The following is a 111,007-nucleotide window of genomic DNA, read 5'->3' as shown; positions in this document are numbered from 1 at the left end:
TAGTGTCCGAGGACATTAAGAATCCATGTCACTTTGAGTGCCCACACAGATTGTCTGATAAATTGTTAAAGAGCAGTTGCAACGCGGCTTTCAGCTCACCGTTGCGAGGTCCCGTATATTACGTTTTCCTCATTCAGAGTCAAGCAATTATTTTTACTTTTCTCTGTTGGCGTTCATCTCTGAACCCCGCTGTCCCGGCGGCCTGTAAGCCGTTGTTCCGTGTCAGTGGAGGCGCATTATAGGGAGTTCTCAGACGTTGACAACCCCTCTTTGAAAAAAAACGTTCAACCGTCTCTTTTTTGCTCAAAACCGTGCTACAGCGCCAGTTTTTCGAGCGTTTCGAAGCCGTAACGCTGTAAAACGGGTAAAAGTTGTTCAGTTTCTTTTGTTATCGCCATACAGAAAGCGATGTTCGCTTCCGCTGATTTCGCATCCGGCGCCTCGTGTTCCAGCAGCCAGGCCGTCCGACGCGCAATCGCCGCACCGGAATCTACCAGCCGGGTTCCTTCAGGCAGGACCTTTAATAGCTCTTCCTGTAACAGCGGGAAATGGGTACATCCAAGAACAACCGTATCCGGGGGTTCCTGCATCCGCAGCCATGGACGCAGAATGCGGCGCAGCTCTTCAAGCGAGACCGTCTCGCCGTGCAGCTTCGCTTCCGCCATTTCCACCAGCTCCGCGGAACCGAGCATGGCGATCTGGCATTCATTGGCAAAGCGCTCAATAAGCTCGCGCGTATAAGGACGTTTTACCGTACCGCGCGTCGCCAGCAAACCCACGATGCCGTTCGCCGTCAGGCGCGCAGCAGGTTTAATTGCCGGCACAACGCCCACAACCGGGAACGGGAATTTTTCGCGCAGGGCAGGAAGAGAGACCGTGCTTGCCGTATTGCAGGCAATCACCGCCAGCGCCAGGGGGTAGCGCTTTTGAACCGCGGTAACGATTTCAACCACGCGCTCAACGATAAAGTCTTCACTCTTTTCCCCATACGGGAACGCGACGTTATCGAAGGCGTAGATGTAATGGAGATCCGGCAGGAGCTGCCGAATCTCATCATAGACTGAAAGCCCACCGACGCCGGAATCAAACACCAGCACGGTGGGACGCGGATCAGAAGGTGTAGCTGCCAGACAAGGTGTATTCCCGTCCTGCAGTTTCGTAGCCATAAACTGTCTCGTAATCTTTATCGAACAGGTTGGCTATTTTACCACGAACTGTGAGATGAGAGGTGACAGGATATGAAACCGCGACATCCCACAGGCTGACACCGCCCATTTTTACGCGTTCTGTTGCATAGGTATTGGGATCAACGGCAACGTCATAGCGGGTGCCCAGATAACGGTACGCCAGATTCCAGTCGAGGTCCCACACCTGCCAGTCAAGCTGATACTTAACCTGCTGCTTTGAGCGACGCGCCAGGACTTCGTTGGTTTTCGCATTGCGCGGGTCAACGTAGTCATAGGAAATTTGGTGCCCTACCGGTCCGGTATCGAACTGCGCCGTCGCCTCAATCCCTTTGATGCGAGCCTTATCCACGTTGTAATAACGGTAAGTCCGCGGGTCGCTGTTAATCAGGTTATCAATATCATTACGATAACCCGTCACGCGCCAGTTTACCGGCCCCGTCAGGCCTTCAAAACCGCCTTCCCACTGCTTACTCTCTTCTGGCTTCAGGTCCGGATTGCCGTAATCCTTACTGTGGATCTGGCTCATGGTCGGCGCTTTATACGCTGTGCCGTAAGAACCGATGATGCGATACCCGTCGATGAATTCCCATGCGGCGCTGGTCTGCCAGGTGGCATGGTTGCCAAAGTTAGAGTTATCGTCATTACGCGCCGCTGCTTCCAGCGTCACGCTGTTGAACTGCTGCATCGCTGAAAGGAACACGCCGGTGTTACGCTGTTCGTAACCTTTTTCCAGATAGCCCGTTTCCGCCTGGGTTTTCTGCTTCTGCCAGTCCAGACCCGCGCCGATATTGCCGTGCCCCACTTCAACCGTATTCAGCCACTGGGTGGTGTACTGCTTCACGTCATCCATGGTTGCGGAGTCAGCGTAGCGGCCTTTTTTCGGATCATAGTTCTGGTCTTTGCTGCGGCCATAGCCTGCCACCAGCTGTGACTGGAAGATACCCTGGTTGTAACGCAACCCGGTGTCCCAGTTCTGGCTATAGACCTGACGCGTGTCCGGACGCCCGTCAATGCCGGTCGCGCCATAGTGATCGTAACCGTCGTACGCGGAGCGGTTATCGTAGCCAAAGCCACGGAAGAACCCGCTGACGCTGTCGGTAAACTGCTGTTCCACCGAGCCAAACAGAGATTTACTCATAAAACCATCGCGGTCTGGCTGGCGCGGGGCATCTTTTGCGGCAATATCAAAACCACGGGTATAGGTGTAATCCCCGGCCATGGTGATTTTCGTTTTATCGAACACCTGCTGGAAGGCACCGTTATAGTTTTGATACCCCTTTGAACCAACGCCCGCCGAAATTTCTGCGCCCGGCTTATCGCGCCCGGTGATGATGTTAATCACGCCGCCAATCGCGTCGGAGCCGTACAGCGCCGAACGCGGGCCGCGAATGTACTCAATACGCTGAATCAGCGAGGTCGGGATCTGACTTAAGTCGGGAACGTTGCTGATCCCGGCATTGTTCAGGGGGATGCCATCAATCAGCACCAGAACATGACGGGATTCCGTACCGCGAATAAACGTAGAAGAGGTCGACCCCATCCCACCGCTTTGTGCGATGTCCACGCCCGGCAGGCGTGACATGATTTCCACAACGCTTGTTGCCTGCCAGCGTTCAATATCCTCACGCGTCACGACGGATGTCGGAGCCAGAACAGTTTTTGCCGGTTGTTCGAAACGGTTTGCTGTCACCACCAACGAGTCAGCGCTTTCCTGCGCCCAGCCCGAAAATGCCGTGACGGAAAACGCCGTCAACAGCGATACTTTTTTAATCATTGTTAAAGCATCCATAATATAAGAAGGATGCCGCAGGCCTCATCGATAGCACGCGATGATGAAACCAAATGCGACGTGGTTCCGGCAGGTCTTCGGGCTGGGTGGCGTTTATGGATGAAGACTTCCCGTTTTCACAGTGTCTGTAGCTCTCATCCCGCCAGTCTTTACCGCTGCGCGTCAGCTCCAGATTTGCACTGGATTCCCTTTTCACTCTCAGGAGACCGGAAACAGAATGCTACAATTAGACACGTATAGATGTCCAGATAGCTATTAGCCATTAAATCTGGACATCCCCTGCACAATCCCTACAATCCCCGCGTAATTCTTTCTCACTCAGGATGCATCATGACCCCAGAACACCTCCCGACAGAACAGTACGACGCACAGCTGGCAGAAAAAGTTGTCCGCCTGCAAAGTATGATGACGCCATTCAACGCGCCCGTTCCTGAGGTGTTTCGTTCTCCGGCCAGCCACTACCGTATGCGCGCCGAGTTTCGCATCTGGCACGATGGCGATGACCTGTACCACATCATTTTCGATCAGCAGACGAAATCCCGCATTCGCGTAGACAGTTTTCCGGCGGCAAGTGAACTGATAAACCAGCTGATGACGCTGATGATTGACGGCGTGCGCAACAATCCAGTGCTGCGCAACAAGCTGTTCCAGATTGACTACCTGACCACCCAAAGCAATCAGGCCATTGTCTCTCTGCTCTATCATAAAGCGCTGACCGACGAGTGGCGCGAGCAGGCCGAAGCCCTGCGCGATGCGCTGCGCGCGCAGAACATCAACGTGCACCTGATTGGCCGCGCGACCAAAACCAAAATCATGCTGGATCAGGATTACGTCGATGAGCGTCTGCCGGTAGCGGGTAAAGAGATGGTTTACCGTCAGGTGGAGAACAGCTTCACCCAGCCGAACGCCGCCATGAACGTGCAGATGCTGGAGTGGGCGCTGAACGCGACGGAAGGGTCGACGGGCGATCTGCTGGAACTGTACTGCGGTAACGGTAACTTCTCGCTGGCGCTGGCGCGTAACTTCGATCGCGTGCTGGCGACGGAAATTGCCAAACCGTCGGTGGCGGCCGCGCAGTACAACATCGCCGCTAACCACATCGATAACGTACAAATCATTCGTATGGCGGCAGAAGAGTTCACCCAGGCGATGAATGGCGTACGTGAGTTTAACCGCCTGCAAGGCATTGATTTGAAGAGCTACCAGTGCGAGACGATTTTTGTCGATCCGCCACGCAGCGGGCTGGATAGCGAAACCGAGAAGATGGTGCAGGCGTACCCGCGTATTTTGTACATCTCCTGTAACCCGGAGACGCTGTGCAAGAATCTGGAAACATTGAGCCAGACGCACAAGGTTGAACGTCTGGCGCTGTTCGATCAGTTCCCGTATACGCACCATATGGAGTGCGGCGTACTGCTTACTGCAAAGTAATGTGAATCTTGTAGGGCAGGTAAGCGAAGCGCCACCTGCCAAAAAAGCCGGATGGCGCTTCGCTTATCCGGCCTAAAATGACAAAACCCTTTATTCTGGCAACTGGCTCTTGCGGCTACGCATACGAGAGCCAATCCAGAACACCAGCGCCACGGACAGTACCGCAGGCAGGAAGTTAGAGCCAATATCCGGGTATTCCGCACGCACCACGGTGCTGTACAGCAGCACACCCAGGATAAAACTGGCTGCGGCCAGCCCCGGTAACCCGACAGGCATGGTGCGGTTCAGATAACGTTGATGCAGGCAGTACACCGTCAGCACCAGCGCGATAATCGGGAAAATCGAGAACGGTACAATTGAGCTGAAAACCGCCGCAAACGTACCATTAATGGATAAGCCAGCGATCAATGCCAGCAACAGCGTTCCTTTATCCTGACCTGACTGTTTCATTACTCACCTTCACTCATCGTTTTGATGTGCCAACTTCTCTTGTTCACGGCGATACCAGTAGTACGCACCTTTAGAAATCATCCGCAGCTGCAATACCAGTCGCTCTTCGAGTTGCTTACGTTGTTCAATGCTGACGTCCAGCGCTTCGGCACCCGCGCTGAACACAATCGTCACCATCGCCTCAGCCTGTGCTTCGGTAAACGCACGCGGCATATGGTTTTCGAGTTCCAGATAGTCGGCAAGTTCCGCGATGAAATGCTGAATTTCACGCGCGACGGCGGCACGAAACGCGGCTGACGTCCCGGAACGCTCACGCAACAGCAGGCGAAACGCGTTAGGGTTATTGCCGATAAATTCCATAAACGTCGATACGGAGGTGCGGATCACGCTGCCGCCTTTGGCGATACGCTGACGCGCCTGACGCATAAGCTGGCGCAGCATTAAACCGCTCTCGTCGACCATGGTCAGGCCCAGTTCATCCACATCACGGAAATGACGATAGAAGGACGTTGGCGCAATCCCGGCCTCGCGCGCCACTTCACGCAGGCTCAAACTGGCAAAACTCCGCTCAGCACTCAGTTGACTGAATGCGGCTTCCACCAGCGAACGCCGGGTTTTCTCTTTTTGTTGTGCTCTTACGCCCATCACGATAGTTGAATCCTTCCAAAGGCCCGTTGGCACTATACCAGAGAATAAAATTAATCTGTTTACCTGGCTTTGTGAATGATTGTTTACGCGCGGTTTGTGCCCCACTGCCCGAAAAAAGCACAACGATAATTGGGTTACCCAGGCAATGATGTTATGATTCTGTTGCTTTTATGTATAAGAACAGGTAAGCCTTGCCATGCCACATTCCTACGATTACGACGCAATAGTTATTGGTTCCGGCCCCGGCGGCGAAGGTGCTGCTATGGGTCTGGTAAAACAGGGAGCCAGAGTAGCGGTGATTGAGCGCTACCATAATGTTGGCGGCGGTTGCACCCACTGGGGCACCATCCCTTCGAAAGCCCTCCGCCACGCCGTTAGCCGCATTATCGAATTTAACCAGAATCCACTTTACAGCGACCACTCCCGACTTCTTCGTTCCTCCTTTGCCGATATCCTGAATCACGCAGACACGGTCATTAACCAGCAGACGCGCATGCGTCAGGGTTTTTATGAGCGCAACCACTGTGAAATTCTGCAAGGCAACGCCCATTTTGTGGATGAACACACCCTGGCGCTGGAGTGCCACGACGGTTCGGTTGAGACGCTCACCGCTGAAAAATTTGTGATCGCCTGCGGTTCCCGTCCGTACCATCCGGCAGACGTGGACTTCTCGCACCCGCGCATTTACGACAGCGACTCCATCCTCAGCCTGCATCACGAGCCACGCCATGTGATCATCTATGGTGCGGGGGTGATTGGCTGTGAATACGCGTCGATCTTCCGCGGAATGGAGGTCAAAGTTGACCTGATTAACACCCGCGACCGCCTGCTGGCGTTCCTCGATCAGGAGATGTCCGACTCTCTCTCCTACCACTTCTGGAACAGCGGCGTGGTGATTCGCCACAACGAAGAGTACGAGAAGATTGAGGGCTGCGACGACGGTGTGATCATGCACCTGAAGTCTGGTAAGAAGCTGAAGGCAGACTGCCTGCTGTACGCCAACGGTCGTACCGGCAACACGGATTCATTGCAGCTGGAGAATATCGGGCTCGAAACCGACAGCCGCGGTCAGCTGAAGGTCAACAGCATGTATCAGACCGCGCTGCCGCACGTATACGCGGTGGGCGACGTGATTGGTTACCCAAGCCTGGCCTCCGCTGCGTACGATCAGGGCCGCATCGCCGCACAGGCGCTGGTGAAAGGTGAAGCGACGGCGCATCTGATCGAAGATATCCCGACGGGCATCTACACCATTCCGGAAATCAGTTCTGTCGGGAAAACCGAGCAGCAGCTGACGGCCATGAAGGTGCCTTACGAGGTGGGTCGTGCCCAGTTTAAACATCTGGCGCGGGCGCAAATCGTGGGGATGAGCGTGGGTACGCTGAAGATCCTGTTCCATCGCGAGACGAAAGAGATCCTCGGTATTCACTGCTTCGGTGAACGCGCGGCGGAAATCATTCACATCGGCCAGGCGATCATGGAGCAAAAAGGTGGTGGCAACACCATTGAGTACTTCGTTAACACCACCTTTAACTACCCGACCATGGCGGAAGCCTATCGGGTAGCCGCGCTGAACGGCTTAAACCGCCTGTTTTAACGCGCTGTCGAAATGGCCATCCATCGCACCGCGGATGGCCTCTGCCAGCTGCTCATAGCGGCTGCGCAGCGGTGACCCCGGACGATAAACCAGACCAATGGTGCGACGCGGCTCCGGCTTGATGCACGGCAGATAGACCACGCCATCGCGTTTACGCTCGTGCGGCACCGCCAGCGCCGGCAGCAGCGTAATACCGCTTCCCGCCGCCACCATATTACGCAGCGTTTCCAGACTGGTTGCGCGGAAATGGGTATCTTCGTCAGCGCCCGCTTCGAAGCAGAAGCCCATCGCCTGATCGCGCAGGCAGTGGCCGTCTTCCAGCATCAGCAGCTTTTCCCCGGCCAGATCGGCCATCGGCACGCGATCGCGGTTCGCCCATGGGTGATCTTCATAGATCGCCAGCATCATCGGTTCGTCGAACAGCGGGACTTCAATAAACGCTTCACTCTCTTTGACCAGCGCCAGAATCGCACAGTCGAGCTTGCCGCTGTCCAGCTGCGCCAGCAGCTGATGGGTTTGCGCTTCGTGCAGGTACATTTCGAGTTTCGGGAACGTCTGGTGCAGCATTGGAATGATTTGCGGCAACAGGTACGGGCCAACGGTTGGGATCAGGCCAATATGCAGCGGGCCGGACATCGCCTCCCCCTGCTGGCTTGCCATTTCCTTGAGCACTTTGACCTCGCGCAGCACGGTGCGCGCCTGATCCACCAGCAGCAGACCTGCCTGGGTGAACAGTACCTTACGACTGGTGCGCTCCAGCAGCATCACGCCCAGCTCATCTTCCAGCTTGCGGATCTGTCCGCTCAGGGTAGGCTGGCTGACGTGGCAGGAATCTGCCGCGCGGCGAAAATGGCGGTGCTCGGCTAACGCTACCAGGTATTCAAGATCACGAATATTCATTATTCATCCTCCGTCGCCACGATAGTTCATGGCGATAGATAGCATAGCAATGAACGATTATCCCTATCAAGCATTCTGTTGAATAATACGCCACATAGACGAGGCGGCCGTGTTTGACCCTTGACGTCCCCGCACCGTCAGCGAGTTTCTCTCAAAACTCGAAAAACTAAAGCCAACGTGAACTTTTGCGGACCCCGTGGTCCGCTTTTTTTTTGCAAAAAAAAGCCCAACTCAGGGTTGGGCTGGGGTTTTGTAGGTCGGGTCAGGCGAAGCCGCCACCCGACGTTTCAGGCATCAAATCAGGCGGTTTTTCGCATCCGCAATCGCCTGCGCCACCTGCTTCGGCGATACGCCGCCTTTCGCTGCACGCTTATCCAGGCAGGATTGCAGGGCCAGAATCGGATAGACGTCATCCCCGATAACCGCGCTGAATTTTTGCAGGTCGGCCAGCGCCAGCGCTTCAAGGGCTTTACCCTGACGAATCGCTTCCACTACCGCTTCGCCCACAATATGGTGCGCCTCGCGGAACGGTACGCCTTTCGCCACCAGGTAGTCCGCCAGCTCGGTGGAGTTAGCATAGCCCTGCTGCGCCGCTTCCTGACAGCGCGGACGTTTCACCTGAATGCCGTCCAGCACCAGCGCCCCCATGTGCAGACAGTCCAGCCAGGTGTCGAGCGCGTCGAACAGCCCTTCTTTGTCTTCCTGCATATCTTTGTTATACGCCAGCGGCAGCCCTTTCAGGGTCATCATCATGCCGGTGAGCGCGCCCTGCACGCGACCGCACTTGCCGCGGATCAGCTCCAGCGCGTCCGGGTTTTTCTTCTGCGGCATCAGGGATGAGCCTGAGGTCACGCGGTCGGACAGCTCCACGAAGCCCGCTTCGCCAGAGTTAAAGAAGATCAGGTCTTCGGCAAAGCGCGACAGGTGCACCATCCCGATAGAGGCATTCGACAGCAGCTCCAGCACGTGGTCACGATCAGAGACGCTGTCCAGGCTGTTGCGGGTGGCGGAAGCAAAGCCCAGCCAGCCTGCCAGCTGCTCGCGGTCGATTTCATATGCGGTACCGGCCAGCGCGCCGCTGCCCAGCGGGCTCACGTCCAGACGCGTTAGGGTATCCTGCAACCGGCTTTCATCACGCGCCAGCATCTCAACGTAGGCCAGACACCAGTGCGCGAACGTCACCGGCTGCGCGCGTTGCAGGTGGGTATAACCCGGCATCACCGCGTCCTGGTTGTTCTGCGCGGTTTCCACCAGCGCGCCCTGCAACTGACGATTTGCCGCCAGCAGTTCGCCTATGGTCTCTTTGCACCACAGCTTCAGGTCGGTCGCAACCTGGTCATTACGGCTACGGCCGGTATGCAGTTTTTTACCCAGCTGGCCGACTTTGTCGATGAGTTTGCCTTCCACCCAGCTGTGAATATCTTCGGCATCGCTCTGGAGGATTTGCTGCGGATCCAGACGCACCTCTTCCAGCAGGTTGTTCAGTGCCTCTTCCAGCTGCTGCTGTTCGTCTGCGGTCAGCACGCCAACGGTCACCAGCGCTTTGGACCAGGCCACAGAGCCGACGATATCCTGTTCGGCCAGGCGGTAGTCAAAGCGCAAAGAGTCGTTGAACTGTTTGAACCGCTGATCCGCTGCCTGTGTAAAACGCCCACCCCAAAGTGCCATAACGAATTTCCTTAATGATGATATTTTTGCCCGGTGGCGCTGCGCTTACCGGGCCTACAAAATTCCCGTAGGCCGGATAAGCGAAGCGCCATCCGGCACAGAATCTTAAGCCAGAATACGCGTACCAATCGGCGTACCGTTAAACAGCGCCGGAAGCTGCTCCGCGTGGCGCCAGGAGGCGATATCCACCGGGCGACCCAGCGTGCGCGCCGCATCCAGCGCCGCATTCACCTTAACGATCATGCCGTCGGTAATAATGCCCTGATCGATCAGCTGCTCGGCTTTTGCGGCGGTCATTTCCGCAATACGCTGGCCTTTGCCGTCCAGAATGCCGCTCACGTCGGAGAGCAGGATCAGGTCAGCGCCCAGCGTGGCCGCCAGGGCGGTTGCCGCCTGGTCCGCGTTGACGTTCATCAGCTCGCCCGCTTCGGTCACGCCGATAGAGCTCACTACCGGCAGAAAACCGCCTTCCAGCAGGGTGTTAATCAGCTTAGGCGAACCTGGCTGCGCCAGTCCAACATGGCCAAGCGCTTCGTCGAGCTGGGTTACTTTCACGCTATCGCCATCGCCCAGATAAAGGCCAACGGAGGCGATATGGTGTTTCTTCGCCCATGCCAGCAGCGTTTTGTTCGCCGTGCCCGCCAGCGCGCCGGTAATGATGTCAATCTGGTCAGCAGGGGTGACGCGCAGGCCATTTTTCTTTTTCACCGGCAGATTCAGCCCTTTCATCAGCTCATCCACCACGCAGCCGCCGCCGTGCACAATCACCAGCGGACGCTGGTGCGATTCGCGATAGTTCACCAGCGCGGTAAACAGGCGCTCCAGCGCTTCTTCGCTGTCCAGCAGCACACCACCGAGTTTGATAATTAATGGGTTCATCATCACACCTTAAATAAGAGCCTGCGTTTCAGGGAAGCCGAAACGAATATTTGCACACTGCATTGCCTGCGCGGCAGCGCCTTTCAGTAAGTTATCTTCTGCGGCGACCACAATCAGATGTTCGCCCTGTACGGCAAAGCCAATGTCGCAGAACGGCAGGCCAACCACGTTTTTCAATGCCGGCACGCCTTTGTCGTACAGACGCACCAGCGGTTTATCCGCGTATGCCTGCGTGAAGGCCTCGCTCACCTGCGCCTGGGTCACGCCCGGCTTCAGGCGGCAGGTAATGGTTTCGAGGATCCCGCGCGGGAAACTGCCGAGGTGCGGGGTGAAGATCACCTCCGCGCCCAGATGCGTGGTGATTTCAGGGTGATGACGGTGATTGAACACGCCATACGGCTGAAGGCTCACTTCGCAGAAGCTGTTGGAGATAGCGGCCTTGCGCCCTGCTCCGCTCACGCCGCTGGTGGCGTTGATCACCGGCCACTGGTGCAGATCCAGCAGACCGGCGTCGATCAATGGCTTCAGGGAGAGCTGCGCCGCCGTCGGGTAGCAGCCCGGCACGGCAATCAGGTTCGCTTCTTTCAGTTTATCGGCGCTCCACTCCGCCAGACCGTAGACCGCTTTTTCAAGCAGATCCGGATGCTGATGGGAGAAACCGTAATATTTTTCGTAGAACGCGCTTTCGTTTACGCGAAACGCGCCGGAGAGGTCAAAGACCACGCAGCCGGCCGCTAAAAATTGCGGTGCCAGGTCGTGGCTGACTTCATGCGCCGTGGCTAAAAACACCACGTCAACGCCATCGGTGAACTCGCTGATGTCGGACATCGGCTGCAACGGCAGATCAACAATGCCTTTAAGCTGCGGATGCAAATCAGAAATTAACTTTCCGGCATCATTGCTTTGCGCTGACACGGTCAAAGCGGTTATGGTCATATGAGGGTGGCGATTTACGTAGCTTACAAGCTCTGCGCCCGCATAACCGCTAGCGCCTACAATCAGCGTATTCAACATCGGGTTCCTTTATGCTCAACGTTAATGTATTTTTATTCACATTTATTGCATGAATATTGATACTATCACGACCTAAGGTGTGTCAACAATGAAAATGAACTTACCGCCATTTATCGAGATTTACCGCGCCCTGATTGCCACACCCTCCATCAGCGCGACGGAAGAAGCGCTGGATCAGAGCAATGAGTCTTTAATCAATCTGCTGGCGGGTTGGTTTAGCGATCTTGGGTTTAACGTTGAGGTTCAGCCCGTCCCTGGAACACGCCACAAATTTAACCTGCTCGCCAGTACCGGAACCGGCGCGGGCGGCCTGCTGCTGGCAGGACATACCGACACCGTGCCGTTTGACGATGGCCGCTGGACGCGCGATCCGTTCACGCTGACCGAACACGACAACAAGCTCTACGGTCTCGGCACGGCGGACATGAAAGGCTTCTTCGCCTTTATCCTCGACGCGCTGCGTGACGTGGACGTGACAACCCTGAAAAAGCCGCTCTACATTCTGGCGACCGCCGATGAAGAGACCAGCATGGCGGGTGCACGTTATTTCTCTGAAAACACAGCGATTCGCCCGGACTGCGCGATCATCGGCGAGCCCACCTCTCTGCAACCGATTCGTGCGCACAAAGGCCATATTTCTACCGCGGTGCGCGTGCTGGGCCAGTCCGGTCACTCCAGCGATCCGGCGCGCGGCGTGAACGCCATTGAGCTGATGCACGACGCCATTGGCCGCATCATGACCCTGCGCGACGATTTGAAAGAGCGTTATCACTACGAGGCGTTTACCGTGCCTTATCCAACGCTGAACCTCGGTAGCCTGCACGGCGGCGATGCGTCCAACCGTATCTGCGCCTGCTGCGAACTGCATATGGATATTCGTCCTCTGCCGGGCATGACGCTGAGCGATCTGGATGGCCTGCTGAACGAAGCGCTGGCTCCGGTAAGCGAGCGCTGGCCGGGACGCCTGACGGTCTCTGAACTGCATCCGCCGATTCCAGGCTACGAATGCCCGCCAGACCATCAGCTGGTTCAGGTCGTGGAAAAACTGCTCGGCGAGAAAACCGACGTTGTGAACTACTGCACCGAAGCGCCGTTTATTCAGACCCTGTGCCCAACGCTGGTTCTTGGTCCTGGCTCCATTAACCAGGCCCATCAGCCGGATGAGTACCTGGAAACCCGCTTCATCAAGCCCACCCGCGAACTGATTACCCAGGTTGTGCACCACTTCTGTTGGCATTAATGACGCTTCCCCTCTCCCTGGAGAGGGGAAAATCCCGCGATCTCCGTCACATTCCCATAAGCATCTCTTATCTGACGCGAAGCGAATTAAATTTCGTAAATTGCCCGCATTTATTCGTTTGCTGAACCGTTTTCGCAGCAATTGACGACGGGGGTTTTACGTGGCTTTATAAAGGGAGATGACAAAATAATGTCCAGAAGATTTTCGCCTGGGCATAAACAAAAATGATGGGGTGACTGGGTTTTTATGAACGAACAATATTCCGCGTTGCGTAGTAATGTCAGCATGCTCGGCAAAGTGCTTGGAGATACCATCAAAGACGCATTAGGGGAGAACATCCTCGACCGCGTTGAAACCATCCGCAAGCTATCCAAATCTTCCCGTGCCGGTAACGAGGCCAATCGTCAGGAGCTGCTCACCACCTTGCAGAACCTTTCTAACGATGAGCTGCTGCCCGTTGCCCGCGCCTTTAGCCAGTTCCTGAACCTGGCAAACACCGCTGAGCAATACCACAGCATTTCGCCAAAAGGCGAAGCGGCCAGCAACCCGGAAGTCATTGCCCGCACCCTTCGTAAACTCAAAGACCAGCCCGACCTCAACGAAGCGACCATCAAAAACGCGGTGGAATCCCTTTCGCTGGAGCTGGTTCTGACCGCTCACCCAACCGAAATCACCCGTCGTACGCTGATCCACAAAATGGTGGAAGTGAACAACTGCCTGAAGCAGCTGGATAACAAAGACATTGCCGACTACGAACGTAACCAGCTGATGCGCCGTCTGCGCCAGCTGATTGCCCAGTCCTGGCACACCGATGAAATTCGTAAGCATCGCCCAAGCCCGGTCGACGAAGCCAAATGGGGCTTTGCGGTGGTGGAAAACAGCCTGTGGGAAGGGGTGCCTAACTACCTGCGCGAGCTGAACGAACAGCTGGAAGAGAACCTCGGCTATCGCCTGCCGGTAGACTTTGTGCCGGTTCGCTTTACCTCCTGGATGGGCGGCGACCGCGACGGCAACCCGAACGTGACGGCGGAAATCACCCGTCACGTCCTGCTGCTGAGCCGCTGGAAAGCGACCGACCTGTTCCTGAAAGATATTCAGGTGCTGATCTCCGAGCTGTCGATGGTAGAAGCGACGCCGGAACTGCGTGCGCTGGCCGGTGAAGAAGGTGCCAGCGAGCCGTACCGTTTCCTGATGAAAAAACTGCGCGGCCAGCTGCTTGCAACTCAGGCCTGGCTGGAAGCGCGCCTGAAAGGCCAGCGCCTGCCGAAGCCAGAAGGTCTGCTGAGCCAGAACGAACAGCTCTGGGAACCGCTATATGCCTGTTATAAATCGCTCCAGGCCTGCGGAATGGGCATCATTGCGAATGGCGAACTGCTCGATACCCTGCGTCGCGTGAAGTGTTTCGGCGTACCGCTGGTGCGTATCGACGTCCGTCAGGAAAGTACCCGCCATACCGAAGCGCTGGGCGAACTGACCCGCTATCTCGGCATCGGCGACTATGAAAGCTGGTCCGAAGCCGACAAGCAGGCGTTCCTGATCCGCGAGCTGAACTCCAAGCGCCCTCTGCTGCCGCGTAACTGGGAGCCAAGCAATGACACCCGCGAAGTGCTCAACACCTGTAAAGCGATCGTGGATGCGCCGAAAGGATCGGTGGCCGCCTATGTGATCTCCATGGCGAAAACCCCGTCCGACGTGCTGGGCGTTCACCTTCTGCTGAAAGAAGCGGGCATCGACTACGCTCTGCCTGTCGCGCCGCTGTTTGAGACCCTCGACGACCTGAACAACGCCAACGACGTGATGACCCAGCTGCTTAACATCGACTGGTATCGCGGCTTTATTCAGGGCAAACAGATGGTGATGATTGGCTATTCCGACTCCGCGAAAGATGCGGGCGTGATGGCGGCGTCCTGGGCTCAGTATCAGGCTCAGGATGCGCTGATCAAAACCTGCGAGAAAGCCGGTATTGAGCTGACCCTGTTCCACGGACGCGGCGGCTCCATTGGCCGCGGTGGCGCACCTGCTCACGCGGCGCTGCTCTCTCAACCACCGGGAAGCCTGAAAGGCGGCCTGCGCGTGACCGAGCAGGGCGAGATGATCCGCTTCAAATACGGTCTGCCGGAAGTGACCATCAGCAGCCTGTCGCTCTATACCAGTGCGATCCTGGAAGCGAACCTGCTGCCGCCGCCGGAGCCAAAAGAGTCCTGGTGCCGCATCATGGACGAGCTGTCAGACATCTCCTGCGACCTGTACCGCGGCTACGTGCGTGAAAACAAAGACTTCGTGCCTTACTTCCGTTCAGCAACGCCTGAGCAGGAGCTGGGTAAACTGCCGCTGGGTTCACGTCCGGCCAAGCGTCGCCCGACCGGCGGCGTCGAGTCCCTGCGCGCCATTCCGTGGATCTTCGCCTGGACGCAAAACCGCTTAATGCTGCCCGCCTGGCTGGGTGCCGGTGCGGCGCTGCAAAAAGTGGTGGAAGACGGTAAGCAGAGCGAGCTGGAAACCATGTGCCGCGACTGGCCGTTCTTCTCCACTCGCCTGGGCATGCTGGAGATGGTCTTCTCGAAAGCCGACCTGTGGCTGGCGGAATACTACGATCAGCGCCTGGTGAAACCAGAACTGTGGACGCTGGGTAAAGAGCTGCGCGAGCTGCTGGAAGGCGACATCAAGGTGGTGCTGGATATCGCCAACGATTCCCATCTGATGGAAGACCTGCCGTGGATCGCCGAATCAATCCAGTTGCGTAATATCTACACCGACCCGCTGAACGTTTTACAGGCTGAACTGCTGCACCGTTCCCGCCTGGCGGAAGAGGAAGGTAAAGAGCCGGATCCGCGCGTTGAACAGGCGCTGATGGTGACGATTGCCGGCGTTGCGGCGGGTATGCGTAACACCGGTTAATGCTTAATGCCCGGCAGCGCTAAGCCTGCCGGGCACATCTCGATCTTCCCTCTTCCCTACCGCCCGTAAGGCAATCACGCTTCCCTTAGACATAGCGCAACAAATGTCCGGCACGCCGGGAGTAGAGTCACTCTCAGAGCCGTTCGAACAGGACAGGATTTACCTCAAACACTAAGGGAGTAATGTTATGGACCGTATTATTCAATCCCCGGGAAAATACATCCAGGGTGCTGATGTGCTCACCCGTCTCGGCGACTATCTGAAGCCGCTGGCAGCCCGCTGGCTGGTGGTGGGCGATAAGTTTGTGCTGGGTTTTGCTGAAGAAACCCTGCGCCAGAGCTTCAGACAAGCCGATCTCCACGCCGAAATTGCGCCGTTTGGCGGCGAATGTTCGCAAAATGAAATCGATCGTCTGAAAAAACTGGCCGACAGCGCCGACTGTCTGGCAGTGCTGGGTATCGGCGGCGGTAAAACGCTAGATACTGCCAAAGCGCTTGCGCACTTTATGAACGTTCCGGTTGCCGTTGCCCCGACCATCGCCTCCACCGATGCGCCGTGCAGCGCCCTGTCCGTGATTTACACCGACAGCGGTGAGTTCGAGCGTTATCTGATGCTGCCGCACAACCCGAACATGGTGATTGTCGACACCAAAGTGGTGGCGGGTGCACCGGCTCGCCTGCTCGCCGCCGGGATTGGCGACGCGCTGGCTACCTGGTTTGAAGCGCGCGCCTGCTCGCGCAGCGGCGCCACGACCATGGCAGGCGGCAAGTGCACGCAGGCGGCGCTAGCGCTGGCAGAGCTGTGCTACAACACGCTGGTTGAAGAGGGTGAGAAAGCGATGCTGGCGGCAGAGCAGCACGTGGTGACGCCCGCGCTGGAACGCATTATCGAAGCCAACACCTATCTCAGCGGCGTGGGTTTTGAAAGCGGCGGTCTGGCGGCGGCGCACGCCATTCACAACGGCATGACGGCGGTACCGGATGCACATCATTTCTACCACGGTGAAAAGGTCGCGTTCGGCACGCTGACGCAGCTAGTTCTGGAGAACGCGCCGGTTGAAGAAATAGAGACCGTCGCCGCACTTTGCCACAGCGTTGGGCTGCCGATCACCCTGGCGCAGCTAAACATCAAAGAGGATATCCCGGCCAAAATGCGGCTGATTGCGGAAGCGTCCTGTGCCGAAGGGGAAACCATCCACAACATGCCTGGCGGCGTAACGGCGGATCAGGTGTATGCGGCGCTGCTGGTTGCGGACCAGTACGGACAGCGTTTCCTTCAGGAGTGGGAGTAATAAAAAAGCCGGGTGGCGCTGCGCTTACCCGGCTTACATGGCACTTTAATTTGTAGGCCGGGTAAGGCGTAGCGGTATGAACCGGAAACATGGGTAACACTTTAGACCGGATACATGGGTAACAGTTATAACTGGCATAGAAGAGGAGACTCGCTATGCCCTGGACTGAGACCCGACCTATGCAACGCCTTGATTTTATCCGTGCCTGCCATGCAGGTACGGACTCCTTCTCCGCTCTTTGCCGTCTTTTTGGCATCAGCCGTAAAACAGGCTATAAATGGCTTCAGCGGTTTGACCCTTCTGACCTGTCATCTCTCTCTGACCGGTCGCGTGCGCCACGCTCCCACTCCCGGACGGTTCCCGATTATATCGTCGGCCACCTGACTGCCCTGCGTCAAAAACACCCTGACTGGGGCCCCAAAAAACTGCGGATGTGGCTCCTCAACCATCATGTCGATTTTACCGTACCTGCTGCCAGCACTGTCGGCGATATCCTCAAGCGTGAAGGCCTGGTTCCGGATAAAAAGCGAAAACGCAGAACCCCGGGCAATCGCCAGCCCCTGACCATCATCAGTGAAAACAATCAGGTCTGGAGCGCTGATTTTAAAGGTAAGTTCAGGCTGCTGAGCAGAGAGTACTGCCATCCCTTCACCCTGACCGACAATCACAGCCGGTATCTTCTGAGCTGCCGGGGAACGGACCGGGAGAGTGAGCCCTTCGTCAGACAGTGCCTGACAGATGCGTTCCTGGAATACGGTCTGCCGGAAGTGCTCAGAACCGATAACGGTCAGCCCTTCGCGGGAACAGGAATAGCCGGATTAAGTCGCCTTGCCGTCTGGCTAATCAAGCTGGGCATCAGGCCGGAGCGTATCAGAAAGGGTCATCCGGAAGAAAATGGCCGCCATGAGCGAATGCACCGCTCCCTGAAAAGTGCAGTGAAACAGGGCAACACCTTCATGACGATGGAAGAACAACAGCGGTGGTTCAGTGACTATCGGGAAGAATTTAACTACGAAAGGCCGCATGAGGCACTGGCGGGTGCAACGCCCGGAACGGTGTGGCAACCCTCGAAGCGACAGTGGGATGGCCGTGTTCCTGACTATGCCTATCCGTCAGGAGGAACGGTCTACAGGGTGAAATCGAGGGGGACACTCTATATGGGGAAAAAGGGGACGGTGTTCCTGAGTGAAGCGCTGACTGATGAGTACATCATGCTGGAAGAACAAGATGATGGCCTTGAGGCCATCATCTTTAACGGAATAACACTTGCGTACTATGACCGAAAAACCCAGAGTGTGCTCCGGATAGACTAAAAGTGTTACCTATGTTCCCGGTCTGATCTGTCACCTATGTATCCGGTCATACATAGCCGCCACCCGGCACAAGGGTTACTTCACGTCAAAGCGGTCCAAATCCATCACTCGCGCCCATGCGGCAACGAAATCACGAACGAACTTTTCGTGCGCATCGCTGCTGGCGTAAACCTCGGCCAGCGCGCGCAGGACGGCGTTTGAACCGAAGACCAGGTCAGCGCGGGTGGCGGTGTATTTCACCTCGCCGCTGGCGCGATCGCTCCCGGCAAACAGTTCGTTTGAGTCGTCGGTCGCTTTCCACTGGGTGTTCATATCCAGCAGGTTCACGAAGAAATCGTTGCTCAGCACGCCCTCGCGGTTAGTGAACACGCCATTCTTACTGCCGTCGAAGTTTGCACCCAGTACGCGCAGGCCGCCGATCAGCACCGTCAGCTCCGGCGCGGTCAGGGTCAGCTGCTGGGCTTTGTCGATCAGCAGCGACTCGGTGGTAGATACATCCACCTGTGCGCGATAGTTACGGAAACCGTCGGCAATCGGCTCGAGCAGGTTAAACATCTCGATATCCGTCTGGTCCTGACGCGCGTCCACGCGGCCCGGGGTGAACGGCACATTGACGTAAACGCCTGCCGCTTTCGCTGCCTGCTCAACGCCCACCACACCCGCCAGCACGATGATATCCGCAAGTGACGCTTTGTTGGTGGTGCGCTGGATCGCTTCCAGCGCCGGCAGCGCGCGAACCGCCGCGGCGTTAACGTCCCAGTCGCGCTGAGGCGCCAGCGCCAGACGTGCACCGTTGGCGCCGCCACGCTTGTCGCCGCCGCGGAAGGTGGATGCCGACGCCCAGGCCACGGAAACCAGCTCGCTCACGGAGAGTCCCGAGGCCGCGATTTCCGCTTTCAGGCTTTCGATATCTTCCTGAGTCGGATGGAACACCGGCTGAGGCAGCGGATCCTGCCAAATCAGATCTTCCTTCGGCACTTCCGGACCAATGTACCGCGCTTTTGGCCCCATATCGCGGTGGGTCAGCTTGAACCAGGCGCGCGCAAAGGCTTCATTGAAGGCCTGCGGATCGTTCAGGAAGCGACGGGAAATTTTTTCGAATTCCGGGTCAAAGCGCAGCGTCAGGTCGGTGACCAGCATGGTTGGCTTGCGTTTTTTCGACGGGTCGAACGGGTCAGGCATGATCTCTGGCGCATCCACGGCTTCAAACTGAATCGCGCCCGCCGGGCTGCGGGTCTGCACCCATTCGTACTTGAACAGGTTCTCGAAGAAGTAGTTGCTCCACTGGGTCGGGGTTTGCGACCAGATGACTTCCAGCCCGGAGGTAATGGCGTCAGCGCCAATTCCGGTGCCGTGGGTGCTGGTCCAGCCTAAGCCCTGCGCTTCAATCGGCGACGCTTCCGGGTCGGTGCCCACGTGCGTGGCTTCCCCTGCGCCGTGCGTTTTACCGAGCGTATGACCGCCAGCAATCAGCGCGACGGTCTCTTCGTCGTTCATGCCCATGTTGCCAAAGGTGGCGCGGATTGCCGCCGCCGCAGACAACGGTTCACCGCTGGCGTTTGGCCCTTCCGGGTTAACGTAAATCAGGCCCATTTCAGTGGCCGCCAGCGGGCGCTTCGCCAGCGCTTCCGGGTCACGGTGGGTCAGCCAGGCTTTTTCATCGCCCCAGTTCACGTCCAGATCCGGTTCCCAGACGTCTTCACGCCCGGCACCGAAACCAAAGGTGCGGAAGCCGGAGTTCTCCAGCGCCACGTTACCCGCGAGGATAAACAGGTCGGCCCAGGAGATTTTTTGTCCGTATTTTTGCTTGATTGGCCACAGCAGGCGGCGCGCCTTGTCTAGGCTGACGTTATCCGGCCAGGAGTTCAGGGGTGCGAAGCGCTGCTGACCGCGACCTGCGCCGCCGCGACCATCAACGGAGCGATAGGTGCCCGCGCCGTGCCAGGCCATACGGATAAACAGGCCCGCATAGCTGCCCCAGTCGGCAGGCCACCACGGCTGAGAATCGGTTAACAGGGCCTTGAGGTCGCCCTTAAGGGCAGAATAGTCGAGCTTGCTGAATTCTTTGCGGTAGTCGAAGTCTTCACCCAGTGGGTTTGAACGGCTGGAGTGTTGATTAAGTAGATCGATGCGGAGTTGTTTAGGCCACCACTCTTTGCTGCTGGTACCTGCACCCGCGCTATGATCGACGCCGCCCTGATGGAACGGACATTTGCCGGCGGATGCCGCGTTATTGGTCTCGTCTGACATGCTCATCGCTATGCTCCCTTTACAGTGTTACCGTTACGATATACACCACTAGCGATAAGAGATAGTTGAATTAATCCACAGATTCGATAGTTAATACCTTTTAACTATCGGTTCGATTAAAAATCCCTCATCTTTGTGAGGGATTTTGCTTTACAGCGCAGGACGAACGCCCAGCGTGTGGCAAATGGCGTAACTCATTTCCGCGCGGTTCAGCGTGTAGAAGTGGAAATCCTTCACCCCTTCGCGGCTCAAGATCTTCACCATGTCCATGGCGATATTGGCGCCCACCAGCTTGCGGGTTTCCGGATCGTCGTCCAGCCCTTCGTACATTTTGGACATCCACAGCGGAATGCGCACGTTGGTCATATCGGCGAACTTCTTCGCCTGTTTGAAGTTCGAGACCGGCAAAATGCCCGGAATGATTTCAACATCAATACCCGCCGAGACGCAGCGGTCGCGAAAGCGCAGGTAGCTTTCCACGTCAAAGAAGAACTGAGTAATCGCGCGGTTGGCACCGGCCTCCACTTTACGCTTCAGGTTAAGCAGGTCTGCCTGGGCGCTTTTCGCTTCCGGGTGTACTTCAGGATACGCCGCAACGGAAATATCGAAGTCCGCCACCTCTTTCAGCAGCCCGACCAGATCGGCAGCAAACATTTCTGGCTTACCGCTGCCCGGCGGAAGGTCGCCGCGCAGGGCCACAATGTGGCGAATGCCGTTATTCCAGTAGTCCTGAGCGATGGCGCGCAGCTCGTCGCGGGTGGCGTCGATACAGGTCAGGTGCGGTGCCGCTTCCAGGCCGGTTCGGTCTTTAATGCCCTTAATGATGCTGTGCGTGCGGTCACGCTCGCCGGAGTTGGCGCCGTAGGTTACGGAAACAAACTTCGGTTTAAGACTGCTCAGGCGATCGATAGAGCTCCACAGGGTTTGCTCCATTTCACTGGTGCGCGGCGGGAAAAATTCAAAAGAGACGTTAATCTGGCCGTTAACTTCTGCCAGGCTCTGATTCAGGGCTTCCCGCTGGTTGGCGTGAAAAAAGCTCATACCTTACCTCTACCTTTCGCGTGTCGTTGTTTATTGTGCTGTGAACTTCTATACGTTTAGACGTCCAGATGTAAAAATGACGGAAAAGCGGAGTGGCGTCAACTGAAATAATCAACAATAACGGTGAGGATTGCTCAGGGAAGATGAGGGGCGTTCATGATGGGGGTGAGTGCGGTCTGCCGCCCTCACCCTAACCCTCTCCACGGGGAGAGGGAACAAGAGAAATTACAGCAGCTTAGCCAGACGGTTGATGTCAGACTGGATTGCCCCGGCGGTGACATCGCGTCCCGCGCCCGGGCCACGGATCACCAGCGGGTTATCGCGGTACCAGCGGCTTTCAATGGCGAAGACGTTATCACACGGCAGCAGAGCGGCCAGCGGATGCTCAGGACGTACCGCCTCCACGCCCACGCGCGCTTTACCGTTCGCCTCGAAGCGTGCCACGTAGCGCAGTACCAGGCCCATCTCGTTTGCCGCTTCCAGACGCTGCACCATCTGCTCGTTCAGCTCGTCGCCGTTCTCAAAGAAATGATCAACGGACCCTTCCTCGCAGCCCGCAGGCACCAGCGACTCAACGCGCACCTGACCCGGCTCAATGTCGTAGCCCGCTTCACGCGCCAGGATCACCAGCTTGCGCATCACGTCTTTACCGGCAAGGTCAACGCGCGGATCCGGCTCGGTTAAGCCCTGCTGCCACGCTTGATCCACCAGGTCGGTGAACGGAACGGTGCCATCAAACTGCAAAAACAGCCAGGAGAGCGTGCCGGAGAAGATGCCGCTCAGCGCCAGAATGCTGTCGCCGCTTTCAATCAGATCACGCACGGTATGGTTAACCGGCAGACCTGCACCAACGGTGGCGTTGTAAAGCCAGTGACGGCCCGTTTTTTCAAACGCGTCGTGGATCTGGCGATATTTATCGGTGCTGCTCGCTCCCGCCAGCTTGTTGGCGCTGATGACGTGGAAACCGTGGCTGGCGAAATCCAGATACTGATCGGCCAGCTGTTCGCTGGCGGTAACGTCCAGCACCACCAGATCGTCATACGGGTGCGCGCGCATCCACAGGAACAGCGACTCTTCATCCTGCTCAACGGCTTCATCGTTAAAGAAGGCCAGCGCCCGGCTGGCGTCCAGCCCTTCGTAGTTCAGCAGGCTGCGGCGGCTGTCCACCACGCCCGCAAGAATAAATTCGAATCCGGTACGCGCCGAAAGCGTCACCTGCTCACGAGCGAACAGCTCCAGCCAGCGAGAACCGATATTCCCTTTCCCGAACAGCACCAGGCCGATGCGTTTCTCCGCGCGGAACAAAGAGGTGTGCAGACCCTGAATCAGGCTCTCAGTTGGCCCTTTACGCAGCACGGCAACCAGGCTGATGCCCTCTTCCGACTGCCAGGTAAATTCAACCGGCTGGCCTTTCAGCTGCTGCCAGAAGCGGTGGCAGTGCAGCGGGTTACGGGTGACGCCCGCGCCCACCATCGCCACCAGCGCCAGCCCCTGACGCAGGCGAAGCTCGCCCGGCAGGCCCGCTTCATCAAGAATTTTTAATGCGCTGTCCACCACTTCGGCGGTATAGCAGAACTGCAACAGCTGACGGTCATTATGCACGCCAACGGCCAGCGGACGCACCTGCGCACGTTTCAGGATGGTATCGATATCTTTATGCGCCAGCCTGAAGTCCTGGCCCGCAGGCACCTGGAACTCAATCAGGCAGATGTCATCGTGACTGGTGACAATGCGCGCCCCCGTGCCGGATGCCAGCACGCGCTCGATGCGGGTGGAACCCTGATCCGGCGTGTAGCTACAGCGTAGTTGCAGGTCAATGTCGCTGCCGGAAACCGGCTGTAGCGTGCGCGCATGCAGCACCGGGGCCGCCAGACGCGCCAGCTCGCTCGCTTCGTCGAGACGCAGCAGCGGCAGCAGGCAGGCATCTTTTACTTTACGCGGATCCGCGCTGTACACACCCGCGACATCGCTCCAGATGGTGACGCGGGATACGCCCGCCAGGGCACCGATCTGCGTTGCCGAGTAGTCAGAGCCGTTACGGCCCAGCAGTACGGTTTCGCCCGCGTTGCTGCGGCTGATAAAGCCGGTGACGACAATACGTTTCCCGGGATGTTGCACCAGCAGCTGTTGCAGCAGCGGGTAGGACAGCCCTTCGTCCACCTGCGGCTGTGCGGCGCGTTCCGCGCGCAGGAAATCACGCGCGTCGAGCCAGGCGGCGTCCACGCCGAGATGTTGCAGCACGGCGGCCATCAGGCGCGCGGACCACACTTCACCGTGACCCACCACTTCGGCATACACCGCATCGGTGATCCCGCTGTCCAGCAGGGCCGCCAGACGCTCAAGGTCGTGCGTGAAGGCGCTAATCAGCCCGTCCGCCACGTCCGCAGGCAGCAGGCCGGCAATCAGCTCGCTCTGGTAACGACGTAAAGACTGTTGCACCTGATGCGCAGAGAGGCGATCGGTCTGGCTCAGTTTCAGCCAGCTGATCAACTGGTTGGTGGTGCTGCCCGCCGCTGAGACAACCATCATGTCCCCCGGCTGTGAATACTCGGTCATGATCCCTGCGACACGCAGGTAACATTTCACATCAGCAAGACTACTACCACCAAACTTGTGCAGCTGACGACCCTTCGCCCCTGCCTGCGCTATCACACTCATGATTACCCCTTGGCTGCGACCCGGAAGCCATTTTCCAGGTCGGCAATTAAATCTTCAGAATCTTCAATACCGGTCGAGATACGCAGCAGCGTCTCGGAAATCCCGGCGGCGGCACGTGCTTCCGGTGCCATACCTGCGTGCGTCATGGTTGCGGCGTGGGAGATCAAGCTCTCAACTCCCCCTAAGGATTCCGCCAGCGTAAACAATGACAGCCCGCTCAGGAAGCGACGCAGCGTTTGCTCGTCACCATCCAGTTCAAAACTTAACATCGCGCCAAATCCCTTCTGCTGGCGCGCGGCAATCTCGTGCCCCTGGTTTTCCGGCAGCGACGGGTGATAAAGCTTCTTCACCAGCGGCTGGGTTTGCAGGAAATCCACGATCGCCTGGGCATTACGCTGCGCCACGTCCATACGCGGCGACAGCGTGCGGATGCCGCGCAACAGCAGGTAGCTGTCGAACGCGCCCGCGGTGACGCCGATGTTATTGGCCCACCATGCCAGTTCCGTGACAACGTCGGGATCTTTTGCAATCACCACGCCCGCCACCACGTCAGAATGGCCGTTCAGATATTTAGTGCATGAATGCAACACCAGATCGGCACCCAGTGCCAGTGGGTTCTGAAGGGCCGGACTGAGGAACGTATTATCCACTACACTTATCGCTCCCGCATCCCTTGCGAGCTGACAAATTTTCGCAATGTCGACAACGCGCAACAATGGATTGCTTGGACTTTCCACCAGAACCAGCTTCGGCTGCTCGGCAAGCGCCTGTTTCAGCGCCTGTTCGTCGTTTTGATCGACAAACAGCACGCGATAGCAGCCACGCTTTGCCAGGCTGTCAAAAAGACGATAGCTGCCGCCGTAACAGTCGTGCGGTGCTACAAGCAGATCGCCAGGCTTCAGGAACACCGTGGTCACCAGGTGAATAGCAGACATGCCGGTATTGGTTAATACCGCACCCGCGCCGCCTTCCAGTTCCGCCAGCGCGCGCTGCGTAACGTCACGCGTAGGATTGCCGCGACGCGAGTAATCATGTGCGCGGGGTTCATTAAATCCGGTGAAATTGTAGGTACTGGAGAGATGAATCGGCGGGACAACGCAGCCGTACTGCTCGTCATCATTCAATCCGCTACGCACTGCGATGGTGGCCTGTTTACGCGTCATGGTGAGGGCTTCCTGGCGAATGAGGTGAAAAGTCAGGCACCAGAGTAAACATTGAAAGTATGGACGTCAATACATCTGGACATCTAAACTTCTTTGCGTATAGATTGAGCAATGCGCAAATAGCCGTTAAAATTATATGCTTTAGGACACGCTACAGCGGCAATATCCGTGCCTCGGTATCGTCTCTACGGTAAACTACGCAAGATTACGGTTCAAAACCCGTCAGTTACCGGTTTTGCGCCTTTAGATTAATGACTGAGAGGATTAAAGGTATCTCATGGCTGAATGGAGCGGCGAATATATCAGCCCATACGCTGAGCACGGTAAGAAGAGTGAGCAAGTCAAGAAAATCACGGTTTCCATTCCTCTGAAGGTGTTGAAGATCCTCACCGATGAACGCACGCGTCGTCAGGTGAACAACCTGCGTCACGCCACCAACAGCGAATTGCTGTGCGAAGCGTTCCTGCATGCGTTTACTGGTCAACCGTTGCCAAACGATGAAGATCTGCGCAAAGAGCGCAGTGACGAAATCCCGGAAGAGGCGAAGGTGATCATGCGTGAGCTGGGCATCGACCCGGAGACGTGGGAATACTGAGAAGCGGATACAAAAAAGGCACCTTGCGGTGCCTTTTTTTCGGGAAACTTATTTAGCGCCCGGGATGCTGAAACGCTTGTTGAAGCGGTCAACACGGCCACCGGTTGCAACATCACGCTGCTTACCAGTGTAGAACGGGTGGCATTTGCCGCACACGTCCAGGTTCAGATCGTGACCCACGGTGGAGCGGATCTGGATAGAGTTACCGCAAGAGCAGTTTGCAGTAATCATTTCGTATTTCGGGTGAATATCTTTTTTCATGGGAGAACCTCAGTTAAGGCCGCGTCGCTCTTCCAGCCCTAACGCCAGACACCACGCGATGTTGAATGTAAGTTCTTTGGCGTAAAATACACCAAAGGCGGCGAATCATACAGAATTTGACCAACGTATGCAAACTGATCCGCACGCCGCTTTCACTAATGTGTATACTAACGCGCCACTTTTCAAGTCAGGAAGATTCGATGCCCGTCGCTCACGTTGCCCTGCCCGTTCCGCTTCCCCGTACCTTTGACTACCTGCTGCCCGACAGCATGAGCGCCAAAGCGGGCTGTCGCGTGACCGTGCCGTTTGGCAAACAGCAGCGCGTCGGGATCGTAGTGTCCATCAGCGATAAAAGCGAACTGCCCCTTAACGAGCTGAAATCGGTCGTTGAGGTGCTGGACGATGAACCGGTTTACTCTTCCAGTACCTGGCGGCTGCTGCTGTGGGCAGCGGATTACTATCACCATCCGGTTGGCGACGTCCTGTTCCACGCCCTGCCCATCATGCTGCGTCAGGGCAAGCGCGCCAGCCATGCGCCCATGTGGTACTGGTTTGCCACCGAACAGGGTCAGGCGGTCGACATTAATAGCCTGAAGCGCTCGCAGAAACAGCAGCAGGCGCTGGCCGCGCTGCGCCAGGGGAAAATCTGGCGCCATCAGGTCGACGAGCTTGAGGTGAGCGAAACCGCGTTACAGGCATTAAGGAAGAAAGGGCTGAGCGAGCTGGCCAGCGAAGCACCTGCCCTTCACGACTGGCGCGACGGCTTTTCCGTGTCGGGCGATCGCCTGCGTCTGAATACCGAGCAGGCCACCGCCGTGGGCGCGATTCACAGCGCCGCCGATCGTTTCTCTGCCTGGCTGCTGGCGGGCGTCACCGGCTCCGGTAAAACCGAAGTTTATCTGAGCGTGCTGGAAAACGTGCTCGCGCAGGGGAAACAGGCGCTGGTGATGGTGCCGGAAATCGGCCTGACGCCGCAAACCATCGCCCGCTTCCGTGAACGCTTTAACGCGCCCGTTGAAGTGCTGCACTCCGGCCTGAACGACAGCGAGCGCCTCAGCGCCTGGCTGAAGGCGAAAAATGGCGAAGCGGCGATTGTTATCGGCACCCGTTCCTCGCTGTTTACGCCGTTTAAAAACCTCGGCGTTATCGTGATCGATGAAGAGCACGACAGCTCCTATAAACAGCAGGAAGGCTGGCGCTATCACGCCCGCGATCTGGCGGTCTACCGCGCGCACAGCGAGCAAATTCCCATTATTCTCGGGTCCGCTACGCCTGCGCTCGAAACGCTGCACAACGTGCGCCAGCGTAAATACCACATGCTGCGCCTGACGCGCCGCGCGGGGAATGCCCGCCCGGCCATCCAGCACGTGCTGGATCTGAAAGGCCAGCAGGTACAGGCCGGGCTAGCACCTGCATTGATTAGCCGCATGCGCCAGCATTTGCAGGCGGGCAACCAGGTGATCCTGTTCCTGAACCGCCGCGGCTTCGCGCCTGCGCTGCTGTGCCACGACTGCGGCTGGATTGCAGAGTGCCCGCGCTGCGATCACTACTACACCTTCCACCAGGCCCAGCGCCACCTGCGCTGCCACCACTGCGACAGCCAGCGTCCGGTGCCGCGCCAGTGCCCGTCGTGCGGATCAACGCACATCGTGCCGGTCGGTCTGGGCACGGAACAGCTTGAACAGGCGCTCGCGCCCTTCTTCCCGGACGTGCCCATCTCCCGTATTGACCGGGACACCACCAGCCGTAAAGGGGCGCTGGAGCAGCAGCTGGCGGAAGTGCATCGCGGCGGGGCGCGCATCCTGATTGGCACCCAGATGCTGGCGAAAGGACACCACTTCCCGGACGTGACGCTGGTTGCCCTGCTGGACGTCGACGGCGCGCTGTTCTCGGCAGATTTCCGCTCCGCCGAGCGTTTCGCCCAGCTTTATACTCAGGTTGCCGGGCGCGCCGGACGCGCGGGTAAACAGGGCGAGGTCGTACTGCAAACGCACCATCCTGAACATCCGCTGCTGCAAACCCTGCTGCATAAAGGCTATGACGCCTTCGCGGACCAGGCGCTGGCTGAACGCCAGACGATGCAGCTTCCCCCGTGGACCAGCCACGTCATCATCCGTGCGGAAGATCATAACAACCAGCAGGCGCCGCTGTTCCTGCAACAGCTGAGAAATCTCCTGCAAGCCAGCCCGCTGGTGGATAATCAGCTGTGGATTTTAGGCCCGGTCCCCGCGCTCGCCCCGAAACGCGGTGGTCGTTTCCGCTGGCAACTCTTGCTTCAGCACCCTTCGCGTATCCGTTTACAGCAGATCGTCAGCGGCACGCTGGCGCTGATCAATACCCTGCCGGAAGCGCGCAAAGTGAAGTGGGTTCTGGACGTCGATCCGATTGAAGGCTGAATGCGGATCGAAAAATTTAACTCGCCTCACACTTTTTATGAAAATTCTGTAACCGATTCCATTAACTATCTGTAAAAATGGTGCTGTACGCAGTTCGGTGTTCAGGCGAGGAGAAGACGTTGAAGTCCAGGAAAGAGGTTGCCTCGGCGACCATGAAAGACGTTGCCGAGAAAGCACAAGTCTCAACAGCAACCGTGTCCCGCGCATTGATGAACCCTGACAAAGTCTCCCAGGCAACCCGAAACCGGGTTGAAAAGGCGGCGCTTGAGGTGGGTTATTTCCCGCAAGCCATGGGGCGCAACGTTAAACGCAATGAATCCCGCACCATCCTGGTGATCGTGCCGGACATCTGCGATCCCTTCTTCAGCGAAATCATTCGCGGCATTGAAGTTACCGCCGCCGCCCAGGGCTATCTGGTGCTGATTGGTGATTGTGCCCACCAGAACCAGCAGGAAAAAACGTTCATCGACCTGATCATCACCAAGCAGATTGACGGCATGCTGCTGCTTGGCTCGCGCCTGCCGTTTGATGCCAGCATCGAAGAACAGCGCAATCTACCGCCGATGGTAATGGCGAACGAGTTTGCGCCGGAGCTGGAGCTGCCGACCGTACATATCGACAACCTCACCGCCGCGTTCAACGCCGTGAACTATCTTCAGGAGCTGGGGCATAAGCGTATCGGGTGTATTGCCGGGCCAGAAGAGATGCCACTGTGTCATTACCGGTTGCAGGGCTACGTTCAGGCGCTGCGCCGTACCGGGGCTATCGTCGATCCGCACTACATTGCGCGCGGTGATTTCACCTTTGAAGCGGGCGGGCAGGCGCTGGAAAAATTGCTGGCCTTGCCAGAACCGCCTACCGCGGTGTTCTGCCACAGCGACGTGATGGCGCTGGGCGCATTATCTTACGCCAAACGTCACGGTCTGCGCGTGCCGCAGGACCTGTCGATTATCGGCTTTGATAATATTTCGCTTTCGGAATTTTGCGATCCGCCGCTTTCGACCGTTGCACAACCGCGGTATGAGATTGGCCGGGAAGCGATGCTGCTTTTGCTGGATCAGCTGCATGGTCAAACAGTTAGCAGCGGGTCACGGCTACTGGATTGTGAGCTGATTGTGCGCGGCTCTACCCAGGCATTAACTTAAAGTAAATACCTTTCTACACCCTTATCTGGTCAAAGCCCCGTCGCTTAAGTAACATGGCGGGCTGACGAACGAATAAATACAGCGAAACGATAGTGGCACAACGAGATTATGTACGTCGCGGCCAGCCGGCACCTTCGCGACGCAAAAAGAGTAGTTCAAAAAGCAAGCAACGTAGCCTGTCTGCTGTCTCTCCAGCCATGGTCGCCATTGCTGCGGCCGTGCTGGTGGCCTTTATTGGCGGCCTCTACTTCATTACGCACCATAAAAAAGAAGAGTCTGAAGCCCTTCAGGGCAACAAGGTCGTCGGTAACGGCCTGCCTCCGAAGCCTGAAGAGCGCTGGCGCTACATAAAAGAGCTGGAAAGCCGCCAGCCAGGCGTACGTGCGCCTACCGAACCTTCTGCCGGGGGTGAAGTGAAGAATGCCGATCAGCTAACGGACGAACAGCGTCAGTTGCTCGCTCAGATGCAGGCAGACATGCGCCAGCAGCCTACGCAGCTGAACGAAGTGCCGTGGAACGAACAAACCCCGGCGCAGCGTCAGCAAACGTTGCAGCGCCAGCGTCAGGCTCAGCAGCAAACGCAGCAGCAGTGGACGCAAACGCAGCCGGTACAGCAGCCGCGCACCCAACCGCAGCAACAGACGCGTACCGTGCAAACGCAGCCTGTCCAGCAGCAGCCGAAAGCGCAGCCGCAGAAGCAAACGGCACAGCCGTATCAGGATCTGTTGCAGACGCCTGCGCATACCACTGCGCAACAGCCAAAAACGCAGCAGGCTGCGCCGGTCACCAAAGAGACCGAGGCGCCGAAGCAGACGGCGGAGAAAAAAGATGAACGCCGCTGGATGGTTCAGTGCGGCTCGTTTAAAGGCGCCGAGCAGGCCGAAACGGTGCGTGCTCAGCTGGCATTTGAAGGATTTGACTCACGCATTACCACCAATAACGGCTGGAATCGCGTGGTGATTGGCCCGGTCAAAGGCAAAGAAAACGCAGACGGCACCATTTCCCGCTTGAAAGTGGCTGGCCACACAAACTGCATTCGACTCGCCTCCGGGGGTTGAAACCCCCGAAATCCCCCCCATCTATCATTTAATTCAGCCCTGAGCACAGGCTCAGGGCTTCTGTTTCCCGAATCTGTAACCAGGGGGTCTGCTCGTGACAACAATAGTAAGTGTACGCCGTAACGGCCAGGTGGTAATTGCCGGTGATGGCCAGGCCACGCTGGGTAATACCGTCATGAAAGGCAACGTGAAGAAAGTCCGTCGTCTTTATAACGACAAAGTGATCGCCGGTTTCGCGGGCGGCACGGCGGATGCCTTCACGCTGTTTGAACTGTTTGAACGCAAACTGGAAATGCATCAGGGTCATCTGGTGAAAGCCGCCGTTGAGCTGGCAAAAGACTGGCGTACCGACCGCATGCTGCGCAAGCTCGAAGCGCTGCTGGCCGTGGCCGACGAAAACGCCTCGCTGATCATCACCGGTAACGGTGACGTGGTTCAGCCCGAAAACGACCTGATTGCCATCGGCTCTGGCGGCCCGTACGCCCAGGCCGCAGCCCGTGCGCTGTTGGAAAATACCGACATGAACGCGCGCGATATCGCGGTGAAAGCGTTGGATATTGCAGGTGATATCTGCATCTATACCAACCACAATCACACCATCGAAGAATTGACCTCCAAAGCGTAAGGATCGCCCATGTCTGAAATGACCCCACGCGAAATTGTCAGCGAACTGAACAAACATATTATCGGCCAGGACAACGCTAAGCGCTCCGTGGCTATCGCACTGCGTAACCGCTGGCGTCGCATGCAGCTCGACGAAGAGCTGCGCCACGAAGTGACGCCGAAAAACATTCTGATGATCGGCCCGACCGGGGTGGGTAAAACCGAAATCGCCCGTCGTCTGGCCAAGCTGGCTAACGCGCCGTTCATCAAAGTGGAAGCCACCAAGTTCACCGAAGTGGGCTATGTGGGTAAAGAAGTGGACTCCATCATCCGCGATTTGACCGATTCGGCAATTAAGATGGTGCGCGTCCAGGCGATCGAGAAAAACCGCTATCGCGCCGAAGAGATGGCCGAAGAGCGCATTCTCGACGTGCTGATCCCACCAGCAAAAAACAACTGGGGACAGGCCGAACAGCAGGCTGAACCTTCTGCTGCGCGTCAGGCATTCCGCAAAAAACTGCGCGAAGGTGAACTGGACGATAAAGAGATTGAGATCGATCTCGCTGCCGCGCCGATGGGCGTAGAAATCATGGCGCCTCCGGGCATGGAAGAGATGACCAGCCAGTTGCAGTCCATGTTCCAGAACCTGGGCGGCCAGAAGCAGAAAGCGCGTAAGCTGAAAATCAAAGACGCGATGAAGCTGCTGATTGAAGAAGAAGCCGCGAAGCTGGTTAACCCGGAAGAGCTGAAACAGGACGCTATCGACGCCGTTGAGCAGCATGGTATCGTCTTTATCGACGAAATCGACAAAATCTGTAAGCGCGGCAACGCGTCCGGCCCGGATGTTTCCCGCGAAGGTGTTCAGCGCGACCTGCTGCCGCTGGTAGAAGGTTGCACCGTTTCCACCAAGCACGGCATGGTGAAAACTGACCACATTCTGTTTATCGCCTCCGGCGCGTTCCAGATTGCCAGTCCGTCTGACCTGATCCCGGAACTCCAGGGTCGTCTGCCTATCCGCGTTGAGTTGCAGGCGCTGACCACCGAAGATTTCGAACGTATCCTGACCGAGCCAAACGCTTCTGTGACCGTACAGTACAAAGCGCTGATGGCGACCGAAGGCGTGAACATTGAATTTACCGATGACGGTATCAAGCGCATCGCCCAGGCCGCGTGGCAGGTCAACGAGACCACCGAGAACATCGGTGCGCGTCGTCTGCACACCGTGCTGGAACGCCTGATGGAAGACATCTCTTATGATGCGAGCGACCTTAACGGTCAAAGCATTACCATTGACGCAGACTATGTGAGCAAACACCTGGATGCGTTAGTGGCAGATGAAGATCTGAGCCGTTTTATTCTATAATCGCGTTCAATGCATTTTCATCACTGTTGATGGGGGCTATTGCCCCCATTTTTTATTGGCTAAATAACTATGACTGATATCAGCCGTACGCAGGCGTGGCTCGAAAGTCTGCGCCCTAAAACGCTTCCTCTGGCTTTTGCCGCTATTATTGTCGGCACCGCGCTTGCCTGGTGGCAGGGGCATTTCGATCCGCTGGTGGCAGGTCTGGCGCTCATTACCGCCGGGCTGCTGCAAATCCTCTCTAACCTCGCGAATGATTATGGCGATGCGGTAAAAGGCAGCGACAAGCCTGACCGTATCGGGCCGCTGCGCGGGATGCAAAAAGGGGTGATCACCCAGGCACAGATGAAGCGGGCGTTGATTATCACCGTGGTGTTAATTTGCCTGTCCGGGCTGGCGCTGGTGACGGTCGCCTCGAAAACCACCAGCGACTTCATTGGCTTCCTGGTGCTGGGCCTGCTCGCCATTGTTGCGGCCATTACCTATACCGTCGGCACGCGCCCTTACGGGTATATTGGCCTGGGCGATATCTCCGTGCTGGTTTTCTTCGGCTGGCTAAGCGTGATGGGAAGCTGGTACTTGCAGGCACATACGGTGATCCCTGCCCTGTTCCTGCCCGCGACCGCCTGTGGCCTGCTGGCGACAGCGGTGCTAAATATCAATAACCTGCGCGACATCGACAGCGACCGCGAGAACGGTAAAAACACCCTTGCGGTGCGTCTGGGGCCGGTGAATGCACGCCGCTATCACGCCTGCCTGCTCATCGGCGCGCTGGTCTGCCTGGCGCTGTTCAACCTGATTTCTCTGCACAGCCTGTGGGGCTGGCTGTTTGTGCTCGCCGCACCGCTGTTGATTAAGCAGGCCCGATACGTGATGCGTGAACTTAGCCCGGCCGCCATGCCGCCGATGCTGGAACGCACGGTAAAAGGCGCGTTGCTGACTAACCTGCTGTTCGTCATCGGGATTGTCTTAAGCCAGACGCTGAGTTAGCTGACAAATATCAATTAACAATTGATGATTTTGCCAACAACGCATTTCGCACGATATACTGAACACATTCGCAGCAACAGAGCGTTAAACCTATGAAATACGATACCTCCGAGCTTTGCGACATCTACCAGGAAGATGTCAACGTCGTTGAACCCCTGTTTTCCAACTTTGGCGGACGGTCGTCATTTGGCGGGCAAATCATCACGGTGAAATGTTTCGAGGACAACGGGTTGCTGTACGATCTGCTCGAAGAGAACGGCCGTGGCCGCGTCCTGCTGGTGGACGGTGGCGGTTCAGTACGCCGCGCACTGATCGATGCAGACCTTGCCCGCCTTGCTGTGCAAAACGAGTGGGAAGGGATTGTGGTCTACGGCTCCGTGCGCCAGGTGGACGATTTGGAAGACCTGGATATCGGTATTCAGGCCATTGCCGCCATTCCGGTTGGCGCAGCGGGTGAAGGCATCGGCGAAAGCGACGTGCGCGTCAATTTCGGCGGCGTAACCTTCTTCTCCGGCGACCATCTTTATGCCGACAATACCGGGATTATCCTTTCCGAAGATGCGCTGGACATTGAGTAGTTAATCGGTAAGCGAGATGCAAAAAAAAGCCGGGTGGCGGCTTCGCCTTACCCGGCCTACTCAATTCATTCCCAAAGGAAATCAGACTTCTTCCATACGTCCCAGCAGCGCCTGCAAGCGATCCTGCCAGCCGTTCTGCTGTTCGCGCAGCTGGTTGTTTTCGCGCTCCAGTTCTTCGCGGCTGTGCTGAGCGTTCTGAACTTCCTGAGACAGGGAGTTGTTCTTCTCTTTCAGCTCTTCAATTTCCATTTGCAGCAGCGTGATGGTGTCAATCGCCTGCTGTACTTTCGATTCCAGTTTCTCAAACACTTCTAAAGACATGATCCTACCTCTCCTGAATTGCAAGGCGACGCTTTAAGATAAACGCGCACAACATATGTTCCGATTGTATGGAGCGCCGTCGCCCCTGTCCAGCGGCATGCCACGCAGATCGCGGTTTGCAACACTTTTCGGCCTCGTCCTGGTGCGTTCGCCGCATATCCCCCTAAGTTGTTAACCCATAAGTTAAAGAAATGATTCAGCCCATAATCATTATCTGATGCAAAAACGCGCTTTATGGCGCGAAAACGCTCATTTTATTGACACAGACCACACATTTCGATTTCGATATTTCTCGTTTGTGCTCGTTAACGATAAATTAACACTGTGTCTACAGGACACCGTGACTGTCACGGGCGGTCACGCAAACAATAAACATTACTCTTTTGCAGGATTCCGATTATGAGTCAGACATCAACCTTAAAAGGCCAGTGCATTGCCGAGTTTCTGGGTACCGGGTTGTTGATATTCTTCGGAGTAGGCTGTGTCGCTGCACTGAAAGTGGCGGGTGCCAGTTTTGGTCAGTGGGAAATCAGTATTATCTGGGGTCTGGGCGTGGCGATGGCCATCTACCTGACCGCAGGCGTTTCCGGCGCACATCTTAACCCGGCGGTGACCATCGCATTGTGGCTGTTCGCGTGCTTTGACGGACGCAAAGTTGTCCCTTTCATCATTTCACAATTTGCCGGCGCCTTTTGCGCAGCGGCGTTAGTTTACGGGCTTTATTACAATCTTTTCAGCGACTTCGAGCAGACGCACCACATGGTGCGTGGTAGTGTCGAAAGTCTGGATCTGGCGGGCATTTTCTCAACGTATCCGAATCCGCATATTAATTTTGTGCAGGCGTTCGCAGTTGAAATGGTGATTACCGCTATTCTGATGGGCGTCATTATGGCGCTGGGCGACGACGGAAACGGCATTCCGCGCGGCCCGCTGGCGCCGCTGCTGATTGGCCTGCTGATTGCGGTTATCGGCGCGTCGATGGGGCCGCTGACCGGCTTTGCGATGAACCCGGCGCGCGACCTGGGCCCAAAAACCTTCGCCTTCTTTGCCGGATGGGGCGATGTCGCCTTCACTGGCGGCAAGGACATTCCTTACTTCCTGGTTCCGCTGTTCGGGCCAATCGTAGGGGCGGCGCTGGGCGCATTTGGCTATCGCAAATTAATTGGTCGCCACTTACCGTGCGACACCTGTGTGGAAGAGGAAAAAGAGACGACTTCCACCGCACAACAAAAAGCTTCGCTGTAATCTGACTACGGGACACATACCATGACCGAAAAAAAATATATCGTTGCGCTCGACCAGGGCACTACCAGCTCCCGCGCTGTCGTAATGGATCACGACGCGAACATTGTCAGCGTGTCTCAACGCGAATTTGAGCAAATTTATCCGCGTCCAGGCTGGGTAGAACACGACCCAATGGAGATCTGGGCGTCACAAAGCTCCACGCTGGTGGAAGTACTGGCAAAAGCCGACATCAGTTCTGACGAGATTGCCGCTATCGGTATCACCAACCAGCGTGAAACCACCGTTGTCTGGGAGCGCGAAACCGGTAAGCCAATCTACAATGCCATTGTCTGGCAGTGCCGCCGCACGTCAGAGATCTGCGAAAAGCTGAAGCGCGACGGGATGGAAGAGTACATCCGCAGCGCAACCGGGCTGGTCATTGACCCCTATTTCTCCGGCACCAAAGTGAAGTGGATCCTCGACCATGTGGAAGGTTCACGCGAGCGCGCACGACGCGGCGAGTTGCTGTTCGGCACCGTCGATACCTGGCTTATCTGGAAGATGACTCAGGGACGCGTTCACGTCACCGACTACACCAACGCCTCGCGCACCATGCTGTTCAACATCAACACCCTGGAGTGGGATGACAAGATGCTGGACGCGCTGGACATTCCGCGCGCCATGCTGCCACAGGTGCGTAAATCTTCAGAAGTGTACGGTCAGACCAACATCGGCGGTAAAGGCGGCACGCGTATTCCTATCGCCGGTATCGCCGGTGACCAGCAGGCGGCGCTGTTCGGCCAGCTGTGCGTTAAGGAAGGGATGGCGAAGAACACGTACGGTACCGGCTGCTTTATGCTGATGAACACCGGTGAGAAAGCGGTGAAATCAGAAAACGGTCTGCTGACCACCATCGCCTGCGGCCCACGCGGTGAGGTGAACTATGCCCTGGAAGGGGCGGTATTCATGGCGGGCGCGTCCATTCAGTGGCTGCGCGACGAGATGAAGCTGATCAGCGATGCGTTTGACTCCGAATACTTTGCGACTAAGGTGAAAGACACCAACGGCGTATACGTGGTACCCGCGTTTACCGGTCTGGGCGCACCGTACTGGGATCCGTATGCCCGCGGCGCGATTTTCGGCCTGACGCGTGGAGTGAACTCAAACCACATCATTCGTGCGACCCTGGAATCCATCGCCTACCAGACGCGCGACGTGCTGGAAGCGATGCAGGCTGACTCCGGCATTCGTCTGCACGCCCTGCGCGTGGACGGCGGCGCGGTGGCCAACAACTTCCTGATGCAGTTCCAGTCCGACATTCTGGGCACCCGCGTTGAGCGTCCTGAGGTGCGAGAAGTGACGGCGCTTGGCGCAGCGTATCTGGCAGGCCTGGCGGTTGGCTTCTGGCAAAACCTCGATGAGCTTCAGGAAAAAGCGGTAATCGAACGCGAATTCCGTCCTGGGATCGAAACCACCGAGCGCAACTACCGCTACAGCGGATGGAAGAAAGCGGTGAAACGTGCCCTGGCATGGGAAGAGCACGACGAGTAAGCCTATATTCCCTCTCCTCTGGGGAGAGGGTTAAGGTGAGGGGCATCGACCGCACCGGTCCCCTCGCCCCTCCCCACTCTGTGATAAACTTCGTGCAATTCCTTTTGATTGTACGAGTACCTCATGAAACGTGAACTTGCTATCGAGTTTTCCCGCGTCACCGAAGCTGCCGCCCTTGCAGGCTATAAGTGGCTGGGTCGTGGCGACAAAAATACCGCAGACGGCGCAGCCGTCCATGCCATGCGCATTGTGCTTAATCAGGTCAATATCGACGGCACTATCGTCATTGGCGAAGGCGAAATCGACGAAGCGCCGATGCTCTACATCGGTGAAAAAGTCGGAACCGGCAAAGGCGATGCGGTAGATATTGCGGTCGACCCGATTGAAGGCACGCGCATGACGGCGATGGGCCAGGCCAATGCGCTGGCGGTGCTGGCCGTGGGCGATAAAGGCTGCTTCCTCAACGCGCCGGACATGTACATGGAAAAGCTGATTGTCGGCCCTGGCGCAAAAGGCGCAATCGACCTCAGCCTGCCGCTGGATGCCAACCTGCGCAATATCGCGGCGGCGCTGGGTAAACCGCTCAACGAACTCACCGTGACCATTCTGGCGAAACCGCGCCACGACGCCACCATTTCTTATCTGCAAGCACTCGGCGTGCGCGTGTTTGCCATTCCGGATGGCGACGTTGCCGCCTCTATTCTGACCTGCATGCCGGACAGCGAAGTCGACGTGCTTTACGGCATCGGCGGCGCGCCGGAAGGCGTGGTCTCTGCGGCAGTGATCCGCGCGCTGGACGGTGATATGCAGGCGCGCCTGCTGCCACGCCATGAGGTTAAAGGCGACAGCGACGAGAACCGCCGCATCGGTGAAGACGAGCTGGCGCGCTGTGCCGCGATGGGCATCGAAGCCAATAAAGTGCTCGCCCTGAGCGATATGGCCCGCAGCGACAATGTGGTCTTCTCCGCCACCGGCATCACCAAAGGCGATCTGCTGGACGGCATCACCCGCAAGGGCAACATGGCCACCACCGAAACCCTGCTGATCCGCGGTAAATCCCGCACCATTCGCCGCATTCAGTCCATTCATTATCTCGATCGCAAAGACCCGGACGTGCAGACGCACATTCTGTAAAACCGTTTGATCGATAGAGCTTTCCGGCCCGAATGGGCTGGAAATGTTTCCCACAAGTACGGAAGATAGAAGAGAGACACAGCACAGGAGAAGATCATGGCGGACTGGGTAACAGGTAAAGTCACAAAGGTACAGTTCTGGACCGATGCGCTATTTAGCCTCACGCTGCACGCGCCCGTTCATCCGTTTACCGCCGGGCAGTTTGCCAAGCTCGGGCTGGATATCGACGGTGAACGCGTACAGCGCGCCTACTCTTACGTTAACGCGCCTGATAACCCGGATCTCGAGTTCTACCTGGTCACCGTTCCGGACGGCAAGCTCAGCCCGCGCCTTGCTGCGCTGAAACCGGGCGATGAGGTGCAGATTGTCAGCGACGCGGCAGGCTTCTTTGTGCTGGATGAAATTCCGGATTGTGAAACGCTCTGGATGCTGGCGACCGGTACGGCCATCGGCCCTTATCTCTCTATTCTGGAGTACGGCAAAGACCTGGAGCGCTTTAAGAACATCGTGCTGGTCCACGCCGCGCGTTACGCCGCCGACCTGAGCTATTTGCCGCAGATGCAGGCGCTGGAACAGCGTTACGGCGGGAAATTAAAGATTCAGACGGTGGTCAGCCGCGAAACCGCAGCCGGCTCGTTAACAGGCCGCGTTCCGGCGCTGATTGAAAGCGGCACGCTGGAAGAGGCAGTGGGTTTACCGATGAATACCGACACCAGCCACGTGATGCTGTGCGGTAACCCGCAGATGGTGCGCGATACGCAGCAGCTGCTGAAGGACACCCGGCAGATGACGAAGCACCTTCGCCGCCGGCCGGGCCACATGACCGCTGAACACTACTGGTGATCAGCGGTACTTCACCTCAAGGGTATCTTTTCCGTATTTGTTCTCGCTCTGGGTGCCGATAAACGCGCCCAGTTCGACAACCATCATCACAAAGATAACCGTCGGCAGCAGTCTGCCCACTACCCACGGGAGGATGGAGGGCAGCATCGCCCAGTTTCCCGCCACCAGCATCCACGCCAGAATAATCAGGAAAGCCCATGCGCCGGAGCGGCCACGATCGTGCAGACGCTTCACCACCACCGCCGCGGTTGGCCACAGCAAACAGACCAGCGCAAACGCCGCGGTTTGCGTGCTCAGCCAGGCGTTGTAGGCAACGAAAAACAGTAGCAGCATGGCGATAACCCACGCTGCCATCCAGATCCAGAAGTCACGGCGTCCAATACGCCCTTTGAATGAAAACAGCCACTGCTGTATGGTCATGTAAGGTTCCTTATTATTGTTTAGCCCGCATTTTACCCTGGAGTTGTGACCTTTTGACAAGCCAACCAGATATCGTTTTAATCATGGGCAATGACGGCCAGGGGCAATGTTGATGAAAAGTTCGGCACACTCTCTTTATTTGTGTTTAGCGATGCTGAGCGCCAGTTTCCCCCTGTACGCTGCGGAAACGGCCTCCCCGGTCACCGCGCCCTATCTTCTGGCGGGCGCCCCCTCTTTCGATCAATCTATCAGCCAGTTCCGCGAGGCCTTCAACAAAGAAAACCCCTCGCTTGCGCTGGGGGAGTTTCGTGCGATTGACGGTGCCCGCGATACGCCGACCCTGACCCGCGCCGCCAGCAAAATTAACGAGAATCTGTATGCATCCACTGCCCTTGAGCGCGGAACGTTAAAAATCAAAAGTATGCAGATCACCTGGCTGCCGATTCAGGGGCCAGAGCAGAAAGCGGCGAAAGCGAAAGCGCTGGAGTACATGAGCGCCATCCTGCGCGCCTTTACCCCCACCTTCACCAAAGCGCAAAGCCAGCAAAAGCTGCAAAAACTGCTTACCGCCGGGAAAAACAAACGCTATTACGCCGATACGGAAGGCGCCGTTCGCTACGTCGTCGCAGACAACGGCGAAAAGGGGCTGACCTTCGCGGTTGAACCGATTAAGCTGGCGTTATCAGACGCACTCGAGGGGGCGAATTAATGACAAAAAGCAAAGCCTTTCGAGGGAAAATCTCTATACTGATTCACAGACCATGCTGCCCTTAAGGGTGGCCATATTCCTTAATTCGCTTATTGAGCGTGGAGAATTGAAATGCGACATCCTTTAGTGATGGGTAACTGGAAACTGAACGGCAGCCGCCACATGGTAAACGAACTGGTTGCTAACCTGCGTAAAGAGCTGGCTGGCGTGACCGGCTGCGCGGTTGCTATCGCTCCGCCGGATATGTACCTGGATCTGGCTAAACGTGCCGCTGACGGCAGCCACATCGTGCTGGGCGCGCAGAACGTTGACGTTAACCTGTCTGGCGCATTCACCGGTGAAACCTCCGCTGAAATGCTGAAAGACATCGGCGCGAAATACATCATCATCGGCCACTCCGAGCGTCGCACCTACCACAAAGAATCTGACGAATTCATCGCGAAGAAATTCGCCGTGCTGAAAGAGCAGGGTCTGATCCCGGTTCTGTGCATCGGTGAAACCGAAGCAGAAAACGAAGCGGGCAAAACCGAAGAAGTGTGCGCGCGTCAGATCGACGCCGTGCTGAAAACGCAGGGCGCGGCAGCGTTCGAAGGCGCGGTTATCGCTTACGAGCCAGTCTGGGCGATCGGTACCGGCAAATCTGCAACTCCTGCGCAGGCTCAGGCGGTGCACAAGTTCATCCGTGACCACATTGCGAAAGCAGACGCGAAAGTGGCTGAGCAAGTGATCATCCAGTACGGCGGTTCCGTTAACGCCTCCAACGCTGCTGAGCTGTTCACCCAGCCAGACATCGACGGCGCGCTGGTTGGCGGCGCATCCCTGAAGGCTGACGCTTTCGCGGTGATCGTTAAAGCAGCAGAAGCGGCTAAACAGGCGTAATTGCCTTGGTGGCGGGTGGCGCTTCGCTAACCCGCCCTACGGTTCTGTAGGCCCGGTGAGCGTCAGCGCCACCGGGCTTTTTTACAGCCGTCCCAGCAGGCTAAACCACAGATAATCCAGCGGCAGTAGCACTAGATACGTCGCTATCGCCAGCGCCAGGCAGAGCACCATGCCCGCCTTCGCAGGCACTTTCCCTAAGCCCATCGCCACCACAATCGGCGACGCCTGATACGGCAGCAGCGGCGTGGAATACCCCAGCACCTGAATCATGATCACCGACAGTAGCGGGAAGCCGGTCGCGTCCGAGAAGCTCTGCGCCAGCGTGGTGTACAGCGCCGGAACGCCGTTGGCGGTCATAATGAAGTTGAGCGCCGTGGTGATCCCCGTCAGCGCCAGGAAGCTGGTAAACGGTTTGTCTGCATCCAGCGGCATGATATGCAGCAACGCCTCCCCCACTGCCGCTCCAATACCGGTTTGTGTCACCGTAATCGCCAGCCCGAGAATACCCGCGACGTAAATACAGGTACGCATATTCACCCCGGCGGAGAACTCCTCGCCGGTGATAAAACCAATGCGCGGCAGCATGACGATGACCGAGGCTGCCAGCCCCGTCCACGCCGGGCCCACGCCGTGCCAGCTCTCCGTCACCCACATCACCAGCACCGCCGCCAGCAGCCAGGCGAGCCGTTTTTCGTCACGCCCCATCGGTTCCGATGGCGCCAGATCCTTCGCCGGTTTCGGGCTGCCGGGGAACAGCCAGCAGATCAGGCCAATCAGAATCAGGCCTTTGAGAATGCCCAGCACCGGCGTGTGCAGCAGCAAATAAGGAACATAATTGAGGTGGATACCGTATGAGCCTTCCGCCGCGCCGCTCATCACCAGGTTGGGAACGTTGGCGGGCAGGATGGTGGCCGAAAGCTGGAACGTGCCAAAGCCTACGGCAAGCGCCAGGCCAAACCACGCCCGCGAGCCATCAGCAATGCCGGCCCGCTTCGCCATTGCGGCAACAATCGGCATCAGCAGCGCAATACGCCCCATGTTCGAGGGCATGACGAACGCCAGGGCATAGCTCAGGAGCACAACGCTTGCCACCATCAGCACCCAGGAGTCGGTAAGCTTTGCCGACAGCGCCCGGGCCGCCCTGTCCGCCAGGCCGGTTTTCCGGATCGCCACGCCGAGCACAAAACCGCTGAACACCAGCCAGAAAGCCGACGAGGCAAAGCCGCCGAAGATCGCCTCCGGCGGGGCGATTCTGGCGGTCATCGCCGCCGTGAAGAACAGCAGCGCGGTAATAAATTCTGGCAACAGCGACGTCGCCCACAGCACGATGGTGACGCCGACGATCAGCGAGGGAAGCAGCAGAGGATGCGTTAACCAGAGCGACATGCCTGTCTCCTGTAGAATTTTTCAGCAAGTCTACGGCGACAGGCAGGCCGAGTAAACGCTATTTATGGTGGGGTCACTTCAGGATATCGCATTGATGATCCTGTAATTCCTCAGCCGACGCGCGGTTAAAGGTCAGCAGGTTACGCTCCGTCGCCAGCAGTACAAACGAGCCGTCCGACTGCTGCGCCATCGCCAGCGCGAAGCGTCCCATATGGTCGCGGGCTTCCGGCAGCTCTTCCGCCAGCATCATAAACGGGCTGCGCTGCACCAGTTCGTTCTCCGTCACCCGACGGGCAAGGTACTCATGCCCTTCCAGCCCGCCCGGAAGCGGTAGCCACTGGGTGCTGATTTGCCCCTGCGCCGCGTTCAGCTTCTCGCGCACGTCCGGGCGCAGGCAGGAGATGTGGATATGGAAATGGTTTTGCGTGCGCCCGGTCGGGGAGTTGATGGTCAGCGAAATGGCGCTGTCAGGCACGTCGGCGCCCCGCTTCATGCTCATAAAGTTACGCGACTGCCACGCCAGCCAGAAGAAATTCGGCGTCTGAGGTTCAGTCAGCAGCGGGCTTTCGGTGCCGTTAATACGGTACGTGGGCATCAGGAGGTATTGCAGCGGCCCGTTGCGGTCTTTAAACACCACGTAGCCAGCGTCCGGCTTCACCTGCGCACACGGCGCCGGGTTACGGTTTTGCAGCTGGTTGGGCACACACTGGTCGAGCACGATATGGCGCAACGCATTCGGATTACCCGCTTTCATCCAGTACACGCCGCCTGCGGCAAGGGCGATAACGATCAGAATCAGTAAGATAATTTTTTTCACAACGCGTTCCCTGTTTTCAGTAAAGGCAAAAGAGTAACGCAAAATGATGACCAAATAAAAAACCCGGCGGATTTCTCACACCGGGTTACCGTGTCGTGCTTTATGAAACGCCTAGCGCTTGCTGATTTGGTCGAAGGTGCCGCCGCTGGAGAAGTGCTCTTTCTGCGCTTTAGTCCAGCCGCCAAAAACATCGTCGATCGTAAACAGCTTCAGTTTCGGGAAGGCGTTCTCGTATTGCTTCGCGATGGCCTCATCGCGCGGGCGATAGAAGTTTTTCGCCGCAATTTCCTGACCTTCCGGCGAGTAAAGGTACTTCAGGTAGGCTTCCGCCACCGCTTTGGTCCCTTTCTTATCAACAACCTTATCGACTACGGAGACGGTCGGTTCAGCAAGGATGGATTCGCTCGGGGTCACGATTTCAAACTTGTCTTTACCCAGCTCGTGGGTTGCCAGCAGGGCTTCGTTTTCCCAGGCGATCAGCACGTCGCCGATGCCGCGCTCAACGAAGGTATTGGTTGCGCCGCGCGCGCCGGAGTCCAGCACCTCGACGTTTTTAAACAGCGCTTTCACGAATTCCTGTGCTTTCGCCTGGTCACCGTTGTTGTGGTGCAGCGCGTAGCCCCAGGCCGCCAGGTAGTTCCAGCGTGCGCCGCCGGAGCTTTTCGGGTTCGGCGTGATGACCGACACGCCCGGTTTCACCAGGTCGTTCCAGTCCTTAATCTGTTTCGGGTTGCCTTTACGCACCAGGAAGACGATGGTCGAGGTGTAGGGTGCAGAGTTGTCCGGCAGGCGTTTGATCCAGTTTTTGTCGATACGGCCGCGCTCCGCAATGGCGTCCACGTCGTAAGCCAGCGCCAGGGTAACCACATCAGCTTCAATGCCGTTGATCACCGATGTCGCCTGCTTACCGGAACCGCCGTGAGACTGGCGAACCACCACGTTATCGCCGGTTTCCTGTTTCCAGTGCGCCGCAAAAGCTTTGTTGTACTGGTCGTACAGCTCACGCGTCGGGTCGTACGACACGTTCAGTAACTGAATGTCCTTTGCCAGAACGCTGGTCGATGCCAGCAATAATGTTAACCCCACGCCCCATTTCTTCATCGCCCAGCTCTCTTATGCAGTGTTTTGATGAATGCAGCGTGCCAGAAAGCTAACCGATGATTAAAGAATAAAAAAAGATTGGCTATAACGTGGAGGAATAAAAAATGGAGGGGAACAAAAAAGCCGGGTGGCGGCTTCGCCTTACCCGGCCTACATTCGTCGCTACGCAGGCCCGGTAAGCGCAGCGCCACCGGGCATAACAAACACAGCGAATCAGTACAGTTTTTTCGCGCAGTCCAGCCAGTCACCTTTGAACGGACGCTTCATGTTTTCAATGGCGTCAATGATGTCATGGTGAACCAGTTTCTCGTTCTGAATACCGACGCAGCGGCCGCCGTGGCCCTGAAGCAGCAGCTCAATCGCGTACGCACCCATGCGGGACGCCAGGATACGGTCGTATGGGCCCGGGGAACCGCCGCGCTGAATGTGACCCAGTACGGTCGCGCGGGTTTCGCGTTTGGTTTCGGTTTCGATGTACTTCGCCAGTTCGTCAACGTCACAGATGTGCTCGGTGATGGCAACGATCGCGTGTTTCTTACCTTTCGCGATACCGGCTTTGATCTCAGCGACCAGATCTTCACGGCTGAATTCCACTTCCGGAACTACTACGAACTCACAGCCACCGGCAATTGCCGCCGCCAGAGTCAGGTCACCGCAGTAACGGCCCATCACTTCAACGATGGAAATACGCTGGTGAGAGGAAGAGGTGTCACGCAGGCGGTCAATCGCTTCCACAACGGTACCCAGCGCGGTGAAGTAACCGATGGTGTAGTCGGTGCCTTTAATGTCGTTGTCGATGGTGCCAGGCAGGCCGATGCACGGGAAGCCCATTTCCGTCAGACGTTTTGCACCCATGTACGAGCCGTCGCCGCCGATAACCACCAGCGCGTCCAGGCCGCGTTTTTTCATGTTTTCGATAGCCACTTCGCGGATGTGTTCGTCACGGAATTCCGGGAAGCGCGCAGAACCGAGGAAAGTACCGCCACGGTTGATCATGTCAGACACGCTGTAGCGGTCCAGCTGAACCATGCGGTCTTCATACAGGCCCAGGTAACCGTCATAGATACCAAAAACTTCCAGACCTTCCGTCAGCGCTGCACGGACAACCCCACGGATTGCCGCGTTCATGCCCGGCGCATCACCGCCGCTTGTCAACACACCGATTTTCTTAATCATGACTACCTCTGAACTTAGGAATGCAAAATTGAAATCTGCTGCCGGAAGAAACTGTTCAACCGTCGAATACTGCAAATAGTATATCAATCCCTTCCAGCTGAATTGATTCAGGTCAGGCCATATGGTGGTAATTTATCCACAAAATGCTGGTCTGGCTCTCTTTTTTACAACGAATTACGAAAGCTCAAAACGCCCTGGGTACGACAGAGCACGGATCCTGGTGAATAATGACGTCTGACCCAGGGAAACGCTGCAAAATCGCCTGCTCCACCTGTTCAGCGACCATATGCGCCTGAACCAGTGGCAAGTTGTCTTCCATTTCCAAATGAATCTGAATAAAGCGGGTCGGCCCTGACTGCCGCGTACGAAGATCGTGAGCGCCACTAACGCCAGGCCAGTTGGCCACGATGGCATAAATTTCATTACGTTCTGCGTCCGGAAGCGCACGGTCAAGAAGCGACTGTACCGCGTCATACCCCATCCGCAACGCGCTGTATAAAATATAGATCCCTATCCCTAACGCAAACAACGCATCGGCCCGATGCCAGCCATACCAGGCCAGACCAAGCGCAATAAGAATAGCCCCATTCATCATAACATCAGACTGATAATGAAGCATATCGGCCCGTACAGCCTGGCTTTGAGTTTTGCGTACGACCCAGCGCTGGAACGTTACAAGAACTAGTGTGCTTATAAGTGCAACTACCGTTACGACCACGCCAACGCCCGGATCGTTCATAGGGGAAGGCGAAATAAGGTGCTGAATGCCGGTCAAAAACAGGAAAAGCGCGGAGCCCGAAATAAACATGCTTTGCGCCAGCGCGGCCAGCGATTCCGCCTTGCCGTGCCCAAACGTATGCTCTTCATCCGCCGGTTGCAGCGAGTAGCGCACCACCAGCAGGTTGGTCAGCGAGGCGGCAATATCCACCAGCGAATCCACCAGCGCCGCCAGAATACTGACCGAGCCGGTGTACCACCACGCGAAGATTTTAATGATCAGCAAACACGACGCCGTCACCGTCGCGGCTATTGCGGCCCGGCTTACCAGCCGTCCATAGGATTGATTCATAAACACTCCTGTCATGCCATGGCGCTAGTATAACGGATGGTGGTGGAGTGAAAGGATGAATAAAGCGTTAACAAACCTGAACGACGGGTAAAAAAAACCCCCACATCATGTGGGGGAAGACAGGGATGGTGTCTATGGCAAGGAAAACAGGGTTTACTGGTTACTACGGGTACTGCTATTGCTACTGAAAAGCGTCATATCTGAGCTTCGCTGCATCCGTGCAACCTCACGCAACTGGTTCATACGTTGCTGATGTTTGGTGTTCAAAACCGCTTGCTGCTCGGGCGTTAGCAGGTGGAACATCTGGTTGCGAACCTTCGCCATTTCTACCTGGCGGGCAACCTGTTCCTGCGCCATTTTTTCGGCCTGAGCGCGTACAGCGCTTTCGTCAAAATTTTCTGCGGTGACAAGGCGATGCATTGTCTCCATTTCGCTAACATTAACAGGGGCCTGGTCGTGTCGTGCCCTCTGCATCAGATCTCGCATCTGTTGACGCTGATGTTCGGTTAAACTTATGCCGTCAAACATATGGTTTTGGCTGCTGTGCTGCGTTGCGCCCTCAACCGAGGAGCCGTTATCGCTGATGTTAGCTACAGCAGCCTGGCTAAACGCACTGAAGGCCAGCGTTGAGGCCATGACGGCAGCGGTAACTTTGCGCATCACTTGCTCCCAAAATCTTTCGTGTCGCGATTCAACGAGAGACAGTCTACGATTCAGGCTGCAAACATGCGTCAGGGGGTGTAAAACAACGTAAAGTCATGGATTAGATAGCCTTGATGTCGTAATTTCTGCCTCGGAGGTATTTAAACAATGAATAAAATCCTGTTAGTTGATGATGACCGAGAGCTCACATCTCTTTTAAAGGAGTTGCTCGACATGGAAGGTTTCAACGTCCTGGTTGCCCATGATGGGGAACAGGCGCTGAGTCTCCTTGACGACAGCATCGATTTACTTTTGCTCGACGTCATGATGCCGAAGAAAAACGGCATTGATACGTTGAAAGAGCTTCGCCAGACACACCAGACCCCCGTTATTATGCTGACCGCACGCGGCAGCGAGCTTGACCGCGTTCTCGGCCTTGAGCTGGGTGCGGATGACTACTTACCTAAGCCGTTCAACGATCGTGAACTGGTGGCCCGTATTCGTGCGATCCTGCGCCGTTCTCACTGGAGCGAGCAGCAGCAGAATACCGACAACAGTTCACCTACGCTGGAAGTGGACTCCCTGAGCCTGAACCCGGGCCGCCAGGAAGCGAGCTTCGACGGTGAAACGCTGGAGCTAACCGGCACCGAGTTCACCCTGCTGTATCTGCTGGCGCAGCATCTCGGCCAGGTGGTGTCACGTGAACACTTAAGCCAGGAAGTGCTCGGCAAACGCCTTACCCCGTTTGACCGCGCCATCGATATGCATATTTCGAACCTGCGCCGTAAGCTGCCGGAGCGTAAAGACGGTCACCCATGGTTTAAAACCCTGCGTGGTCGCGGTTATCTGATGGTTTCCGCTTCATGATAGGCAGCTTAACCGCCCGCATCTTCGCCATCTTCTGGCTGACGCTGGCACTGGTTTTAATGCTCGTTTTGATGTTGCCAAAACTCGACTCACGCCAGATGACGGAGCTTCTCGACAGCGAGCAACGTCAGGGCGTGATGATCGAGCAGCACGTGGAAGCGGAGCTGGCAAACGATCCGCCGAACGATTTAATGTGGTGGCGCAGGCTGTTTCGCGCTATCGACAAGTGGGCGCCCCCCGGACAACGGCTGCTGCTGGTTACCAGCGAAGGTCGCGTGATTGGGGCCGATCGCAATGAGATGCAAATCATCCGCAACTTTATTGGCCAGGCGGATAACGCCGATCACCCACAGAAAAAGAAATATGGTCGGGTAGAGATGGTCGGCCCTTTCTCGGTACGGGATGGGGAAGATAACTACCAGCTCTACCTGATTCGCCCTGCGAGCAGTTCCCAGTCCGACTTCATCAACCTGCTGTTTGACCGTCCGCTCCTGCTGCTGATCGTCACAATGCTGGTCAGTTCCCCGCTGCTGTTATGGCTGGCGTGGAGCCTGGCGAAACCGGCGCGTAAGCTGAAAAACGCGGCGGACGAAGTGGCACAAGGCAACCTCAGGCAGCATCCGGAGCTGGAATCCGGGCCGCAGGAGTTCCTGGCCGCCGGCACCAGTTTTAACCAGATGGTCAGCGCGCTTGATCGGATGATGACTGCCCAGCAACGCCTGCTTTCGGACATCTCACACGAACTGCGTACGCCGCTCACGCGCTTACAGCTGGGCACCGCCCTGCTGCGCCGCCGCAGCGGTGAGAGCAAAGAGCTGGAGCGTATTGAGACGGAAGCGCATCGTCTGGACAGCATGATCAACGATCTGCTGGTGATGTCGCGTAATCAGCAGAAAAACGCGCTGGTGAGCGAAACGGTGAAAGCCAATCACCTGTGGCACGAGGTGCTGGACAACGCAGCGTTCGAAGCGGAGCAGATGGGGAAATCGTTCACCGTCAACTTCCCGCCGGGCCCGTGGCCGCTCTATGGTAACCCCAACACGCTGGAAAGCGCGCTGGAGAATATCGTGCGTAACGCCCTGCGCTATTCGCACACGAAGATTGAAGTGGCGTTTTCGGTGGATAAAGACGGGATTACCGTCATTGTTGATGACGATGGTCCAGGCGTCAGCCCGGAAGATCGCGAGCAGATATTCCGTCCGTTCTACCGCACCGACGAGGCGCGCGACCGCGAGTCCGGCGGTACGGGGCTGGGTCTGGCGATTGTTGAAACCGCCATGCAGCAGCACCGTGGCTGGGTGAAAGCCGATGACAGCCCGCTGGGCGGGCTGCGGTTAACGCTGTGGCTACCGCTGTATAAGCGTTCGTAACGGTATGTGCCGGGTGGCGGCTTCGCTTACCCGGCCTACTTTTTACGGAGCCTATTTCCCCCACAATCTCCGCGAACTACTCTCGATCTTCCCGCTTATACGCCGCTTCTGCATCGTTCTTGTCCAGCTGGTAGACAACCCCGCCGCCGACAGCAGGCGATGATACTGTTCATCGTCGAAAGGCATATGCCAGGCAATCGCGCAGGCCTCGTACACCGACACCTCACTCAGGCGCGACGCGAGCTCAAGCGGCGCATCCGCAGAAACCTGTCCCGCCTGCACAACGCGATACAGCCAGCCGGTTTTGCCCGCGTTTTGCAGCTGGGCCGACATATCCTGAATACCGAAATGGTAGTTGAGCTTAAAGCACGGCGAGCGCGGCTGGGTGACCTGAATCAGGGCATCGCCCCAGCGGTAAATATCGCCAATAAAGACGTTCTTTTCCGTCAGCCCTTCCGTTGAGAGATTTTCGCCAAACGCGGGCGCGACGAAGAGGTCCGCCTGTTCAGGAAATTCGGTTTTCCAGTGCTGATAGTGCTCGCGAGGATAGTGGCACAGCGCGCGATCGGGCCCGCCGTGGATTTTCTTTTCGGCCTGCTGGTCGCCCACCAGCCCGAGCTCGGTCAGCGACAGCTCACCGTCGACCTGCACTTTGGCGATGGCGCTCGGGCGGCTGCCGTCGTACTCCCTTACCTTGCCTGTAAACACGTTCACCGGGTAATGCATCGCTGCCTCCATTACGCAGATACAAAAAAAGCGAGTCATCAGACTCGCTTCTCACAGGCGTCAATGCAACCTTATTTTTTAGCGGCGAAACGCGCTGCGGCTTCGTCCCAGTTCACGACATCCCAGAACGCTTTGATGTAGTCAGGGCGACGGTTCTGGAACTTCAGGTAGTAAGCGTGTTCCCACACGTCCAGGCCCAGAATTGGGAAGCCGGATGCGCCAGAGATGGCTTCACCCATCAGCGGGGAGTCCTGGTTTGCCGTAGAAACGACCGCCAGTTTGTCACCTTTCAGAACCAGCCACGCCCAGCCAGAGCCGAAGCGGGTTGCAGCGGCTTTTTCGAATTCCGCTTTGAAGTTGTCAACGGAGCCGAAGTCGCGCTCGATTGCCGCTTTCAGATCGCCCTGAAGGGTGGTGCCGGTTTTCAGGCCTTTCCAGAACAGGCTGTGGTTAGCGTGACCGCCCGCGTTGTTACGCAGTACGGTTTTCTTGTCTGCTGGCAGCTGGTCCAGCTTGGTGATCAGCTCTTCAACAGGCAGATTAGCGAACTCTGGCAGGCTTTCCAGCGCAGCATTCGCGTTGTTCACGTAGGTCTGGTGGTGTTTAGTGTGATGGATTTCCATCGTCTGCTTGTCGAAATGCGGTTCCAGTGCGTCGTAGGCATACGGCAGGGATGGCAGTGTATAACTCATAATCCTCTCCATTATTGTCGGGCGGCACAGCTGTTAATGCCGCGTAAGCAGTTGGTTCATTATAGTTAATTAAATGATATTGAAAATGATTATCAATGCCGTAGTTTTTATAGGGTTATTACAATTTCGATGAATCACAAAATTGTGAGTCTGCTCACGCGCTTAACGTGCTGATTGCCACCCTCCACAAAAGTGCGGCAACCTTCTGAAGGTTCCCAAACCGCCTAATTTTTACACTCATCAAGTCGGCGGGAAGCCACCGACAATAAAAACGATGAGGATAAAAAAATGAATCATGCGATTACGATGGGTATTTTCTGGCATTTGATAGGCGCGGCCAGTGCTGCCTGTTTCTATGCCCCGTTTAAAAAGGTGAAAGGCTGGTCATGGGAAACCATGTGGTCCGTTGGCGGCACGGTCTCCTGGCTGATTTTGCCGTGGACCATCAGCGCCGTGCTGCTGCCCGATTTCTGGGGCTACTTCTCCTCCTTCAACGCCTCCACGTTACTGCCGGTGTTTCTGTTCGGCGCAATGTGGGGCATCGGTAATATCAACTACGGCCTCACCATGCGCTACCTCGGCATGTCGATGGGCATCGGCATCGCCATTGGCATTACGCTGATAGTGGGCACCCTGATGACGCCCATCCTTAACGGTCATTTCGATGTGCTGATCAACACCCAGGGCGGCCGGATGACGCTGCTGGGCGTGCTGGTGGCGGTGATCGGCGTGGGGATCGTCACCCGCGCAGGCCAGCTTAAAGAACGCAAGATGGGCATCAGGGCCGAAGAGTTCAACCTGAAGAAAGGGCTGCTGCTGGCGGTGATGTGCGGCGTCTTCTCGGCGGGCATGTCGTTTGCCATGAACGCCGCCAAACCGATGCACGAGGCCGCTGCGGCGCTGGGCGTCGACCCGCTGTATGTTGCCCTGCCAAGCTACGTGGTGATCATGGGCGGCGGCGCGCTGGTAAACCTCGGCTTCTGCTTCATTCGCCTGGCAAAAGTGAAGAACCTGTCGGTAAAAGCCGACTTCTCGCTGGCAAAACCCCTGATCCTTACCAACGTTCTGCTCTCCGCGCTCGGCGGCCTGATGTGGTATCTGCAATTCTTCTTCTACGCCTGGGGCCACGCCAGCATTCCGGCGCAGTATGACTATATGAGCTGGATGCTGCACATGAGCTTCTACGTGCTGTGCGGCGGGCTGGTTGGGCTGGTGCTGAAGGAGTGGAACAACGCCGGGCGCCGTCCGGTTGGCGTGCTGAGCCTGGGCTGCGTGGTGATTATTATCGCCGCCAACATTGTCGGCCTCGGCATGGCGAACTGATTACGCCGCCTTTCGACTGCGATGACGCCACTGAACCGGCGTCATCCCCACCTCGCGGTTAAACACCACCGAAAAGTAATTACTGTCCTCAAATCCGCAGCGCATCGCCACTTCGCTGACCATCAGCTCCGTATGCTGTAACAGATACTGGGCGTGGCAGATGCGCAGCTGGCGCAGGTAATGGTTTATCGTCATTCCCGTCTGGGTGCGGAACTGCTGGCGCAGCGCGCGCTCGCTGCACTGCTCCTGCTCGCAGAATTTTTCCAGCACGAAACTCTTGTTCAGACTGCCCGCAAGCAGTGCGATCAGCTTATCCAGCAGCGCTTCCTGCGTGGTGGCGGAGGGATTATCCGTGGCGTAACGATGGCGCTTCAGGGTCATCACCAGCTGGGCGAAAAGCAGCTCCGACATCTGGTTCGCCACCGGGTCGCCCTTCTGGCTCTCCTGCTCCAGCTGGGAAATCGTCTGGCGCACCTGAGCCATGCCGCTGCTGCTTAAGCGCCAGTGCGGTTCGCCTCCGGCATTCAGAAATCCCGGAATGTTGCCCGCCCAGTCGACATTCAGTTTAAGCCTGTCAGGGCAGTAGATGACGTTCTGCAACACCAGATCGTTAACCGAGGCGTAGGCGTGTTTGTCTTCGGCGCGTATGTAAAACAGATCCCCGCGCGTAATGCGGTAGGGCCGGTCGTTGAGAACGTGTAAGCCATTGCCACGCCACACCATCACCAGCTCGCAGAACTCGTGGGTGTGCTCGGCAAAGACATTTTGCGGGTAGCGGTCCGCCACCGCAACGGCCTGACTCGCGGAGGCAAAAAAATCATCTTTGCGAAGAATTAACTGAGCAGCCACACCACAACCTCTACGGCGAATAACCGGACATTATTAGCCTTTTTGCGGCAAAAAAACGGTGACTGCCCTCGCGTTACTGAAGCAACGCGTCTTTCCCCTGACGAATATCGCGCGGCGACCAGCTAAACTCCCGGCGAAACAGCGTCGAAAAGTGATTACTGTCGCCGAAACCGCAGCGATAAGCGATATCCGTGACGCTTTCATCGGTATGGCGTAAAAGATGGCGCGCTTTGATCAGGCGCAGACGGTTGAGGTAACGCTGCGGCGTGAGCCCGGTATGCTGCTTGAGCTGACGATGCAGCGTGCGCAGCGAGAGCGAAAAGTCGTCCGCCAGCGTTTCCCAGCAGACATCTTCAGCGAAATGATCTTCCAGCCAGGCCATGAGCTGGTTCAGCCGCGCGTCGTTATTTTCCATCCCTTCCACCAGGCTGCTGCGGCGCAGCAGCACCAGCAGCTGCATAAACAGCAGCTCGCGGGTGGCAATCGCGTGCGTCTCCTCTGCGTCCTCGCTCTGCTCCATCTGGCTCACCAGCTGACGCACCTGCTGCAACGTGGACTGATTCACCCGCCAGTGCGACGGGTAGTGGCCATCCTTCTCCTGCGGCAACAGCTGATTCAGCCCGGAGAGAAACTGGAACGCGTCCGGAGAACGATAGAGCACGTTGGTCAGGCACAGGTTGTCGGTATGTTCATACAGGTGCCTGTCGTGATCCCGCACGAAGCACACCGTGCCGCCGCTGATGGTATACGGCTGACCGTTGAACACGTGGATGCCCGTTCCGTGCTCAACAATCACAATCTCATGAAAATCATGATGATGCTCAGGAAATGCAGCCTGAGGAAGCCGTGGCTCAATCGCGACCGGAGAAGCTCCCGAAGGAAAAAAATCGACGCTGTGCAGTACGGTCATAACGGCCCCCACCAATGAGAAAAGTTCTCAAAATAGTAATTAAGGCCTTCCACGCTCACCTTAAATTTTTGACAGTAAACCGCGCAAAAGCTGCCGGTTTTTCAAGAAACAGGCGGAAAGATCGGGAAATGCGGTCAGCGTCACACTGCCTGCAAACCCCGTCATTACTGGAAACTGTGAACTCCCTCACGTTCACCTTTGCTTTCTTGCCAGCGCGAGATTTGGGCTGTCAGTGGCGAGAAGGTGGCTATTTCTTCCCTTTCTTACACTCATCGCTAATGACTTAAGAAAGGACCCGACCATGACTTTTCGCCATTGTGTGGCTGTCGATTTAGGCGCATCCAGCGGCCGTGTAATGCTCGCCACCTGGGACTGTGACCAGCACACCCTTACGCTTCGCGAAATGCACCGTTTCGCCAATTGTCTGCAAAAACAGGACGGTTTTGTGACCTGGAATATCGATGCGCTGGAAGCGGAGATCCGCACCGGACTTCACCACGTCTGCGAAGACGGTATCCGCATCGACAGTATCGGCATTGATACCTGGGGCGTGGATTACGTGCTGCTGGACAGTCACGGCGAACGCGTCGGCCTGCCCGTCTCCTACCGCGACAGCCGCACCGATGGGCTGATGGCGCACGCCATCGCGCAACTTGGCAAGGAGAACATCTATGGTCGCAGCGGCATCCAGTTTCTGCCGTTTAACACGCTGTATCAGCTGCGGGCGCTGGTTGAGCAACAGCCAGAGCTGGTTGAAAAGGTGGCGCATGCGCTGCTGATCCCGGACTACTTAAGCTATCGTCTGACCGGCAACATGAACTGGGAATACACCAACGCCACCACCACGCAGCTGGTCAATATCAACACCGATAACTGGGATGAACACCTGCTGGCATGGACGGGCGCCTCGCCGTCCTGGTTCGGCACGCCAACCCATCCGGGCAACGTGATCGGCCAGTGGATTTGCCCGCAGGGGAATGAAATTCCCGTTGTCGCCGTCGCCAGTCACGACACCGCAAGCGCGGTCATTGCCTCGCCGCTCGCCAGCAAAGACGCGGCCTACCTCTCCTCCGGTACCTGGTCGCTGATGGGTTTTGAGAGCAAAACGCCCTACACCAGCGACGCCGCGCTGGCCGCCAATATCACCAACGAAGGCGGTGCCGAAGGACGCTACCGCGTGCTGAAGAACATCATGGGCCTGTGGCTGCTCCAGCGGGTGCTGAAAGAGCAGAACGTCACCGACCTGCCCGCGCTTATCGCGGAAACCGAAAAGCTGAAGGCCTGCACCTTCCTGATTAACCCGAACGACGACCGCTTTATTAATCCGGTGCACATGAGCGCTGAGATCCAGGCCGCCTGTTTTGACGCGGGGCAGCCGGTACCTTCCCGCCCCGCCGAGCTGGCGCGCTGTATTTTTGACAGCCTCGCCCTGCTCTATGCCGACATCCTGAGCGAGCTGGCTGACCTTCGCGGTAAACCGTTCACTCAGTTGCACATCGTGGGCGGCGGCTGCCAGAACCAGCTGCTGAACCAGCTCTGCGCCGATGCCTGCGGCATTACCGTGGTGGCAGGCCCCGTAGAGGCTTCCACGCTCGGCAACATCGGCATTCAGCTGATGACGCTGGACGAACTATCAAACGTTGACGATTTCCGTTCGGTGGTGACGGCGAATAACAGCCTGACCACCTTCACCCCCAATCCCTGCCATGACATTGCCCGCTACCGGGCGCAGTTTCAGCAAAAACGACTGACTAAGGAGCTTTGCGCATGACCACTCAACTTGAACAAGCCTGGGACCTGGCTAAACAGCGTTTCGCCGCCGTCGGCGTGGATGTCGAAGAGGCGCTGCGCCAGCTCGACCGTCTGCCCGTCTCCATGCACTGCTGGCAGGGTGATGACGTTGCCGGCTTCGAGAACCCGGGCGGTTCCCTGACGGGTGGCATTCAGGCAACGGGTAACTACCCGGGCAAAGCGCGCAACGCCACCGAACTGCGTGCGGATCTGGAACTGGCGCTGAGCCTGATCCCGGGGCCAAAACGCCTGAACCTGCACGCGATTTATCTCGAATCCGACGCGCCGGTCGCGCGTAACGAAATCAAACCGGAACACTTTAAGAACTGGGTGGAGTGGGCAAAGGCCAACCGGCTGGGACTGGATTTTAACCCGTCCTGCTTCTCGCACCCGCTGAGCGCGGACGGGTTTACCCTTGCACACGCCAACGACGAAATCCGGCAGTTCTGGATCGACCACGTGAAGGCCAGCCGCCGCGTCTCCGCGTATTTCGGCGAGCAGCTCGGCACGCCGTCAGTGATGAATATCTGGATCCCGGACGGCATGAAGGACATCACCGTTGACCGTCTGGCGCCGCGCCAGCGCCTGCTGGCCGCGCTGGATGAAGCCATCAGCGAAAAGCTGGACCCGTCGCACCATATCGACGCGGTGGAGAGCAAGCTGTTCGGCATTGGCGCAGAGAGCTACACCGTGGGCTCAAACGAGTTCTACATGGGCTACGCCACCAGCCGCCAGACCGCGCTGTGCCTGGATGCTGGCCACTTCCATCCGACCGAGGTGATCTCCGACAAAATCTCCGCCGCCATGCTCTACGTGCCGCGCCTGCTGCTGCACGTCAGCCGTCCGGTGCGCTGGGACAGCGACCACGTGGTCCTGCTGGACGACGAAACCCAGGCGATTGCCAGCGAAATCATCCGCCACGATCTGTTTGACCGCGTGCACATCGGGCTCGACTTCTTTGACGCCTCCATCAACCGCATCGCGGCATGGGTTATCGGCACCCGCAACATGAAAAAAGCCCTGCTGCGCGCCCTGCTGGAGCCAACCGCCGCGCTGAAACAGCTGGAAGAGAGCGGCGATTACACCGCGCGCCTGGCCCTGCTGGAAGAGCAGAAATCCCTGCCGTGGCAGGCGGTGTGGGAGATGTACTGCCAGCGTCACGACGCCCCGGCGGGCAGCCAGTGGCTGGACAACGTGCGGGCGTATGAGAAGGACGTTCTCGCCGCTCGTCAGTAAAAAATATCGCCCGGCAGCGCATTGCATGCCGGGCCTACAGGTAAAGCAGGCCGGGTAAGCGTAACGCCACCCGGCATTTTCAAAGGAAACACTGTATGCAGACCATCACCACCTCCTGGTTCGTCCAGGGCATGATCAAAGCCACCTCCGACGCCTGGCTGAAGGGCTGGGACGAGCGCAACGGCGGCAACCTCACGTTGCGCCTGGACGACGCGGATATCGAGCCCTTTGCCGCCGATTTCCACCAGAAGCCGCGCTATATCGCCCTGAGCCAGCCGATGCCGCTGCTCGCCAACACGCCGTTTATCGTTACCGGTTCCGGCAAGTTCTTCCGCAACGTTCAGCTGGACCCGGAAGCCAACCTCGGCGTGGTGAAGGTGGATAGCGACGGCGCGGGCTACCACATTCTGTGGGGGCTAACGGACGACGCGGTGCCGACCTCTGAGCTGCCGGCGCACTTCCTCTCCCACTGCGAGCGCATCAAGGCGACCAACGGCAAAGACCGCGTGATCATGCACTGCCACGCCACTAACCTGATCGCCCTGACCTACGTGCTGGAAAATAATTCTGATTTCTTTACCCGCAAGCTGTGGGAAGGCAGTACCGAGTGTCTGGTGGTGTTCCCGGACGGCGTCGGCATTCTGCCGTGGATGGTGCCGGGTACCGATGAAATCGGCCAGGCGACCGCGACGGATATGCAAAAGCACGCCCTGGTGCTGTGGCCGTTCCACGGTGTCTTCGGCAGCGGCCCGACGCTGGATGAAACCTTCGGCCTGATCGACACCGCCGAGAAATCCGCGGAGGTGCTGGTGAAGGTCTACTCCATGGGCGGCATGAAGCAGACCATCACCCGGGAAGAGCTGATCGCCCTGGGCAAACGCTTTGGCGTCACCCCGATGCAGTCCGCATTAGATCTGTACAACTAACAACATCGCGCCCCGCTTACCGAGACGGGGCGAAAACCACCTGCAATCCCTACAACTAACTCAAGTCAGTGGAGTAAAAGCAATGAAAATAAAAGCAAGCTTGATCCTCACCGTTGCCGCTCTGGCGTTGTCCGGTTCCGCTTTAGCAGAAGTGAAAATCGCCCTGGTGGCGAAGTCCTTAGGAAATGGATTCTTCGAAGCAGCGAACGTCGGCGCGCAGGAGGCGGCCAAAGAGTTAGGCGATGTAAAAGTGATTTATACCGGCCCGACCACCACCACGGCGGAAGCGCAGATCGAGGTGCTGAACGGGCTGATCGCTCAGGGCGTGGATGCGATCGCGATCTCCGCGAACGATCCGGACGCCGTCGTGCCGGTGCTGAAAAAAGCGATGCAGCGCGGCATCAAGGTTGTGTCGTGGGATTCCGGCGTGGCGAAAGCCGGACGTCAAATCCATCTCAATCCCTCCAATAACGCCCTGATTGGCGAAACCAACGTCAAGCTCGCCGCCGATGCCCTGAAAGCGCTGAACGTGGAGAAGGGTGACGTCGCCGTGCTGAGCGCCACGCCAACCTCCACCAACCAGAACACCTGGATTGCGGAGATGAAAAAGGTGCTGCCGAAGTACCCTTCCGTCAACCTGGTGACGGTGGCCTACGGGGACGATCTCTCTGACAAAAGCTACCGTGAGGCGGTCGGTCTGCTGAAAACCTATCCGGACCTGAAGGTTATCGTCTCGCCTTCATCCGTGGGCATCGTGGCCGCCGCGCAGGCGGTAAAAGACCAGGGCAAGATTGGCAAAGTGTACGTCACCGGCTTAGGACTGCCGTCTGAGATGGCGGGCGCGGTGAAATCCGGCGCGAGCAAGAGCTTTGCCATCTGGAACCCGATCGACCTCGGCTATGCGGCAACCTACCTGGCGGATGATCTGGTGAAAGGCACGGCCACGAAAGGCGAGGCCAGCATGGGCAGACTGGGCAAAGTGAAGCTGGATGCTGACGGCAACGGCGCGATGGCCGAGCCGTTCGTCTACGATGCCAGCAATATTGATAAGTTCTCAAAAATCTTTTGATGCGATTTGTAGGCCGGATAAGCGTAGCGCCATCCGGCAAAAGGCGGGTGGCGCTGCCGCTTACCCGCCTACACATTCCCCTGTCCAGGAGAACTATCATGACCCCATTGCTACAGCTTTCTGGCATCACGAAGGTGTTCCCCAGCGTGCGTGCCCTTGAGAACGTGCAGCTTGCGCTGTGGCCCGGCAAAGTGACGGCGCTTATCGGAGAAAACGGCGCGGGCAAGTCGACGCTGGTCAAAGTGATGACCGGCATTTATCAGCCCGACGAGGGCGAGATCCTCTACAAAGCGATCCCCGTGCACCTCCCGACGCCGGAGTCGGCGCATAAAATCGGCATCACCGCCATTCACCAGGAAACCGTACTGTTCGATGAGCTATCGGTCACCGAAAATATCTTTGTCGGTCAGTACCTTCACAAGGGCTTCCTGAAAAAGCTCGACTGGCCGGAAATGCACCGCCGGGCGCAGGCCATCCTCACGCGGCTGGAAGTGCAAATCGACCCGCGCGCGACGCTGAAAACCCTGAGCATCGCCCAGCGTCATATGGTAGCGATTGCCCGCGCGCTCTCCTTTGAGGCGCAGGTGGTTATTCTTGATGAACCCACGGCGGCGCTGTCGCAGCATGAAATCCTCGAGTTTTACCAGATTGTGGAGCGCTTAAAGCAGGAGGGAAAAGCCATCCTGTTTATCTCCCACAAGTTCGACGAGATTTTTGAGCTGGCGGATCATTACACCATTTTGCGCGACGGCGCGTTCGTCGGCGCAGGTGCAATAAATGAGATCACCGAGGAGCGCATGGTGTCGATGATGGTCGGGCGTGCCATTACGCAAACCTTCCCGAAAATCGACTGCGAGAAGGGCGAAACGGTGCTGGAAGTGAAAAACCTTTGCCACCCGACCGAGTTCGCAAACATCTCCTTCTCCCTGCATAAAGGCGAAATCCTTGGCTTCTACGGGCTGGTCGGTGCCGGGCGTACCGAACTGATGCAGGCGCTTTCCGGCGTTACGCGGCCAGCGTCCGGGGAAATTATCCTCAACGGTCAGCCCCGTCGCTTTCGCCAGCCTGCGGATGCCATCAAAGCCGGTATTGTCTGCGTGCCGGAAGAGAGGCAGAAACAGGGGGCGATTATCGCGCTGCCGATTGCCCAGAACATCAGCCTGCCTCAGCTCAGCACGCTCAATCCGAGCGGCGTACTGCACGACGACCGCGAATGGAAGCTGGCAGACGAGTATGCCAAACGTCTGCACGTGAAAGCCTTCAGTTGGAAGCAGGCAGTGGAGACCCTCTCCGGCGGCAACCAGCAAAAGGTCGTTATCGGCAAATGGCTGGCAACGCACCCTGATGTGATCATCCTTGATGAGCCGACAAAAGGCATTGATATCGGCTCAAAGGCAGCCGTTCATCAGTTTATGTCCGAGCTGGTCAGTCAGGGGCTGGCGGTGATTATGGTTTCGTCCGAACTGCCGGAAGTGATGGGCATGGCGGACCGCATCATCGTAATGCACGAGGGGCTGATGGTCGCCGAATACCAGGCGGGAGATGCGACGGCGGAAACCATCGTCAGCGCCGCCAGCGGTGCTAAACAGGAGGCGGCATAAATGCGGAGCTCACTCTTAAAACACCGTGAAGCGTTGCTTGGCGCGGTGATTGTACTGATGATCGTCGCCATCGGCAGCCGCGTACCGTCGTTTATCGCGCCGGGCAACCTGGTGGAAATGTTTAACGACACCGCCATTCTGATCGTCCTCGCGCTCGGGCAGATGATGGTGCTGCTCACCAAAGGCATCGACCTGTCGATGGCGGCCAATCTTGCCCTGACCGGGATGATTGTCGCCCTGATTAACTTCCACTACCCGGACGTGCCCGTCTGGGCGCTGCTTATCCTGGCAAGCGCGCTTGGGCTGCTGATGGGCGCGATGAACGGCCTGCTGGTGTGGAAGCTGGGCATTCCGGCGATTGTGGTGACGCTCGGCACTATGAGCATCTACCGCGGAATTATCTTTTTGCTCTCCGGCGGCGGCTGGGTGAACGCCAACCAGATGAGCGCCGACTTCCTCGGGCTGCCGCGTGCCTCTTTGCTGGGCTTGCCGGTACTGAGCTGGTGCGCCATCGCCGCACTGCTGCTGGTGGGCTACTGCCTGCGCTACAGCCGCATCGGACGGGCGCTCTATACCGCAGGCGGCAACGCGACGGCGGCGTACTACACCGGGATCAACGCCGGGAAAATGCAGTTCATCAGCTTTTGCCTCTCCGGACTGCTGGCCGGGTTCTGCGGCTACCTGTGGATCTCGCGCTTTGCCGTTGCGTATGTCGACGTCGCTAACGGTTTTGAATTGCAGGTGGTGGCCGCCTGCGTGATTGGCGGGATAAGCACCATGGGCGGCACCGGGCGCGTACTCGGCTGTCTGTTTGGCGCCCTGTTCCTCGGGGTGATTAACAACGCCCTGCCGGTGATCGGCGTCTCCCCGTTCTGGCAGATGGCCATTTCCGGCACGGTAATTGTCGTTGCAGTGCTGCTGAACGAGCGCGGCAACAGGCGCAAAGGCAGGCTGATCCTGCGCGACGCCGCGCTGGCGCGTCAGAAACTGGTGGTGAAATCATGAGCAAAATGATGACATCTGAAGCGATCGAACCGACCTCTGCGACGGGCATCTTCCGGCGCCTGCTGTGCTGGGAAGGTTTCCTGCTGGCGGTGACGCTGGCGGTATTCGTGGTGAACGCGCTCGCCTCGCCTTACTTCCTCAACGTCTGGAACCTCTCCGATGCGACGTTCAACTTCACCGAAAAGGCGATCATCGTGCTGCCGATGGCGATGCTGATTATCGCCCGGGAAATTGACCTGTCGGTGGCCTCCACCATCGCGCTCAGCTCCACGGTGATGGGCTTTTGCGCGGCGGCGGGCGTCGATACGCCGCTGCTGGTCTGCGTGGGACTTGGCGTCGGGCTGCTGTGCGGACTGCTTAACGGCATCCTGGTGACGCGCTTTAATCTGTCGTCCATCGTCATCACCATCGGCACCATGAGCCTGTACCGCGGGATCGCCTACATCCTGCTCGGGGACCAGGCGCTGAACAGCTATCCGGAAAGCTTCGCCTGGTTCGGCCAGGGCTACGTCTGGGGCGCGCTGTCGTTTGAGTTCGCGCTGTTTATCGTGCTGGCCGCTCTGTTTGCCTTTGTGCTGCACCGCACCAACTTTGGCCGCCGCACCTACGCCATCGGCAATAACCCGACCGGCGCGTGGTATTCCGGCATCAACATTAAACGCCACAACCTGATGCTGTTCGCGCTGGTGGGGCTAATGTCCGGCCTGGCGTCAGTGTTGCTCACCTCGCGTCTGGGCAGCACTCGCCCGACGATTGCGATGGGCTGGGAGCTGGCGGTGGTGACGATGGCGGTGCTCGGCGGCGTCAATATTCTCGGCGGGTCCGGCAGCATGGTGGGCGTGATTATCGCCGCCTTCCTGATGGGGCTGGTGACCTTTGGCCTGAGCCTGCTCAACGTGCCCGGCATTGTGATGTCGGTAATTATCGGCGCGATGCTGATTGTGGTGATTTCACTGCCGATTATTACCCGCCGGGTGATGCAGCGAAGACGGATCTCATAGCCGGGTGGAGCTGCGTTTACCCGGCCTGCTTAACCGTAGGCCCGCGCAAGCGCAGCGCCGCCGGGCATAAAATTCACAGTAATTAAGGAGAATTATCATGAGCTTTATGTTGGCACTTCCAAAAATCAGCCTGCACGGCGCGGGTGCAATCGGCGATATGGTCAATCTGGTGGCGAACAAGCAGTGGGGAAAAGCGCTGGTTGTCACCGACGGCCAGCTGGTGAAGCTCGGCCTGCTCGACAGCCTGTTTACCGCGCTGGATGCCCATCAGATGTCGTATCACCTGTTCGATGAGGTGTTCCCGAACCCGACGGAGGCGCTGGTGCAGAAAGGCTTTGCCGCTTACCAGGACGCGGAATGCGATTACATCATCGCCTTTGGCGGCGGCAGCCCAATTGATACCGCCAAAGCGATAAAAATCCTTACCGCCAACCCGGGTCCGTCAACCGATTATTCCGGCGTCGGCAAGGTGAAAAACGCGGGCGTGCCGCTGGTGGCCATCAACACCACCGCGGGCACGGCGGCGGAGATGACCAGCAACGCGGTGATCATCGATTCCGCGCGTCAGGTGAAAGAAGTCATCATCGACCCGAACATCATCCCGGATATCGCCGTGGACGATGCCAGTGTGATGCTCGATATTCCGGCCTCCGTGACCGCCGCAACCGGCATGGACGCATTAACCCACGCCATTGAAGCCTACGTGTCCGTTGGCGCGCACCCGCTGACCGATGCCAATGCGCTGGAGGCGATTCGCCTGATCAACCTCTGGCTGCCGAAAGCGGTCGACGACGGTCATAACCTGGAAGCGCGCGAGCAGATGGCCTTCGGTCAGTACCTGGCGGGTATGGCGTTCAACAGCGCCGGGCTGGGGCTGGTACATGCTCTGGCGCACCAGCCGGGCGCGACGCACAACCTGCCTCATGGCGTATGTAATGCCATCCTGCTGCCGATTATCGAAAACTTTAACCGCCCGAACGCGGTCGCGCGTTTTGCCCGCGTGGCGCAGGCAATGGGCGTTGACACGCGCGAAATGAGCGACGAGGCCGCCAGCATGGCAGCGATTCAGGCGATTCGTGACCTGAGCGCCCGCGTCGGCATTCCGTCCGGCTTCAGCCAGCTCGGCGTCACCAAAGCCGACATTGAAGGCTGGCTGGATAAAGCCCTCGCCGATCCGTGCGCGCCGTGCAACCCGCGCACCGCCAGCCGCGACGAGGTCCGCGAGCTGTATCTGGAGGCATTATGATCCGCAAAGCGTTTGTGATGCAGGTAAACCCGGACGCGCACGAAGAGTACGCCCGACGCCACAATCCGATCTGGCCCGAACTGGAAGCGGTGCTGAAAGCCCACGGCGCGCACCACTACGCCATTTATCTCGACAGAGAACGCAACCTGCTGTTTGCGACGGTGGAGATTGAGTCGGAGGAGCGCTGGAACGCGGTGGCGAATACCGACGTCTGCCAGCGCTGGTGGAAACATATGGCTGACGTCATGCCGTCGAACCCGGATAACAGCCCGGTGAGCGCCGGGCTGAAAGAGGTGTTTTACCTGGAGTGATGCGTTAACGCTGCCGCCCCTGTGGTGGCAGCAATCTCCCGCCTGCTGCTCAGCGTAAACGCCGACACCACCGTAATCGCCAGCACGAAACAGCCCAGCATCAGGTACGTCTCCTGGAAGCCAATCCGGTCATACATATTTCCGGCAAAGGCGGAGAGGAAAATCGCTGCCGACTGTTTGGCAAACTGGAAGCCAATCAGGTAGATGGTGGCCGACAGGCGCGTATCAAACACTCCGGTAATGTATTTGAATGCCCCCACCAGCAGGAACGGGACCTCCAGCGCGTGCAGCATCTTCAGGGCGATCACCTCCACGGCGGTGGTGGCAAACGACGAACCGATGATGCGCGTCGCCATAATTACCCCGGCAATCAGCAGCGTGTTTTTCGCGCCGATGCGGTTAATGATCCACGGCGAGCAGAACATGATAATGGCGTTACAAATCTCCCCCGCCGTGGTGGCAAAACCGAACGCCCGGGTGCCCGCTTCCGGCGTGGCGAAGAAGGTTTTAAAGAAGGTGGCAAACTGCTGGTCGAAAACGTCATACACGCAGGCCACACCAATCACGTACAGGATGAACATCCACATTCTGCGCTGGCGGAACAGGTTGAACACGGTTTTAGCGGTGATCTGCGGCTGGTTCGCACCCAGGGCGTTCATCACCTGCGCCGTCTGGTTGGGCTTCGGTTTCGCGACCACCAGTAGCAGCATCAGCAAAAGCGCCGCCGCCGATCCCATCCAGAAAACATACGACGGGTCGATGCCGAACAGGATGCCGCCCGTTGAGGCGCACAGCCCCCAACCGAGGCAGCCAAACATGCGCGCCTTGCCGTACTCAAAGAGGCTGTTGCGGCTCACGCGTTCAATGTAGGCCTCAATCGCCCCGGATCCGGCTGAAAAAACAAAGCCGATATACAACCCGCCGCTCAGCGCGCCCAGCCAGATATTGGTTTTCAACAGTGGCGCGAAGACGTACAGGAAAAACGGCGCGAACAGAAACAGCAGCACTGAGATTATCCACAGCAGGTGTTTTTTCAGCCCCAGCTTGTCCGAAATGACGCCCAGCACCGGCTGGAAGGCAATGGCCGACAGCGAGATGCAGGAGAAGACAATCCCGGTATGGGTTTTGTTCAGACCGATGATGTCCGACAGCCAGATCGGCAGGAACGGAAAGCAGGTGGCCATGATGAAGAAGTAGAGAAAGAAGAACAGCCCGAAGATCCAGAAATTAGGGTTGTCTTTGTGGGTACAGGTTGTTGTGTTCATTATTTTTATCCTCAACGGAGGGCCGGCTGCCCGGCCCGTCACCTTTACACGCGTTCCACGCCAATCAGAATGGCGGTTTCCGGATCCAGAATCGGCAGCGTAATACCCGCCCGCATCAGCCATTCGCCGCTTGCCGTTTGCGGGGCTTCCATCCACGCCGGCAGCTTACGCATGGTGTGCCCACCCTCGCCCGTGATCTGAATGTTCGGGTGATCCAGCAGCGTGATGCGGTACTGCGCGCTGGCGTCTAACCCCGGCATGCGCAGCGGCATCATCAGGGTGTAATCCGGCATTGCGAGCTGGCTGACCATAAACAGCCCCTGCGTTTTGTCTTCACTCACTATACCCTGCGCCAGCGTGGTGGCATCCGGCATGTCCACGCGCCACTGGGTACCGTGATGAATCACCTCGCGCCACCGCTTATACAGCGCGGCGTAATGGCGATAGCCCTCACGCTCCTGCGCATCCACGGTGAGCGGATCCAGCTCCAGCCCCATATGCCCAAACAGCGCCGTCAGCCCACGGAAAGCGATGCTGTGCTGGCGGAAGGTGGCGTGACATTTATGATGGCCGATATGCGCCCCCATCACCTCCGGCGGGAAGAAGTAGCTCATGCCGCGCTGGATCGTGTTGCGCTCCAGCGCGTCGTTGTTATCGGACGCCCAGAAGCGGTGGCTGCGGGTCAGCACTTCATAATCGATTCGCCCCCCGCCAGAGGAGCAGGATTCAAATTCAATGTGCGGGAAGCGCTCGCCCAGCACGTCCAGCAGGCGGTAAAACTGGCGGGTCTGCGCGTCGGCGGCGGCTTTACCGTTGTGTCCCGGCTGCACCAGCTCGCGGTTCATGTCCCATTTCACGTAGTCAACCGCATGCTCGCCCAGCAGCCAGCTCATGCGCTCCAAGAGATAATCAAAGGCCTGCGGGATGTTCAGGTTGAGCACCAGCTGGTGCCGCCCGGTCGCCTGCGCGTAGCCCGGCAGCGCCAGCACCCAGTCAGGATGCGCGCGATACAGATCGGAATCCGGGTTAATCATCTCCGGCTCGATCCAGATGCCAAACTCCATGCCGAGCCGTTTAACGTGACTGATGACCGGCGTCAGGCCGTTCGGGTATTTTTTCTCATCCAGGTACCAGTCGCCCAGCGCGGCGCGATCGTCGTTGCGGCCTTTGAACCAGCCGTCGTCGATGATGAAGCGCTCCACGCCCAGCGCCGCCGCCTCGTCGGCCATGCGCATGATGTAGTCCGGATCGTGATTAAAGTAGATGCCTTCCCAGGTATTGAGGTGGACCGGGCGCGGTTTGTTTTCCGGGAAGCGGATGATGCTGTCGCGCAGGTAGCGGTGGAATTGCTGGCTCATGCCGTTCAGCCCGTGCGGGGAGTAGCTGGCATACAGGCGCGGCGTCCAGAGCGTTTCGCCCTCTTCAATCGCCATTTCACCCGGCAGGTAGAGCGCTTCGGCCTGTATATAACGGCGACCATCGGTTTTCGCTTCGGCGCGCAGGCGGTGGTTGCCGCTCCAGCCCAGATGCACGCCCCAGACGTCGCCCTGCATTTCGCTGAACGATGGCGTACCGGCGATCAGCGCCGGGAAATGTTCGTGGGACGTTTTACCCCGACGGTTTTCAATGACAACGCTGTCGTGCTCAAGCGTGACGCGGTGCGGCTGAAATTCCCTGATCCAGCGTCCGTGAAAGGCCATTACCTCCTGCGCGCGCTCGGCCACCGGCAGCGTGACGGCGAATCGGTCCACCTGCCACGCCTGTGCTTTCAGGTTGGTTAACCCATGGCGCACCACCAGCACGCCGCTGGCCTCGAGCACCAGCTCGCTGGTCAGGCGCAGGCCCGCCTGTTTATCCTCCGCCGTTACCGTCAGGGTTTGTCCCTGCTGCTGCACGTCTGTGGTGGTAAAGACGGGGGAACCGTCCAGCCCCTGGCGATGCCCCTCAATACCGGGCGAACCAAACAGTCCGTGCCCCAGCTCGGCCATCAGCGTCACCGGGGAGTCCACGTCCAGCCTGCCGTTCGCCACCGGCCGCGTCAGCGTAGCGATATCCGGCGGCGAAAAGTGCTGAAGGTGCGGCCCCCAGTAGAGAATTTCGGCGAACGGATAGGTTTTTAGCACCACGTCAACCGTGGTGCTTTCGAGTCGTAAAATGGCCTCTTGCATCAGACATCTCCTGTCATCGGGATGACTTGAGTGTTGATCCGAAACGTTTCGGATACAAACCAAAACGTTTCGGATCTGTGATCGGGTTTGGAAATTTGCCCGGTTTAGGCCGTCTGGCCCGGGAAGAATTCCGGCTGCCAGAGCACCTGGAGCCGTTCGACGTCATCACCGTTGATCAACTGGCGCACCATGTCCGCAATCTGCTTTCCAACGCCCTGGCGGGTGGACTGGATCACCGCCGCCACGTCGATATCGACAATGCTGTCCTGCGGTAATCCGTCGTAGACCACCAGCGAGATAGCATCGTCGCCGGACAGGCGCCCCATCTGCGCCAGCGCCATCGCCGCGCCGTCGCCGTGGGTGTTGCAGTCGGTAATGATGGCCGTGGGGGGCTGCGGCAGGGAGAGAAGTTCTTGCGTGGTCGCATAGCCTACGCGGCGCGAAGGGGGCATGGCGCGCAGCCATTCGCTGGAGAGCCCGGCTTCCCGCAGCGCGTCCAGGTAGCCCTGCCGCCGCTGGGTGATGAATGCCTGATTGTTGCTTTCGCCCAGCAGGGCGATGCGCTGATGGCCTTTCTCGATCAGCCAGCGGGTGGCCTGGTACGTGCCGGCATAGTTGTCGAAATCGAACCACGCGTACGGCTGCGGCAGCTGGCTGCGGCCAAGCGCCAGGAACGGGAATCCGGCGGCCTGAAGCTGCTCAAGACGCGGATCGCGATCCAGCGTATGGGCCACAATCAGCGCATCCACGCGCCGGCTTTGCACCATGCGCATATAGCTGTGTTTGTCCGCCAGATCGTCGTCAGCAATGAGCAGCAGATCGATCTCATGTCGCGCCAGTTCATGGCTAATTTCGCCGACCATGTCCATAAAAACGCTGTTATTGAGCGGAACAGGATGTACGGGAAAAACGAGGCCGACGGCATCAATTTTGCCCATCTTCAGGCGGCGCGCGAACGTATTGGGTCGGTAGCCACGGCGCTGGGCCTCCGCCTCCACGCGGGCGCGCGTCTCAGCAGAAACGTCGTCATACCCGTTGAGGGCGCGGCTGACGGTAGTGACGGACAGCCCCAGTTCTTTAGCAATGGCTTTGAGCGACATGATTTTCCGTATCTTCGTTAATTTTGTTCCGCCACCAGAAGGGCGTGCGTATCTGGCTCCAGCGCCTTAAAGATATGCGGCTGGTCGGCGGGGTAGCAAATGTAATCGCCCGGGCCGAGTTCTTCCGCCGCGTCGATCAGGCCGACCATCGCCCGCCCCTGGGTCACGATAATGTGCTCAACCGACCCCGGCGGATGCGGCTGGGAAATACGGTCTGCGCCCGGCTGAGTCAGCAGCAGATAGATATCACGACGCGCCCCCGGCGGACACGCCGCCAGCAAAATCGCCTCGTAGTTCGCCTGCCCGGCAACCACCTTTGTGCCCTCGCCGCGGCGGATCACCTGCGTGACGGGCTGCTGCGGCTCCAGTAACCGGGCAAACGGAATATCCAGCGCCACGCAAAGCGACCAGAGCGTTTCCAGGCTGGGATTGCCGTTGCCAGACTCCAGCTGAGAAAGCGTGGATTTGGCGATCCCGGCACGGCGGGCAATTTCCGCCAGCGATAGCCCGGTTCGCAGGCGTTCCCGCACCAGGCTTTTGGCGATCACGCTGATTGGCTGCGTCATAAAAACGGCCTCTGTCTCTCTATAACGAACGATTCGTTCATCTTGTAAAACGATTTTGATGCGTTCATTATAATGGAAATACGTTCGATATGGCTAAAAGGGTATGAAGAATCACCTCTCTTGTCTGAAAGGCGACACGATAAAAGCGATAATTTTGGTCTGCCTCGCGGTAGGCGTGGTCGGCATGTCTTATGGCTCGCTGGCGATGGCCTACGGCTTCCCGCTGTGGGTGCCGTTTGTGCTTTCCCTCACGGTGCTGGCGGGCGCATCCGAGTTTATGTTCATCGGCATTGTGGCGAGCGGCGGCAATCCGCTGGCAGCGGCGGCGGCCGGTTTGCTGGTTAACGCCCGCCATGTGCCGTTCGGCGTGACGGTGCGTGAGCTGGTGGGCAAGCGCGGCCTGAGCTTTCTGGGCTGTCATATCATGAACGATGAAAGCGTGGTGTTCGGCCTGTCGCAAAAAACCGCCGAGCAGCGTAAGGCGGCCTACTGGCTGTGCGGGCTAGGCGTGGCAATCATCTGGCCGCTGGGGGCGGTGCTGGGGGCAATGGTCGGCAAATTGCTGCCGGACCCGGAGACCATCGGGCTGGACGCGGTGTTTCCGGCGATCCTGCTGGCGTTAGTCGTGCCGGCATTTAAAAACCGCACCACGCTGATCCGCGCCTGTAGCGGCGCGGTGTTGTCGCTGGCAGCCGTGCCGTTTGCGCCGGTGGGCCTGCCGGTGCTGCTCTCTTTGCTCGGTCTCGCCGCGAGGAAAAAATAATGGAAAACATGACGGTCTTTATTCTCGGTATCGCCATTCTTTCTGCCGGAACCTATCTGATGCGTCTTGGCGGAGCAAAGCTGGGTAACCGGCTGGCGCTTTCTGAACGATCGCAGGCGCTGCTTTCCGATGCGGCTACCGTTTTGCTGTTCTCCGTCGCGCTGGCAACAACGTTTTATGAAGGGGAACATTTTGCGGGGATGGCGCGCGTGCTGGGCGTCGGGTTCGCGGTGTTTCTGGCCTGGCGAAAAATGCCGTTAATTGTGGTGATCGTCGCGGCGGCGGTGGTGACGGCGCTGCTGCGTCTGGCGGGTATAAACTAAAAAAGCGCCCCAGGGGCGCTCTTTCGACGGTATAGCGAAATTATTTGTTCAGTTCAGCGGTCATGTGGACGCGGTTACCGGTGAACGCCTGGGTAATTTTATAGGATGACGCGCCTGCTTCCTGAGCCTGTGCGGCGATTTTAGCTTCAGCACCGTCCAGCGTAGAGGCGGATGCGGTCACTGTCTGCGCAGCGAAAGAACCAAAAGAAGTAGCCAGAGCGATTACAGCGACAAAAGTTTTGATGCTTTTCATGAGATAAACCCTTTCGTTAAGTTGTTTAGGTAAGGCACCGTGCCTTGATGAGATAAATAGTAGTCCTCATCCCGATCAACTAAAAGCGGAAGGATTTGCCTATATTATTCAAAATTACTGATCTACTATTAACCGCTGCGGATGGGTGTAAATGGTTGCTCTTCCCGGCTTGCAGAACCCCACCAGCGTCAGGTTACAGCGCTCCGCCACGTCCACCGCCAGCGTGGTTGCCGCCGACACCGCAAACAGGATTTCCACGCCGCACATGGCGGACTTTTGCACCATTTCATAGCTGGCACGGCTGGAAACGAGCGCCGCGCCCTGCTGCCAGACGTTGTTTTCCCGTGCGCGGCGGCCTAACAGCTTGTCCAGCGCCACGTGGCGGCCAACGTCTTCATGCCCGCCTGCAATACTCCCCGACGGCAATACCCACGCCGCCGCATGCGTACAGCCGCTGAGCTGGCCGATGGGCTGAACGTCGTTCAGATGCTCAAGCGCCCGGTCAAGATGCGCCAGATTAAACGTCTGGGTGAACGGCAGGGGAACAATCGGTTTGCCAATATCGTTAAGCTGTTCAACGCCGCACACGCCGCAGCCGGTACGTCCGGCCAGCGCCCGTCGACGCTCTTTCAGCCCCATAAAGCGACGGCTGGAGAGTTCGATTTGCACTTCGAGACCGTTGCAGGCCGGCACGACGTCCATGCCGTAGATCTCCTGCTGATGGGCAATGATGCCTTCCGAGAGGGAGAAACCGATGGCGAACAGCTCAAGATCTTTCGGCGAGGCCATCATCACCACATGTGAAATACCGTTGTAAACCAGCGCAACGGGGACTTCTTCCGCCAGAAAATCTGGCGTGGCATCTGAGATATGGGGCGGTCTGTGTACCGACAGTTCCACAATGCCCGCAGGCAGTGGCGACGCGTGGGCAGCACGGTTTTGTTTAGACACAACGGTATTCCTGAACAACCACGGAAGTGAGCCTGCTATTGCAACACAAACAGCAGACCTTACGCATAGTATGGATCAACTTTTCAGCAACCATTCTCCTACTCAATTCGGAGGGGTGCAACTGGTCGCCTGCTACACACCCTTAACATCCTCAGAGAAAAATGTGACTGATATCACATTTTATAATCAATGCCGTGATAATACGTTCACTTTGTTTTAACGCCGTTGGAACAGGCGTACCGACATTGTGGTATTCTGCGCTTATCCCTCGGAGAAATGGGGGTTTAATGCAAATTTTTCTCCTTTGCGGTTAATTCTCAACCGCAAAGTAAAACTACATAGCAATGTCGTAATGAACCAAGGAGTGACCCATGCAGGTCAGCAGAAGGCAGTTCTTTAAGATCTGCGCTGGCGGTATGGCAGGCACCACGGCGGCGGCACTGGGCTTTGCGCCCGGCGTAGCGCTGGCGGAAACGCGGCAGTATAAACTGCTGCGCACCCGCGAAACCCGTAACACCTGTACGTACTGCTCCGTCGGCTGTGGGCTGTTAATGTATAGCCTCGGCGACGGTGCGAAAAACGCCAAAGCATCCATTTTCCACATTGAAGGCGATCCGGATCATCCGGTCAACCGTGGTGCGCTGTGTCCGAAAGGGGCCGGTCTGGTAGATTTTATCCACTCCGAGAGCCGCCTGAAGTTTCCTGAGTATCGCGCGCCAGGCTCTGATAAATGGCAGCAAATCAGCTGGGAAGAGGCGTTCGATCGCATCGCTAAGCTGATGAAAGAAGACCGCGATGCCAACTTTATCGCGAAGAATGCCGAAGGCACCACCGTTAACCGTTGGCTCTCCACCGGGATGCTGTGTGCTTCAGCCTCCAGTAACGAAACCGGCTATTTAACCCAGAAATTTACGCGCGCACTCGGTATGCTCGCGGTCGACAACCAGGCGCGTGTCTGACACGGACCAACGGTAGCAAGTCTTGCTCCAACATTTGGTCGCGGTGCGATGACCAACCACTGGGTCGACATCAAGAACGCCAACCTCATTGTGGTGATGGGCGGTAACGCCGCTGAAGCGCACCCTGTCGGGTTCCGCTGGGCGATGGAAGCCAAAATCCACAACGGTGCGAAACTGATTGTGATCGATCCCCGCTTTACGCGTACGGCGTCAGTGGCGGATTTCTACACCCCTATTCGTTCAGGTACTGACATCACTTTCCTGTCAGGCGTATTGCTGTACCTGATGACCAACGAAAAATATAACCGCGAATACACCGAAGCCTATACCAACGCCAGCCTGATCGTGCGTGAGGATTACAGCTTCGACGATGGCCTGTTCAGCGGTTATGACGCCGAAAAACGCAAATACGACAAAACCAGCTGGAACTACGAGCTGGACGAAAACGGCTTTGCGAAGCGCGACACTACCCTGCAACACCCGCGCTGCGTGTGGAACCTGCTGAAAGAGCACGTTTCCCGCTACACGCCGGACGTTGTCGAGAACATCTGCGGGACGCCGAAGGCAGACTTCCTGAAGGTGTGCGAGCTGATTGCGGAAACCAGTGCGAAAGATAAAACCGCGTCGTTCCTGTATGCGCTCGGCTGGACGCAGCACTCCATCGGCGCGCAGAACATCCGCACCATGGCGATGGTTCAGCTGCTGCTCGGCAACATGGGGATGGCTGGCGGCGGCGTGAACGCCCTGCGCGGTCACTCTAACATCCAGGGTCTGACCGACCTCGGCCTGCTGTCGCAGAGCCTGACGGGCTACATGAACCTGCCAAGCGAAAAACAGACTGACCTGCAAACTTACCTGACGGCCAGCACGCCAAAACCGCTGCTCGAAGGCCAGGTGAACTACTGGGGCAACTATCCGAAGTTCTTCGTCTCGCTGATGAAAGCCTTCTACGGCGACAAGGCGACGGCGGACAACAGCTGGGGCTTTGACTGGCTGCCGAAGTGGGACAAAGGTTACGACGTCCTCCAGTACTTCGAGATGATGCACCAGGGGCAGGTCAACGGCTATATCTGCCAGGGCTTTAACCCGGTCGCGTCATTCCCGAACAAGAACAAGGTTGTCGAATCTCTGTCGAAGCTGAAGTTCCTGGTGACGATTGACCCGCTCAATACCGAAACCTCGACCTTCTGGCAGAACCACGGTGAGTCGAACGACGTTGATCCGTCGAAGATTCAGACCGAAGTGTTCCGTCTGCCGTCTACCTGTTTCGCGGAAGAGAACGGTTCTATCGTCAACTCTGGCCGCTGGTTGCAGTGGCACTGGAAAGGCGCGGACGCCCCGGGCATCGCCCTGAATGATGGCGAGATCCTGGCCGGCATCTTCTTACGCCTGCGTAAGATGTACGCCTCTGAAGGCGGCGCAACGCCTGAGCCGGTGCTGAACATGACCTGGAACTACTCGACGCCGGAAAACCCTGCGCCGGAAGAAGTGGCCATGGAGAGCAATGGTAAGGCGCTGGCGGACGTTATCGATCCGGCGACCGGTGCGGTTCTGGCGAAGAAAGGCGACCAGCTCAGCACCTTCGCGCACCTGCGCGATGACGGTACCACGTCAAGCGGCTGCTGGATCTTTGCCGGTAGCTGGACGCCGAAAGGCAACCAGATGGCCAACCGCGACAACGCCGACCCGTCGGGCCTCGGCAATACGCTGGGCTGGGCATGGGCGTGGCCGCTTAACCGCCGCATCCTCTATAACCGTGCCTCCGCTGACCCGCAGGGCAACCCGTGGGATCCGAAGCGTCAGCTTCTGAAGTGGGACGGCGCGAAATGGGGCGGCGTGGATATTCCGGACTACAGCACTGCCGCACCGGGCAGCGACGTTGGGCCGTTTATCATGCAGCCTGAAGGGATGGGGCGCCTGTTTGCTATCGACAAGATGGCGGAAGGGCCGTTCCCGGAACACTACGAGCCGTTTGAGACGCCGCTGGGCACCAACCCGCTGCACCCGAACGTGGTCTCTAACCCGGCAGCCCGTATCTTCAAGGGCGACTTTGAAGCGCTGGGTAAAAAGGACAAGTTCCCGTACGTGGGCACCACTTACCGTCTGACCGAACACTTCCACTACTGGACCAAGCACGCGCTGCTTAACGCCATCGCGCAGCCGGAACAGTTTGTGGAGATCGGCGAGAAGCTGGCAAACAAGCTCGGCATTGCCCATGGCGATACCGTGAAGGTCTCTTCCAACCGCGGCTACATCAAGGCCAAGGCGGTAGTGACCAAGCGTATTCGCACGCTGAACGTTCACGGTCAACAGGTGGATACCATCGGTATTCCGATTCACTGGGGCTATGAGGGCGTGGCGAAGAAAGGGTTCATTGCGAACACCCTGACGCCGTTCGTCGGCGATGCGAACACGCAGACGCCGGAGTTTAAGGCCTTCCTCGTGAACGTGGAAAAGGTGTAACGGAGACGACTTATGGCTTATCAATCTCAAGACATTATCCGTCGTTCCGCGACTAACGGTTTCACGCCCGCGCCTCAGGCGCGGGACCACCAGCAGGAAGTGGCGAAGCTTATCGACGTGACCACCTGTATCGGCTGTAAAGCCTGTCAGGTGGCCTGTTCAGAGTGGAACGACATCCGTGACGAAGTGGGTCACAACGTCGGGGTGTACGACAACCCGGCAGACCTGACCGCCAAGTCCTGGACGGTAATGCGTTTCTCGGAAGTGGAGCAGAACGACAAACTGGAATGGCTTATCCGCAAAGACGGCTGTATGCACTGTGCGGATCCGGGCTGCCTGAAGGCGTGTCCGTCAGAAGGGGCTATCATTCAGTATGCCAACGGCATCGTCGACTTCCAGTCCGAGCAGTGCATCGGCTGCGGCTACTGCATCGCGGGCTGTCCGTTCGACGTGCCGCGCATGAACCCGGAAGACAACCGCGTCTACAAATGTACCCTGTGCGTAGACCGCGTAAACGTCGGCCAGGAGCCAGCGTGCGTGAAGACCTGCCCAACCGGCGCTATTCACTTTGGCTCCAAAGAGGATATGAAAACGCTGGCGGCAGAGCGCGTGGGCGAGCTGAAAACCCGTGGTTACGATAACGCAGGCCTGTACGATCCGGCCGGGGTTGGCGGGACGCACGTGATGTACGTGCTGCACCACGCCGACAAGCCGAACCTGTATCACGGCCTGCCGGAGAACCCGGAAATCAGCGCCACCGTGAAGTTCTGGAAAGGCATCTGGAAACCGCTGGCCGCGGTCGGTTTTGCGGCTACCTTTGCAGCGAGCATCTTCCACTACGTCGGCGTCGGTCCGAACCGCGCGGAAGAGGAAGACGATAATCTGCATGAAGAGAAAGACGAGGTGCGCAAATGAGAAAACGTGACACCATCGTGCGCTACACCGCGCCGGAACGCATCAACCACTGGGTCACCGCCTTCTGCTTCATGCTGGCGGCGATAAGCGGGCTGGGGTTCTTTTTCCCCTCCTTCAACTGGCTGATGCAGATCCTGGGCACGCCGCAGCTGGCGCGCATCCTTCACCCATTCGTGGGTGTGGTGATGTTTGCCTCGTTTATCATCATGTTTTTCCGCTACTGGCACCATAACCTAATCAATCGGGATGATATCTTTTGGGCGAAGAATATTCGTAAGATCGTCGTCAACGAGGAAGTGGGTGATACCGGGCGTTATAACTTCGGTCAGAAATGCGTATTCTGGGCGGCGATTATCTTCCTGGTCCTGTTGCTGGTGAGCGGCGTGATCATCTGGCGTCCGTACTTTGCGCCTGCTTTCTCAATCCCGGTGATCCGATTTGCGTTAATGCTGCATTCATTTGCCGCAGTGGCGTTAATTGTGGTTATCATGGTGCATATTTACGCCGCCCTCTGGGTGAAAGGCACCATTACCGCGATGGTGGAAGGATGGGTAACCAAAACGTGGGCGAAGAAACATCACCCGCGCTGGTACCGTGAAGTCCGCCAGAAACAGGAAAAGTCATCTGAATGAGTATTCGCATAATCCCGCAAGATGAGCTGGGGTCGAGCGAGAAACGTACGGCGGAGTATATTCCGCCGTTGTTATTCCCCAGACTCAAGAACCTCTACAACCGCCGCGCAGAGCGTCTGCGCGAGCTGGCAGAGAACAACCCGCTGGGCGATTTTCTGCGTTTTGCCGCGCTGGTCGCCCATGCGCAGGAGGTGGTGCTGTACGATCACCCGCTGCAAATGGACCTGACCGCGCGCATCAAAGAAGCTAACGAGCAGGGCAAGCCACCGCTGGATATTCACGTCCTGCCGCGCGACAAGCACTGGCATAAGCTGCTGCATTCGCTGATTGCCGAGCTGAAGCCGGAGATGAGCGGCACGGCGCTGGCGGTCATTGAGAACCTGGAAAAAGCCTCCGATCAGGAGCTGGAAGAGATGGCGAGCGCGCTGTTCGCCTCCGACTTCTCGCTGGTCAGCAGCGATAAAGCGCCGTTTATCTGGGCTGCGCTGTCGCTTTACTGGGCGCAAATGGCGAGCCTGATCCCGGGCAAAGCCCGCGCCGAATACGGCGAAGCGCGCCAGTTCTGCCCGGTGTGCGGCTCAATGCCGGTCTCCAGCATGGTGCAGATTGGCACCACGCAGGGGTTGCGCTACCTGCACTGCAACCTGTGTGAAACCGAGTGGCACGTGGTGCGCATCAAGTGCAGCAACTGCGAGCAGACTCGCGATCTCAACTACTGGTCGCTGGAAAATGAAGACGCGGCGGTGAAAGCCGAAAGCTGCGGCGACTGCGGGACTTACCTGAAGATTCTGTATCAGGAAAAAGACCCGAAAGTCGAAGCGGTGGCCGACGATCTCGCCTCGTTGATTCTGGACGCCAAAATGGAGCAGGAGGGCTTTGCCCGTAGCTCGATTAACCCGTTCCTGTTCCCGGGTGAAGGGGAGTAATCTCCTGTAAGCGTGCCGGGCGGCGCGAGCTTGCCCGGCCTATAGCTGGTAAGGGGAAACAACCCCGGCTATTCCGGCAAAGTCTTTAGTATTGCGGGACACCAGGGGACAATTTCTGCTTTGGGCTGTGGCCAAAATGATGGCATCAGGTAGTTTCATCCCGTGTTTCTCACGGAGCACAACGCTTCTTTCAGCGATATCCCGCGAAACGTCGATAATTTCAAAAGCGCCCATGACAGCTGCCGTTTTCGCTTCATGACCATGCCTGCGCGCGCCGACCATGACCTCCATCCACGTGATAAGACTAATCGCCCGATGCGAGGCCGTACGATCGATCGTATCGGCAGCTTCTACGTGATTGTTAAAGAGATCGATGAGAATATTGGTATCAAACACTGCCATGTGTTCCATGATTACCACTCCTCACGCAGCTTGCGTTCGTACTCCAGCCCATCTTCTTGCTGATTTCCCCACAAACCAAGCGCATCACGAATTACCGAAGAACTCTGCTGATCGAGATATTGTTCAATGGCTTCCCGAAGCAATTCGGCGCGGGGCTGGTTACGCAGCTGCTTCAGGTTATCCAGCCGTTGAATTACGTCATCAGACAAATCAATCAATATTCTGCCCATCTCAAAATCCGCCAAAAGACTCATATATCACCTTAGTATATCATCTGCGGTTAATTTTCAGGCAAAATACGCTTAAATACTTTAGGGTTAAAGTGCATTTTTTTGGGAAAAATGAATTTTGCGAGCCGCTTTCCAGAACGTTCACCTTTTCACACTTCTTTGTTTTCATCTGTTGTAAAGCAGGCTATAAACTGTATAAAAACACAGTAAAAGGACGTAGCCATGGCGCTGGAAAAGGGTATTGATAAGCTTGTTCAAGAGTTTATTGCAGCAGGACGGCCTTCCTCTCGGAAACAGAGTATTGATGACCGGAGAGCCGGGTATGTAGCCAGCACAGCGCTGGCTGGGGTGACAGAAACGCGCGTCCAGATTGAAACGCTTGTTCTTGAGGATCTGACCTTTCGGGTATTTTCGCCTCTCAATGCTCCAGAAACGTTACCGTCTGCCCTTTACTATCATGGTGGATGTTTTGTCAGCGGTGGGTTTGAAACCCATGATAATCAGCTTCGCCAGCTGGCGTTTTACGGTAATTGCCGGGTCATTGCGGTTCAGTACAGACTCGCCCCCGAATATACGTTCCCCGCTGCGCATGACGATGCAGAGAGAGCGGCAGAACTTGTCTGGCAAAACGCAGAGAAGTTAGGCGTGGATAATCACCGGATTACGCTTTGTGGAGACAGTGCGGGAGGACATCTTGCGCTGGTAACCGCGCTTCGGCTCAAGGCCAAAGGTCTCTGGGATCCGGCGCAGCTCATTCTTATCTACCCCATGCTTGACGCCACGGCCAGTTTTGAAAGCTATACCCTCAATGGCATAGATTATGTGATTACTCGCGATACCCTTCTGAGCGGCTATGAAATGTATCTGGCCGGAGCCGACCGCCAGCATCCTGAGGTCAGCCCACTTTGGCGCAAGGACTTTAGGGGCCTGCCGAATGTCCATATCGTTATCGCTGAGTATGATCCGTTATGCGACGAAGGCGAGGCGCTTTATCAGCGCCTCACCGAGCAAGGCGTGAAATGTACCGCTCAGCAATGGCAGGGTGTAATACACGGCTTCTTCCAGTTGGGTGGAATTAGCCAGTCAGCACGAGACGTAATGCGGGATATTGCCTGGCGCATTCAGCATGCCGGGCGAGAGTAAAGAGGAGGTTACTCCTCCTCGTTCCCCCCCTCTTCATACGCGCCATACGGCTTCGCAGGAAGAACGATATAGGTGCCTTCAAACACAGCACCTGGCGTATCATCGCCAAACAGCTCAACCTGCATCTGCACGCGTGCTTTACGTCCGCGCGCCAGGCGGTCGAGATCGCCACCCAATGCGCCCAGGTCGGCCACCGCGCTCGGCTTGCCGCTGATCGGCGCGCTGTAACGAATATGGGCATCGGCAAGAATAATAGTGCCGCCGAGATGACGCTCGCGCAGCATCAGCCAGATCAGCCCCCAGCCGGTGAGCGTGGCGAGAGAAAACAGGCTCCCGGCAAACAGAGTATGGTGCGGGTTCTGGTTGCCGGTTTCCGGCATGGTGGTGATAAATTTTTGCCCGGTATACTGCTGAATACGCACGCCCATTTTTTCACTGAGCGGTATGTGCTGATACCACGCCTGCTGGAGCTGTCCGCACCAGTCGGCGCGATGGAGAATATCATCCAGGGTGGCGATAGGTTTGATCATCAAAAAGTGACGAATCGGTGTGGTTTGCGGGGCGCTGATTTCACCCTGATTCACAAAACCGAGCTTGGCAAAGAACTCAACGGCATCTTCGCGGGCGCTACAGGTGACGCGCTTAACCCCTTCCTGACGGGCAACGGATTCCAGCGTCATCGCCATCAGCGTTCCGAGGCCTTTGTCCTGCACGGAGGGGTGAACGGCCATAAAGCGAATAGAGGCTTCGTTATCGGCATTGATATACAGACGCCCCACGGCGACGAGGTTGCCCTCTTCATCCACCACCATCTGATGATGCGCCATCGCATCCCAGGCGTCGCGTTCAGATCCTTTCGGCTGATGTAATGGCTTGCGCAGCATTTCCCAGCGGAAATGGTAATAAACCTCTAACTCTTCTTCCGTTTGCGGTACTCGAAGGTGATACATAGCTGTACTCTCTCTTGTTACCCGCGGCCAGGCCGCCAGCTGGCTCAAACCTGGAGCCAGAATGTGACGGGGCCATCGTTCACCAGCGAAACCTGCATATCCGCAGCGAATCGTCCGGTTTGTGTATTCATGTCCTGTTGGCGACAGCGCTCAACAAAATACGCGTAAAGGGCTTCTGCGCGATCCGGTGCCGCGCCCTTCGAAAAACTCGGGCGCATGCCGCGCTCGGTATCGGCGGCCAGCGTAAACTGGGAGACCACCAGCACGCTGCCGCCAGCCTGTTGAACGTTCAGGTTCATCTTGCCTTCCGCATCGCTGAAAATCCGGTAGCCCAGCACGCGCTCGCACAGGCGGTTGGCTTTTTGTTCGTCATCATCCTTTTCGACACCCAGGAGCACCAAAAGTCCTGGGCCAATTTCACCCGTCACCTCATCCTCCACGGTGACGCTGGCACGGGTTACGCGCTGAATTAATGCAATCATGGTTGGTCTGCTTCTTGTTGTTTTTCAGCTTCTGCTGCTTTTTTGAGTTCGCGGTAAACCCCGAGAGTGACAGTTATTTCGGCGCCAAGCAAGACGATACACCACGTCCAGTAGACCCAGACAAACAAAATGGGGATCACCGCCAGCACGCCGTAAATCAGCTGATAAGAGGGGAACATGGTGATATAAAGCGCAAATCCCTTCTTGCCCAGCTCAAAGAGCAACGCCGCGACCAGCGCGCCAACCACGGCATCCCGGTTAGGTACACGCGTGGTTGGCACCACGCTATAAAGCAGCCAGAACGAAAGCCACGATAAAATCAGCGGGAAGATGCGCAGCATGTTATCGATCACGCTGTTTAAATCACTCGCCCAGCGCAGCGAAAGAAGGTAGGAACTGATCGCCAGGCTCGCCCCCGCCAGCAAGGGGCCGAGGGTTAATATCATCCAGTAGACGGCAAAGGAATAGACCTTCGGGCGAACTTTTTTGCTCCGCCAGATGGTGTTGAGCGCGCTGTCGATGGAGTACATCAGCAGCAGCGCGGTGACAATCAGCCCACACGCCCCCACCGCCGTCATTTTGCTGGAGTTAGCGACAAACTGTTCGATGTAGTTCTGGATCACGTCGCCGGTGGCAGGAATGAAGTTCGCAAAGACGAAATGACGAAGCTGCATGCTCACATCGGCAAACATCGGAAACGCCGAAAAAAGCGCAAAAATCACCGCCACCAGCGGAACCAGCGAGAGCAATGACACGTAGGCGAGATTGCCTGCCAGCGTGGTCATGTTGTCCTCATCAATGCGGTGCCAGAGGAGTTTCAGCCACGCCCTGAGTGGGCGCGTGTGGTGGTTGGCTTTTTGATGAACGGTTTTTAGCATAACTGCTTCGCAAAGTAGTTAGGTATCGTCTCTTTTCCGGTCACCAGAACGGAGGTGATGCCTAACTGGTTAGCCCCTTCTATATTATCGGCGTTGTCGTCAAAAAAGACCGCATCCGCCGCCGTGAATCCTTCTTCCTGCAACACCGCCTGGTAGATGCGCGCCTCCGGTTTACGCATCCCCATCTCCTGGGAGAGATACACTTTATCAGCCGCCGCGTGGATCTCCGGGTATTCATCCGGCCAGAAGGTGGTATGCAGGCGGTTGGTATTAGACAGCACAACAACGCGATGCCCCTGCTCGCGCAGCTTATGCATGATGTCGATCACTTCGGGGCGGATCGCGACAAATATGGCCTGCCAGCCGTGGGAAAACTGCTCGTAGCTTAACGAGAGACCCATTTCCTGGCAGAAACGCTCTGCGAACGTTTCATCGCTAATCTCACCGCGCTCGTGCAGATGGAAAGTCTCGCCCATCGCGAAATTCTGCTTTAACGTCGCCAGCGGAACACGGCTAAAATCGCTCCATGCGCCCAGCACCCGGTTAAAATCGATATCGACGATTACATTTCCTAAGTCAAAGATATAAAGCATGTTTATCTCCTTTCGCCGTGGAAAAGTAACTGTAGCGGGAAAGAGAAACTTTAGCTATGCGCCAGATTCAGCTTAGAGAAAGGAAAGGCCCGAATCGACATATCGGGCCATCAGAAGGTCAGCCAGCCTGCTGCTCTTCTCCGGAATTGACTTCGACAACTTCAACCTTGCTGGATTTGAGGTGGTTTTGCAGCGCCGAGCCGGGCAGCTCATCGGTGAACAGCGCCGTCGCCTGCGCCACGTTGCCGATTTCAACCGCCGCGGAGGCGTGGTATTTCGTATGATCGGCCGCCAGTAAAATGTGGCGGGAGTGGGCAATCATGGTTTTCACCACGCTGGCTTCGTTGACGTCAAATTCCATCATCGCGCCGTCGTGTTCAATCGCCCCGACGCTGGTCACGAGATAGTCCGCCCGAAAGCCCGACACAAACGCCGTCGCCGCCGGGCCGATAATGCCGCCGTTGTGCGGGCGCAGCGTGCCGCCCGGCACCATCACTTCAAAGCGCGGGTTCTTATACAGAATATGCGCCACCCGCAGGCTGTTGGTGATGATGCGCAGATGATTATGGTTAAGCAGCGCCCGGGCAACGTGCTCCACGGTCGTGCCGATGGTGATGAAGATGGTGGAGCCATCGGGAATATAGTCCGCAATGGCTTCGGCAATCGCCCGCTTCTCTTCGGTCAGCGAGACTTCGCGCTGCTCGAACGCCGTATTTACCACGCTGGACGCCCTGCCCGCGCCGCCATGATGACGCGTAATCAGCCCCTGCTCGCTGAGCTTACGGATATCCCGGCGCACCGTTTGCGTCGACACGTCCAGCAGCTGCGCCAGTTCATCAATGTTCATATAGCCACGATCGGCAATCAGCGTCAGCAGCTGATCGTGACGCGGGTTGCCGGTCAGTTCGGTAAGGCTCATGGGCTGTCCTCTGAAAACCATCACGCCCCGCATTTTATACAAAAAGTGACAAAAAAGAGCGGGTTTGATCACAGTCGGGTATACCTGCGCGCCCGCCGGGCTTTGTGCATTTCAGCGCTGCGACGGCGCTGGCAAAACGCACGGCGTCTGCGGCGGTGGATTGCTGTCCCAGGCTGAACGCCAGCGCACCGTGGAAAACGTCGCCCGCCCCGGTGGTATCAATGACGTTCACCTCAAAGCCAGGCTGATGACATAGCGTGTCATTTTCCAGCCAGAAGCAGCCGTCTCGCCCCTGCGTGACATACACATGTCCATTTGTGAGCGTTTGTGCTTTTCTCAGGGCATTTTCCGTTTCGTCCCGCTGCGTAAGGCGGCGCAGCCCCGGCGCGGAGAAAGCCGCGTGGTCGCTTAAGGCGATCAGTTCCGCGATATCCTGCGGGGTGACATCCGCATCAAGCACCGTCGGTACACCCTGCTGACGGGCCAGGGTAAATGCCTGTTTTGCCCCGTCATGCCAGCGCACGTCTGCTAATACAATATCCCACTGGGAGAAGTCGATTTCATGCAGCCAGTCTGCCTCGGCAGGGAGATCGGGGCTGGGGTAATTCGCTATAACGCGCTCCCCGCTGCCATCCACCAGCACCGCGGATTGTGACGATCGGGCACCGTTAAACACGCGCGTGTAGCGGGTGTTCACCCCCAGGGATTCCAGCTCCGCGAGCAGCCGTCTGCCGGTATCGTCGTCCCCCACCCGGCCAATAAAATCCACTTCAGCACCCAGCTTTGCCGCGGCCACCGCCGCCGTGGCCGCCGGGCCGCCGCCCACTTCCGTGTAGTCTTTTGCGACATATTTCCCACCTTCTTTCGGTAAATCATCGAGATACCAGATACGATCCAGCACGGTAATGCCGACACAAACGATGCGAGTCATGGTGATTCCTTCTGCGATTTCTGATGCCTTCATTTTAATTTCACCAAATGTTTAAAAAGTGACCCGTGTCAATTTTTTGACTATAAATTACAAATACGATCAAAAACAGACAACACAAGCGCGCAGAAATTGACACGATGTGACAGGAGAGAGGCATGTCAGCAATCGCATTTATCGGTTTAGGGCAGATGGGCGCGCCAATGGCGAAGAATCTGTTGAAGCAAGGTCACCAGCTTAACGTCTTTGACGTGAACCCGCAGGCGGTTCAGGCGCTGGCGGAGAGCGGTGCACGGGCGGCGGCTACGCCCGCTCAGGCCGCAACGGACGCCGAATTCGTCATTACCATGCTGCCAAACGGCGACCTGGTGCGCAGCGTACTGTTCGGCGAGCACGGCGTGTGCGAAGGGTTATCCCGCGACGCGCTGGTGATTGATATGTCCACCATCCACCCGCTGCAAACCGACGCGCTGATCCGCGACATGGCTGAGCGGGGCTTCAGCCTGATGGACGTGCCCGTGGGACGCACGTCTGACCATGCCATCGCCGGCACGCTGCTCCTGCTGGCGGGCGGCACCGCGCAGCAGGTGGAACGCGCCACCCCCGTCTTAATGGCGATGGGCAATGAGCTGATTAACGCCGGCGGGCCGGGCATGGGCATCCGCGTGAAGCTCATCAATAACTACATGAGCATCGCCCTGAACGCGCTTTCCGCCGAGGCGGCGGTGCTGTGTGAAGCGCTTGGCCTCTCCTTTGACGTGGCGCTGAAGGTGATGAGCGGCACGCCGGCGGGTAAAGGCCACTTCACCACATCATGGCCGAACAAGGTACTGAAAGGGGATCTTTCACCCGCCTTCATGATCGACCTTGCGCATAAAGATCTCGGGATCGCCCTGGACGTGGCTAACCAGCTCCACGTTCCGATGCCGCTGGGCGCGGCGTCCCGCGAAGTTTACAACCAGGCTCGCGCCGCCGGGCGCGGGCGCGAAGACTGGACGGCCATTCTTGAACAGGTTCGCGCATCTGCCGGGCTGAAAAAATCACACTGATACGAAAGGACTGAGGAATGACGATGTACACCCTGAAAGATATCACCCGACCTTCCGGCGGTTTTGCAATGCTGGCCGTGGATCAGCGCGAAGCGATGCGCCTGATGTTTGCCGCCGCAGGCGCGCCCGTGCCGGTAACCGACCAGCACCTGACGGATTTTAAGGTCAACGCGGCGAAAATTCTGTCGCCGTACGCCTCTGCGATCCTCGTCGACCAGCAGTTCTGCTATCGCCAGATTGTCGAGCAGCAGGCCGTAGCCAACAGCTGCGCGATGATTGTGGCCGCCGACGAGTTCATTCCGGGGAACGGTATTCCGGTCGACAGCGTGGTGATCGACAAAAGCATCGACGCCCAGGCGGTCAAACGCGACGGCGGCAAGGCGCTGAAGCTGCTGGTGCTGTGGCGTAGCGATGAAGATCCGCAGCAGCGCCTGGAGATGGTGAAAGCGTTCAATACGCTGTGCCACGACAACGGGCTGCTGAGCATTATCGAGCCGGTGGTACGTCCGCCGCGTCGCGGAGCCGAATTTAACCGCGAACAGGCGATTATCGATGCGGCGAAAGAGCTGGGCGACAGCGGTGCCGACCTTTACAAGGTGGAGATGCCGCTGTTTGGTAAGGGCACGCAGCAGGAACTGCTGGCGGCCTCGCAGAAGCTGAACGAGAACATCGCCATGCCGTGGGTGATCCTCTCCTCCGGCGTGGACGATAAGCTGTTCCCGCGCGCCGTGAGCGTGGCGATGCAGGCAGGGGCATCGGGCTTTTTAGCCGGTCGCGCCGTCTGGTCCTCGGTGATTGGCCTGCCGGATACCGAGCTGATGCTGCGTGATATTTCCGTACCAAAACTTCAGCGTCTGGGTGAGATCGTCGACGAAATGATGGCTCGCCGTTAAGAAAGGACCCGAACATGAAATGGTTTAACACCCTGAGCCACAACCGCTGGCTCGAACAAGAGACCGACCGCATTCTTGATTTCGGCAAAAACGCCGCCGTACCGACCGGCTTTGGCTGGCTGGGCAATAACGGGCAGGTTCGCAGCGATATGGGCACCCATCTGTGGATCACCGCTCGTATGCTGCACGTGTACGCGGTGGCGGCAAACATGGGCCGTCCCGGCGCGTATGCCCTGGTTGAACACGGCATTAATGCCCTCAACGGCCCGCTGCGCGACAAACAGCACGGCGGCTGGTACGCCTGCGTAAACGATGAAGGCGTAATGGATGCCTCCAAGCAGGGCTATCAGCACTTCTTCGTCCTGCTGGGCGCGGCGAGCGCCGTCACCACCGGCCACCCGCAGGCACGCAGGCTGCTGGACGATGCCATTGAGGTGATTGAGCGCTACTTCTGGAGCGAACAGGAGCAAATGTGCCTTGAGTCCTGGGATGAAGCCTTCAGCAAAACGGAAGATTACCGCGGCGGTAACGCCAACATGCACGCCGTGGAAGCCTTCCTGATTGTCTATGACGTAACTCACGATCGTAAGTGGCTTGACCGCGCCCTGCGCATCGCCTCGGTGATTATTCACGACGTGGCACGCAAAGGTGAGTATCGCGTTAACGAGCATTTCGACACCGACTGGAACCCGATCCGCGATTACAACATCGATAACCCTGCTCACCGCTTCCGCGCTTACGGCGGCACGCCGGGGCACTGGATTGAGTGGGGCCGCCTGATGCTGCACCTGCGCGCCGCGCTGGAAGCGCGCTTTGAAACCCCGCCGGAGTGGCTGCTGGAAGATGCGAAAGGCCTGTTCCACGCCACCATCCGCGACGCCTGGGCACCCGACGGCGCCGACGGGTTTGTCTACTCCGTGGGCTGGGACGGCAAGCCTATCGTTCGCGAACGCGTGCGCTGGCCCATCGTCGAGGCGATGGGCACGGCCTATGCCCTCTATACCGTGACCGGCGAAGCGCAGTACGAAGCCTGGTATCAGAAGTGGTGGGATTACTGCATCACGTACCTGATGGATTACGAAAACGGTTCCTGGTGGCAGGAGCTGGACACCAATAACGAAGTGACCACCAAAGTCTGGGACGGTAAGCAGGATATTTACCATCTGCTGCACTGCCTGGTGATCCCCCGCCTGCCGCTGGCGCCGGGCTTAGCGCCTGCCGTCGCCGCCGGATTGCTGGATAGCCAGGCCAAATAATAAAGACGGAGTTTTTATGCGTACCCTACACAATATTGACCTGAAAAATAACGAACGTGGCTTCACCCTGCGCTGGCAGGATCGCCTGATTTTGTCCCACTCCGAAGAAGCGCCTTGCCTGTGGATCGGTGCAGGCGAGGCCGATATCGAGATGTTTCGCGGCAATTTCAGCATTAAAGACAAGCTCAACGAAAAGATTGCCCTGACGGACGCGACCGTCACGCAGCAAAGCGGCGGCTGGGCCATCCGCTTTACCCGCGGCGATGCGGTGAGCGCCACGCTGCTGGTGGGCGTGGATGCGGAAGGCCGTCTGGAGCTGAAGCTGAAAAATGATGCCGCCAGTCATAACCGCATCTGGCTGCGGCTGGCGGCGCAGCCTGAAGATCATATCTACGGCTGCGGCGAGCAGTTCTCGTACTTCGATCTGCGCGGCAAGCCGTTCCCGCTGTGGACCAGCGAGCAGGGCGTGGGCCGCAACAAGCAGACCTACGTCACCTGGCAGGCTGACTGCAAAGAGAACGCGGGCGGCGATTACTACTGGACCTTCTTCCCGCAGCCTACCTTCGTGAGCACCCAGAAGTATTACTGCCACGTGGATAACAGCTGCTACATGAACTTTGACTTCAGCGCGCCGGACTTCCACGAGCTGGCGTTCTGGGAAGATAACGCCACGCTGCGCTTCGAATGTGCACAAACCTACGTCGATCTGCTGGAAAAACTGACCGGCCTGCTGGGGCGTCAGCCTGAGCTGCCGGACTGGGTTTACGACGGCGTGACGCTGGGCATCCAGGGCGGCACCGGGGTGTGCCAGCAGAAGCTCGACGCCATGCGCGAGGGCGGCGTGAAGGTGAACGGCATCTGGGCGCAGGACTGGTCCGGCATCCGCATGACCTCCTTCGGCAAACGCGTGATGTGGAACTGGAAGTGGAACAGCGAGCTCTATCCGCAGCTTGACGAGCGGATCGGGCAATGGAAGCAGGAAGGCGTACAGTTCCTCTCCTATATCAACCCGTACGTCGCCAGCGATAAAGATCTCTGCGAAGAGGCGGCGAAACGCGGCTATCTGACCAAAAACGCCGACGGCGAGGATTACCACGTTGAATTCGGCGAGTTCTACGCGGGCGTTATCGACCTGACCAACCCGGAAGCCTACGGATGGTACAAAGAGGTCATTAAAAAGAACCTGATCGAACTGGGCTGCGGCGGCTGGATGGCCGATTTCGGGGAATATCTGCCGACCGATACTTTCCTGCACAACGGCGTCAGCGCGGAGATCATGCATAACGCCTGGCCTGCCCTGTGGGCGAAGTGTAACTACGAGGCGCTGGAAGAGACCGGCAAGCTCGGGGAGATCCTGTTCTTCATGCGCGCGGGCTACACCGGCAGCCAGAAGCACTCGGTGATGATGTGGGCGGGGGATCAGAACGTTGACTGGAGCCTGGACGACGGTCTGGCGTCCGTCGTGCCCGCAGCACTCTCCCTGGCGATGACCGGGCATGGTCTGCACCACAGCGACATCGGCGGCTATACCACCCTGTTCGAGATGAAGCGCAGTAAGGAGCTGCTCCTGCGCTGGTGCGACTTCAGCGCCTTTACGCCGATGATGCGTACCCACGAGGGCAACCGCCCTGGCGACAACTGGCAGTTCGACGGCGATGCGGAAACCATCGCGCACTTTGCGCGCATGACCACCGTGTTCACTACCCTGAAGCCGTACATCAAAGCTGCGGTCGCGCAAAACGCGAAAAGCGGCCTGCCGGTGATGCGTCCGCTGTTCCTGCACTACGAGGACGACGCGCGCGCCTACACGCTGAAATACCAGTACCTGTTTGGCCGCGATCTGCTGGTGGCACCGGTTCATGAAGAGGGCCGCCGGGACTGGTCGCTCTATCTGCCGCAGGACAGCTGGGTCAATGCGTGGACGGGGGAAATCTGCCAGGGCGGTGACGTGACCGTTGATGCCCCGATCGGCAAGCCGCCGGTCTTCTATCGCCAGCACAGCGAATGGGCAGATCTGTTTAGCACCTTACGTGATATCTGATAAGGCTCGCCCGCAGGAAAACCTGCGGGCAGACGGAGAACAATAATGAGTCAACATACTTCCGATCCGGCAACCCTACGCCTGCCGTTTAAAGAAAAACTCGCCTACGGGATGGGCGATCTCGGCTCTAACATCCTGCTGGATATCGGCACGCTCTATTTGCTGAAGTTTTACACCGACGTGCTGGGGCTGCCCGGCACCTACGGCGGGATCATCTTCCTGATTGCCAAATTCTTTACCGCCTTCACCGATATGGGCACCGGGATCATGCTCGACTCCCGGCGCAAGATTGGCCCGAAAGGGAAATTCCGCCCGTTCGTGCTGTATGCCGCCTTCCCGGTGACCTTACTGGCGATTGCCAACTTCGTCGGTACGCCATTTGAGATGACCGGCAAAACGGTGATGGCGACGGTGCTGTTCATGCTGTACGGCCTGTTCTTCAGCATGATGAACTGCTCTTACGGCGCGATGGTGCCCGCCATCACCAAAAACCCGGACGAGCGCGCCTCGCTGGCGGCCTGGCGTCAGGGCGGCGCCACGCTCGGCCTGCTGCTCTGTACGGTGGGCTTTGTCCCGGTGATGAACCTGATTGAGGGCAACGACCAGCTTGGCTACATCTTTGCCGCCACCCTCTTCTCGCTGTTCGGGCTGTTCTTTATGTGGTGGTGCTATAAGGGCGTCACCGAGCGTTACGTCGAGACGCAGCCTGCTAACCCGGCGCAAAAGCCGGGGCTGTTGCAGTCGTTTCGCGCCATTGCCGGGAACCGTCCGCTGTTTATCCTGTGCATCGCGAACCTGTGCACGCTGGGCGCGTTTAACGTTAAGCTCGCCATTCAGGTCTACTACACGCAGTACGTGCTGAACGACCCGATCCTGCTGTCGTACATGGGCTTCTTCAGCATGGGCTGTATTTTTATCGGCGTCTTTATGATGCCCGGCGCGGTGCGGCGCTTCGGCAAGAAAAAGGTCTACATCAGCGGGCTGATGATCTGGGTGGCGGGCGATCTGCTTAACTACTTCTTCGGCGGCGGCTCGGTGAGCTTTGTGGCGTTCTCCTGCCTGGCGTTCTTCGGCTCCGCGTTCGTGAACAGCCTGAACTGGGCGCTGGTGTCCGATACCGTGGAATACGGCGAGTGGCGCACCGGCGTGCGCTCCGAGGGGACGGTCTATACCGGCTTTACCTTCTTCCGTAAGGTCTCGCAGGCGCTGGCGGGCTTCTTCCCGGGGATCATGCTCACGCAGATCGGCTATGTGCCCAACGTGGTGCAGTCCGCCGGGACGGTTGAAGGGCTGCGGCAGCTGATATTTATCTACCCGAGCCTGCTGGCGGTCATCACCATCGTGGCGATGGGCTGCTTCTACAACCTCAACGAGAAGATGTATGTGCGCATCGTGGAAGAGATCGAACTGCGCAAACGTACGGCATAAATGACGTGATAGAGCGCCCTGCGGGGCGCTCTGAGGATCGACCATGACACACAATACTGATCCGTTAACCCTGAAATTGAGCCTGCGAGAGAAGTGCGCCTACGGGATGGGCGATTTTGGCTCGAATCTGATGCTGTGTATTGGCACGCTGTACCTGCTGAAGTTTTACACCGATGAACTGGGGATGCCCGCGTTCTACGGCGGCATTATTTTCCTGGTGGCAAAGTTTTTTACCGCCTTTACCGACATGCTTACCGGGGTGCTGCTGGATTCCCGGCGAAACATCGGCGCGCGGGGAAAATTCCGGCCATTCATTTTGTATGCCTCCGTACCGGTGGCGCTGGTCGCGACGGCGCAGTTTATGGACAACGACTTTAGCCTGACGGTCAAAACGGCTATCGCCACCGTGCTGTTCATGATGTTTGGGCTCTGCTACAGCCTGATGAACTGTGCCTACGGTGCGATGGTACCGGCTATCACCAAAAACCCAAACGAGCGCGCGCAGCTTGCCGCGTGGCGTCAGGGCGGTGCAACGGTGGGGCTGTTGCTCTGCACCGTCGGCTTTATGCCCATTCAGGCGCTGTTCGTCACCCAGCCTTCTCTCGGCTATCTGGTGGCCGCGCTGGTGTTCGTCACCGGCGGCCTGTTCTGCATGTGGTGGTGCTACAGCGGGGTGAAAGAGCGCTACGTCGAGCTCACGCCCGATCACCATAAGCCCGGCATTCTGAAATCGTTCTGTGCGATTTTTCGCAATCCGCCGCTGCTGGTGCTGTGCATCGCCAACCTCTGCACCCTCGCCGCGTTTAACATCAAGCTGGCGATTCAGGTCTATTACACCCAGTACGTGCTGAACGACCTGCATTTACTGTCGTGGATGGGCTTTTTCAGCATGGGCTGCATTCTGATTGGCGTGTTTCTGGTGCCCGGCGCGGTGAAGCGCTTTGGCAAGAAGCCCGTCTATCTGGGCGGGCTGGCGCTGTGGGCGGTGGGCGACGTGCTGAACTTCTTCTGGGGAACCAGCTCCCTGCTGTTCGTGCTCTTTTCCTGCATGGCCTTCTTCGGCACTGCATTTGTAAACAGCCTGAACTGGGCGCTGGTGCCGGATACCGTTGATTACGGCGAGTGGAAAACCGGCATCCGCGCCGAGGGATCGGTTTACACCGGCTACACCTTCTCGCGCAAAATCTCCGCCGCCCTCGCCGGCTTCCTGCCCGGCATCATGCTGACCCAGATCGGCTACGTTCCCCACGCCGTGCAGAGCGCGGGCACGCTGCTGGGTTTGCGTCAGCTTATTTTCCTCTGGCCGTGCGGCCTGGCAATCGTCGCCGCCGTGACCATGGGGCTGTTTTATAAACTCAACGAAGCGCGCTTCGCCTTTATCATCGAGGAGATTGGAAAACGGAAAAAACAGTCAGCGAATTCCCCTGAGATAACATCCAACAATAAAGCGTCAGCAGTCACTTTATAACAATAAATTCGGCCCGTATTTCCTTCCTGTTCATCAGGAGGGAGGCCTTTCTGTACCTGATACATGGACAAATTATGAAAAGAATCATCACTGTACTGATCGTGTCGTCTGTGTCCTGCCCGGTATTCGCCGGGGCCTATGTTGAAACCCGTGAAGCCTACAATACGGCCTCTGAGCTGCACGAAGTGATCCTGCGTGCGGGCTATAACTTCGATATGGGCGCGGGGTTGATGTTCACCAACGCCTACAACGTGGGGAGATGGGATGAGCTCAAGCACAGCTATAACGAAATAGAGGGGTGGTATCCGCTCTTTAAACCGACGGATAAACTCACCTTTCAGCCCGGCGGGTTGATCAACGACAGCAGCGCCGGTTCGGGTGGCGCGGTGTATTTAGATACCAACTATAAATTCACGGACGGGTTTAATCTGACGTTCCGCTATCGCTATAACCATAATAATTACGATACGCCGGACTATAACGGGCAGATGGATAAGAACGACACGCACGAATTCGCCAACTACTGGAATTTCAAAGTGACGGATGCGTTTTTCTACACCTTTGAGCCGCACTTTTTCCAGCGGATAAATGATTACCACAGCAAAAATGGCAAAGACCATCACTGGGAAATAACCAACAAGTTCAGCTATAAGATCGACAGAAACTGGCTGCCGTACCTCGAACTTCAGTGGCTGGACCGATGGAATGATTACAACCGCGAGCAGTACCGGATTCGGTTAGGGTTACGGTATTCGTTCTAATAAAAAAGCCGCTGATCGCTCAGCGGCTTTTTCGTTGCCGGGTGGCGCTTGCGCTTACCCGGCCTACGGCATAACCGAATTACTCTTCTTTCGCACCGCGCATAGCACGTTTACGATCGTTCTCGGTCAGGTGACGTTTACGGATACGAATTGACTGAGGCGTCACTTCGACCAGTTCGTCATCATCGATGAATTCCAGAGCCTGCTCCAGGGTCATCTTGATCGGTGGAACCAGAACCGTTGCTTCGTCAGTACCGGACGCACGCATGTTGGTCAGTTTCTTACCGGTCAGGCAGTTTACCGTCAGGTCGTTAGAACGGCTGTGAATACCGATGATCTGGCCTTCGTAAACTTCAGCACCGTGACCCAGGAACAGCTTACCGCGATCCTGCAAACCGAACAGCGCAAACGCAACCGCTTTACCCTGACCGTTGGAGATCAGCACGCCGTTGTTACGCTGGCCCACTTCGCCCGGACGCACGTCGTCGTAGTGGCTGAAGGTGGAGTACAGCAGACCCGTACCGGAGGTCATGGTCATGAACTCAGAACGGAAGCCGATCAGGCCACGGCTTGGGATCACGTAGTCGAGACGTACGCGGCCTTTGCCATCTGGATTCATGTTTTTCAGGTCGCCTTTACGCTCACCCAGCGCCTGCATCACAGAACCCTGGTGCTGCTCTTCAACGTCCAGCGTTACGTTTTCGAACGGCTCTTGTTTACGGCCATCGATTTCGCGGAAGATAACTTTCGGACGGGAAACCGCCATCTCGAAACCTTCACGACGCATGTTTTCAATCAGAACGGACAGGTGCAGCTCACCACGACCAGAAACGCGGAATGCATCAGCGTCTTCGGTTTCTTCAACGCGCAGCGCAACGTTGTGCACCAGCTCTTTGTTCAGGCGGTCAAGGATCTGACGAGAGGTAACGAACTTACCTTCTTTACCACAGAACGGAGAGGTGTTGACGTTGAAGAACATAGATACGGTTGGTTCATCAACGGACAGGGCTGGCAGCGCTTCGACGTTCTGCGGATCGCAGATGGTGTCGGAGATGTTCAGCTCACCCAGACCGGTGATGGCGATGATGTCGCCCGCTTCAGCGATGTCGCTCTCGATACGCTCAAGACCCAGGTGAGTCAGGACTTTACCGACTTTACCGTTACGGGTTTTGCCTTCGCTATCGATGATAGTGACCTGCTGGTTAGGCTTCACTTTACCGCGCTTGATACGACCAATGCCGATTACGCCAACGTAGTTGTTGTAGTCGAGCTGGGAGATCTGCATTTGCAGGGTGCCTTCCAGGTCAACGTTTGGCGCAGGAACGCGGTCAACAATCGTCTGGTACAGCGGAGTCATGTCTTCAGCCATGTCTTCGTGATCCAGACCCGCGATACCGTTCAGCGCAGAGGCATAAACGATAGGGAAGTCCAGCTGCTCGTCGGTCGCGTCGAGGTTAACGAACAGGTCGAATACCTGGTCAACAACCCAGTCAGGACGCGCGCCAGGACGGTCAACCTTGTTGATCACAACGATAGGTTTCAGGCCGTGGGCAAATGCTTTTTTGGTCACGAAGCGCGTTTGCGGCATAGGGCCATCAAATGCGTCAACCACCAGCAGCACGGAATCCACCATGGACATCACGCGCTCAACTTCACCACCGAAGTCGGCGTGCCCTGGGGTATCAACGATGTTGATACGGTAGTCATTCCATTTGATAGCGGTGTTTTTGGCGAGGATGGTAATCCCACGCTCTTTCTCCAAATCGTTGGAGTCCATCACACGCTCTTGAGTTTCGGCACGAGCATCAAACGTACCAGACTGCTGTAGCAGCTTATCAACCAGGGTAGTTTTACCATGGTCGACGTGCGCGATGATGGCGATATTACGCAATTTTTCGATCACAACTTTGCCTCAGGCATTTAGAAATAGCGCGTTATTGTACACGGATTAATCGCACTACAAAACAGGATCACAAACATCCCCCGCAAACAAGTATTGCAGAGATGCTTTGTGATCGCTTTCACGGAGCGGTAAAAGGGCACTTTAACGTAAATTGCACCAATATGGTGCTCAATGTTCACATTGAAGCACTATAATGGTGCAACGAATCCAATGTGGTGCAGCCCTTCTGCACTATGGTGCGCATGATAACGCCTTTTGGGGGTGTTTTAAAAGTTGGCACAGATTTCGCTTTACAGAAATACAGTAAAAATATGGCAGCCCAGCCGATTTGAAGACCTCGTTACCACGACGACAATGACCAATCTGGAGAGTTAAGTATGTCCGCTGAACACGTTTTGACGATGCTGAACGAACATGAAGTGAAGTTTGTTGATCTGCGCTTCACCGATACCAAAGGTAAAGAACAGCACGTCACGATCCCTGCTCATCAGGTGAACGCCGAATTCTTTGAAGAAGGCAAAATGTTTGACGGCTCCTCCATTGGCGGCTGGAAAGGCATCAACGAATCCGACATGGTTCTGATGCCAGATGCAACCACTGCGCTCATTGACCCGTTCTACGAAGAACCTACGCTGATCATCCGCTGCGATATCCTGGAACCCGGCACGCTGCAAGGCTATGACCGTGACCCACGCTCCATCGCAAAACGCGCTGAAGAGTACCTGCGCTCTACCGGCATCGCAGACACCGTTCTGTTCGGGCCAGAGCCAGAGTTCTTCCTGTTCGACGACATCCGTTTCGGTGCTTCCATTTCTGGCTCCCACGTGGCTATCGATGACATCGAAGGCGCATGGAACTCTTCCACCAAATACGAAGGCGGTAACAAAGGTCACCGTCCTGGCGTGAAAGGCGGTTACTTCCCGGTTCCTCCGGTCGATTCTTCACAGGACATCCGTTCTACCATGTGTCTGATCATGGAAGAGATGGGCCTGGTTGTTGAAGCGCACCACCACGAAGTGGCGACGGCTGGCCAGAACGAAATCGCTACCCGCTTCAACACCATGACCAAAAAAGCGGATGAGATTCAGATCTACAAATACGTTGTGCACAACGTTGCGCACCGTTTCGGTAAAACCGCGACCTTCATGCCAAAACCAATGTTCGGCGACAACGGTTCCGGTATGCACTGCCACATGTCCCTGTCCAAGAACGGCACCAACCTGTTCTCTGGCGACAAGTACGCGGGTCTGTCTGAGCAGGCGCTCCACTACATCGGCGGTGTTATCAAGCACGCTAAAGCGATCAACGCCCTGGCGAACCCGACCACCAACTCCTACAAGCGTCTGGTCCCAGGCTACGAAGCACCGGTGATGCTGGCTTACTCTGCCCGTAACCGTTCTGCGTCTATTCGTATCCCGGTGGTGGCGTCTCCGAAAGCGCGTCGTATCGAAGTGCGCTTCCCGGACCCTGCGGCTAACCCATACCTGTGCTTCGCAGCACTGCTGATGGCCGGTCTGGACGGTATCAAGAACAAGATCCACCCAGGCGAAGCAATGGACAAAAACCTGTACGACCTGCCGCCAGAAGAAGCGAAAGAGATCCCACAGGTTGCCGGCTCTCTGGAAGAAGCCCTGCAAGCGCTGGACGCAGACCGCGAGTTCCTGACCGCTGGCGGCGTGTTCACCGATGAAGCGATCGACGCTTACATCGCGCTGCGTACCGAAGAAAACGACCGCGTTCGCATGACGCCGCACCCGGTTGAGTTCGAGCTGTACTACAGCGTTTAATTGATTTGTTTTGCCCGGCGCTTTCGCGTCGGGAGTAGTTGCCGTGGAAACTTTAGCCCATCTTCGGATGGGCTTTTTTCTCCACCAACAACCTGATCTCACGCGCTTTTTACCTTTAAAACGCTATACTGCACTAAAATAGTGCAACTACTCCAGGAGACTGCTGAATGGCAACTGGCACGCTGCCCGATGCTGGGCAGATCCTCAATTCTTTGATTAACAGTATTTTGCTGGTCGACGACGAGCTGGCGGTGCATTACGCCAACCCGGCGGCGCAGCAGTTGCTCGCCCAAAGCGCCCGTAAGCTGTTTGGCACGCCATTGCCGGAACTGCTGAGCTATTTCTCGCTGAATATTGGCCTGATGCAGGAGAGTTTGCAGGCGGGCCAGGGCTTCACCGATAACGAAGTGACGCTGGTGATTGACGGACGCTCGCATATTTTGTCCCTCACCGCCCAACGCCTGCCGGATGGCATGATTCTGCTGGAAATGGCGCCGATGGATAACCAGCGTCGTCTCAGCCAGGAACAGCTTCAGCATGCGCAGCAGATTGCGGCGCGCGACCTGGTGCGCGGGCTGGCTCATGAGATAAAAAACCCGCTGGGCGGCTTACGCGGTGCGGCACAGCTCCTGACCAAAGCGCTGCCAGACCCTGCCCTGGCGGAGTATACCAACGTCATTATTGAGCAGGCGGACCGTCTGCGTAATCTGGTCGATCGTCTGCTCGGGCCACAGCAGCCGGGGATGCACGTTTCAGAAAGCATTCACAAAGTTGCGGAGCGAGTGGTGAAACTCGTCTCTATGGAGCTGCCGGATAACGTCACGCTGGTGCGTGATTACGACCCAAGCCTGCCGGAGCTGGCACACGATCCGGACCAGATTGAACAGGTGCTGTTGAACATTGTGCGTAACGCGTTACAGGCGCTGGGCCCGGAGGGTGGCGAAATTATTCTGCGTACCCGCACCGCGTTCCAGCTGACGCTGCACGGCGTGCGTTATCGTCTGGCGGCACGTATTGACGTGGAAGATAACGGGCCGGGGATCCCGCCGCATCTTCAGGACACCCTGTTCTACCCGATGGTCAGCGGTCGCGAAGGCGGCACCGGACTGGGGTTATCCATAGCCCGTAATTTGATTGACCAACACTCCGGCAAAATTGAATTTACCAGTTGGCCGGGACATACCGAGTTTTCGGTTTTCCTGCCGATTAAAAAATAAAGGTGACGTTTATGCAACGAGGGATAGTCTGGGTAGTCGATGACGATAGCTCCATCCGTTGGGTGCTTGAACGCGCGCTCACGGGAGCGGGATTAAGCTGCACGACGTTTGAGAGCGGCAGCGAGGTGCTCGATGCGCTTACCACCAAAACGCCGGACGTGCTGCTCTCGGATATTCGCATGCCGGGAATGGACGGACTGGCGCTCTTAAAGCAGATCAAACAGCGCCACCCTATGCTTCCGGTCATCATAATGACCGCCCACTCCGACCTGGATGCCGCCGTCAGCGCATACCAGCAGGGGGCGTTTGATTACCTGCCAAAACCGTTTGATATCGACGAAGCCGTTGCTCTGGTCGAACGCGCCATCAGCCACTATCAGGAGCAACAGCAGCCCCGCCACGCGCCGGATTTCGGGCCTACGACGGACATCATCGGTGAAGCGCCGGCCATGCAGGACGTGTTTCGCATCATCGGGCGTTTGTCCCGGTCGTCCATCAGCGTATTGATTAACGGTGAATCGGGCACCGGTAAAGAGCTGGTCGCGCATGCCCTGCATCGCCACAGCCCGCGGGCGAAAGCACCCTTTATCGCCCTCAACATGGCAGCGATCCCCAAGGATTTGATTGAATCTGAACTGTTTGGCCACGAAAAAGGGGCGTTTACCGGCGCGAACACCATTCGTCAGGGACGCTTTGAACAGGCTGACGGTGGAACGCTTTTCCTGGATGAAATCGGCGATATGCCGCTGGATGTACAGACCCGTCTGCTGCGCGTACTGGCAGATGGCCAGTTTTACCGCGTGGGCGGCTACGCGCCGGTGAAGGTGGACGTGCGTATTATCGCCGCGACGCACCAGAACCTGGAGCTGCGCGTGCAGGAGGGCAAGTTCCGTGAGGATTTATTCCATCGCCTGAACGTGATCCGCGTGCACCTGCCGCCGCTGCGCGAGCGTCGGGAAGATATCCCGCGCCTGGCGCGTCATTTCCTGCAAGTGGCGGCCCGCGAGCTGGGCGTGGAAGCCAAGCAGCTTCACCCCGAAACGGATGCCGCTCTTACCCGTCTGGCATGGCCGGGCAACGTGCGTCAGCTGGAAAACACCTGCCGCTGGCTGACCGTGATGGCCGCCGGACAGGAGGTGTTGATTCAGGATCTCCCTGCCGAACTGTTTGAAGCCACCGTGCCCGAAAGCAGCACTGGACATGCGCTGCCGGACAGCTGGGCGACGCTGCTGGCGCAGTGGGCCGATCGCGCGCTGCGTTCCGGTCATCAAAATCTGCTTTCCGAAGCGCAGCCTGAGATGGAGCGCACGCTGTTGACTACCGCGCTTCGTCATACTCAGGGCCACAAACAGGAAGCGGCTCGCCTGCTGGGATGGGGTCGAAACACCCTGACGCGCAAGCTGAAAGAGCTGGGAATGGAGTGATCTCTACCGCAGTGTAAAGATGATTAATTGAGCGCAAATTGCCGTTATTTTGCGCTTTACTGTTCCGATGAGTTTTGTATGATCGTGCCCGAAAATTGGGGGGAGCATCATGCTGGAATCATTAGTGACTTTGCTTTCGAGCGGAGCAGCGGAAAGCCACACGCCACAAACTGCCGTTGCGGCGGTGCTGTGTGCGGCGCTGGTTGGGCTGTTTAGCTAGCGAGCTGCTGAGGAAAAGCCGGGTGGCGGCTTTGCCTTACCCGGCCTACATAAGTGCGAGATGTAGGCCGGGTAAGCGAAGCGCCACCCGGCATTGCAGCTCAAATCACCCGCGAGAACTGCTGCATACGCGCTTTCTGGCGCAGATAGGCGTCGAAGCACATGCAGATATTACGAATCAACAGACGCCCTTTCGGCGTGACCTCAATCGCGCTCTCCGACACATCCACCAGCCCGTCTTTCGCCAGCGGCGCCAGAAGCTTCAGGTCTTCGGCAAAGTAATCGCTGAAGTGCAAATCCCATTGCGACGCCACCTCGCTGAAATCGAGGCGGAAGTTGCAGATCAGCGCCTTAATCACATCACGACGGATGCAGTCGTCGCGCGTTAACGCGATGCCGCGCCACAGCGCGTTGCCGGTTTCGTCTACCTGCTGATAGTACAGCTTCAGCTCTTTCTGGTTCTGGGCGTAGCAGTCGCCAATCATGCTAATGGCGGAGACGCCCATTCCAAGCAGATCGGTATCGCCCTGAGTGGTGTATCCCTGGAAGTTACGGTGGAGAACACCTTCGCGCTGGGCAATCGCCAGCTCGTCGTCCGGACGGGCAAAGTGATCCATACCGATAAACTGATAGCCGGTTTCGGTCAGCGAGGCGATGGTCTCCTGCAAAATGTCCAGCTTCTGCTGGGCGGAAGGCAGATCCGCATCTTTGATTTTGCGCTGAGCGGCGAACAGCGTCGGCAGGTGCGCATAGTTAAAGACGCTCAGGCGGTCCGGGTTGAGCTCAGCCACGCGTTTAAGCGTGAAGGCAAAGCTTTCCGGCGTCTGCTTCGGCAGGCCGTATATCAGGTCGATGTTCGTTGAGGTAAAGCCGATTTCACGCGCATGGTTGAGTAAGGCAAAGATAAACGCTTCGTCCTGCTCGCGGTTGACCAGGCGCTGTACTTCTTTGTTGAAGTCCTGCACGCCCATGCTCAGGCGGTTGAAGCCCTCGGCGCGTAAATGATCGAGCACATCCAGCTCGATTTCACGCGGATCGACCTCGATCGAGATTTCAGCGTCGTTGATGAAGCTGAAGTTCTTGCGCAGCAGCGTCATCAAGCGGCTAATTTGCGCTTTATTCAGGTAGGTTGGCGTACCGCCGCCCCAGTGAAGCTGGCTGACGTGGCGCCCGGAAAACAGCGGTGCGCGGTGCAGGATTTCCTGCTCTAGCGCATCGAGGTATTGGTCAGCTTTGTGCTGCTGGCGGGTAACGATTTTATTGCAGCCGCAGAAGTAGCAGAGCTTGTGGCAGAACGGAATATGGACGTAGAGCGACAGCGGGCGCTCGGGGTAGCGCGCGACAGCCTGCTGAAAATCCGCCTCGCCGAAAGCGTCAGAGAACTCCAGCGCGGTGGGGTATGAAGTATAACGCGGCCCGGAATAGTTATATTTCTGGATCAGGGCCAAATCCCAGTCGATAGATGGTACAGACATGCTCACTCCTTCCGTTGGTGTCGCGTTCGTATACGGCGGCCCGTTCTGGTCCCGTTGCGGGCCATCATTCGGGTGCGCAGCCACTTCTGTCGCCGCGACAACCGCCGTAGTTTAACGAATAACCACACCAGATAACATATAACCGGAAGGGTTATAAGCAGGACGAGTGTACCTGCCGGGTGCAAATGTTAGTTTCCACCTTTAAGCAGACGCATCATATCTTCCTGCTTTTCGTCTTCCTCTTCGTCTTCTTCATCATCGTAGGACAGACCCAGCTTTTGCATCAGCTCATCAATGCGGTCCAGTTTGGCGTCCACCCAGGACTGCTCTTCGGCGGTCAGGGTTTCACCCTCTTCAAGACGTTCCAGCAGCGCGTCCAGGCGCTCATCGTTCTCCAGCATATCCAGCTCAGCCTGCGGTGAAAGCATAGGTTTCTCGCTCTTTGGTTTGTGCTGCTTAGTGACCGGCGTGTCTGTCACGCCCAGTGGAATGGGAGTTTTACTGCCGATACGAGGATCTTTCTGCTGTTTGCCTTTTGCAGAAGCGCCTGCGGCACCGCCACCGTTAGCACGGCTACCCGAAGCATGGCCACGGTGTTTTTTATCGCGTTTGCGATCGCGCGCTTCCTGATTCAGTTCTTCGCGCGTTTTGCGTCGTGCTTTTGCAGGGCGTTTCGCGCCCGCAGCGGAGGTCGGTTTTTTCATGATGTTTTATCTTTAAGTCGTTTTCTTCAGTATAGAATTGCGGCGAAATCTAGCAGAAAGCAAGAAAAGAAAAAAGGCGACAGAGCAATCTGTCGCCTTTTTTCCTGACTCACAACCCTTAACGGGTCAGACATTCCGTGTTTGCCTACAACAAACCCTGTTTATCCCTTAGCTACTACCGTCCGTGATACGGTTCCGTTTCCTGTTAAAAACGCCTCCAGGCGCCGGTCGTCCTGACAATCCTGAGTCTTCGCCTCCTGGCGCTCCTGACCCTTATCCTTAAGTCGTTATCCTGCTGGCATCCTCGCCTTGACGCACACTTTACCTTGTTCTCTTAAACTAACAAGCAACGAAAAGGTACTAAACCGGATTTTCAGATAATTACTCATTATTAACTCTTTGAATTTTAATATTTTGATTCTTTTAGCACCTGCGATTTCTCTGAAATTTCTCATACGCATAAAGGCAGATCTCTCACACGCCGCAGGGTCTTTACTTACAGCTCATTGACGATGGGAAAAGCCTTTTGCCCGCATTCAGGTATAATCCCCCGCAGATTACGATTTTTGGAGACGACCACGTGACTACCTGGAACTACCAACAGACGCATTTTGTCACCAGTGCGCCCGATATTCGCCACCTGCCCTCAGACACAGGGATTGAAGTGGCATTTGCTGGCCGCTCCAATGCGGGAAAATCCAGCGCCCTGAATACGCTGACCAATCAGAAAAACCTGGCGCGTACCTCAAAAACACCTGGCCGTACTCAGCTGATTAACCTGTTTGAAGTGGCTGAAGGCAAACGCCTGGTCGACTTACCGGGCTACGGTTACGCGCAGGTACCGGAAGAGATGAAGATCAAATGGCAGCGTGCGCTGGGTGAATACCTGGAAAAACGCATGTGTCTGAAAGGTCTGGTGGTGCTGATGGATATTCGACACCCGCTAAAAGATCTCGACCAGCAGATGATTGACTGGGCGGTGGCAAGCGATATTGCGGTGCTGGTGCTGCTGACAAAAGCGGATAAGCTGGCGAGCGGCGCGCGCAAGGCGCAGGTGAACAAGGTTCGTGAGGCGGTGCTGGCATTCAACGGTGATGTGCAGGTTGAACCTTTCTCCTCGCTGAAAAAGCAGGGCGTGGACAAACTGCGGCAGAAGCTCGACAGCTGGTTTAACGACCTGGAACCGGCGACAGAAGCGGAAGCAGAGTAACAACAGGCGCGGCGATGACCGCGTTTTTTTTCGCCCGAAACTTTCCTTGCCGCAATAAAAAACGCCCCAGTCATTACTGACTGGGGCGGCTAAAATATTCAGCCAAATCCGATTACGTGAAGTAAAAGGTCTGAAAGATAGAACATCTTACCTCTGTACCCTACATCGCTAACTCTACTCTTTTTTTATCGCTGGAAAAAGCACTTTTTGTAGTTTTTTTTCATTCTTTACATAGGGAATTCTAATGATCGTCACAAAATGCGCGTTCTTATGTTGCTTACTTACATAAAACGCGCGTTGTTCCGTGAACCTTTAGTGAGCCTGATCCCAGTTTTCGCCGCTGCCTACTTCCACCAGCAACGGAACGTCCAGCTTCATGCTGTTTTCCATCAGTTCATGGATTTTCTGTGAGACCGTATCCAGGTCGTCTTTATGAACTTCAAATACCAGTTCATCGTGTACCTGCATGATCATTTTTACGCGCGGTTTCTCTTTTTCCAGCCAGGCATCAACGGCGATCATCGCACGTTTAATGATGTCTGCGGCCGTGCCCTGCATCGGGGCGTTGATCGCAGCACGTTCAGCACCCGCGCGGCGCGCGGCGTTGCTGGATTTGATGTCCGGAAGGTAGAGACGACGACCGTCCAGCGTTTCAACGTAGCCTTTCTCTTTCGCCTGCGCGCGGGTGCGCTCCATATATTCCAGCACGCCCGGATACCGCTCGAAGTAGAGATCCATATACTTCTGCGACTCTTTACGCGGAATGTTGAGCTGACGTGACAGGCCAAAGGCGCTCATACCGTAAATCAGACCAAAGTTGATCGCTTTTGCGCTACGACGCTGTTCGTTCGTCACGCTCTCCAGCGGCAGCCCAAACACTTCGGCAGCGGTTGCCCGGTGGATGTCTTTCCCTTCGGCAAACGCCGTCAGCAGGCCTTTGTCACGCGACAGGTGCGCCATAATGCGCAGTTCGATTTGCGAGTAGTCTGCGGAAACAATCAGATAATCCTCTGGCGCAATGAATGCCTGGCGAATACGGCGGCCCTCTTCATTACGCACCGGAATGTTCTGGAGGTTAGGATCGGTTGATGAAAGGCGCCCGGTCGCCGCCACGGCCTGATGATAAGAGGTGTGTACGCGGCCCGTTTTCGGGTTGATCATCAGCGGCAGTTTGTCGGTATAGGTCGATTTCAGCTTCGCCAGACCACGGTATTGCAGAATAACTTTTGGCAGCGGATAGTCCAGCGCCAGCTCTTCCAGCACCTCTTCAGAGGTTGAAGGTGCGCCACCCGGGGTTTTCTTCAGCGGCTTGATACCCTGTTTTTCAAACAGGATGGTTTGCAGCTGTTTCGGGGACGACAGGTTGAACGCCTCGCCCGCCAGCTCATGCGCTTTCTGTTCCAGCTCGGTCAGTCGCTGCGCCAGCTCGCCAGAGTGGTTATGCAACACGGTTGGGTCGATTTTAACGCCGTTACGCTCAATGCGGGACAGCACCGGCACCAGCGGCATCTCAATGTTCTGGAACACATTCAGCGGCCCTTCGTGCTTCTGCAATTTTGGCCACATTTTAAGGTGCAGCTGTAGCGTGACATCAGCGTCTTCCGCAGCGTAGCGGCCAGCTTCTTCCAGCGCAATCTGGTTAAAGGTCAGCTGATTTTTACCCTTACCGGCAATTTCTTCAAAAGTGATGGTTTTGTGCTTCAGCCAACGGTCAGATAAGGAGTCCATATCGTGGCGGCCCGCCACGCTGTCCAGAATGTAGGATTCCAGCATGGTGTCAAAAGCGATACCACGCAGCTCAATGCCGTAGTTTTGCAGAATACCGCGGTCGTACTTCAGGTTTTGCCCCACCTTCAGCGCGTTCTCGTCTTCCAGAATCGGCTTCAGCAGTTCTAAGGCACGCTCGCGGGAGATTTGCTCCGGCGCATCCAGATAGTCATGCGCTACCGGAACATAGGCTGCAATACCCGGCTCCGTTGCGAAGGACAGGCCCACCATATTGGCAGAAATATTATCGAGGCTGTCCGTTTCGGTATCGAAAGCAAACACGGGTGCTTTTTTCAGCTTTTCAATCCAGGCGACGAGCTGTGATTCCTCAAGGAGGGTTTCATAGTTGTCGAAGGAGAGCGCTGCCGCCTCTTCTTCTTCCTGCTCTTCAGCATCAACGACGAGGGTCTCTTTCGGCTTCGCCGCAGGTTTTGCCCCTTTCGCCTGAAGCCATTTCCCGGCTTCGACATCCGTGGTCCAGCGTTTAAATTCGTATTTCCTGAACAGGCCAAGCAGTTCGTCTGTCGCGGGTTCCTGCACTTCAAGCTGCTCGCAGGTAAGCTCCAGCTCTACGTCGGTTTTGATGGTGGCCAGCTGATAAGAGAGATAAGCCACCTCTTTGTTATCGGCGAGCTTTCCGGCCATGGTTTTTGCGCCACGGAAGGTAAGCCCGGCAATTTTGTCGGACTCTGCGTACAGCGTATCCAGCCCACCCAGCCCTTGCAGCAGTGCCTGAGCCGTTTTTTCTCCCACGCCCGGCACGCCAGGAATGTTATCTGAGGAATCCCCCATCAGGGCGAGGAAATCAATAATGAGTTCTGGCGGCACGCCATATTTGGCGACAACTTCTTCCGGGCCAAGAATGGTATTGGTCATAGTGTTGATCAGCGTGATCCCCGGCGTTACCAACTGCGCCATATCTTTATCACCGGTGCTGATCAGGACCGGGCGGCCGGCTTTTTCCGCTTCGCGCGCCAGAGTACCTATTACGTCATCAGCTTCAACACCTGAGACCGCCAGTAATGGCAGCCCCATCGCTTTCACCATAGCGTGCAGCGGTTCAATCTGCGCACGCAGATCGTCAGGCATGGGAGGACGGTGAGATTTGTAATGCTCAAATAATTCATCGCGGAAGGTTTTACCCTTCGCATCAAACACCACGGCCGCATGCGTTGGGTGATATTGCAGAATGAGGCTGCGCAGCATATTCAGCACGCCGTACATTGCGCCGGTAGGTTCCCCTGCGCTGTTGGTCAGAGGAGGAAACGCATGATACGCCCGATACAGGTAAGAAGAGCCATCGACGAGTATAAGTGGGTTTTCTGGGATCTGAACCATAATGTCCGTGCCTGTTATGAATTTATGGGTAAAGGATGCCACAGAAGGATGAAAACATCAGGTTTTAGCGCTTTATACACAAAAAGATTTTGCGATCGTGAAGATCGCTCGCAAAATCAAACTGTGGATAAGTTTGTGCATATTTTTAATACAGGTGAATAACAGTTCAATAAAACTGATGAGGTAAACTTATTTATTTAATAAAAACAATTGGTTGAATTGAGATCGCTTAAGATCCCTTCCCACTGGTGGTTATTTAGTCTATGTGGATATAAGCCTTAAGCAACGTGTCTATATAGAGAATTTTGCTGCATAGCAGGAAAAGCAACAGCCTCTTCGTGTGAAAGCGCCCTGGTCTGGGCGTATTTCTGATAAGATCGGCGCCCAGCACCGGATAGCCGGCTGCTCAATTACAGCTAACTATCTGAAAATATTCATTATGTCGAGACTACTCGCTGCGATAACATTATTGCTAAGCGTCATTTTAACTATTCTGGTTACCATCGCCTGTTCTGTGCCAATCATCGTTGCCGGAATCATTAAGCTCCTGCTGCCCGTCCCTCCGGTATGGCGCGCAGTGTCTGCTTTTTGTAATTTTATGATGTACTGCTGGTGTGAAGGGCTGGCGATCCTGTTGTATCTGAACCCCTGGCTGAAGTGGGATGTTCAGGGCCTGGAGAAGCTGAACAAAAAGCACTGGTATCTGCTGATCTGCAATCACCACAGCTGGGCCGATATCGTTGTATTGTGTGTGCTGTTTCGCAAACACATTCCGATGAATAAGTACTTCCTGAAGCAGCAGCTGGCCTGGGTGCCCTTCATTGGTTTGGCCTGCTGGGCGCTGGATATGCCGTTTATGAAACGCTATTCACGCAGCTATTTAATTCGTCATCCGGAACGCCGCGGTAAGGATGTGGAAACCACACGCCGTTCTTGCGAGAAGTTTCGCGCGCATCCCACCACCATCGTTAACTTCGTCGAAGGGTCACGCTTTACCGAAGAGAAGCGACAGCAGACGCGCTCTCCCTATCAGAATCTATTGCCGCCAAAGGCCGCGGGTATCGCGATGGCGCTCAACGTGCTGGGTGAGCAGTTTGATAAGTTGCTGAACGTAACACTCTGCTATCCGGAAAACGACAGGACGCCGTTCTACGATATGCTCAGCGGCAGGCTGACACGTATCGTAGTCCGCGTTGATCTGGTGCCCGTAGATGCGGCGCTGCACGGTGATTACGTAAACGATAAGAACTTCAAACGTCGTTTCCAGCTTTGGCTTAATACACTCTGGAAAGATAAAGACGAACAGATAGCGAAGATGAAATCTTCATACAAAAACGCCGGTCAATGACCGGCGTTTTGCTTTATGTTTGTTACTTCTTCTCAACCAGGTGTTTCACGGTATCAGCGTATTGTTGTACGAAGATATCCATGCTGGTCGTGTCCATACCACGCATATTCACCTGGTATTTGCCGTTAACATACATCGCCGGCACGCCCTGCAACTGGAAGTCAGCGGCAGCTTTTTCCTGCTGTGCCACGAGAGATTTCACCACAAAGCTGTTCCAGGCTGCATCGTAGTCTTCACCTTTCACGCCGGCATCCACGAACACTTTACGGATATCTGCCGTGGTCTGTACGGTCTGGGTTTTCTGTACCGCTTCAAACATTGGCGCGGTGATCTTATCTTCCACACCCAGCGCGATCGCCACCGCCCACGCCTGCGTCAGGTCTTTACCCAATGGGCCAAGGAACTCAACGTGGTATTTCGTCATTTTGGTGCCTTCCGGCAGCTTTTTCTTCACGTTGTCAGAAACATGAAGCACCTGCTCAAACTCGTAGCAGTGCGGGCAGTAGAAGGAGAAGAACTCCAGCACCTGAGGCTCGCCAGCAACAGGCTTGTCCAGCGTAATGTACTGCTTGCCGTCGGTAAACTGCGCAGCAGTTGCGCTAAATGCCAGAATCATACCAGCCAGCGCCAGCCAAATTTTTTTCATGATTAACTCTCTCCTGAGTGTGTCCAATTAATACATCGGCGTTAATTGCAAAGGGGGTTCCTGAAGAACCTTAACCTGCTCGGTAAATGTGGATATCTGGCTGCGCCAGTAATCCTCCCCGGTAAGCCAGGGGAAATTTCGGGGAAAAGCCGGGTCTTCCCAACGCCTGATTAACCACGCGAGATAATAAACAAATCGCATCGCACGTAAAGGCTCTATCAAGGCAATTTCATCTGAATTAAAGGGGCTAAATTCTTCATAAGCTTCAATTATGGTCTCAAGCTGCATGCGCTGCTCGGCTTTATCACCGTTGAGCAGCATCCACAAATCCTGAACCGCAGGCCCCATACGTGCGTCATCGAGATCGACAAACAGGGGGCCATCACGCCAGAGAATATTCCCGGCGTGGCAATCACCGTGCAGGCGAAGAGCGGTAATATCATCCCGCCAGCAGGTATTTACCGCATCAATAAGCTTATCGGTCGCCGTAAGAAATTTATCCTTAAGCGCCTTCGGGATCAGCGCCGATGTTTCGAATACCTGTCGCGGCTCAATAAGGTATTCCTTAACACCAATCGTCGGACGGGCAACAAACGGTTTTTTGCGTCCCGTCTGATGAATGCGCCCCAGATAGCGGGCGACCCATTCCATCTGATCGATATTATCCGCCTCAAATTGTCTTCCGCCCAGGCTCGGAAATATCGCGTAGTAAAAGCCCTGATGGCTCAGCAGCGTTTGGTTATTGAATTTGATCGGTGCCGCGACGGGAACATCGTCAGCCAGCAGATCGTGGGCAAACTGATGCTCTTCCTGAATTTGTTCTGCGGACCAGCGCTGCGGACGGTAGAACTTTACGACAAAGCGCTGGCGCTCTTCGTCCTGGAATTGATAGACGCGGTTTTCGTAGCTGTTTAAAGGGGTTAACCCGGAATCCACCCGAATACCCTGCTCGAACAGTGCATCCACAATGGTATCCGGGTGTAAAGTCTGGAAAGTAAAAGCCTGGTCGTTCATCCGATCATCCGGAAATTATACGAATGATTCAGGATATCATCTTGTGGCGATTTCGGTGGCTCCGCTTACAAGCTTTTACTCTTTAATTACGCCTCGGGCGCGCAGTAATGCAGTTTTAAAATCCTCTTCATAATCTTTCTGAATGCCAGGGATTACAGCATCTTTAGCCGAGTCACGCATTTTGAGGTGGTAGATCAGGATGTCGTCAGAAAGGTCTGCCAGTTCACCATCAAAACCTGACTCTTTCGCCAGTTTCTGTAAAAATTGCATCAGATTCAGCTCTGGCTCTTTTTGCCAGGCCGGCTGGAGAAGCTCAATGACTTCATTAAGACGTTTACATTTCATGGTAGTGCTCCTTTCATTTAGAGAGACACGTTAGCAGGGTCAATCCCACAATAAAAGAGGCGATATTCGTGAATCAATGCCAGCAAATCATCGGGGTCGTTCTGGCCGGGGGCCGGGCAACGCGAATGGGCGGAAAAGATAAGGGTCTTCAGCTCCTGAACAATACCCCCTTGTGGCAGCATGTTGCTAATACGCTGGCAAATCAGGTGTCGTCGATGGCGATCAGCGCTAACCGGCATATCGATATTTATCAGCGCAGTGGATATCCGGTTTATCAAGATAACCTGGTGGACTACCCCGGCCCGCTGGCGGGAATGCTTTCCGTTATGCAGCAGTCACACGGAGAGTGGTTTCTCTTTTGTTCATGTGATACGCCCTTCATCCCGTCCTGTCTGGCTGAACGTCTGGCGGAGCGGCGCGATGGTGCTCCCGTCGTCTGGGTGCACGACGGTGAACGCGACCATCCAACGATCGCATTGATTCACCGCGCGTTAATCCCCGCGCTGGACGCTTATCTGGCTTCAGGAGAACGACGCGTAATGGTATTTATGCGCCAGTCAGGGGGGCACGCCGTTGATTTTAGCGACATGAAATCGGCGTTTGTGAATGTAAACACGACGGAAGATTTGCAGATGATGCAGGAGAAGAAATGATACCCGTTTTAGCGATCTCTGCCTGGAGCGGCACCGGGAAAACTACGCTGCTAAAAAAACTGATACCTGCACTTTGCGCTAAAGGCATTCGTCCCGGACTGATTAAGCACACGCACCATAACATGGACGTCGATAAGCCGGGGAAAGATAGCTATGAGCTGCGTAAGGCTGGCGCTGCGCAAACGATGGTGGCGAGTAACCAGCGCTGGGCGTTAATGACAGAAACCCCGGATGAAGCCCCGCTGGATCTCGCTTATCTTGTCAGCCGGATGGATCACTCCACGCTGGATCTGGTGCTGGTTGAGGGGTTCAAGCATGAGGCTGTTGCGAAGATCCTGCTGTTCAGAAGCGATGCGGGGCATAACGTAAGTGCGTTAACGCTGGATGAGCATGTTATTGCCGTAGCCAGTGACGTTGCGTTGTCGCTGGACGTACCGGTTCTGGATTTGAATAACGTGGATGTGATTGCAGAGTTTATTGTGGAGTGGTGTGCAGTCTGAGATCTGCCAGGTGACGGCTTCGCCTTACCAGGCCTACTTTTTTTCGACGTATAAACGCAAAAAGGCCATCCTTGCGGATGGCCTCTTCACTTGTTTGATGCCTGGCAGTTCCCTACTCTCACATGGGGAGACCCCACACTACCATCGGCGC

General features: G+C 56.9%; 100 protein-coding genes, 2 pseudogenes and 1 riboswitch. Of the genes and pseudogenes, 55 read left to right on the top strand and 47 right to left on the bottom strand.

Annotated elements, in window-relative coordinates:
- Window positions 1–314: 314 nt before the first annotated feature.
- Window positions 315–1,166, bottom strand: a complete 852-nt coding sequence (gene murI / locus INF58_RS17430) for a glutamate racemase (protein WP_032608099.1) — start codon at window positions 1,164–1,166, stop codon at window positions 315–317.
- Window positions 1,111–2,961, bottom strand: coding sequence for a TonB-dependent vitamin B12 receptor BtuB (gene btuB / locus INF58_RS17425; protein WP_193528175.1), 1,851 nt, complete (start codon window positions 2,959–2,961; stop codon window positions 1,111–1,113). The genes murI and btuB overlap by 56 nt, the downstream gene beginning before the upstream one ends.
- Window positions 2,962–3,026: 65 nt before the next feature.
- A riboswitch (cobalamin riboswitch) is annotated at window positions 3,027–3,202 on the bottom strand.
- 104 nt (window positions 3,203–3,306) lie between these two features.
- Here btuB and trmA point away from each other — a divergent pair.
- A complete protein-coding gene (gene trmA, locus INF58_RS17420) occupies window positions 3,307–4,407 on the top strand; it encodes a tRNA (uridine(54)-C5)-methyltransferase TrmA (RefSeq protein ID WP_193528174.1) in 1,101 nt (366 codons plus the stop codon).
- Between the two features lie 90 nt (window positions 4,408–4,497).
- On the opposite strand, the gene INF58_RS17415 is transcribed toward trmA, so the two are convergent.
- Both INF58_RS17415 and fabR read right to left on the bottom strand, forming a co-directional pair.
- Window positions 4,498–4,857: a YijD family membrane protein gene (locus tag INF58_RS17415; protein WP_006808647.1), complete on the bottom strand. Its 360-nt coding sequence runs from the start codon at window positions 4,855–4,857 to the stop codon at window positions 4,498–4,500.
- A 9-nt stretch (window positions 4,858–4,866) separates the two neighbouring features.
- On the bottom strand, window positions 4,867–5,505 hold the full coding sequence (fabR, locus tag INF58_RS17410; protein WP_003862059.1) for an HTH-type transcriptional repressor FabR: 639 nt from the start codon (window positions 5,503–5,505) through the stop codon (window positions 4,867–4,869).
- Between the two features lie 196 nt (window positions 5,506–5,701).
- On the opposite strand from fabR, the gene sthA reads away from it, so the two are divergent.
- Window positions 5,702–7,102, top strand: coding sequence for a Si-specific NAD(P)(+) transhydrogenase (gene sthA / locus INF58_RS17405; RefSeq protein WP_003862057.1), 1,401 nt, complete (start codon window positions 5,702–5,704; stop codon window positions 7,100–7,102).
- Here the strand turns inward: sthA and oxyR are convergent.
- From oxyR to argC, 4 genes are all read right to left on the bottom strand, one after another.
- Window positions 7,085–8,002, bottom strand: coding sequence for a DNA-binding transcriptional regulator OxyR (gene oxyR, locus INF58_RS17400; RefSeq protein WP_003862055.1), 918 nt, complete (start codon window positions 8,000–8,002; stop codon window positions 7,085–7,087). The two genes, sthA and oxyR, sit on opposite strands and share 18 nt — an antisense overlap.
- Before the next feature lie 294 nt (window positions 8,003–8,296).
- Entirely contained in the window at window positions 8,297–9,670 is a 1,374-nt protein-coding gene (gene argH, locus INF58_RS17395; RefSeq protein WP_063865468.1) for an argininosuccinate lyase, read from the bottom strand.
- A gap of 105 nt (window positions 9,671–9,775) precedes the next feature.
- On the bottom strand, window positions 9,776–10,552 hold the full coding sequence (argB, locus tag INF58_RS17390) for an acetylglutamate kinase (RefSeq protein WP_102750811.1): 777 nt from the start codon (window positions 10,550–10,552) through the stop codon (window positions 9,776–9,778).
- A gap of 6 nt (window positions 10,553–10,558) precedes the next feature.
- Window positions 10,559–11,563: an N-acetyl-gamma-glutamyl-phosphate reductase gene (gene argC / locus INF58_RS17385; RefSeq protein ID WP_193528173.1), complete on the bottom strand. Its 1,005-nt coding sequence runs from the start codon at window positions 11,561–11,563 to the stop codon at window positions 10,559–10,561.
- An 88-nt stretch (window positions 11,564–11,651) separates the two neighbouring features.
- Between argC and argE the strand changes: the two genes are divergently transcribed.
- From argE to INF58_RS17360, 5 genes and pseudogenes are all read left to right on the top strand, one after another.
- A complete protein-coding gene (gene argE, locus INF58_RS17380; protein ID WP_058610676.1) occupies window positions 11,652–12,803 on the top strand; it encodes an acetylornithine deacetylase in 1,152 nt (383 codons plus the stop codon).
- A gap of 246 nt (window positions 12,804–13,049) precedes the next feature.
- Window positions 13,050–15,701: a phosphoenolpyruvate carboxylase gene (gene ppc / locus INF58_RS17375; protein WP_107534213.1), complete on the top strand. Its 2,652-nt coding sequence runs from the start codon at window positions 13,050–13,052 to the stop codon at window positions 15,699–15,701.
- A gap of 67 nt (window positions 15,702–15,768) precedes the next feature.
- A pseudogene (locus INF58_RS20995) lies at window positions 15,769–15,876 on the top strand (fructose-bisphosphate aldolase); the annotation flags it as partial.
- Window positions 15,877–15,888: 12 nt separating this feature from the next.
- Window positions 15,889–16,992 (top strand): glycerol dehydrogenase, encoded by a 1,104-nt coding sequence (locus INF58_RS17365; protein ID WP_063449728.1) that lies wholly within the window; start codon window positions 15,889–15,891, stop codon window positions 16,990–16,992.
- Window positions 16,993–17,171: 179 nt separating this feature from the next.
- Window positions 17,172–18,305 (top strand): DDE-type integrase/transposase/recombinase, encoded by a 1,134-nt coding sequence (locus INF58_RS17360; protein ID WP_227415118.1) that lies wholly within the window; start codon window positions 17,172–17,174, stop codon window positions 18,303–18,305.
- 75 nt (window positions 18,306–18,380) lie between these two features.
- Here the strand turns inward: INF58_RS17360 and katG are convergent, their stop codons facing one another.
- The 4 genes from katG to metB form a co-directional block, all read right to left on the bottom strand.
- Window positions 18,381–20,561, bottom strand: a complete 2,181-nt coding sequence (gene katG, locus INF58_RS17355; protein WP_063865464.1) for a catalase/peroxidase HPI — start codon at window positions 20,559–20,561, stop codon at window positions 18,381–18,383.
- A gap of 144 nt (window positions 20,562–20,705) precedes the next feature.
- Window positions 20,706–21,596, bottom strand: a complete 891-nt coding sequence (gene metF / locus INF58_RS17350) for a methylenetetrahydrofolate reductase (protein ID WP_063449726.1) — start codon at window positions 21,594–21,596, stop codon at window positions 20,706–20,708.
- A gap of 225 nt (window positions 21,597–21,821) precedes the next feature.
- On the bottom strand, window positions 21,822–24,254 hold the full coding sequence (locus tag INF58_RS17345) for a bifunctional aspartate kinase/homoserine dehydrogenase II (RefSeq protein WP_102750816.1): 2,433 nt from the start codon (window positions 24,252–24,254) through the stop codon (window positions 21,822–21,824).
- Window positions 24,255–24,256: 2 nt separating this feature from the next.
- Window positions 24,257–25,417: a cystathionine gamma-synthase gene (gene metB / locus INF58_RS17340; protein ID WP_063449724.1), complete on the bottom strand. Its 1,161-nt coding sequence runs from the start codon at window positions 25,415–25,417 to the stop codon at window positions 24,257–24,259.
- Between the two features lie 277 nt (window positions 25,418–25,694).
- Between metB and metJ the strand changes: the two genes are divergently transcribed.
- Entirely contained in the window at window positions 25,695–26,012 is a 318-nt protein-coding gene (gene metJ / locus INF58_RS17335) for a met regulon transcriptional regulator MetJ (protein WP_015966498.1), read from the top strand.
- 48 nt (window positions 26,013–26,060) lie between these two features.
- Here metJ and rpmE read toward each other — a convergent pair whose 3' ends face one another.
- Entirely contained in the window at window positions 26,061–26,273 is a 213-nt protein-coding gene (gene rpmE / locus INF58_RS17330) for a 50S ribosomal protein L31 (protein WP_003862040.1), read from the bottom strand.
- Between the two features lie 200 nt (window positions 26,274–26,473).
- Between rpmE and priA the strand changes: the two genes are divergently transcribed.
- From priA to rraA, 7 genes are all read left to right on the top strand, one after another.
- Window positions 26,474–28,669 (top strand): primosomal protein N', encoded by a 2,196-nt coding sequence (priA, locus tag INF58_RS17325; protein ID WP_063865461.1) that lies wholly within the window; start codon window positions 26,474–26,476, stop codon window positions 28,667–28,669.
- A gap of 119 nt (window positions 28,670–28,788) precedes the next feature.
- Window positions 28,789–29,814 (top strand): DNA-binding transcriptional regulator CytR, encoded by a 1,026-nt coding sequence (cytR, locus tag INF58_RS17320; protein ID WP_107534218.1) that lies wholly within the window; start codon window positions 28,789–28,791, stop codon window positions 29,812–29,814.
- Window positions 29,815–29,906: 92 nt separating this feature from the next.
- A complete protein-coding gene (ftsN, locus tag INF58_RS17315) occupies window positions 29,907–30,872 on the top strand; it encodes a cell division protein FtsN (RefSeq protein WP_193528171.1) in 966 nt (321 codons plus the stop codon).
- A gap of 94 nt (window positions 30,873–30,966) precedes the next feature.
- Window positions 30,967–31,497: an ATP-dependent protease subunit HslV gene (gene hslV / locus INF58_RS17310; RefSeq protein ID WP_022649795.1), complete on the top strand. Its 531-nt coding sequence runs from the start codon at window positions 30,967–30,969 to the stop codon at window positions 31,495–31,497.
- 9 nt (window positions 31,498–31,506) lie between these two features.
- Window positions 31,507–32,838 (top strand): HslU--HslV peptidase ATPase subunit, encoded by a 1,332-nt coding sequence (gene hslU, locus INF58_RS17305; RefSeq protein WP_063449721.1) that lies wholly within the window; start codon window positions 31,507–31,509, stop codon window positions 32,836–32,838.
- Window positions 32,839–32,901: 63 nt separating this feature from the next.
- Complete coding sequence (menA, locus tag INF58_RS17300; protein WP_193528176.1) at window positions 32,902–33,828, top strand: 1,4-dihydroxy-2-naphthoate polyprenyltransferase; 927 nt, start codon at window positions 32,902–32,904, stop codon at window positions 33,826–33,828.
- A 92-nt stretch (window positions 33,829–33,920) separates the two neighbouring features.
- Entirely contained in the window at window positions 33,921–34,406 is a 486-nt protein-coding gene (gene rraA, locus INF58_RS17295; protein WP_003862032.1) for a ribonuclease E activity regulator RraA, read from the top strand.
- Window positions 34,407–34,487: 81 nt separating this feature from the next.
- Here the strand turns inward: rraA and zapB are convergent, their stop codons facing one another.
- Entirely contained in the window at window positions 34,488–34,727 is a 240-nt protein-coding gene (gene zapB, locus INF58_RS17290; protein ID WP_022649799.1) for a septal ring assembly protein ZapB, read from the bottom strand.
- Between the two features lie 399 nt (window positions 34,728–35,126).
- Between zapB and INF58_RS17285 the strand changes: the two genes are divergently transcribed.
- From INF58_RS17285 to fpr, 4 genes are all read left to right on the top strand, one after another.
- Window positions 35,127–35,972 carry an MIP/aquaporin family protein gene (locus tag INF58_RS17285; protein ID WP_063865458.1) on the top strand — a complete coding sequence of 282 codons (846 nt, stop codon included), beginning with the start codon at window positions 35,127–35,129 and terminating at the stop codon, window positions 35,970–35,972.
- 21 nt (window positions 35,973–35,993) lie between these two features.
- Window positions 35,994–37,502 carry a glycerol kinase GlpK gene (gene glpK / locus INF58_RS17280; protein WP_063449719.1) on the top strand — a complete coding sequence of 503 codons (1,509 nt, stop codon included), beginning with the start codon at window positions 35,994–35,996 and terminating at the stop codon, window positions 37,500–37,502.
- Window positions 37,503–37,625: 123 nt separating this feature from the next.
- The gene (glpX, locus tag INF58_RS17275) at window positions 37,626–38,636 is read left to right on the top strand and encodes a class II fructose-bisphosphatase (RefSeq protein WP_063449718.1); all 1,011 of its coding nucleotides are present in this window, start codon (window positions 37,626–37,628) and stop codon (window positions 38,634–38,636) included.
- Window positions 38,637–38,732: 96 nt separating this feature from the next.
- A complete protein-coding gene (fpr, locus tag INF58_RS17270) occupies window positions 38,733–39,479 on the top strand; it encodes a ferredoxin--NADP(+) reductase (RefSeq protein ID WP_193528170.1) in 747 nt (248 codons plus the stop codon).
- Here fpr and INF58_RS17265 read toward each other — a convergent pair whose 3' ends face one another.
- The gene (locus INF58_RS17265; RefSeq protein WP_063865457.1) at window positions 39,480–39,899 is read right to left on the bottom strand and encodes a DUF805 domain-containing protein; all 420 of its coding nucleotides are present in this window, start codon (window positions 39,897–39,899) and stop codon (window positions 39,480–39,482) included.
- Between the two features lie 112 nt (window positions 39,900–40,011).
- Between INF58_RS17265 and INF58_RS17260 the strand changes: the two genes are divergently transcribed.
- Together INF58_RS17260 and tpiA are read left to right on the top strand one after the other, a co-directional pair.
- Complete coding sequence (locus tag INF58_RS17260) at window positions 40,012–40,608, top strand: DUF1454 family protein (RefSeq protein WP_102750819.1); 597 nt, start codon at window positions 40,012–40,014, stop codon at window positions 40,606–40,608.
- A gap of 111 nt (window positions 40,609–40,719) precedes the next feature.
- A complete protein-coding gene (gene tpiA, locus INF58_RS17255; RefSeq protein WP_006808674.1) occupies window positions 40,720–41,487 on the top strand; it encodes a triose-phosphate isomerase in 768 nt (255 codons plus the stop codon).
- A gap of 81 nt (window positions 41,488–41,568) precedes the next feature.
- Here tpiA and INF58_RS17250 read toward each other — a convergent pair whose 3' ends face one another.
- From INF58_RS17250 to cpxP, 6 genes are all read right to left on the bottom strand, one after another.
- The gene (locus tag INF58_RS17250) at window positions 41,569–42,873 is read right to left on the bottom strand and encodes an SLC13 family permease (RefSeq protein WP_193528169.1); all 1,305 of its coding nucleotides are present in this window, start codon (window positions 42,871–42,873) and stop codon (window positions 41,569–41,571) included.
- A 73-nt stretch (window positions 42,874–42,946) separates the two neighbouring features.
- Window positions 42,947–43,690, bottom strand: coding sequence for a CDP-diacylglycerol diphosphatase (locus INF58_RS17245; protein WP_064910929.1), 744 nt, complete (start codon window positions 43,688–43,690; stop codon window positions 42,947–42,949).
- Window positions 43,691–43,801: 111 nt separating this feature from the next.
- Entirely contained in the window at window positions 43,802–44,791 is a 990-nt protein-coding gene (locus tag INF58_RS17240) for a sulfate ABC transporter substrate-binding protein (protein ID WP_063865454.1), read from the bottom strand.
- A gap of 213 nt (window positions 44,792–45,004) precedes the next feature.
- The gene (gene pfkA / locus INF58_RS17235) at window positions 45,005–45,967 is read right to left on the bottom strand and encodes a 6-phosphofructokinase (RefSeq protein ID WP_003862009.1); all 963 of its coding nucleotides are present in this window, start codon (window positions 45,965–45,967) and stop codon (window positions 45,005–45,007) included.
- A 184-nt stretch (window positions 45,968–46,151) separates the two neighbouring features.
- Window positions 46,152–47,036 carry a CDF family cation-efflux transporter FieF gene (gene fieF / locus INF58_RS17230; protein ID WP_193528168.1) on the bottom strand — a complete coding sequence of 295 codons (885 nt, stop codon included), beginning with the start codon at window positions 47,034–47,036 and terminating at the stop codon, window positions 46,152–46,154.
- A 153-nt stretch (window positions 47,037–47,189) separates the two neighbouring features.
- On the bottom strand, window positions 47,190–47,696 hold the full coding sequence (gene cpxP / locus INF58_RS17225) for a cell-envelope stress modulator CpxP (RefSeq protein WP_193528167.1): 507 nt from the start codon (window positions 47,694–47,696) through the stop codon (window positions 47,190–47,192).
- Between the two features lie 150 nt (window positions 47,697–47,846).
- Here cpxP and cpxR point away from each other — a divergent pair, with 150 nt between their 5' ends.
- Window positions 47,847–48,545, top strand: a complete 699-nt coding sequence (cpxR, locus tag INF58_RS17220) for an envelope stress response regulator transcription factor CpxR (protein WP_003862004.1) — start codon at window positions 47,847–47,849, stop codon at window positions 48,543–48,545.
- Window positions 48,542–49,915, top strand: coding sequence for an envelope stress sensor histidine kinase CpxA (gene cpxA / locus INF58_RS17215; RefSeq protein WP_015569937.1), 1,374 nt, complete (start codon window positions 48,542–48,544; stop codon window positions 49,913–49,915). The genes cpxR and cpxA overlap by 4 nt, the downstream gene beginning before the upstream one ends.
- 51 nt (window positions 49,916–49,966) lie before the next feature.
- On the opposite strand, the gene yiiM is transcribed toward cpxA, so the two are convergent.
- Window positions 49,967–50,641 carry a 6-hydroxyaminopurine reductase gene (gene yiiM / locus INF58_RS17210; protein ID WP_063865451.1) on the bottom strand — a complete coding sequence of 225 codons (675 nt, stop codon included), beginning with the start codon at window positions 50,639–50,641 and terminating at the stop codon, window positions 49,967–49,969.
- A gap of 71 nt (window positions 50,642–50,712) precedes the next feature.
- On the bottom strand, window positions 50,713–51,333 hold the full coding sequence (gene sodA, locus INF58_RS17205; RefSeq protein ID WP_003861999.1) for a superoxide dismutase [Mn]: 621 nt from the start codon (window positions 51,331–51,333) through the stop codon (window positions 50,713–50,715).
- A 288-nt stretch (window positions 51,334–51,621) separates the two neighbouring features.
- Between sodA and rhaT the strand changes: the two genes are divergently transcribed.
- On the top strand, window positions 51,622–52,656 hold the full coding sequence (gene rhaT / locus INF58_RS17200) for an L-rhamnose/proton symporter RhaT (RefSeq protein ID WP_102750825.1): 1,035 nt from the start codon (window positions 51,622–51,624) through the stop codon (window positions 52,654–52,656).
- Here the strand turns inward: rhaT and rhaR are convergent, their stop codons facing one another.
- The gene (rhaR, locus tag INF58_RS17195) at window positions 52,657–53,505 is read right to left on the bottom strand and encodes an HTH-type transcriptional activator RhaR (protein ID WP_063865449.1); all 849 of its coding nucleotides are present in this window, start codon (window positions 53,503–53,505) and stop codon (window positions 52,657–52,659) included.
- Between the two features lie 73 nt (window positions 53,506–53,578).
- Window positions 53,579–54,415, bottom strand: a complete 837-nt coding sequence (rhaS, locus tag INF58_RS17190) for an HTH-type transcriptional activator RhaS (protein ID WP_063449704.1) — start codon at window positions 54,413–54,415, stop codon at window positions 53,579–53,581.
- A gap of 301 nt (window positions 54,416–54,716) precedes the next feature.
- Between rhaS (INF58_RS17190) and rhaB the strand changes: the two genes are divergently transcribed.
- The 9 genes from rhaB to rhaM all read left to right on the top strand — a co-directional run bounded on the left by rhaB (window position 54,717) and on the right by rhaM (window position 64,601).
- Complete coding sequence (rhaB, locus tag INF58_RS17185; RefSeq protein ID WP_112792704.1) at window positions 54,717–56,186, top strand: rhamnulokinase; 1,470 nt, start codon at window positions 54,717–54,719, stop codon at window positions 56,184–56,186.
- Entirely contained in the window at window positions 56,183–57,442 is a 1,260-nt protein-coding gene (gene rhaA, locus INF58_RS17180) for an L-rhamnose isomerase (protein WP_102750828.1), read from the top strand. Before rhaB ends, rhaA begins: the two co-directional genes overlap by 4 nt.
- A 95-nt stretch (window positions 57,443–57,537) precedes the next feature.
- Window positions 57,538–58,368 (top strand): rhamnulose-1-phosphate aldolase, encoded by an 831-nt coding sequence (gene rhaD / locus INF58_RS17175; protein ID WP_063865445.1) that lies wholly within the window; start codon window positions 57,538–57,540, stop codon window positions 58,366–58,368.
- 82 nt (window positions 58,369–58,450) lie between these two features.
- On the top strand, window positions 58,451–59,437 hold the full coding sequence (gene rhaS, locus INF58_RS17170) for a rhamnose ABC transporter substrate-binding protein (protein ID WP_063865444.1): 987 nt from the start codon (window positions 58,451–58,453) through the stop codon (window positions 59,435–59,437).
- A 98-nt stretch (window positions 59,438–59,535) separates the two neighbouring features.
- Window positions 59,536–61,038 carry a sugar ABC transporter ATP-binding protein gene (locus INF58_RS17165; RefSeq protein WP_193528166.1) on the top strand — a complete coding sequence of 501 codons (1,503 nt, stop codon included), beginning with the start codon at window positions 59,536–59,538 and terminating at the stop codon, window positions 61,036–61,038.
- Window positions 61,039–62,043: an ABC transporter permease gene (locus INF58_RS17160; RefSeq protein ID WP_193528165.1), complete on the top strand. Its 1,005-nt coding sequence runs from the start codon at window positions 61,039–61,041 to the stop codon at window positions 62,041–62,043.
- Entirely contained in the window at window positions 62,040–63,044 is a 1,005-nt protein-coding gene (locus INF58_RS17155; protein WP_193528164.1) for an ABC transporter permease, read from the top strand. The genes INF58_RS17160 and INF58_RS17155 overlap by 4 nt, the downstream gene beginning before the upstream one ends.
- Before the next feature lie 97 nt (window positions 63,045–63,141).
- On the top strand, window positions 63,142–64,290 hold the full coding sequence (gene fucO, locus INF58_RS17150) for a lactaldehyde reductase (RefSeq protein ID WP_193037558.1): 1,149 nt from the start codon (window positions 63,142–63,144) through the stop codon (window positions 64,288–64,290).
- Window positions 64,287–64,601 (top strand): L-rhamnose mutarotase, encoded by a 315-nt coding sequence (rhaM, locus tag INF58_RS17145; RefSeq protein WP_107534240.1) that lies wholly within the window; start codon window positions 64,287–64,289, stop codon window positions 64,599–64,601. Before fucO ends, rhaM begins: the two co-directional genes overlap by 4 nt.
- On the opposite strand, the gene INF58_RS17140 is transcribed toward rhaM, so the two are convergent.
- The 4 genes from INF58_RS17140 to INF58_RS17125 all read right to left on the bottom strand — a co-directional run bounded on the left by INF58_RS17140 (window position 64,589) and on the right by INF58_RS17125 (window position 69,700).
- Entirely contained in the window at window positions 64,589–65,866 is a 1,278-nt protein-coding gene (locus tag INF58_RS17140) for an MFS transporter (protein WP_107534241.1), read from the bottom strand. The two genes, rhaM and INF58_RS17140, sit on opposite strands and share 13 nt — an antisense overlap.
- Window positions 65,867–65,910: 44 nt before the next feature.
- The gene (locus INF58_RS17135; RefSeq protein WP_193528163.1) at window positions 65,911–68,034 is read right to left on the bottom strand and encodes an alpha-galactosidase; all 2,124 of its coding nucleotides are present in this window, start codon (window positions 68,032–68,034) and stop codon (window positions 65,911–65,913) included.
- A 104-nt stretch (window positions 68,035–68,138) separates the two neighbouring features.
- Window positions 68,139–69,134 carry a LacI family DNA-binding transcriptional regulator gene (locus INF58_RS17130; protein ID WP_193528162.1) on the bottom strand — a complete coding sequence of 332 codons (996 nt, stop codon included), beginning with the start codon at window positions 69,132–69,134 and terminating at the stop codon, window positions 68,139–68,141.
- Between the two features lie 17 nt (window positions 69,135–69,151).
- A complete protein-coding gene (locus INF58_RS17125) occupies window positions 69,152–69,700 on the bottom strand; it encodes a helix-turn-helix domain-containing protein (protein ID WP_003861973.1) in 549 nt (182 codons plus the stop codon).
- A 103-nt stretch (window positions 69,701–69,803) separates the two neighbouring features.
- Between INF58_RS17125 and INF58_RS17120 the strand changes: the two genes are divergently transcribed.
- Complete coding sequence (locus INF58_RS17120; RefSeq protein ID WP_063449690.1) at window positions 69,804–70,463, top strand: AzlC family ABC transporter permease; 660 nt, start codon at window positions 69,804–69,806, stop codon at window positions 70,461–70,463.
- Entirely contained in the window at window positions 70,463–70,786 is a 324-nt protein-coding gene (locus tag INF58_RS17115; protein WP_193037566.1) for an AzlD domain-containing protein, read from the top strand. The genes INF58_RS17120 and INF58_RS17115 overlap by 1 nt, the downstream gene beginning before the upstream one ends.
- Before the next feature lie 40 nt (window positions 70,787–70,826).
- Here the strand turns inward: INF58_RS17115 and INF58_RS17110 are convergent, their stop codons facing one another.
- Window positions 70,827–71,039, bottom strand: a complete 213-nt coding sequence (locus tag INF58_RS17110; protein WP_003861966.1) for a DUF1471 domain-containing protein — start codon at window positions 71,037–71,039, stop codon at window positions 70,827–70,829.
- Between the two features lie 114 nt (window positions 71,040–71,153).
- Window positions 71,154–71,990: a formate dehydrogenase accessory sulfurtransferase FdhD gene (fdhD, locus tag INF58_RS17105; protein WP_193528161.1), complete on the bottom strand. Its 837-nt coding sequence runs from the start codon at window positions 71,988–71,990 to the stop codon at window positions 71,154–71,156.
- Window positions 71,991–72,361: 371 nt separating this feature from the next.
- Here fdhD and fdnG point away from each other — a divergent pair, with 371 nt between their 5' ends.
- Genes fdnG through fdhE form a run of 4 tightly spaced genes read left to right on the top strand, consistent with a single transcriptional unit; the run spans window position 72,362 to window position 77,885 of the window.
- Window positions 72,362–75,412 carry a formate dehydrogenase-N subunit alpha gene (gene fdnG, locus INF58_RS17100; protein ID WP_193037570.1) on the top strand — a complete coding sequence of 1,017 codons (3,051 nt, stop codon included), beginning with the start codon at window positions 72,362–72,364 and terminating at the stop codon, window positions 75,410–75,412.
- A gap of 12 nt (window positions 75,413–75,424) precedes the next feature.
- Window positions 75,425–76,327, top strand: a complete 903-nt coding sequence (fdxH, locus tag INF58_RS17095; RefSeq protein ID WP_003861960.1) for a formate dehydrogenase subunit beta — start codon at window positions 75,425–75,427, stop codon at window positions 76,325–76,327.
- The gene (gene fdoI, locus INF58_RS17090) at window positions 76,324–76,959 is read left to right on the top strand and encodes a formate dehydrogenase cytochrome b556 subunit (RefSeq protein WP_015569914.1); all 636 of its coding nucleotides are present in this window, start codon (window positions 76,324–76,326) and stop codon (window positions 76,957–76,959) included. The genes fdxH and fdoI overlap by 4 nt, the downstream gene beginning before the upstream one ends.
- Window positions 76,956–77,885, top strand: coding sequence for a formate dehydrogenase accessory protein FdhE (fdhE, locus tag INF58_RS17085; protein WP_003861956.1), 930 nt, complete (start codon window positions 76,956–76,958; stop codon window positions 77,883–77,885). Before fdoI ends, fdhE begins: the two co-directional genes overlap by 4 nt.
- Before the next feature lie 39 nt (window positions 77,886–77,924).
- Here fdhE and INF58_RS17080 read toward each other — a convergent pair whose 3' ends face one another.
- Window positions 77,925–78,296 carry a type II toxin-antitoxin system VapC family toxin gene (locus INF58_RS17080; protein ID WP_077221056.1) on the bottom strand — a complete coding sequence of 124 codons (372 nt, stop codon included), beginning with the start codon at window positions 78,294–78,296 and terminating at the stop codon, window positions 77,925–77,927.
- Between the two features lie 2 nt (window positions 78,297–78,298).
- A complete protein-coding gene (locus tag INF58_RS17075; RefSeq protein ID WP_063449683.1) occupies window positions 78,299–78,541 on the bottom strand; it encodes a CopG family transcriptional regulator in 243 nt (80 codons plus the stop codon).
- 198 nt (window positions 78,542–78,739) lie between these two features.
- Between INF58_RS17075 and INF58_RS17070 the strand changes: the two genes are divergently transcribed.
- Window positions 78,740–79,660 carry an alpha/beta hydrolase gene (locus INF58_RS17070; protein WP_193528160.1) on the top strand — a complete coding sequence of 307 codons (921 nt, stop codon included), beginning with the start codon at window positions 78,740–78,742 and terminating at the stop codon, window positions 79,658–79,660.
- Between the two features lie 8 nt (window positions 79,661–79,668).
- Here INF58_RS17070 and fabY read toward each other — a convergent pair whose 3' ends face one another.
- From fabY to INF58_RS17040, 6 genes are all read right to left on the bottom strand, one after another.
- A complete protein-coding gene (fabY, locus tag INF58_RS17065) occupies window positions 79,669–80,610 on the bottom strand; it encodes a fatty acid biosynthesis protein FabY (RefSeq protein WP_063449681.1) in 942 nt (313 codons plus the stop codon).
- A gap of 44 nt (window positions 80,611–80,654) precedes the next feature.
- Complete coding sequence (dtd, locus tag INF58_RS17060) at window positions 80,655–81,092, bottom strand: D-aminoacyl-tRNA deacylase (RefSeq protein ID WP_063449680.1); 438 nt, start codon at window positions 81,090–81,092, stop codon at window positions 80,655–80,657.
- Complete coding sequence (locus tag INF58_RS17055) at window positions 81,089–81,970, bottom strand: virulence factor BrkB family protein (protein WP_063449679.1); 882 nt, start codon at window positions 81,968–81,970, stop codon at window positions 81,089–81,091. Before INF58_RS17055 ends, dtd begins: the two co-directional genes overlap by 4 nt.
- The gene (yihX, locus tag INF58_RS17050; protein WP_063449678.1) at window positions 81,964–82,563 is read right to left on the bottom strand and encodes a glucose-1-phosphatase; all 600 of its coding nucleotides are present in this window, start codon (window positions 82,561–82,563) and stop codon (window positions 81,964–81,966) included. The genes INF58_RS17055 and yihX overlap by 7 nt, the downstream gene beginning before the upstream one ends.
- Before the next feature lie 118 nt (window positions 82,564–82,681).
- Entirely contained in the window at window positions 82,682–83,482 is an 801-nt protein-coding gene (locus tag INF58_RS17045; RefSeq protein ID WP_063865422.1) for a DeoR/GlpR family DNA-binding transcription regulator, read from the bottom strand.
- Window positions 83,483–83,516: 34 nt separating this feature from the next.
- A complete protein-coding gene (locus INF58_RS17040) occupies window positions 83,517–84,413 on the bottom strand; it encodes a sugar kinase (protein WP_193528159.1) in 897 nt (298 codons plus the stop codon).
- Between the two features lie 155 nt (window positions 84,414–84,568).
- Here INF58_RS17040 and yihU point away from each other — a divergent pair, with 155 nt between their 5' ends.
- The 7 genes from yihU to ompL all read left to right on the top strand — a co-directional run bounded on the left by yihU (window position 84,569) and on the right by ompL (window position 93,306).
- Window positions 84,569–85,459 (top strand): sulfolactaldehyde 3-reductase, encoded by an 891-nt coding sequence (yihU, locus tag INF58_RS17035; RefSeq protein WP_039265623.1) that lies wholly within the window; start codon window positions 84,569–84,571, stop codon window positions 85,457–85,459.
- 17 nt (window positions 85,460–85,476) lie between these two features.
- Window positions 85,477–86,352: a sulfofructosephosphate aldolase gene (gene yihT / locus INF58_RS17030; RefSeq protein WP_045260226.1), complete on the top strand. Its 876-nt coding sequence runs from the start codon at window positions 85,477–85,479 to the stop codon at window positions 86,350–86,352.
- Window positions 86,353–86,366: 14 nt separating this feature from the next.
- Complete coding sequence (gene yihS, locus INF58_RS17025) at window positions 86,367–87,608, top strand: sulfoquinovose isomerase (protein WP_063865419.1); 1,242 nt, start codon at window positions 86,367–86,369, stop codon at window positions 87,606–87,608.
- Window positions 87,609–87,624: 16 nt separating this feature from the next.
- Entirely contained in the window at window positions 87,625–89,649 is a 2,025-nt protein-coding gene (locus INF58_RS17020; RefSeq protein WP_193528158.1) for an alpha-glucosidase, read from the top strand.
- Window positions 89,650–89,694: 45 nt separating this feature from the next.
- Window positions 89,695–91,077: an MFS transporter gene (locus tag INF58_RS17015; protein WP_049138041.1), complete on the top strand. Its 1,383-nt coding sequence runs from the start codon at window positions 89,695–89,697 to the stop codon at window positions 91,075–91,077.
- 43 nt (window positions 91,078–91,120) lie between these two features.
- Window positions 91,121–92,545 carry an MFS transporter gene (locus INF58_RS17010; RefSeq protein ID WP_193528157.1) on the top strand — a complete coding sequence of 475 codons (1,425 nt, stop codon included), beginning with the start codon at window positions 91,121–91,123 and terminating at the stop codon, window positions 92,543–92,545.
- 74 nt (window positions 92,546–92,619) lie between these two features.
- Window positions 92,620–93,306 carry a porin OmpL gene (ompL, locus tag INF58_RS17005; RefSeq protein ID WP_045260222.1) on the top strand — a complete coding sequence of 229 codons (687 nt, stop codon included), beginning with the start codon at window positions 92,620–92,622 and terminating at the stop codon, window positions 93,304–93,306.
- A gap of 79 nt (window positions 93,307–93,385) precedes the next feature.
- On the opposite strand, the gene typA is transcribed toward ompL, so the two are convergent.
- Window positions 93,386–95,209: a ribosome-dependent GTPase TypA gene (typA, locus tag INF58_RS17000; RefSeq protein ID WP_006808726.1), complete on the bottom strand. Its 1,824-nt coding sequence runs from the start codon at window positions 95,207–95,209 to the stop codon at window positions 93,386–93,388.
- A 377-nt stretch (window positions 95,210–95,586) separates the two neighbouring features.
- On the opposite strand from typA, the gene glnA reads away from it, so the two are divergent.
- The 4 genes from glnA to INF58_RS16980 all read left to right on the top strand — a co-directional run bounded on the left by glnA (window position 95,587) and on the right by INF58_RS16980 (window position 99,857).
- Window positions 95,587–96,996 (top strand): glutamate--ammonia ligase, encoded by a 1,410-nt coding sequence (gene glnA / locus INF58_RS16995; RefSeq protein ID WP_003861925.1) that lies wholly within the window; start codon window positions 95,587–95,589, stop codon window positions 96,994–96,996.
- Between the two features lie 167 nt (window positions 96,997–97,163).
- Window positions 97,164–98,213 carry a nitrogen regulation protein NR(II) gene (gene glnL / locus INF58_RS16990; protein ID WP_003861923.1) on the top strand — a complete coding sequence of 350 codons (1,050 nt, stop codon included), beginning with the start codon at window positions 97,164–97,166 and terminating at the stop codon, window positions 98,211–98,213.
- An 11-nt stretch (window positions 98,214–98,224) separates the two neighbouring features.
- Window positions 98,225–99,637, top strand: a complete 1,413-nt coding sequence (glnG, locus tag INF58_RS16985; RefSeq protein ID WP_063449670.1) for a nitrogen regulation protein NR(I) — start codon at window positions 98,225–98,227, stop codon at window positions 99,635–99,637.
- A 109-nt stretch (window positions 99,638–99,746) separates the two neighbouring features.
- Window positions 99,747–99,857 carry a YshB family small membrane protein gene (locus INF58_RS16980; RefSeq protein ID WP_017382667.1) on the top strand — a complete coding sequence of 37 codons (111 nt, stop codon included), beginning with the start codon at window positions 99,747–99,749 and terminating at the stop codon, window positions 99,855–99,857.
- A gap of 100 nt (window positions 99,858–99,957) precedes the next feature.
- Here the strand turns inward: INF58_RS16980 and hemN are convergent, their stop codons facing one another.
- The 3 genes and pseudogenes from hemN to INF58_RS21110 form a co-directional block, all read right to left on the bottom strand.
- Window positions 99,958–101,331, bottom strand: a complete 1,374-nt coding sequence (gene hemN / locus INF58_RS16975) for an oxygen-independent coproporphyrinogen III oxidase (protein ID WP_193528156.1) — start codon at window positions 101,329–101,331, stop codon at window positions 99,958–99,960.
- Between the two features lie 188 nt (window positions 101,332–101,519).
- Entirely contained in the window at window positions 101,520–102,035 is a 516-nt protein-coding gene (gene yihI, locus INF58_RS16970) for a Der GTPase-activating protein YihI (protein WP_006808729.1), read from the bottom strand.
- Window positions 102,036–102,229: 194 nt separating this feature from the next.
- Window positions 102,230–102,316 (bottom strand): annotated as a pseudogene (locus INF58_RS21110) (hypothetical protein); the annotation flags it as partial.
- Between the two features lie 299 nt (window positions 102,317–102,615).
- Here INF58_RS21110 and yihA point away from each other — a divergent pair.
- Complete coding sequence (gene yihA / locus INF58_RS16965) at window positions 102,616–103,245, top strand: ribosome biogenesis GTP-binding protein YihA/YsxC (RefSeq protein ID WP_003861913.1); 630 nt, start codon at window positions 102,616–102,618, stop codon at window positions 103,243–103,245.
- Window positions 103,246–103,557: 312 nt separating this feature from the next.
- Here the strand turns inward: yihA and polA are convergent, their stop codons facing one another.
- On the bottom strand, window positions 103,558–106,350 hold the full coding sequence (gene polA, locus INF58_RS16960) for a DNA polymerase I (RefSeq protein WP_193528155.1): 2,793 nt from the start codon (window positions 106,348–106,350) through the stop codon (window positions 103,558–103,560).
- Window positions 106,351–106,789: 439 nt separating this feature from the next.
- On the opposite strand from polA, the gene INF58_RS16955 reads away from it, so the two are divergent.
- Complete coding sequence (locus INF58_RS16955; protein ID WP_193528154.1) at window positions 106,790–107,698, top strand: acyltransferase; 909 nt, start codon at window positions 106,790–106,792, stop codon at window positions 107,696–107,698.
- Window positions 107,699–107,720: 22 nt separating this feature from the next.
- Here INF58_RS16955 and dsbA read toward each other — a convergent pair whose 3' ends face one another.
- The 3 genes from dsbA to INF58_RS16940 form a co-directional block, all read right to left on the bottom strand.
- The gene (gene dsbA / locus INF58_RS16950; RefSeq protein ID WP_063449666.1) at window positions 107,721–108,344 is read right to left on the bottom strand and encodes a thiol:disulfide interchange protein DsbA; all 624 of its coding nucleotides are present in this window, start codon (window positions 108,342–108,344) and stop codon (window positions 107,721–107,723) included.
- Window positions 108,345–108,371: 27 nt separating this feature from the next.
- Window positions 108,372–109,358: a serine/threonine protein kinase gene (locus INF58_RS16945; protein WP_193528153.1), complete on the bottom strand. Its 987-nt coding sequence runs from the start codon at window positions 109,356–109,358 to the stop codon at window positions 108,372–108,374.
- Between the two features lie 75 nt (window positions 109,359–109,433).
- Window positions 109,434–109,703, bottom strand: a complete 270-nt coding sequence (locus INF58_RS16940; protein WP_003861904.1) for a YihD family protein — start codon at window positions 109,701–109,703, stop codon at window positions 109,434–109,436.
- A gap of 68 nt (window positions 109,704–109,771) precedes the next feature.
- On the opposite strand from INF58_RS16940, the gene mobA reads away from it, so the two are divergent.
- Window positions 109,772–110,356, top strand: coding sequence for a molybdenum cofactor guanylyltransferase MobA (gene mobA / locus INF58_RS16935; RefSeq protein ID WP_193528152.1), 585 nt, complete (start codon window positions 109,772–109,774; stop codon window positions 110,354–110,356).
- Complete coding sequence (gene mobB, locus INF58_RS16930) at window positions 110,353–110,856, top strand: molybdopterin-guanine dinucleotide biosynthesis protein MobB (RefSeq protein ID WP_193528151.1); 504 nt, start codon at window positions 110,353–110,355, stop codon at window positions 110,854–110,856. Before mobA ends, mobB begins: the two co-directional genes overlap by 4 nt.
- Window positions 110,857–111,007: the final 151 nt, after the last annotated feature.

It is taken from the genome of Enterobacter cloacae complex sp. P24RS, from assembly GCF_014982165.1.
In the GTDB taxonomy this organism is placed as follows: Bacteria; Pseudomonadota; Gammaproteobacteria; order Enterobacterales; family Enterobacteriaceae; genus Enterobacter; species Enterobacter quasihormaechei.
This window is presented reverse-complemented; position numbering and strand designations above follow the sequence as displayed.

Excerpts from the sequence above, each read along its gene's own strand:
- INF58_RS17360 (WP_227415118.1), top strand. The coding sequence starts at position 17,172 with ATGCAACGCCTTGATTTTATCCGTGCCTGCCATGCAGGTACGGACTCC.
- ompL (WP_045260222.1), top strand. The coding sequence starts at position 92,620 with ATGAAAAGAATCATCACTGTACTGATCGTGTCGTCTGTGTCCTGCCCG.
- rhaS (WP_063865444.1), top strand. The coding sequence starts at position 58,451 with ATGAAAATAAAAGCAAGCTTGATCCTCACCGTTGCCGCTCTGGCGTTG.
- rraA (WP_003862032.1), top strand. The coding sequence starts at position 33,921 with ATGAAATACGATACCTCCGAGCTTTGCGACATCTACCAGGAAGATGTC.
- zapB (WP_022649799.1), bottom strand. The coding sequence starts at position 34,727 with ATGTCTTTAGAAGTGTTTGAGAAACTGGAATCGAAAGTACAGCAGGCG.
- INF58_RS17125 (WP_003861973.1), bottom strand. The coding sequence starts at position 69,700 with ATGACGCAGCCAATCAGCGTGATCGCCAAAAGCCTGGTGCGGGAACGC.
- INF58_RS17285 (WP_063865458.1), top strand. The coding sequence starts at position 35,127 with ATGAGTCAGACATCAACCTTAAAAGGCCAGTGCATTGCCGAGTTTCTG.
- glnL (WP_003861923.1), top strand. The coding sequence starts at position 97,164 with ATGGCAACTGGCACGCTGCCCGATGCTGGGCAGATCCTCAATTCTTTG.
- argC (WP_193528173.1), bottom strand. The coding sequence starts at position 11,563 with ATGTTGAATACGCTGATTGTAGGCGCTAGCGGTTATGCGGGCGCAGAG.
- INF58_RS16980 (WP_017382667.1), top strand. The coding sequence starts at position 99,747 with ATGCTGGAATCATTAGTGACTTTGCTTTCGAGCGGAGCAGCGGAAAGC.
- INF58_RS16940 (WP_003861904.1), bottom strand. The coding sequence starts at position 109,703 with ATGAAATGTAAACGTCTTAATGAAGTCATTGAGCTTCTCCAGCCGGCC.
- glpK (WP_063449719.1), top strand. The coding sequence starts at position 35,994 with ATGACCGAAAAAAAATATATCGTTGCGCTCGACCAGGGCACTACCAGC.
- INF58_RS17160 (WP_193528165.1), top strand. The coding sequence starts at position 61,039 with ATGCGGAGCTCACTCTTAAAACACCGTGAAGCGTTGCTTGGCGCGGTG.
- argB (WP_102750811.1), bottom strand. The coding sequence starts at position 10,552 with ATGATGAACCCATTAATTATCAAACTCGGTGGTGTGCTGCTGGACAGC.
- argH (WP_063865468.1), bottom strand. The coding sequence starts at position 9,670 with ATGGCACTTTGGGGTGGGCGTTTTACACAGGCAGCGGATCAGCGGTTC.
- INF58_RS16955 (WP_193528154.1), top strand. The coding sequence starts at position 106,790 with ATGTCGAGACTACTCGCTGCGATAACATTATTGCTAAGCGTCATTTTA.
- INF58_RS17155 (WP_193528164.1), top strand. The coding sequence starts at position 62,040 with ATGAGCAAAATGATGACATCTGAAGCGATCGAACCGACCTCTGCGACG.
- glnA (WP_003861925.1), top strand. The coding sequence starts at position 95,587 with ATGTCCGCTGAACACGTTTTGACGATGCTGAACGAACATGAAGTGAAG.
- rhaD (WP_063865445.1), top strand. The coding sequence starts at position 57,538 with ATGCAGACCATCACCACCTCCTGGTTCGTCCAGGGCATGATCAAAGCC.
- INF58_RS17075 (WP_063449683.1), bottom strand. The coding sequence starts at position 78,541 with ATGAGTCTTTTGGCGGATTTTGAGATGGGCAGAATATTGATTGATTTG.
- INF58_RS17045 (WP_063865422.1), bottom strand. The coding sequence starts at position 83,482 with ATGAGCCTTACCGAACTGACCGGCAACCCGCGTCACGATCAGCTGCTG.
- INF58_RS17345 (WP_102750816.1), bottom strand. The coding sequence starts at position 24,254 with ATGAGTGTGATAGCGCAGGCAGGGGCGAAGGGTCGTCAGCTGCACAAG.
- priA (WP_063865461.1), top strand. The coding sequence starts at position 26,474 with ATGCCCGTCGCTCACGTTGCCCTGCCCGTTCCGCTTCCCCGTACCTTT.
- dsbA (WP_063449666.1), bottom strand. The coding sequence starts at position 108,344 with ATGAAAAAAATTTGGCTGGCGCTGGCTGGTATGATTCTGGCATTTAGC.
- fieF (WP_193528168.1), bottom strand. The coding sequence starts at position 47,036 with ATGAATCAATCCTATGGACGGCTGGTAAGCCGGGCCGCAATAGCCGCG.
- rhaB (WP_112792704.1), top strand. The coding sequence starts at position 54,717 with ATGACTTTTCGCCATTGTGTGGCTGTCGATTTAGGCGCATCCAGCGGC.
- glnG (WP_063449670.1), top strand. The coding sequence starts at position 98,225 with ATGCAACGAGGGATAGTCTGGGTAGTCGATGACGATAGCTCCATCCGT.
- hslU (WP_063449721.1), top strand. The coding sequence starts at position 31,507 with ATGTCTGAAATGACCCCACGCGAAATTGTCAGCGAACTGAACAAACAT.
- sodA (WP_003861999.1), bottom strand. The coding sequence starts at position 51,333 with ATGAGTTATACACTGCCATCCCTGCCGTATGCCTACGACGCACTGGAA.
- btuB (WP_193528175.1), bottom strand. The coding sequence starts at position 2,961 with ATGATTAAAAAAGTATCGCTGTTGACGGCGTTTTCCGTCACGGCATTT.
- rhaA (WP_102750828.1), top strand. The coding sequence starts at position 56,183 with ATGACCACTCAACTTGAACAAGCCTGGGACCTGGCTAAACAGCGTTTC.
- INF58_RS17110 (WP_003861966.1), bottom strand. The coding sequence starts at position 71,039 with ATGAAAAGCATCAAAACTTTTGTCGCTGTAATCGCTCTGGCTACTTCT.
- INF58_RS17010 (WP_193528157.1), top strand. The coding sequence starts at position 91,121 with ATGACACACAATACTGATCCGTTAACCCTGAAATTGAGCCTGCGAGAG.
- INF58_RS17250 (WP_193528169.1), bottom strand. The coding sequence starts at position 42,873 with ATGTCGCTCTGGTTAACGCATCCTCTGCTGCTTCCCTCGCTGATCGTC.
- glpX (WP_063449718.1), top strand. The coding sequence starts at position 37,626 with ATGAAACGTGAACTTGCTATCGAGTTTTCCCGCGTCACCGAAGCTGCC.
- rhaS (WP_063449704.1), bottom strand. The coding sequence starts at position 54,415 with ATGACCGTACTGCACAGCGTCGATTTTTTTCCTTCGGGAGCTTCTCCG.
- rhaT (WP_102750825.1), top strand. The coding sequence starts at position 51,622 with ATGAATCATGCGATTACGATGGGTATTTTCTGGCATTTGATAGGCGCG.
- INF58_RS17415 (WP_006808647.1), bottom strand. The coding sequence starts at position 4,857 with ATGAAACAGTCAGGTCAGGATAAAGGAACGCTGTTGCTGGCATTGATC.
- yihS (WP_063865419.1), top strand. The coding sequence starts at position 86,367 with ATGAAATGGTTTAACACCCTGAGCCACAACCGCTGGCTCGAACAAGAG.
- fdxH (WP_003861960.1), top strand. The coding sequence starts at position 75,425 with ATGGCTTATCAATCTCAAGACATTATCCGTCGTTCCGCGACTAACGGT.
- rpmE (WP_003862040.1), bottom strand. The coding sequence starts at position 26,273 with ATGAAAAAAGATATTCACCCGAAATACGAAATGATTACTGCAAACTGC.
- INF58_RS17020 (WP_193528158.1), top strand. The coding sequence starts at position 87,625 with ATGCGTACCCTACACAATATTGACCTGAAAAATAACGAACGTGGCTTC.
- INF58_RS17055 (WP_063449679.1), bottom strand. The coding sequence starts at position 81,970 with ATGCTAAAAACCGTTCATCAAAAAGCCAACCACCACACGCGCCCACTC.
- rhaM (WP_107534240.1), top strand. The coding sequence starts at position 64,287 with ATGATCCGCAAAGCGTTTGTGATGCAGGTAAACCCGGACGCGCACGAA.
- fpr (WP_193528170.1), top strand. The coding sequence starts at position 38,733 with ATGGCGGACTGGGTAACAGGTAAAGTCACAAAGGTACAGTTCTGGACC.
- cpxP (WP_193528167.1), bottom strand. The coding sequence starts at position 47,696 with ATGCGCAAAGTTACCGCTGCCGTCATGGCCTCAACGCTGGCCTTCAGT.
- yiiM (WP_063865451.1), bottom strand. The coding sequence starts at position 50,641 with ATGCATTACCCGGTGAACGTGTTTACAGGCAAGGTAAGGGAGTACGAC.
- dtd (WP_063449680.1), bottom strand. The coding sequence starts at position 81,092 with ATGATTGCATTAATTCAGCGCGTAACCCGTGCCAGCGTCACCGTGGAG.
- sthA (WP_003862057.1), top strand. The coding sequence starts at position 5,702 with ATGCCACATTCCTACGATTACGACGCAATAGTTATTGGTTCCGGCCCC.
- INF58_RS16945 (WP_193528153.1), bottom strand. The coding sequence starts at position 109,358 with ATGAACGACCAGGCTTTTACTTTCCAGACTTTACACCCGGATACCATT.
- tpiA (WP_006808674.1), top strand. The coding sequence starts at position 40,720 with ATGCGACATCCTTTAGTGATGGGTAACTGGAAACTGAACGGCAGCCGC.
- oxyR (WP_003862055.1), bottom strand. The coding sequence starts at position 8,002 with ATGAATATTCGTGATCTTGAATACCTGGTAGCGTTAGCCGAGCACCGC.
- yihI (WP_006808729.1), bottom strand. The coding sequence starts at position 102,035 with ATGAAAAAACCGACCTCCGCTGCGGGCGCGAAACGCCCTGCAAAAGCA.
- INF58_RS17240 (WP_063865454.1), bottom strand. The coding sequence starts at position 44,791 with ATGAAGAAATGGGGCGTGGGGTTAACATTATTGCTGGCATCGACCAGC.
- mobB (WP_193528151.1), top strand. The coding sequence starts at position 110,353 with ATGATACCCGTTTTAGCGATCTCTGCCTGGAGCGGCACCGGGAAAACT.
- trmA (WP_193528174.1), top strand. The coding sequence starts at position 3,307 with ATGACCCCAGAACACCTCCCGACAGAACAGTACGACGCACAGCTGGCA.
- INF58_RS17365 (WP_063449728.1), top strand. The coding sequence starts at position 15,889 with ATGGACCGTATTATTCAATCCCCGGGAAAATACATCCAGGGTGCTGAT.
- cpxR (WP_003862004.1), top strand. The coding sequence starts at position 47,847 with ATGAATAAAATCCTGTTAGTTGATGATGACCGAGAGCTCACATCTCTT.
- INF58_RS17080 (WP_077221056.1), bottom strand. The coding sequence starts at position 78,296 with ATGGAACACATGGCAGTGTTTGATACCAATATTCTCATCGATCTCTTT.
- cpxA (WP_015569937.1), top strand. The coding sequence starts at position 48,542 with ATGATAGGCAGCTTAACCGCCCGCATCTTCGCCATCTTCTGGCTGACG.
- pfkA (WP_003862009.1), bottom strand. The coding sequence starts at position 45,967 with ATGATTAAGAAAATCGGTGTGTTGACAAGCGGCGGTGATGCGCCGGGC.
- fdoI (WP_015569914.1), top strand. The coding sequence starts at position 76,324 with ATGAGAAAACGTGACACCATCGTGCGCTACACCGCGCCGGAACGCATC.
- INF58_RS17015 (WP_049138041.1), top strand. The coding sequence starts at position 89,695 with ATGAGTCAACATACTTCCGATCCGGCAACCCTACGCCTGCCGTTTAAA.
- yihU (WP_039265623.1), top strand. The coding sequence starts at position 84,569 with ATGTCAGCAATCGCATTTATCGGTTTAGGGCAGATGGGCGCGCCAATG.
- INF58_RS17260 (WP_102750819.1), top strand. The coding sequence starts at position 40,012 with ATGAAAAGTTCGGCACACTCTCTTTATTTGTGTTTAGCGATGCTGAGC.
- hemN (WP_193528156.1), bottom strand. The coding sequence starts at position 101,331 with ATGTCTGTACCATCTATCGACTGGGATTTGGCCCTGATCCAGAAATAT.
- metJ (WP_015966498.1), top strand. The coding sequence starts at position 25,695 with ATGGCTGAATGGAGCGGCGAATATATCAGCCCATACGCTGAGCACGGT.
- fabY (WP_063449681.1), bottom strand. The coding sequence starts at position 80,610 with ATGTATCACCTTCGAGTACCGCAAACGGAAGAAGAGTTAGAGGTTTAT.
- fdhE (WP_003861956.1), top strand. The coding sequence starts at position 76,956 with ATGAGTATTCGCATAATCCCGCAAGATGAGCTGGGGTCGAGCGAGAAA.
- katG (WP_063865464.1), bottom strand. The coding sequence starts at position 20,561 with ATGAGCATGTCAGACGAGACCAATAACGCGGCATCCGCCGGCAAATGT.
- INF58_RS17040 (WP_193528159.1), bottom strand. The coding sequence starts at position 84,413 with ATGACTCGCATCGTTTGTGTCGGCATTACCGTGCTGGATCGTATCTGG.
- INF58_RS17115 (WP_193037566.1), top strand. The coding sequence starts at position 70,463 with ATGGAAAACATGACGGTCTTTATTCTCGGTATCGCCATTCTTTCTGCC.
- INF58_RS17165 (WP_193528166.1), top strand. The coding sequence starts at position 59,536 with ATGACCCCATTGCTACAGCTTTCTGGCATCACGAAGGTGTTCCCCAGC.
- argE (WP_058610676.1), top strand. The coding sequence starts at position 11,652 with ATGAAAATGAACTTACCGCCATTTATCGAGATTTACCGCGCCCTGATT.
- metB (WP_063449724.1), bottom strand. The coding sequence starts at position 25,417 with ATGACGCGTAAACAGGCCACCATCGCAGTGCGTAGCGGATTGAATGAT.
- yihX (WP_063449678.1), bottom strand. The coding sequence starts at position 82,563 with ATGCTTTATATCTTTGACTTAGGAAATGTAATCGTCGATATCGATTTT.
- metF (WP_063449726.1), bottom strand. The coding sequence starts at position 21,596 with ATGAGCTTTTTTCACGCCAACCAGCGGGAAGCCCTGAATCAGAGCCTG.
- INF58_RS17265 (WP_063865457.1), bottom strand. The coding sequence starts at position 39,899 with ATGACCATACAGCAGTGGCTGTTTTCATTCAAAGGGCGTATTGGACGC.
- yihT (WP_045260226.1), top strand. The coding sequence starts at position 85,477 with ATGACGATGTACACCCTGAAAGATATCACCCGACCTTCCGGCGGTTTT.
- murI (WP_032608099.1), bottom strand. The coding sequence starts at position 1,166 with ATGGCTACGAAACTGCAGGACGGGAATACACCTTGTCTGGCAGCTACA.
- INF58_RS17070 (WP_193528160.1), top strand. The coding sequence starts at position 78,740 with ATGGCGCTGGAAAAGGGTATTGATAAGCTTGTTCAAGAGTTTATTGCA.
- INF58_RS17135 (WP_193528163.1), bottom strand. The coding sequence starts at position 68,034 with ATGCAAGAGGCCATTTTACGACTCGAAAGCACCACGGTTGACGTGGTG.
- polA (WP_193528155.1), bottom strand. The coding sequence starts at position 106,350 with ATGGTTCAGATCCCAGAAAACCCACTTATACTCGTCGATGGCTCTTCT.
- INF58_RS17140 (WP_107534241.1), bottom strand. The coding sequence starts at position 65,866 with ATGAACACAACAACCTGTACCCACAAAGACAACCCTAATTTCTGGATC.
- ppc (WP_107534213.1), top strand. The coding sequence starts at position 13,050 with ATGAACGAACAATATTCCGCGTTGCGTAGTAATGTCAGCATGCTCGGC.
- INF58_RS17130 (WP_193528162.1), bottom strand. The coding sequence starts at position 69,134 with ATGTCGCTCAAAGCCATTGCTAAAGAACTGGGGCTGTCCGTCACTACC.
- INF58_RS17120 (WP_063449690.1), top strand. The coding sequence starts at position 69,804 with ATGAAGAATCACCTCTCTTGTCTGAAAGGCGACACGATAAAAGCGATA.
- fucO (WP_193037558.1), top strand. The coding sequence starts at position 63,142 with ATGAGCTTTATGTTGGCACTTCCAAAAATCAGCCTGCACGGCGCGGGT.